Source organism: Pradoshia sp. TA40_28, from assembly GCF_059694525.1.
In genome coordinates this window covers 230,687-323,450 of the sequence record NZ_JCATZO010000005.1, presented here as the reverse complement: position 1 = coordinate 323,450, position 92,764 = coordinate 230,687, and the positions used below count along the sequence as shown (strand labels likewise).

Here is a 92,764-nt window from a genome sequence, read left to right as displayed (position 1 = left end):
CATCTGTGCTACCGCCATTATTTCTAGTCTGGATTATGTCATACCTTGAAAAATTCTTAAACAAGCGCATGAATGAAGTCATCAAGCCATTATTTGTACCACTCATCTGTATGGTGGTTATGGTACCGTTAACAATTCTCTTAATCGGTCCACTAACAACTGCAGGGGCGAATGGAATTGCTGACGGATATAATTTCTTGGCTGAGCATGTCCCAGCATTGGCCGGAGCTATTATTGGGGGCTTTTGGCAAGTGATTGTCATTTTCGGTGTCCATTGGGGTATTACACCAATGGTTATGGCAAACTTTGATTTATACGGCCGTGATTCATTCCAGGCTTATCAAACTATTGCTGTTATCGCGCAAGTAGGTGCCGTTATTGGGGTTTATATAAAAGCAAAGAGTCAGGAAGTAAGAAAAGTCAGTGTTTCGGCAGGGATAACAGGGATTTTCGGTATAACAGAGCCGGCAATTTATGGTGTTACTTTAAGATTTAAGAAACCGTTTATCTTTGGATGTATTTCAGGAGCAGTTGGAGCCATTGTTGCAAGTTTCTTCAATCCATATTATTTTGCATATGCAGGGCTGCCTGGTCCGTTAACAATTGTAAACGGAATTAATGAAAAATTCCCAACATCAATCTGGGGGATATTAATCGGGGTAGCAATTGCGATTATTCTTCCTATTATATTGATTCAAATTTTTGGCTATGGCGATGATACAGCCAAACAAGCGGAAAATGCAAATGATTCTGTAAAACAGGAAGGTATCGTGAACCAGTCAGATTTTAATGAAGAAGTAGTATTTTCACCGCTTAGCGGAACAATGATTCCTTTATCTGAAGTACCAGATCCAGTCTTCAGCTCTGGTGCAATGGGTGAAGGTATTGCGATTGAACCATCAGACAACAAATTATATGGTCCCTTTGATGGAACAGTTGTGATGGTGGCACCGACTAAGCACGCAATTGGTCTCCGTTCGGATACAGGGGTCGAAATGCTTGTTCATATCGGGCTTGATACTGTTAAATTGGAAGGCACGCCATTTGAATTGAAGGTGAAAGAAGGAGATAGATTCCTTCAAAATGATGTCCTGTTGGAGTTTAATAAAGAATTGATTGAAAAACAGGGCCTTAAAACAGTAACTCCAATCATTATTACAAATACACCATCTTTCCAAAAAATTATCATTGAAGATGAGAAAAACCTATTATCAAATCAGAAAATATTCACAGTTGTGAAATAGAGGAGGAATTTAGAATGAGTAAGTTACCAGAAGGTTTTCTTTGGGGCGGAGCTTTAGCTGCTCACCAATTCGAAGGTGGTTGGAATGCGGGAGGCAAGGGGCCGAGTGTAGTTGACGTCATGACTGCAGGGGCTCACGGGACCCCGAGAAAAATCACTGATACCATTGAAGAAAGCGAATTTTATCCAAACCATGAAGCAATTGATTTTTACAATCGCTATAAAGAAGATATTGCGATGTTTGCAGAGATGGGATTGAAATGTTTGCGTACGTCTATCGGATGGAGCCGTATTTTTCCAAAGGGAGATGAAACTGAACCGAATGAAGCAGGTCTTCAATTCTATGATAATGTGTTTGATGAATTGCTCAAGTATGGCATCGAACCAGTAATCACTTTATCTCATTTTGAAATGCCTCTGCATCTGGCAAGAGAATATGGAGGTTTCCGTAATCGTGAAGTTGTTGGTTTCTTTGAAAAATTTGCTGAAACCTGCTTTAAACGATACAAGGATAAAGTGAAATATTGGATGACATTTAATGAAATCAATAACCAAATGGATGTGAACAATCCAATTTTCCTATGGACTAACTCGGGCGTGTTAGTGAAGGAAGGCGAAAATGCCAAAGAGGTTATGTATCAAACAGCGCACCATGAGTTATTGGCAAGTGCATTGGCGGTAGCAAAGGGTAAGCAAATTAATCCTGAATTCCAGATTGGAGCAATGGTGTCACATGTTCCGATTTATCCGTATTCCTGCAATCCGGAAGACATCATGCTTGCGGAAGAGGAGATGCGCCAACGCTATTTCTTCCCAGATGTCCAGGTACGCGGCTATTATCCGTCTTACGCGCTCAAAGAATTTCAACGAGAAGGCTACAATATCCAAATGGAAGAAGGCGACGAGGAAATTCTCCGGAACGGGACTGTTGATTATCTTGGCTTCAGCTATTATATGTCAACAACGGTAAAAAGTGATGTTCAGAACGATAATACGGGTGACGTCGTGAACGGTGGTTTACCGAATGGCGTGGAAAATCCTTATATCAAAGCAAGTGATTGGGGCTGGTCGATTGACCCGACAGGATTACGTTATACATTAAACCGTTTCTATGACCGTTATCAAATTCCACTATTTATTGTTGAAAACGGCTTTGGAGCGATAGATGTGATGGAAGAGGATGGTTTCATTCACGATGCTGAAAGGATCGCCTATTTAAAATCGCATATTGAGGCTTTGGAAAAAGCAGTTACGTATGATGGTGTAGATTTAATCGGTTATACACCGTGGGGCATCATTGATATTGTATCCTTTACAACTGGGGAAATGAAAAAGCGTTACGGTATGATTTATGTTGACCGAGACAACGAAGGAAAAGGAACAATGAAACGATTTAAAAAGGATTCCTTTGATTGGTACAAAAAGGTGATCGAAACTAATGGAGAAATTTTATAACCATTAACTATTAGCTTCCTTAATATCTTGTTAATAATGTGATTTTAGGGAAGTTAGCTTAAACACTATATAGAATCATTACTCAAGGAAACCTGTATAACGTTCTAGTTATGCAGGTTTTTGAGCAATGATTTGTGATCAGCTAAGACATACTTGTATTTAAGTCCATCAATTAAGAACATGAAGTATTTCTGAACAGAGTTGAAGTTTAGTAGCGATAGTTAGCTAAAATGGTACTCTTAATGGAGGTAAGCTAATGATTAAGCTAGTGTTGACTGATATGGATGGGACATTTTTGAATAATAGCGGTAACTTTAATCGGAAATTGTATAGAGAAGTAAAAAAGATCATGAAGGAAAAAGGAGTTATTTTTTTGCTCCTGTTACGGGTAAGCAATGTGAGCGAGTAGAAGAGTTATTTGGCGAAAATGCAAATGATTTATGGATTTTGGGTGATAGCGCAACCCGAATTAAGCATAACGGAGAATTTGTTTATGAATCGCTATTAAGTAAAAAACTAGGACTCGAGATTATCCAATTACTTGAGGAAATAAGCATTGATCATACTATTATTGCTTGCACAAGGTCCGGTGCCGTAATAAGAGATAATTTATCCCTTAAGGAAACAGCAATCGTCAGAAAATCCTATACGCAAGTAAGACAAGTATCCAATTTTAATGAGATAACAGATGATTTTGTGAAAATTACTATTCATGATCCATTGCTCAACTGTTTTGAGACAAGGGAGAAACTCTCCCAGTTTTTCGAGTCTGCGTATATCGTCGCATCTGAAGAGGCTTGGATTGATATAGCTAACGCGAATGTACATAAGGGAACTACTGTTGAACATCTGCAGCGAATTTTGAATGTCACACCGGATGAAACAATGACATTTGGTGATGGATACAATGATATAGAGCTCATGACTCGCAGCAATTACAGCTTTGCAGTCCGAAATGCTGTTGACAAATTAAAGGATGCAGCTAATTACATCACTCGTTCCAATGAAGAAGACGCTGTGATGAACACAATCATTCATCTGTTATCCTTACAGGGCAAATAATCACGAAATGGAAAATATATGTCTTAATAAAGAAACCTCATATGTAAACTAGATTTCAACATACATAATTAAATCAGCAGGGAGAATTTTTCATTGAATATTTTTGATGCACTGAATATTTTTTACAGAGAAGATACAATTACAGATTTTCTTGTTAATTGTTTTAAAGATTCTAAGGAATTTTTAAAACAATTTTTAAATGAATCGAGTATCTATTTAAATGAACATACTGAATTTTATATTGATACACGTGTTGGCTTGGGGGAAAGCATCGGCACGCCTGATATTCTGATTCGAGCATTAACAGATGACGAAATGAGACTAATTATTGTAGAAAATAAAATGGGTGCTTCTGAGGGATTTGAACAGACGCAGCGTTATGAATCCCAGGAAGCACGAACCCGAATAGCCAAAAAATATAATATTGCAATCGATCAGATAGAATTTCATTATATCTTTCTAGCACTAGATTCAACAGTAAAGCCTAAAAGTTCACAATTTATATTTTTAAATTACGATACTTTTTTAAGAAGAGAATGGCCTCTAAAAGAGGAAAAGCTAAAACTCTTATTTAAAGATTTTCAGCAGAAGCTCAAGCAATTTTATGAGCCTATCATTAGACCATTGGAAAGTCTTGAATTAAATATAGATATGGACGGAATGCAACGCAAGATTTGTTGGCAAAAAGTATTATTTGATGCTTTTTATTCGAATAATGAACTACTTTTAGATTGGGGAGAAGCTGCCGGAGCAGGCCGCAGCAATTTTATTTTTTTAGTTTCAAAATCAAGTTGGACAAGTGGTAAGTCATTCAAAGAAGTAGGTCTGGCTCAAACGTTTAATGTTCATATTGATACATATATTAATATGTTAGATGAAGGAAATAAGCGTGTGAAGGAAATTGGGATACGCTTTGAGTCATATCCATATGAGCCACATAGCAAAATTAAAGACTTACCATATTATGTATGTTTTATGGAGAATAAACGGATATTCAGTGAAAGATTATTTGAAAAGGCAATTAATCGTGGGATTCCTGCAAAGCGTAAAAATACTAAATTACTTACAATGACAATCCCAATAGAAGCGTCAACAGTTCGCGAAACTGTACAAAATATAAAACTACAATTTACTTCAATAGAACATTGTATAGATGATGTGATTAGTGAAATGAAAACGGAGAATTTAATTAAATAGCTTGGGAGTTTCATATATTAATATAAGAGAATTATTGGAAATAAATTGTTTTGAATCCTTAAATAAAGATAGCCGAGGGTGAAGATAATCTACTGTTGTGACGCAGGTTTAAAAGTAGTTAGAATTGAAGAATTATTGAGATAGCTATATGATTAAATTAAATAGATAATTGATTGCAAATAGTTATGTCTTAATAATAATCTATGATAATTTTAGTACTTCCTTTAATTGATCCGGGAGCGGTCTATAAGATTTATTTATTGATTCGAGTAAGGGTCCATTGGGCACTCTATGAATGGGTGATCATAAGATAGAAAGGTTGATAGATATGAAAATTATCGTTTTTGGTGCAACTGGTGGTGTAGGTCAATCTGTTGTCCGTCAAGGAGTTGAGGCTGGTTTTGAAGTAACGGCGTTTGTACGTACTCCATCAAAGCTAGACTTTTCACATGAAAATTTAAAGATTATACAGGGAAATGCTTTCAATCAAGAAGAAGTCTCAAGCGCGATTGCGGGTCATGATGCTGTTGTATCTTGCTTAGGTTCGAATCAGGGGATGAAAAAATCAACCGAGCTTCAAGAGATGATTAAACATATTGTTACCGGTATGAAGGAGCATAATGTAGAGCGAATTATCTACACTGCATCTGCGGGTATCCATAAAGAATTAACAGGGATAAGCGGCAAATTAGTCATGAGAATGCTTAGGAATCCTCTAATCGATCATCGGGCTGCAGTTGATTATATCCAAGCGCATGGATTGAACTACACCATTGTTCGACCGATGGGGCTAACGAATAATCCCTTTACAGGAAAGTACAGAGAATCTGCAACAAGTGTACCAGAGAAATCAAAATCAATTCCACGTGCTGATGTAGCACATTTTATCGTAAAAGCATTACGAGATAGAAGTTATGATCATACGTCAATTGGAATTTCTACTTGAGTAAGTTATATAACGCGCACTTTTTAACCGTAGAATGATGGTTAAATTAAGGTTTTTTCAAAACAGCACAAGTTTTATTAAGTCTCCAAAAAAAGGAGGCTATAAAAAAGTTATTTTAGTAGATAATTCTGGTATAGCTATAATATAAGTAGTTTATTTCATCCCTGCTATCACTTATCCTAGCAGAAATAGTGACATGTTAAGCATAGGTTTTTCCATTTTGGACAGTAAAGATAAATTAAATAGATATTTAGTAAATGTTCTAAAGGCCGTTTAAGGAGCAGTCATCTTAACACATAGTTTGATGACTGCTCTTTTTTTAAAACGTTCAAACAAAGTGGATAGCAGCATTGATTGAATTTATAGAAAAATTTCCAACTTCACTATATGTAGTATATGTCCTTATAGGATCGAAAACGATAATGCCAATAGCTAAGTAATTTATATTCGGAAAAGCCGAAGATTATGGTGATTTTTCAGTTGGGCAAGCCAAAGAAAATTTTGTTGCATGAAGGCATGTTTTTGAGAAACTAAATAGTTTAACTTTTAAATCTAAATTGAAAGAAATTCTGAGATTAGCTTCGGGTAATCCTTTTGGAAGGGCAGCATTTGAAGTCAAAGGGAGCGCGTTTACAAGGGTGTTATACAATGTTTATCAGATAAACAAAGAAGGTAAACATCTTTCTCTCAATAGTGTTGGTTTAATCTCAATAAGCTAAGACATCGAAAGGAAGTTCAATAAAAAAGAAAGAAGCCCCAGTTTAGTTAAATAAATTTTTAGTTACAAATATATAAAAAGAATCCCATATAAAAAAACAGGAAGTATTAAAAAATACCTCCTGTTTTTTGTGTTTACAGTATGCATCTTAAAAGTATGATTGAATTAATTCAATTATCAATACTGTATGAATGTTACCTACAGATCCTATACCTAAAATTAAAAGTATTAGACCAAGGGTAAAGTTATCGCTAAAAGAGAATAAACCAATGAGTATTAATATTAATCCTAAAATAATTGGTTTGAAAAATGCTTCGAAGATAATATTGCACCAGAAATGAGTTTCACCAATCACAAACAATATTAAATATTAACATAGAAAGCAAATAATTGTTAAAGGTTAATAAAACAAGTTTATAAATCAGTCTTTTTTCATCAGACTAGGAATAGTATAAATGGCTTAGTAACCGATGGTAGGATTATTCATCATTTACATAAATTAAATGTCCTTTGAGTAGTGGTTGTTCGTTATATGAGTAAAACTATAGGTGTATATTTGTTTTACTGGAATTTAGTATTTTTATAAAGTTTTGGTTGCTGTCATCCTTTTTAGGGTGTATAAAATATATCGGTAAATATATTGTAAGAAATTACAATATAGCATATCATTAAGTTAAAGTTCTTAATTAAGAACAAAATAACTGATAACTGGTTTAATTAAGGGGGTGAATTATTGGCAAGAAAGAGATTGAATATGATTCAATTTTCCCGAGCATTCGTACCTATTATGGTAATGCTATTTCACTTATCTTTATCCATGCATGTATACTATAATTTTAATTTGCTTGGGCTATACCAACTTCCTATGTCGGGAGGTGTGAGCTACTTCTTTGCACTTTCGGGGTTTATGATGTATTACGTTTACCAAAACAATTTTGGACAACCAAAACAATTGAAGAAGTACTTTATTAATCGATTTATACGAATATATCCGCTTTATTGGATATTAACACTGGTTTTACTGCCTTTTTTACTTTTGTTTCCATGGTACGGAGCAGGGCATGAAACAAAACTGGGCACAATTATTTCATCCTTTTTACTTAGTCCGAATCCAAGTGACGATCCTCCAATTTTAATTCCCGCCTGGTCATTGAAATTTACGATTCTTTATTATTTGATGTTTTCCCTATTATTCATGCCAAAGCCAAGCTTAGGTAAAGTCATTTTAGCCATTTGGGGAGGAATGTGTGCTGCGTTTTTACTTGGTTATATACCGGTCACCAATTTTATTATTGAATTTATCTTTAATGAGATTAATCTGACGCTGCTTGGAGGAATGTGTGCTGCCTATTTAGTGACCCATGTAAGGATCAATTGGTTCTTTTCGCTTTTATTTACTATAACAGGCTTCCTTGGTTTCCCTTTAATGTGGCTAAACTCACTGAATCCAATTTACGATATCAACTTTGATCTTGGGACTGGCTTTGTATCTATTCTTCTTATCATAGGGATTGCATCGATAGATCTTAAAAAGGAACTGCGAATTTCAAGACATTTGAATTATTTAGGAAACGCAGCGTTTTCAATCTATTTATCGCATAATCTGTCATTGGATTTCTTTAATGAATTGTTTAGCCGGTATTATGTATATCAAGCTGTTGGGGGATGGGGGTTAAGTATCATTCTCTTTACCATTATGGTGAGTATTGGCTGTCTCATTCACTCTCGTCTTGAGAAACCTATAATTAACCTGCTTAAGAAGTATTTGTTGGGTGAGAGAATCAGAATCAAAGGAATAAAAACAGTTGTTGTCAAGTATTAAAGATGCAATGGATATGAGCTGTTCAATTACGGGTCATTTTCTTGATAGGGCTCAATACTAAAATTTGGGGTGAGAACTTGAGAGTATTAATTACTGGTGGCTATGGATTTATTGGTTCTTTTGTTGGTGAGATGTTTGCTATGGAAGGCCATGAGGTGCACATTATAGATAACTTATCTACAGGCAGTAGTGAAAATGCAAAATTCAATCATGTATTCTACCAAGTTAATGCAGAAGACCCAAAGTGTGAGGAAATTTTTAAAAAGTTTAAGTTTGATGTTGTGATTCATTTGGCTGCACAGGTAAATGTAGCGATATCGATGGAAGACCCCTATATGGATTCAAAATACAATGTACTCGGTATTTCAAACATGCTAAATCTTGCAAGGAAATATGGAGTGAATAAAGTAGTTTTTGCTTCGTCAGCAGCGGTATACGGATTGAATGAAGAAATACCGTTAAAGGAAGAATCAAAGTGTGATCCAGTATCTCCTTACGGAATGAATAAATGGGTTGGCGAAATGTATTGCGAAAAGTGGAATGAAATCTTTGGCCTTGATACCCTTTGTTATCGGTTTTCAAATGTATATGGTCCAAGACAGGGAACAATTGGTGAGGGTGGAGTTGTCTCGATTTTCATCCAAAGGGTTGCTCAAGGAAAAGATTTAACTATCTACGGTGATGGGGAGCAAACAAGAGACTTTATCTATGTTCAAGATGTAGCAGAAGCCATTTACAGGGGGGTTGAAAAAGACCTGTCAGGAATCTATAACCTATCAACGAATACTGGGATCAGTGTAAATCAGCTAATTGAAACACTCGGAGAACTTGCTGACATAAAGAATGTAAACTATGAAGATGAACGGCAAGGGGATATAAAGCATTCACGCCTTGATAATACAAAAATTAAGAGTGATTTGGATTGGGAACCATTTCATACTTACAAGGACGGCTTGGAAAATACTTACCGTTGGTTTAATGACAATAAGAGTGTCCCAAAAAAAGAAAAAAAGAAAAGAGAAATAAAAATCCCAGAGTGGTTTAACCGGTACAATCTTTCACTGCCATATCTAGAGAATATAGGGTTGCTCGTATTGGTATATTTAATCAGTGATGTGGTGGGTGTCCATTATTATATGGTCGATTATCAACTTGTATATATCATCATGGCATCCTTCCTGCTCGGCAAGGCACAATCCATTCTATCTATTGGTATGGCGACAATCTGGTTCGTGACTGAAAATATATCATTGGGAAGAGATATTATTTCTATGCTTATTGACCCAAGTTCACTTGTACATGTGAGTGTGTACATATTTGCCGGAGTAGTAATACGTTATGTACTGGATAAAAAGGAAACCCTTCTTGTAAATTATCAAAAAGAGGCAACAGAGATTAAGGAAAAATATCAGTTCTTACATACAGCATACAAGGATGCAATGATGGTTAAAGAAGAACTTCAAAACCAAATTCTTTATACAAATAATAGTGTGGGAGTTGTATCTGGAATTATGAAGGATTTGGATCGTCTTGAACCGCATGAAATCTATGAGTCTTCGATTCATATAGTGGAAAATATCTTAAAGACAAAGAAAGTCGCTTTCTATATTTATAACTTCTCAACGGGTGAATTACGATTGCGAGATAAATCTGAAAATTTTGAACAGGAGAAGATTATTGATGTAGAGCATAAGGTACATTTTAAAGATGTTTTAAAAAAAGGTAAGACATTTATCAATAAAACATTGGAAGATGGTCACCCATCAGTAATCGTTCCGGTGCGTGTAAGTGGCACAGTGTCAGGTGTAATCTGTGTGGACGGGTTAAGTTTTGAACAACTGTCCTTATTTTACATTAACATATTAAACACATTAGGTGACCTAATTTCCTCATCCTTGAATTGCGCTCATGAGCATCAGCGCATGTTGGAAAGTAAGGGCATAAATAATCAAACATTTAATAAGGTGACAGCCAATGTTTAAGTGGTTCGTTTTGTATTATCTTTTTTGTCTCTGTTATGTCGGCTATTTATTGTTGAACAATAGGGAGTATAAGGTGATTAAAGCGATTATTATAATCTTCATCCCGGTTCTTGGATATGCCTTATCCTATTTGCTATTTAAAAGGTCAAACAATGTCCAACCTGAAAGCAGAGGGGAAAGCAATAAGGTGTTTTTATTTTCTTCTTTTCCAAGCAGTAAGATTGATGTGGAGCGGGAAATCAATTTAATTCCTTTCCAGGAAGTCTTGCTTTCTAATGATCTTCACCATAAAAGAAGTATGCTTATTGATAGTCTAAAAGACGGTACAAATACGATTGATATTTTATTTAAAGCCACTAAAAGTGATGACAAGGAAACAGCTCATTACGCTGCTACAGCTATTATGGAAATTCAGAAGAAATTTGTTACCTCCCTTCACGGATCGATTGAAAGAATTGAAGAGAATCCTACCGATTATGAAACGATGGATAGATACGCAGAAACATTAAAAAAATATGTAGACAGTAATATGGTTGATGAAGAGACCAAAATGAAACATCGGTTTGAGTTATCAGAGCTTCTTGATCGTCTGTTGGCAAGCCCTGTTTGCTGCAAAAAACACTATGTTGAAAAAATTAATTGTGATTTGGAAATAGGGGATTTGGAAAAATCCCTGTATTATAGCCAGATGTTTATGGTGGAATTTCCTGATGATGAGGTTCCATATTTATTAGCTATGAAAGTATCTTATGCAATGCAAAATTCGAAAAAGCTTTATGAAATTATGAATAAGTTGAAGAGGAGGCCAATTCAATTATCACCAACAGGGTTAAAGGCCCTTCACTTTTGGACGTAGGAGGATGAGAGGGATCAATAAAATCAGTTTAATTAAAATAATCAGCGTAGTGGCGTTCCTTGCTTTGTTTGGAATTGTTGTGATTATCTCACAGCTTGAATCGGTTCACTTGTTCAATTTGAAAAATAGCCCAGTAATAGCTAGTGGAGTAAAGAAGGAAACAGCTCTTTCCCCGGCAGAAATACAAACTATACATCAAGATAAATTTTTGCTTGTCTATGATCCAAAAATTGAAGAGAGTTCTAGTTTAATGAGCAATTTCGAAAAGACTTTGGATTATTTGAAAAAGACCTATACTACAGTTTCAGTATCACAAATGCCCTCACATCTTGATGATTATAAAAATATTATTATCTTGACTCCAAAGCTGGAGTCGATTATGGATTTTCCCCTCATTACCAACTATGTTTCCGATGGGGGAGGAGTGTTTTTTGGAATAAGGCCTGATGCAGATTCAACTGTTTATGAGCGTTTTCATGGCATTTTTGGCATTAATGAGTCAAAGGGGGGTACTTCATACATAGATACTTCGAGTATCAGATTGGAAGCGGATTTGTTGTTAAAATCAAAGGGATTGAAGTTTGAGGATGAGATTGTCTTTTCCAATTCCGTGCTGAATATTAGCTTGAAGGAAAATAGCAAGGTTTTAGCGGTTACCGACAATCACATTCCATTTATTTGGAGTACACCGTATGGAAGAGGAACTTTCATGGTGTTCAATGGAACAATGCTGGACCATGAAATGAACCGAGGATTCATCGCAGGAGCACTAAGCTATTTAAATAATAATTTCATTTACCCCATTATAAACTCAAAAGTAATGTATATAGACGACTTCCCGGCACCTTTCCCTGAGGGGACAAATGATATTATTTATAACGAATATAAAATGGATATTAAAAGCTTTTTTCATAGGGTTTGGTGGCCGGATATGCTGAAGGCTGCAAAGGAATATGACGTGAAATATACAGCAGGTATAATTGAGAGCTATAACGATGATGTTGACGGCCCTTTTAATGAGCGGTTATCGGAAGAGAACTTAAAAATATTCGGGCGTGATTTGATTCAGATGGGTGGAGAGATAGCTGTACACGGATATAATCATCAATCATTAACGATGGATCAAAGTCATGTGGATCGCCTGGGATACACTGCCTGGAATGATAAAAAGGATATGGTCAATTCTTTGAAGGAACTGGACCAATTTGTACAAGATGTATTCCCGGGACATACCTTTAAAACGTATATTCCTCCATCGAATGTATTAAGCGAAGATGGAAAAAAAGCCATTCAAGAAGCCATCCCATCAATCACCAATTTTGCTTCTCTTCTTATACCTGACGACGAGGCTTTAGCATACATTCAGGAGTATCAATATTCCGGTCAATATTATGAAATACCGAGGTTAACCTCAGATTATCATTACGAGGATGAAATTCAATGGATTGTAGCTAATGGCGCAACCTTATATGGGTTGTTTTCACATTTCGTCCATCCCGATGATATTTTAGATGAAGAGCGGAATGAAAATAAAAAATGGGCCGACATGTCGGCGAATTACAGTAAAATGCTCAAGGATATCAAGGGGAAATACCCATGGATGAAAAGTCAAACGGCTTCAAAAAGTACAGAGTCATTAAGGAAATATCAGGATGCGAAAGTGTTTATTTTAGAGAGTGACCAAAAAGTAGAGGGATATATAAATGATTTTCAAGGGGAGTTGGATTTTGTTTTTCGCAGTGATAAAAAAATCGTTGATTTCAATGGCTGTAAGGTAAAAAAAATAGATGGTGATCATTATTTGATACGCGCTCTATCATCTAAGTTCACTATTGAATTGGAGGATGTACGATGAGAATATGCCTGATTGCAGAAGGTTCCTATCCATATGTTGTCGGGGGAGTCTCAAGCTGGGTACAATCCTTGATTACGGCAATGCCTGAGCATGAATTTATTATTTATGCCATTGGTGCGGATGAAAAAGACAAGGGGAAATTTAAATACAAACTTCCGGCGAACCTCATTGAAGTACGGGAAATCTTTTTAAACACAGGGATGGCATGGTCCGGAAGGCAAGGCAAAAGAAATATACTGTCAGATTGGGAGAAACAAGCTATTAAATCAATACTGGTCAGTGATCATGGAAACTGGGAGGCTTTGTTTTCTATCTTTAAAGGAAGATATAGAAATTTTCGCTCAGCTGCTGAACTTGTTACAAGCCAGAATTTTTTGGATATTGTTAAAGAGGTATGCAGCGAGTCATATTTTGAACTGCCTTTCACCCAGTTATACTGGTCTATAAGATCTATGCTGCTGCCTTTACTATCTGTACTTTCTTATCCTCCTCCGAAAGCTGACTTGTATCATAGCATTTCAACAGGATATGCAGGCATCGTTGGTTCGTATTGTAAACATTATTATGGAAGTCCTTATGTCGTTACCGAGCACGGGATTTATACAAGAGAGCGTGAGGAAGAAATTATTAAATCAGATCAAATTAAAGGACCGCTGAAAACGCTGTGGATTAAATATTTTCATAGTTTATCAAAAGGTGCCTATGCATCAGCAAATCAAGTCGTTACATTATTCAATGCAAATAGGGAAATCCAGGTTGAAATAGGCTGCCCGGAAGAAAAGACATGTATCATACCCAACGGTGTATTCCTTGATGATTATTTAGACTTACCGCAAAAGACCGGAGGGGACAAACAATTTGTAGACATTGGGGCTGTAGTCAGAGTAGTGCCAATTAAAGATATAAAAACGATGATTCAAAGCTTTGCTATTGTGAAAAGAAAGATTCCAAACGCCAGATTTTACATCATGGGTCCAGTTGATGAAGATCAAGACTATTACGAGGAATGCTTGCAATTAGTGGATTTTTTAGGCCTTCGAGACATTCAGTTTACTGGAACGGTGAATGTTAAAGAATATATTGGAAAAATGGATTTACTGGCTCTTTCAAGCATCAGTGAGGGACAACCGCTTGTCCTGCTTGAAGGTATGGCAAGTGGAAAACCGTTCGTCTGTACAGATGTAGGAAGTTGTAAAGAGCTATTGTATGGCAGGGAAGATTCATTTGGTCAGGCTGGATATGTAGTCTCAGTTATGGATTCTGTTGGAATGGCAACCGAAATCATAAGACTTGCAGAAAACCCTCTTCTCCGAGCAAGAATGGGAGAAAGTGGACGCTTGCGTATAGAGGCCCACTATTCATGGAAAGATTTCATTGAGCAGTACCGAAAAATTTATGGAAACAGGGGTTATTTGAATGGCGGGGATAGGATTCCAACTCAAAAAATTAGTGGATAATAATAATTATGGTGGTCTCAGAGCTTTTGCTTATTCTTCTGTTATCATTTCTGGTCCATTGATTTTATGTATAATCCAGTTACTGATTGGCCAAAAGCTATTAATGGATTCAGGATCAACCTTCTTGGAACGTGAACTCTTGTTAACCGGGACAATGTACAGCTTTGTATTTTCACAAGTAATAACCGGGGGTTTCTTAATGGTTGTTACAAGATATGTATCTGATCAAATCTATTTAGAAAAGGAAGAAAATATTCTTTCCTCACTCTTTGGTGTCATAGGGATTATCGTGTTAATTGGAGGCTTGGCTGCAATTGCTTTTTATGCCATATCCCCATTAAGTATGCCCTTTAAAATAGTTGCCTATCTGTTTTTTATGGAATTGCTGATAGTAAATATACTGGCGATTTATATTTCTGCAGTTAAGAAATATATGCAAATCGTTAAGGCATATGGATTGGGGGCTCTCACGGCAGGTATTACAATGTGGCTTTGCTTACAGATAGTGGATTATCTAAAAGCTGAGCATGTGATGGCTTGTATGGCTGCAGGATTTATCGTGGCCATTGTTTTCCTCATAAACAGTATCAAAGAACGCTTTCCTAAAGCCAATAAAAACTGCTTTGATTTTCTGTCCTACATACAACAATACCCATCACTATTTTTAATTGGTTTGTTTTACTCCCTATCATTGTTCAGCCATATTTTTATTGTCTGGGGAAGCAATCTTCAAGCGGTAGTTGGTAATACGTTTGTAATGGCTCCATTCTATGACGTACCAGTCTTCTATGCTTATTTATCTATTATTCCTGCGATGGTTATGTTTGTTGTTTCAATGGAAACATCGTTTTATAAAGTTTATAAAAGGTACTATGAAAAAGTAAGCGGAGAATATTCTTTGAGCCAAATAAATGAAGCGAAAACTAAAATGTTTCAAGTGTTAACCCGTGAATTAGTCATTATCATGGAATTCCAACTGTTCTTTACCATCCTGGCAATTGCTCTTGGTATAACCGTCATACCATTATCAACAGAACAAATTCACATTTATAATATATTGGTAATTGGGAATTACTTCTTCATCATCATGTTTATCTTAATGCAAATCTTGCTTTATTTCGATGATCGAAAAGGTGCGCTAATTGTCATCTCCAGTTATATGGTTGTTAGTATGATGAGCATGATTGCCGTTATTCTTATAGGAGGCAATTATGGATTGGCTGGTTTCTGCTCAGGATTAACTGGTCTGATTATCGCCTTTTGGAGAATTTATCATTATGGTAAAAATATAGAGTACTATACGTATTGTACTCAACCACTGTTTGCCAGTGAAAAAATCAGCTTTTTAACCAGGGTGGCAAATCGAATGAATGAGATTAATGGAGAGGGGAGGGGAAATTAATTTTCCCCCTGTCTCTTTATTCAGGTTTATGTATAAACTCTTTTAGGCTTTAATACATAAGAGAATGAAGGGGAACATGGAGTGAATAAATATATGATTTTCGTAATTAGTGCTGCAATTCTAATTTTGGTATTTATATATCATGGCCAGAAGTTCAATTATGAAAAGGAAGGTGAACCCATCATTAATCCGTTTATGGGATTTGCACCTCCTGCAGAGGGTGGACCATACAAGCAAGCCCATTCACTCGTTTATGCTAATTTTACTTGGAAGGAGCTTGAGCCGGAAAAAGGAGTTTATGACTTCGATAAAATAGAAGAAAAATTTAAATTTGACTATTGGGAAATGGATAATAAGAGATTGATATTCCGGGTAGTCTTAGATTATCCTGGAAAAGCGGGCCATATGGACATACCCGAATGGCTTTACCGTGAATTAGATGCAGATGGTGAGTGGTATGAGCATGAGTGGGGCAATGGTTTCAGCCCTAACTACAATAACCCAAAACTAATAAACTATCATGAGAAGTTAATAGAGGTATTGGCTGAACGATATAATCAGGATTCTTTCATTGCATTTATAGAATTAGGGAGTTTAGGCCATTGGGGGGAATGGCATACTTTGCAGGAGGATGGGGTTTATATTCCTTTTCCAAAGCTGTCAATTGCTGAAACTTATGTTAAGCATTATACAGAGCGTTTTACAGACAAGATATTATTAATGAGAAGGCCCCATCAGATAGCTTCTGATAATAATATGGGATTGTACAATGATATGTTCGGTCGGAGGGATCACACCATAGATGAATTTTATAGCTGGGTCACCAATGGATATACATTTTGGTTAACCGGTGAAAAAAACCCATCCATGATCGATTCCTGGAAGACTGCTCCAATAGGTGGTGAATTTGCACCAACCGTTGAATGGGGGGATTATTTCTCCTCCAGTTCAATTTCTGAAACCATCGAGCAGTTGAAAGCAACACATATTAGCTGGCTCGGTCCAAGTTCGCCAGCGTATTATAGTCCTAATGAAAAATATCAAAAAGGAATCAATCGCTTTTTAAAGAAAATTGGGTATCACTTCCGGTTAACTGAAGTGGGTTATAAAAAGTCTGCTGAGGCAGGGGCAGAGCTGTCACTTGAAATGGAGTGGGAAAATAGCGGAGTAGCTCCATTTTATTTTGATTGGCCATTGGAAATATCCCTTGCAAACACGGAAGGAAACATTATCTATAAAGAAACTGCGTCAGCAGATATACGAGAGTGGCATCCAGGTCGGCATTCAATTGAAGAATTTATTTCAATCCCTCATGATTTAAAGAAAGGAATCTATCAGGTTAATGTAGCTATACTTGACCCAGAGCTTATGGAACCAGCAATTCATTTGGAAATGGAAGGAGAGAGGGATGATTTGAGGTACACGATAGGGGAGTTAAGGATCAGATAGAAATCGTGCTTTTTCTTGTCGACGTGAAACATAAAATCTTCCCATTTGTAAAGTGCTTCCTTTCAAGAAGAAAGTGAATATAAAATAATTTATGCAGCTTGAGCCCTGAATTGCCGAGAGTTCAAGCCACTCCATTTTTCCTGATAGTTCTCTCTAATTATGAGATGAAATATATCTTTCTAATTTTTCTTAAAACCAGACGATTCATTAGCCTATCTTAGATAATTCCGGAACCTGCTTTATAGGCCCTTGGCTACCCCATTAAGAATTAATTGGCTGTTTTAATAGTAGTTGGGTTCTTGGGTTTTATTCTTTTAAACTTATATTTCTCATAAAAACTCCCCAATTGAAAGACAGATTTTCTTTTTTAATCTGCCTGCCTATTGGGGAGCGCATTGACTACAACTAACTAATTTTACCTTTGTAAATTGGGTTAGTTGTAGTCAGTATTTAATTAGCATTTGTTTTTCGTGCAAGTACTGGTTTGAAGACAGACAGTACATACATCACTAAACCTGCAATACCAATTCCTAAAATAGTGTTAAATGATTGGCCAGTGTAAAAGCCGCTGCCGAAGTAGAAAATTTCGCGTAAACCTTCAGAGGCAAAGCGGATTGGAACCCACGGGCGAATAAAGTTTACAAAGAAATCAGGTAGCATTTCTTTTGGTGTCATTAAAACACCCATACCTAATAACATGACAACCATGAATAAAGTAATGGCTGGTTTACCAATCCATGCAGTTACTCCGGAAACTAATAAGAAGAAACAGAAGGCAGCAAACGATACGAACGAACCAACCAAGAAGTAGCTAGGCATATTAATACCAGCGATCAAACCAAGCGTTGCAACGGTAAAACCAGAGAATAGGGCAATAATGATGCCGAATAATGCTTGACCTCCCATTAGGTGTAAGGCTTGTTTACGTGTTAATAATTCTTTTTTCAAAATATTAGATGATGCTAAAAATACAATGAAGCCGCCGATTAGGGCACCTACCCAAGCAGGCACTGCCATTAAGGTTGGAGCACTTCCGTTTGCAGTTGAGGCTGTAACGGCATTGAATACTTCTTCCTCAGCAACAATCGGATTTACAAGCACAGCTGCTTTGTTGGCTTCTATTTGTTGACCGTCCATCTGAGCAACAAAATTTGAAGAGTATTGGTTGTTTAATTGGCTAATTAAAGCTGTTAAAGCAGTCTTCGCATAGTTTGCACCAGTTATGTTATAACCTTGGTTAATATAGACCTGTAAAGTTGCTGGAGAGTTGTTTGTTATCGCATTTTGCAATGTATCATTATAACCTTTAGGAATGACTAAAGCTGCGTAATACTCTTTATCATCAAATAATGCTTTAATATTTTCTTGCTTTTCATTTGTAAAAGCTAACATTGGTTCACCGCCGTCAGTCCCTTTACTCATTTGTTCTACTGCTGATTTCACGGCGTCTACATGTTCGCCTTCATCATTTACAATTAGCGCTACCGGTAAATTTTTCACCTGTGGATTGCCTTGCGCAAATAAGTTTAAGGAGAAAAGAGCAATAATTAATATAACTGCAATAGGAGCAGCCCATGCTAATTTTTCTTTAAATAATCTCAATCAATTTCTTCCTTTCTTATTAAACAACATATTGTTCAGTAATATTAATTCATTTTATAATCAGGGTGTAAACAGAAGCAATGAACAAAAGTGAACATCTTGTTCACTTTTTTGAAATAGAGGGATTTTTGTGAGTATTTATGAAGAAAAAAACCGTAAAACAAAACAACTTATTCAAAGATCATTTTTGCGAATTTTAGAGAATAAGCCGTTTGAAGCAATTACGATCGGAGATATTGCAAAAGAAGCACATATAAACCGAGGAACATTTTATTTACACTATCTAGATAAATTCGATTTGCTTGATCAAATCGAACAACAATTGTTTAGAGATTTAGGAAATCATATTGACCTATTACAATCACGATATTCATCTACATATACATTTGAAAAAGAACAAGAGCGATTAGCTGCTTCTTTATTCAGCTTTATAAAAATGCATGCTCCATTATTAAAAATATTTTTAAGCAATCATGGCAGAGCAGGTTTTCACCTTCGATTTAGAGATGCCTTTACAGAAAAGGTTCGTATTAATTTAGAAAAAAACGAAAGTATTAAAGCTAGGTTAAATGCGCCTCTGGAATATTTCTTATCATTTATAACATCTGCTTTTTTAGGATTAATCGAACAATGGATTCAAAATGATTTAGATAAAACGCCTGAAGAAATGACAGTCTTATATATTGATATTATTTCGTTTATTCAGAATAAATAATGAGACTTTTAAGAAGCGGGACCCAGATTAACTGATTCTTGTGTCTGGATAAATACCAATTGATATTAGCCAAGATTATTGGCTTTTTTATCATCCATCCAAATACGAAAGAGCGAACGTCTGTTTTGAGCGAAAATGTGTTCGTAGCTCTAATTATCCCCTATAATGGAAATCATGGTTGGTTAAGTAAAGTCACCATAGAAGAACATAACGGAGGATTAGGATGGCAAACGGGAAAGCACATAAGAAAATTAATCTGATATTTTTAGCGATTGGAATTGGGGCAGTGTTGATTAGTTCTCAGCACTATGTGCATGGGATTTCTGTGATTATAGGTTATCTCTTCGGTACCTATTGGATGAACCCTGATTTGGATATAAAAAGCACCCCGTATCGGAGATGGGGATTCTTACGGTTTATGTGGATTCCCTACCAAACATTGAAGCATCGCTCCATCTGGACTCATGGATATGTAATCGGGGATATCATACGATATTTATACTTGATGGTCTTGATCATGTTAGGGGCAGGATTGATGAGTATGCTTACAGGTGTGCCATATGAAACGTATATCGACAACTTGGAGGAGATCTTCATCCAGCATAAATTATCTATTCTATCTTTCATTGTTGGGAATGTCCTTTCATCAACCGCTCATATTTTGACCGACCATGCTTCAACCACACTTAAAAAGATCTTTTAACCAAAATCCCTTTTCTCCTGGTAGAAAAGGGATTTCTGGCATTTAATGATGGTTTATCTTTCGTTGAACTTTAAAAGGCTTTCACATATGCTGCGTCAAACAATCATTCTTCAAGAACTACAAAATTTATATAAAATGTTTTTATAGGCTTTGTAAAAACCTTACTGAAAGAACACTCCAACGAGCTAGCTTAATAAAGCGAGAGGCAAAATCAAATCAATGATTTTGCCTCTTCCATTAATCACACAATACTTTTACTACTGCTTTTTTTACAGCTTGTGGTTGCTTTACACAAACACCTGGCATATGAGCATCTTGCGGCATAAACACAGCAAAACATCCTTCTTTCACGATTAAGTGATTACCCTCACCATTCAGGAACATAACATCGTTTTCTTTTTGTTCTTCTACGACTTCTGTTTCTTCTTTATTTGTATAAACCATTCTTTCTTCGCCTTTAATGACGTATTGGATATCTGTATATGTATAGTGAGCTTCCAAGCGGCAGTCTTCAATAAGCTTTGTTTCATACTCTTGAATCATGACAAAGACCTTGTCATTCTCAATTTCATACTTACCTACCGGCAAAGCCTGCAAATCATTTTCTAGTAAAAAAGAAAAGGCTTTCTTTAATCTTGGATGCACTCCATCATATAATGGAGCATTTGATAATTGATCAATAATCATAGATGTTTCCTCCAATAAACGATTTATCTTCTTATACAAGTATATAAAATAGTAACATATCCAGTAATAGTGAAACAAGAACTTGTATACCAGTCTGGTTTATATGATACGAAATACGGAAGGAAAAAAACTTTAACTTCCTTTTTCTGGATATATAAGTTATATAAAATATATAGAAACTGTATAATCAAAGGGCTAAAGATGATTCAAACAATGTGAAAATATAATGGACCAAATTGCATGAAGGTTAGAATGTAGCTGGAATCCAGATAATCATAGAGGGGGAGAATTATGTATGGAAGATTTGAACATTAGAATAGTAGAGTTAAAGTGGAGTCCTTTTGAATATGGTCTAAAGCAAAGTGAAGAGATTAAGTCGACACACCTCGCTAACCAAATTCGTTTACCGAGGATTTAAGTACAAATTCAAACACCAAGAAAGCAAAAGAGATACTGAAGGACATCTCTCCCACTCTTTTAGAGGAACTTAGAGGACTAGCAGAAGGAATGGGCATGGAATTAGAGACGATAATCCGACTTTATAGCGGTTATGATGTAGATTTTCCGGCAATGGGATGTACGGCTCTAATAAATGAAGAATATTATGTACGAAATTATGATTTTAGTCCGGAGTTGTATGATGCAAGACTTGTATTTTCCAAACCGGCCGTTGGCTATGCCAGTGTTGGTTTTAGCCAGCAAGTGATTGGTAGACTTGATGGGATGAATGAAAAAGGGCTCGTAGTTGGATTACATTTTGTCAACAGCGAGCATAAAGGAGAAGGATTTCTTGCGACGACCATTGTGAGAATACTATTAGAACAGTGTGCTAATATAGAAGAAGCAATCGACCTCATTTCAACACTTCCCCATGGATATTGCTATAATTATTCGATAACAGATCAAAGTGGAAGGGGTATTGTAGTGGAAGTCTCTCCCGAGAAACAGATTGTGACCTCCAGAACTCCTAACATATGTACCAATCATTTTGAAACAGAAGCATTACGAAACCAAAATAAGCAAGAGATACAAGGATCCATAAATCGTAAAGAGTATCTCAGCAATTTATTATTAGAGAAACCAACACCCATGTCTGCTTATAATTATTTTAATAATGGCAATTCTCCTTTATTTTTTAAATTCTATAAAGAATTTTTTGGTACGCTTCATACAGTTGTTTATTCACCAAAGGAATTAAGCCTGATGATTGGGGTAGGGGAGAATAGTAAACCAATGGAATTTTCACTGAGAAGATATATGGATGGAACTATAAGTCTTCCTAAAGTGATAAAGGGAAGAATAAATCAAGTATTATAGAATACAATTCACATATACCCATTCTCTGTGTAATGGTAATGGTTGAACTATAAAAAATAATGAGGCTGGCCTGCCAAGTATCAGTTTACTCGTTCTATGTCAGTTCTGGCTCGCCGCCCATATTTCACGGGACATCAGCAGTTATCTAACTCACAATCAATAAAGTTTTTAAATTTCCTATTATAACCAATAATGGTTGTGGTATGCTAAGAGGTAATTAAAATAATATCTGAAGATTTTCAGGAGAGGTTCATAGCGGATACCCTCTATAAAAAACTATGGATACATGTCAATCTCGCCATGTCCATATAGTGGACGTGGCTTTTTTGACTTTCTTAGTAGTTATTTTTATAGAAAAAGAGTATCGCCCTCCTTGAAATGATTAGATATCTAATTCAAGGAGGGTTATTTATGTCTGGTCGTCATCAAACAGAAGGGTTAGAGGATTTAACATTATTGGGAAATCAAAATGTGAAGTATGCCTTTAATTATGCACCGGAAGTATTAGAGTCTGTCGATAATTTACATGCAGACCGAGATTATTTTGTGAAGTTTAATTGCCCTGAATTTACAAGTCTTTGCCCAATTACTAAGCAACCGGATTTTGCAACCATGTATATTTCCTATATTCCAGATAAAAAAATTGTGGAAAGTAAGTCACTAAAAGTGTATTTATTTAGCTTCCGCAATCATGGAGATTTCCATGAAGACTGTGTAAATATCATTATGAATGACTTAATTAAACTGTTGGATCCACGTTATATCGAGGTGTGGGGTAAATTTACTCCACGTGGGGGAATATCAATCGACCCTTGGTGTAACTATGGCCGAACTGATACGAAATATGAAGAAATCGCTCATTATCGTTTAATGAATCACGATTTATATCCGGAAACAGTTGATAATCGCTAACTGTTAGGACAATTCAATAAAATCCTTGTCTTCCAAGGGAGAGGTTGTTAGCGACCCTCTATAAAAAACTAAGATGAACAGCGCATCTTCTTAGTGCTGTTTTTTCATTGGAAAGGAGAATGAACATTGAAGCAAGAAAAAGCATTAGTCGTGTTTAGCGGGGGACAGGATAGTACGACCTGCTTGTTTTGGGCATTAAAAAAATTTAAAGAGGTAGAGGTTGTAACATTTAATTATGGACAACGGCATGTATTTGAAATTGAATGCGCTAAGCAGATCGCTAATGAATTAAACGTCCATTATCACATTTTAGACATGTCGTTACTTAATCAACTCGCTCCAAATGCATTAACACGCGCTGATATTGAGGTGAAGGAAGGGATGGATGATGAGTTGCCATCAACATTTGTACCAGGTCGCAATTTATTATTTTTATCTTTTGCAGGTATATTAGCGAGACAAATTAATGCAAAGCATATTATTACAGGTGTGTGTGAAACTGATTTTAGCGGATATCCTGATTGTCGTGATATTTTTATAAAATCTTTAAATGTCACGTTAAATTTATCGATGGATGAAGGATTCGTTATATATACCCCTCTAATGTGGTTGAACAAAGCAGATACATGGGCATTGGCAGATGAATTAGGTGTATTTGATTTTGTAAGAGAAAAGACGCTAACCTGTTATCACGGGATTAAAGCGGATGGCTGCGGTGAATGTCCCGCTTGTAAGCTTCGTCTACAAGGAATGCACACATATTTACATACAAAAAAGAATATGGGGGATTAACATGATACGCATTTTATTTTATTTACTGTCCATTGTAACAGCCAATGTTTTGACAGCCCGATTTGCGCCACTAGAATTTTGGATATTCATTATTCCTATGGGCTCGTTCTTAATTGGTGCAACATTTATCTTTCGCGATTTAGTCCAAAATAAATTTGGTCGTAAGAGGACATATGGATTTATTTTCTTAGCTTTAGTAGTATCAGCAGTTGTATCCTATTCATTAGGAGATACGCTCATTATTGTTGCAGCTTCTACACTATCATTCTTGATCGCAGAAACCTCAGATACAGAAATTTATACCCGTTTAAAACTGCCGATGGTATGGCGTGTCTTTTATAGTGGAGTTGTTGGAGGTTTATTAGATTCAGTAGTATTTGTCATTGTAGGCCTAAGTCCAATTGGGGCAGGATATGTTCCTTGGGCAGCTGTACCAGCAGCTATTATTGGGCAAATGATTGTGAAAACGATCATGCAAATGATTGGCGCTTTTGTATTAGGACAAGGCTTGGCCTACAAAGAGAAGCGTCTGTCCAAAGCATCCTAATGATTACTTGGATTTAATGGCTCCTACTATTTCAGATAGTATAAAGAGTAACTTAGTTCATTCTGTACCGGCAATTTAAGTCATATGATGTGGGTGGGGAGGAAAGTGAACCTACATCGTTTTCCTTAAGAAAATAGGTTGAGGAGAATTTGATAATCCCTGGAGTAAATAAAGCAGGTTTAATCAAGGGAAATAAGTTTCTCGGAACTAATTATAAAGAAATGACAAAAGCATTTGAATATATTCAAATGCTTTTGTTGAAGATGTTGAAAGTCCTCTATTATTTATTTTTACAGTGCATGGAAGCTACGTAACCAAACGTCATGCCTGGTCCCAGTGTTGCGCCTGGCCCTGGGTAAGAATGACCCATAATCGAGGATGAACAGTTACCGCAAGCGTATACATTTTCAAATACAGTACCGTCTTCTTTAACGACCCTTGCTAATTCGTCCGTCACTACACCACCCTTAGTACCGATATCACCTGGGTACACTTTCATGGCATAATAAGGAGCCTCGTTGATTTCAAGTAGATTAGGATTTGGTAAAGAAGGATCCCCATAATACCGATCATGCGGTGTTTCTCCTCTATGGAAGTCTAAATCCTTACCATTTCTAGCAAATTCATTAAATCTATCCATGGTTTTACCTAAATTTCCTTTTGGTATATTCAATAAACCTTCTAATTCCTCAACTGTATCTCCCTTCAACACCACACCATTGTCATAGTATGCTTGAGGAAAATCTTGCCCTGGGAAAAGACCGGTAAAGATATATCTCTTCTTAGCTCGACCATCTAAAATAATCCAGGAAGTGATAGCTTTACCACCTGTTTTTTCATTATGTTCATACATTTTGTCGACGAATTCATGGTAAGGAGTCGGTTCATTAATATATCGGTTTCCATCTTGGTCAACAATAATCATATTTGGGAGTCCTCTATCAGCAACTAAGAAAAAGGGCATTCCCAAATGATTAATAACAGTAGGTGCACCCCAAACTCTGTCCATTAACCCAAACTTCGCATTTAATTTAGCGAACGGTTCAATAATATCGCCTGTTTGTCCTTTTGGTGAGCTTGTCCAATTGACATCTTGAGGACTAGGAAGATATTTCTCTCTCTTTTCTTGATCTCTGGAAAATCCACCTGAACCAAAGATCAAGCCTTTATTAATTTTAATTGTGACTTGTTTGCCATTCTTGTTTACGGTTAGACCTGTAACTTTGTCGTTTTCGTATATAAAATCAACAAATGGGGAATCAAGCCAAATTTCTCCGTTTAAATCTTTATAAGTTAGAGCCAATCGTGCTATTAATGCTCTTCCTAAAGCAGCATAATCCTTTTTAAATACTTTATGTTTAATTAATCGCCATCCTAGTGTTAAAGAGGCTCTTTTTCCTGCCCAGGACCTGGTGATCATGTTCACTTTAACAAAATCTTGACCTGTCATAACAAAACCTTTTGTATCCATTACAGGAGGTACAAGTTTGCTCTTCCAATCTTGTAATTTATTTAAATCAATCACTTTAGGTTCGATTGACCGGCCGATTCCTTTTCCACCCGGATGTGTTGGATAATAATCAGAGTAATTATTTGCATAGGAGAATCTCATATGTGGACTCAAATTATGCATATAATCTAACATTTCGATTCCTTTTTTCAAATAGGTCTCTTTAATGGTATCACTTACTAAAGCACCGACAGTTGAATCCAAATATAATTTAGCTTCTTCAAAACTATCGGCAACACCCGCCTCAACTAAATATCGATTATTTGGAACCCATACACCGCCACCTGATAAAGCGGAAGCTCCTCCAAAATGCTTTTCTTTTTCGATTAGTAGTGTATCTAATCCTTCTTTTTTGGCCGTAATGGCAGCCGAAAAACCTGTCGCACCAGAGCCGACTACTACAACATCATACTCGTAATCCCAACCCATTTAAAAATCCCCCTTCGAGTAGTCTTTCTCTCAAAATAACAAAACTGTAAAATGTAAACTTTACAACGATGAATATTCAGATAATTTAATTTTACAGTATTTAACAGGGAAATGAAAGTACAATAATATTTGGAAATATTTATAATCTCACAAAACTATAGCAGGCTGAATTTAGTAATATTTAATAGATTAAGTAAAAATAGAAATCTGGAAATGTTCAACCATTAAATAAACTTTATATAATATATAAATATAATAAAATGATATAAAATGAAAGCAAATAATTGGTAGGTGTGAAAGAAATGAAGTGTGAAAGCTGTAATGGAACAAATATGAATGTTGTATTAGAGCAACAATCAGGAAAAATGCAGGTGCATAAAACAGGTATTTTGGCTAGAATGGGTCGTCTCTTCTTAATTTTATGTACAGCTGGATTGTGGATACTAGTGCCAAAAAGAAAAGAACATGGTAAAACAAAATATAGTAGTAAACGTGTAGCTCTGTGCCAAAGTTGCGGACATAAACAATATTTAGAATAAATTCTAAAGCATCAAAAGATGTTTTTGATTAAGGTCTTTCTGTTTTAAATAAAAGCAGTAGTTGAATAATACAGCCACTTCCTTTATGGAGGTGGCTATTTTCATACCTCAGATTAGGCAAACTTAATGAATATCAAACCGGTACATCTAACTAATTCATACCATATACAGGGCAGATAGAAGTCATCTTTTTCACCCCATATTGTCTACTAATCATATATCCACATTTCATTTTCTCTGTAAGGCAAAAGATACTCACACCCAATTAAAGGGAGGAGTATCTTTTTGTTGTGTCGGTAGTAGTTTGGCAGAGTTCAAGCGCTGCCGGATGGCTATGCCAAACCATGCGGCCAGGAATGCTTTAATGATGCCGACTGGCAAGAAGGGATAAACGCCTGTCACCAGTGCTTCATTCCAGGAGAGTTCTGTAAATAGTTTTAACCAGATCGAGCCCACAGCTAAGGTGATACACATTCCTATAAGGTTAGCTATAAAGGCTTGACGGTATGTATACGATGTTTTTTCTAACCATAACCCGATCAGGAATGCTGTAGGGATGAAGCCGATTAAGTAGCCACCTGTTGGGCCAAATAAAATGCCGAACCCGCTTGTGAATTGAGAAAAAACTGGTAAACCTATAAGGCCAAGTGTTAAATACACCAATACGGTAATCATGCTATGTCTGGAGCCTAAGATGGTTGCCACAATCCCGATGGCTAATGTCTGTCCTGTGATAGGAATCAGAGGTAAAGGAATCGTTATTTGGGCTAACAGACAGATGATGGATGCACACATAGCCACCAGAACTAGGTTTTTCGTTTTGTTTTGTGCCATAAATTCTCACCTCAGCCAAAATATAAGTAAACTAATGTAAATATAAGGTTAACATATTTTAAATTAAGTGAACAAGAATTATTAGATAAAGAATAGAATTTTTTGGACTATTGAAATTATATAGAAAATTCTACCAATTTAAACCGATATAGTGATATATTTATATGTGTAAAAAGATCTAGAAATAAAGGGGGATTCATTTGAGTAAAAAAGCCATATTTATACCGATTATTACTGCTTTAATGATGTTGCTTCTCTATTATGTTTACTATTTAAAACTCGAGACAACTCTTCCTGATGATGGCTGGGGGAGATCTACTAATTTAAAAGTTTCATCAAACTTTCCTATGGATTATTACAGTTATCAAAAAGATGAAGAGTTTCACGTTTTTATGCCAGATGAGACAGACGTTTCCCATAAAGTATTCGATTCAAATTTTAACCTTATCAAAGAAGAATCCATCCAAGCTGAAGTGGCACCGGCAGAACCTATTTGGGCGTCCGCGGATCAGCTGATTTATATGGATGATGATCAATTAACCATCAACCAAGATGGAAAAGATCAGGTTATTGCTACAGGTATCAGTTCTTTTACACCTACGAATACAGGAGTTCTCTTTTGGAATCAGAATGAATTAAAACAATATACGGCAAGTACAGGTGAAACGAATCATATACATACATACGATTACCCCATTTATACAGCTCTACAAGCGGAAAACGGTCATTCTACTTTTGTAGGACTCCAAATTTCTGATATGGATATCCATTTTTATTCTTTACAAAATGATCAATCCAAAAAGATCCTCGAGTACTCAGCAAGCGGAGGAGAAAAGATTGAAAACATTGTTTATAATGCTGGAGAAAAAAAGGCTACAGCGATTATCGAAAAGTATACGATGGCACAGGGACAAAGGGCCTATCAAGCGATGGAGTTGAGTTTTGACTTGGCTACATCAAAAATGGAGAAAAATGAGAAGTATACATTCTATGATAAGACGAATGGGAATGAGTTGGACAATCCTCGCTATTTGCAAATATCCTATCAGGATGATAAACCGGCCATCTTATTTGTTGCTGAGGGCAGTCGAGTGGCAAAACGATCTGGATATAATGTCTATTATGCCACTCAGCAAAAAGGAGCCTGGGTCGCTGAAAGGAGAAGCAATACGGAAGACACTCCTGTGAGACCTCAATGGCTTGGTCAGACTTATTTAACGTGGCAAACATTTGATGGGAAGGAATATGTGTTGAATGGTACAACAAATAATGAACGATATATTGAATCATCACAACAAATAACCAAAGATGATTACATCTCAGCTCTATATTATTCTATATCAGGCATATTCAGCGGCTTTTTTATGTTAGTGCTGGGGATGGTATGGCTTGTGCCTCCGCTGGTCTTTTACGGAATCCTGTCGTTTATCAAGAGTGATATTTTTGAGAGGAATGAACGCAGGTGGGTGGAACCCGTAGGAATTCTCCTTTATGTAGCTACGATGATTTATATGCTGAATGTGGTCTTATCCGAAAGTTCATTCTTTGCGGCTCCGTCTTATCTTAACTTCGATGGTAGTTTGATCGTATGGCCATTATTCATCAGTATTCTGACTTATATAATCTATCGATGGGTTATGAATCAGGATACAGGCTTATTTGCTGGCTTATTTTACTATATAGGCTATAATTTATTAGTTATGACCTGTTTATTTGGGCCATACTTATTGTAAATACTGTTTAGAAGAATACCAGGCAATCCTGAAGCGATTGTCTGGTTATTTTGTCTTACGGAAGAGCTTGAAGACTTGAAATTAAAAAATCCTTTAAATTAAAACGCTTAGAGGGAGATTTCGTCACCCGAATGGTATAAATCAATATAGTAGAAAGGCAAATCAGGATTTTTTTGTATTATATGTGTACATATGTTGTAATGGCTTAAAAATTCATCGAATAAGAGAAGTTCAGGTGAATGAAAATCATACACGGTTAAAAAGTATTCCATCATTTCAAGAGTATCTGGATCATCCAATAACCCATGGATATCAAGAGGCACTTCGAATTTTTCATAAAGAGATTCCAATCCAAAATCGGAAAAGAGTAAAGCGATTTGTCTTCTGTACATGATTCCACCTCCATTAGTAGTATGATGGATCGTTTAGCCTTTCAAACAGGGAATCTTAAATTATTTAAAGATAGGATGGGTGAGAAAGTGTGACAAACGGTATGAATCAGGAGATTGAAGAAGAGAAACTACGGCTGGAGTTCATCAAAAGATATATGCAGGTTGTGATTGAAACAGCTGAAACGAATAAAGAACAATTTATGCAAAAAATGAAGGATATCTTTGAAGATGCAGACTGGGTAGAGAGCGCGGGGTATTCACAGCTTTTAACAAGCGCCAGCTTTTATCAGCTATCTCGATCTGAACTGGAAAGTCTGACAAAGGCAATACCAAAGCCATATTTTGCACGGGTGGATTTCACTTCACGGGAAGCGTTGGATAAGGAAAAACTTTATTTTGGAAAAACCTCCTTGTTCCAGAGGGATAATCAGGAGCAATTGATTATCGATTGGCGTTCGCCTATTGCTAACTTATATTATGAAGGCCGCCTGGGAGATGTGAGTTACACGTCAGAAGGCGAAACCTATGACGGCACCATCAGTTTGAAACGACAATTCATGATTGAAAATGGTGAGTTGCTGGATTTACGGGATATTGATGTGACAACAGTGGATGAATTATTACAGGAGTCTCTTGCCGGTAGTTCTGCCAATCGATTAACAGAGATTGTCGCAACGATTCAGGAGGAACAGAATCAAATCATACGAGCGGATTTAAATAAACCTATTATCGTCCAGGGGGCTGCAGGAAGCGGGAAAACAACGATTGCTTTGCATCGGATTTCTTATTTTTTGTATCACTATAAAGATGTTTTTGAACCGGAACAATTATTAATTTTAGCGCCAAGCTTTTTATTTATTGATTACATTTCAGAGGCTCTTCCGGAACTGGGAGTGGAGAAAGTAAGACAAAGAACCTTCCATGGATATGTGGAAGAGGTATTAGGGAAGAAAATTAAATTAGCTGAGGATACCAAGCTGCATGACTTCCTAATGGATAAACAAATAGTGCATTTATCAAGCTTGAAAGGTTCCTCTCTTTTTCAGAAGGTGCTGGACCATTATGTAGAAGAAATCAAAACTGGCTTAATGGTTCATGAAGATTTTCGGGTCGATAAGTTTAAACTGTATACAGCAAAACAGTTTAATCATCTTTTCTATAATGAATATACTTATTTGCCTCTCTATAAACGGATAGAAAAATTGAAAAAGGTCTTACAAAACCAAGTGCGCCTCAATAAAGATAAAATGGTGAAAAAAGTTGTTCAGCATTATGATGTGAGAATAGAAAGGGCCCTCAACTGGAAGGGCGATGAGAAAAAGCGGAAACAATACATTTCGCTTGCTTTGGATAAAAAAGAGGCAAGAATCAATGAACTTCAAAAGGAAATCAAAAAAGCCGTCCAGAATTACATGAGCTATTGTGATAAGAAAGATATATGGACGCTTTATAAAGCGTTGTACAGTGATGCGGACAAGCTTGTACAATACTCTGATCAAACGCTCAGTAAAAAAGAAGCGGAAGAGCTTTGCAAAAGCAGTCAACGCATCTTTTCTAAGAAAAAGTATGAGCTTGAAGACTTGGGACCTATTCTGTATTTATATGCAAAAATTTATGGAGTTCAGCCGGAGAAAAAGGCGAAGAATGTGGTCATTGATGAGGCGCAGGATTATAGTTTTATGCAGTTGCAAGGGCTTAAAACGGCTCTTGAAACAGATATGTTTACCCTTGTTGGTGATTTGGCGCAGGGCATCCATTCATATAGAGGGATAACGGATTGGCAAGAAGTAAGACAGGCCATCTTTCCAAGAGCCATTTATCGCGAGTTGAAAAAAAGTTACCGAACAACTGTAGAAATTATGAATGAAGCCAATCAATTATTAAAACTGCTTTCCGCCTCATTTCCAGAAGTTGAGCCAATTATTCGGCATGGTGAACCACCGGTATTTATGGAAATAACCTCTGATGAAGAATGGGCTCGCCAGATTTCTGAGAAGTTAAATCAATTGAAGGAAGAAAAATTAAATACATTTGCCATTATTACAAAAACAGATGAAGATGCGGCTATTGTGTACTCTATCCTTCAAAAGCACACAAATTTAGACCTTTATTTACTAGAAGAAACGACCTCGATTCCGAAGGATAAACTAGTGATTGTACCGTCATATTTAGCGAAAGGTTTGGAGTTTGATGGCGTATTTGCTGTTACCTATAATGAAGTTTACTCAGCAAACCATGAGATTGATATTAAACTATTGTATGTAGTCATGACCAGAGCTCTTCACCGTCTGATTTTAATGGGAAAACAAAAACGGGCATTTATTCTCTGACACTTGTTAGAGATATTTGTCCGTTTTTCTTTGATTTATGGGAAAATGCTCTTCTCCATATAGGTAACCTCGTTATAAGTAGTGTAAAATGGATAAGTAGATTGACTAGTGGGGAGGTTGAAACCGGGCATGAACAGGACGGTACTAGAGATTAAATCAGTCAGCAAGCAACTAGCTGGTTCTGATATTCTAAAAGATATCAGTTTCACGATAGAAGAAGGAGAAATTTTCGGTTTAATTGGACCCAACGGAGCTGGAAAAACAACGTTAATTCGCATGATTTGCGGACTGATGAAGAAAAATTCCGGCGAGATTCGAATCATGAATCAGGAAGTAGGAACATCTTTTGTGCAGGCTATTCAGCATGTAGGAGCAATTATTGAAAACCCATCCTTTTATAATGATCTGACTGGCTGGCAAAATTTGAAATTATATGCAAATTTATATTCGAATGTTTCTTCTGATAGAATAGGAGAGGTTGTTGAGTTAGTTCATCTTTCCGAACGAATTCATGATCAAGTACATACATACTCGTTAGGGATGAAACAAAGGTTAGGAATTGCCCAAGCTGTATTACATAAACCGAAGATTTTAATTTTGGATGAACCGACAAACGGTTTAGATCCGGAAGGCATGCATGATTTGCGTAATCATCTTCTCTATTTAGCCAAAGAAGAGAACATATCTATTCTCATTTCCACCCATCTGTTATCGGAGGTTGAGATGCTCTGTGATCGAATTGCAATTATTAAAGCAGGAGAATTGCTTGAGGTGACAAGCGTGAAGACTGATCATTGTACGCTCGTGATTGAAGTTGATGATGTGCAACTTGCTTTGAAAGTATTAAAGACTGATTTTGATATTTTATCACATACCGAAAGCCAAATCCGGGTATCTGTTGAAAAGAAGGACATCCCCTTGCTTAATGAAAGACTGGTTCTGAATAAAGTGAGTGTGTATCAGCTTGCGTATGGACAAAATCAGTTGGAAAATACCTTTTTACAGACCATTTCAAAGAGGGAGGTCGAAATATCATGATGTCATTACTCTATAACGAGCACTACAAACTCGCAGGCATGAAAATGGTCAGAATCTCTTTCTTGGTTATGCCTTTGTTGATTTGCCTAATGCCATTCTTTTTTACAAAATTAATCAAAGGAACCGACGGAAATGTAATCGATTTTATGTCTGTGTTATCCAACTTTCTGATTATTACCGTATTTTTAGCGATTGGTTTGGCAGGAAGCATATTGGCTAATGAATATCAAACAGGGACAATAAAATTGTTATTAATTCGTCCAAGAACAAGATCAATGGTCTTATTTGCCAAATGGCTTACAATCCAATTGTATGGTATATATTTATTAATCAGTACATTTATCATTTCCTGGATTGTCGGAGGAATTGTATACGGCTTTGGAGCAGGTGATGGATTCATGTTCCAAAAGGTATTGCTGAACTATGGAATTACCTTTTTGGAATTACTGTTGATTACTACATTTACATATGCAGCGTCTGCCGTATTTAAAAACAGTGCATTTTCAGTTGGAATTGGGTTGGCTGCTTTATTTGGCGGGAAGCTTGTAACGGAGATTTCGGAACTACTGGAACTGTCCTTCGGAAAAATACTGCTCTTTGCCAATACGCAGTGGGACCAATACTTGTTCGGTAATACACCGATCCTGCCTGGAATGTCGCCCGGCTTTTCTATTCTCATTCTAATCATGCATTTTATTTTCTTTTATGGTGTTGCCTGGTTTTTCTTTGCAAAAAGGGATGTAACAGTATAAAGTAAAGGCCTGAAAGGGTGAGAGTGATGATTATAAGTGCCAGCAGGAGAACCGATATTCCTGCCTTTTACTCTGAGTGGTTTATGAACCGAATCAAGGAAGGCTTTTATATGAAGGTGAATCCCTTTAATCGTCATCAAACAAAGAAAGTCTCTCTTTTGAAGGAGGATGTGGATGCGATATGTTTTTGGACAAAGAATCCAAAACCGATGAATCCATATATTCCTGAACTGATGGAGATGGGACACCGTTTGATGTTTCAATACACCTTAAATGATTATCCAAAAGAGATTGAACCGGGAATGCCGAGTTTATCTAACAGAATCAAAGAATTTCAGTATATATCTGAATTAATCGGGCCGGATAAAGTGATCTGGCGATATGACCCTATTGTGTTAAGCAATAAAACAAATGTGGAGTATCATATCGAGCGGTTTACTTATATAGCAGAACAACTGTCCGGGTTTACAAAACGTGTAGTGATCAGTTTTCAGGATTTTTATACAAAGACAAAAGGAAGACTGGCTAATCTTGAAAAAGAAGAAGGCTATCAATTTCAAGACTGGCTTGATCCTGCCAATCGTTCAGATTTAACTAGATTGGTCAGTATCATTAGTTCAGTTTCAAAGCAATATGGGATGATGCCGGAGACTTGTTCAGAGATGATTGACTTGGATACACACGGGATTAAACATGGGGCGTGTATTGATAAAAATTATATAGAAGAAGTATTTAACCTGCGATTATCCGGGAGTAAGGATAAATACCAGAGGGCTGAATGCGGATGTATGCAGGCAGAAGAAATGGGTTCGTATGATACATGCCCATTTGGCTGTGTGTATTGCTATGCTGTAAGAAGCCCGAAGCTGGTGCAGACAAATAGACAAAAACATGATCCAACCAGTCCTTATTTACTCCTAAATGGGTAAAATAATGATAGACTAAAGGATCGAATAAAGGAAGCGGTGAAGAGTTAATGAGTTATTTACAACCAGGTATTAAAGCAACATTAACAGTGGAAAGAGAGGTTTCATTCGGATTCTTTCTATCAAATGGAGAAGAAGATGTTTTGCTCCACAATCATGAAATCGTTGGTGAAATTGAAATCGGCCAACAAGTAGAGGTTTTCCTCTTTCATGATAAAGAAGGCCGTTTGACAGCCTCCATGAAACTTCCAACAATAACGGAAGGTGAATACGATTGGGTTCCAGTCGTGGATGTACATCCAAGCCATGGAGTCTTTCTTGATATCGGACTTCAAAAAGACTTGTTGATATCTAGTGATGATTTACCAAAATTAAAAAGTTTATGGCCAGAAGTTGGCGATCAGCTTTATGTCACACTAAAGGTTGATAATAGAGGAAGAATGTTTGGGCGTCTGGCTACTGAAACCGTTGTACAGGAACTAAGTCAGCATGCTCCTGAATCATTAAAAAACAAAGATTTTGAGGGAAGAGCGTATCGTTTATTAAAAGTAGGAACCTTTATTTTAACGACAGAAGGGTACCGCTGTTTCATTCATGAAAGTGAACGTGCGAATGAACCAAGACTAGGTGAACTAGTAAAAGGCAGAATCACAGAGGTTAAGCCGGATGGCAGTACAAATGGCTCATTGCTGCCACGTACGCATGAACGCCTTGATGAAGATGCGGAAGCAATCTTTACTTATCTGGAAAGTCGCGGAGGCAGTATGCCTTACTGGGATAAATCTGATCCAGAGTCTATCCAAAAACGTTTTGGAATGAGTAAAGCTTCTTTTAAACGTGCTCTTGGCCGATTAATGAAGGACCGCAGAATTACACAAGAGGATGGCTGGACAAAGATTACGAAACAATAGGGTGATTTAAATGAATATATTATGGGATTTTGATGGCACTTTATTTGATACGTATCCTGGATATGCAAAAATGGTCAAAAGTGCGGTAGACACAAATCTTTCTGAGGAAGAAATATTTGCTTTATTAAAGGTATCATTCGGTCATGCGTTTAATGAGCTGAAGCTTACGGAGGAACAAATTAAGCATATCCATAAGCTTGAAAGGCAGTTAAAGCCATTGGATTTTAAACCGTTTCCGGGAGTGAAAGAAGTGCTGGAGGCAGCGGATTTAAATGTAATTATGACACATAAATACCGTGAAGGTGCTGAGAGTATTTTAAAAGCAAACGGAATGGATCAATATTTCACAGAAATCGTAGCCATAGATGACGGCTATCCAAAGAAACCTCATCCGGCAAGTTATCAGTATCTGCACGATAAGTACCAGATTGATCTCGCAGTTGGTGACAGAGAGCTGGATATTTTGCCTGCGAAGAGTATTGGGGTCAAAACCTGCTTATTTCAAAACCGTACGCCCGGTGCAGATTATTATGTGGACAGCTATGCTACTTTTTTTGATATTGTTAAATAGGTAAGATTGATATTTAGTAAAATCAGACAGGTGGAGAGAAGAACAAATTGTTCTTTCCCACCTGTTTTTGCGTTTTATGGCAATATCCTACTAATTCCTTGTTGAAAATTAATTTTTAGTACAAATACTTTAATAATGAGACTCCTAGATAAGTGAAATGACTAGGTAGAAGGTTAAATAGTAATTAATTGAGCCGATTTCTTGAATAATAGAGCCAATAGCTGCAAGAATAGAGCCGATTTTGATTATAATTGAGCTGATGTACGTAATAATAGAGCGGATTCATTTTTCTACTTGATGGATTCACGTTTTGATTACGATGAAAAATTTGTAAGGTTTATCTATTTCACCGGTACTAATATACAGATAATTCCTATAATTTTACTCTTCAGAGAGAAATATCTTTACATTCTAAATAACTTATCATTATAATTTAGTTTACTAATCTATAGAAATTGAAAGAAATTTGATTACTGAAGGAGTTAGAAAGTTGAAAATAAAAGACTTTACTTTAACAGCCATTTTTTTATCTATTATTCTATTATTTGCTTTCACGCCGTTTGGGTTTATCCATTTAGGTGTCATTAAAGCGACCCTAATCCATATTCCAATCATAATCGCATCTATTATTTTAGGACCCAAAATTGGTGCTTTCCTAGGGCTTGTATTTGGATTTACCAGTATTGCGGTCAATACGATTTCACCGTCACTCTTATCTTTTGCGTTTTCGCCGGCGATTCCTGTATTAGGTACAGATCAAGGGAGTCTTTGGGCACTGTTTATTGCCCTTGTACCCAGAGTAGTAATTGGGTTTATACCTTACTACATTTTCAAAGCATTTCGTAAGGCTATAGAGAAGAGAAAGTCCATTCAAAAAACGGCTTTATTTACAACAGCCGTAGTAACAACTTTTATTCATACATTTTTGGTCATGGGTTCTATTTCTCTGTTATTCCAAGATGCCTATGCTCAAGTTATTAATGCTGGCAGCACAAGTGCCATCTATACAGCTGTTCTAACTGTATTTTTCACAAATGGACTTGCTGAAGCACTTCTAGCCGGATTGGTAACGATGGCGGTAGTACCACCATTATTAAGAATATCGAAAAGGTAATTTTTTAGTAGAATCTTTATATAAGTACATTTGTTTAATGACAAAACTAAAATTAAAAATACAAAAACTATTGTATAAAATGAACGCCAGTTTGAATAAAGTCATTCAAACTGGCGTTTTTTGCTTGCCATTAATACAGAATTGAAGAGAGTTATCATTTGAACTACTAAAAGTAAAGCAAGGGAAATGAAGTAGTAATTTTTATTTGAATTGAAATAAATATTCGAATTATTAATTTAGCCGAATTTTTAATTTAAATTGTAAAAATAATTAAAAAATATATATAATTGTTAAATAAAGAGCTTAAATTAGCTGAAAGATGAAGCTCATACTTAACATTACATAGGAAAAAATCATTATTTTAATAGTGATAGTTGCATTATTTATGGATGGGTTGAGAGAATATACAATTTGGTGTATTTACCTAAAAAGAGCACATTAAGGAATGGGTTTTTCTTATGCTACCCCTTTAAAGAATATATTGTGGTCGTACTAATACTGAGCATTATCCTTATTTTGAAAAATAATAGAGTATATAGCAAAGGGGGGAAGACTAAAAATGCCAACTTCAAAGAAAATGTCTATAGAAGTAATTATGAATATTTTTTCATTAGTAGTTCTTGCACTAGGTTTCTTACAAGTGTTCTATAAATGGAGTGTTTTAGGAGGCGATGACGTAAAGAAATTTATAGCGTTACCTCTAATAGGAGGTATAGTCTGGGGTGCTTTTACATTCATAGAAAAGTCTGATGAAAACATTAATTTACCGATATTTATAAGTGAAGATAAAGATTTAAATATTAAATATAACAGGTTGTTGATGAATAGTCTTAAAAATATAATTGTAATTGGATTGATTGCTGTAAATTGGATGGATTTAAATACTTTGCCTTAGCTTCCAATAATACAATAAAAATACTGTTAAAACGAAATAATACTCTTATTGTGACGTGTATCAATTAAATAGTGGATGTAGAGATAGCAAAAGCTTATCTCTCAGATTGTAGACAAAAAAGGAATTCAGAATGGTTCGATAGGATCCATTTTCTGAATTCCTTCTTTATTTTTGGCTTTTTCACGATGGATATAACTAACTCCATCTATTTTTTAGGCCCTATATAGTTAATTATATTTGTTAAAAACACAATTTCTTTCGTACACCGAGAAATTTGATATAGAACGCAGTGTCCTATTTTCTTCAGAATGGGTGAGACTCCTGGGGGAAGAACAAGCGTATCAAGACCCCACAGCGCTTAAGCGCGAGGAGGCTTTATGCTTGCCCGCGGAAAGCGAGCCCATTCTACAGAAAATAGTGGTAACGAAAGGAAAAAAACGTAGACAATGTCTCCCTAATATAAGGACTTTGTCTACAGTCTGAGAGAAAGCAAAAGCTGTCTCTCTTTTTTTAGAAAACAGTCAAATAAAAAGACCTGAGCCCAGTCTTCTAATGGGCTCAGGTCCTTAAATTTCGCCTAACGTTAATGTCTAACTTTCTTGGGTCAGATCATTTCAGATAGTATCAATTATTTCTTAACCGCTTCTAAATACTCATCATAGGACATTTGTTTGTCGATGATGCCATCTGGAGTGATTTCAATAATACGGTTTGCTATTGTTTGGATAAACTGGTGGTCATGAGATGTGAAGATCATGGCACCTTTAAAATTAATCATACCGTTATTGACTGCCGTGATGGATTCCAAGTCAAGGTGGTTAGTCGGTTCATCTAATAGAAGAACATTTGCGCCGCTTAGCATCATTTTGGATAGCATACAACGGACTTTTTCTCCACCGGATAGAACAGAAGCTTTTTTCATAACTTCTTCGCCGGAGAAGAGCATTCTTCCAAGGAATCCACGCAGGAATGATTCGCTCTCATCCTGTGGAGAGAATTGACGAAGCCAGTCCACTAACGTCATGTCATTACCTTCGAAGAATTCAGAGTTATCCTTAGGGAAATAGGATTGAGAAGTGGTTACTCCCCATTTGAATGTTCCTTCATCCGCTTCCATTTCACCCATTAAGATTTTAAACAAAACTGTTTTAGCATTGTCATTTTGACCAATCAAAGCAATTTTGTCATCTTTATTCATGGTAAAGCTAACATTGTTGAGGACCTTTTCCCCATCAATCGTTTTGGAAAGACCTTCAACACGTAATAGATCGTTCCCGATTTCACGTTCTGGTGTGAAGTGTACATATGGATAACGGCGGGATGATGGTCTGATATCATCTAATGTAATTTTTTCCAATAGTTTTTTACGAGAAGTAGCCTGTTTGGATTTAGAAGCATTAGCGCTGAAACGGGCGACGAATGCTTGTAATTCCTTAATCTTTTCTTCTTTTTTCTTATTGGATTCAGCCGTTAATTTCTGTGCCAATTGGCTGGACTCATACCAGAAATCATAGTTTCCAACATACAGCTGGATTTTTCCGAAATCAAGGTCTGCGATATGTGTACATACTTTATTCAAGAAGTGACGGTCATGAGATACAACAATGACAGTGTTTTCAAAGTTAATTAAAAACTCTTCAAGCCATTGAATAGCTTTAATGTCAAGGTGGTTGGTAGGCTCATCGAGTAATAATACATCGGGTTTGCCAAATAAAGCTTGTGCAAGTAAAACTTTTACTTTTTCTCCACCATCAAGTTCAGCCATTTTTTTGTTGTGTAACTCTTCAGGTATACCTAATCCTTTAAGAAGGATTGCAGCATCAGGCTCTGCTTCCCAACCATTCAGCTCAGCAAATTCACCTTCTAGTTCCGCAGCTCTCATACCATCTTCATCGGAGAAGTTTTCCTTCATATAAATAGCATCTTTTTCTTTCATAACTTCGTAAAGTCGGGCATGTCCCATAATGACTACTTGGATGACTTCGATGTCTTCATATTCAAAGTGGTTTTGTTTTAAAACAGTCAGACGCTCACCAGGTCCAAGAGAAACGTTGCCTGATTGAGGCTCGAGCTCACCTGATAAGATTTTAAGGAAAGTAGATTTACCGGCACCATTGGCACCAATTAATCCATAGCAATTTCCAGGTGTAAATTTAATATTTACATCTTCAAACAATTTTCGATCTCCAAAGCGAAGACCTACGTTATTAACAGTAATCATGTATTTCATTTCCTCCGTTTGCTGGTATCTAGCAAATTATATCATCACATGTACATATATTGAAAGAGATGCAGCACAATCAAGTGATAAAACTAAAAAAAACGGAGACTATCGTGTGGTAATATCTGTTAGATTTGTCTGTAGCGATGAAAAATGAGAACAAATGAGCAATCAATAATAGCCATATAAAAAGCGCTTACAAATTCAATATTCTGTAAAATTGTTACATTTTTGTAATCTTAAAGACATATTTGTAACTTGTTTAACATCAATTTGTTCTTAACATCTACCTTGCTTAGTTGATAGGATAATTGCTGTCATTCATTTGGATAAATTTAAAGGAGGTAGATTAGCCTAATGAATCAACTGCTTATTGCATTATTAATTTCAACGTCACTTGCTGGAGTTGTGCAAGGTGGCTTCGTTTCCTCATATCAGAATAATGATAATCAAGTTGTAGATCAACAAACTTCAACTAACATAAGTAAGGTAGAGAAAAATGCTTTATCTGATTATAAATATATAAATAGAGTGGCAGAAGAGACAAGCTCCACGTATATTCAAGGTGATGAGGAAGAAAAAATCGCATCATGTATAGCTGTTCATCCAGAACTAAAGGATAAACTAGACAGCAAACAGGATGTCCAACCAGTTGCTTCTGAAAATGAATCATCCAAACTAGCAGCTAAAGTAAAAGCAGAACAAACAGTGCGCGATGACGAAGCGGAAGAGACAGATAAAATACCGTCAGGAAAAGCCGACAAGGTTAAGGAAAACAAGAGTAATGTAACACCTGTAGCTGCTGAAAAGGATGAGTTGAATAAAACAACAGCAGACCCTGTTAAGGAAGAGGGAAAAACAAAAGGTGATACTACTAAAAACCCTATTACAGAGCAGGAAAATATAAACGAGGAAGTGAACGAAGAGGTAGTTACATCTTCGAATGCTTCTGAACAAGAAGAAAAAGTACTAACGGTCACTGCTACGGCCTATACGGCTGATTGCGAAGGCGGCACTGGTGTTACCTACACTGGCATAGACCTTAAAGCAAATCCGAATCAGAAAGTAATCGCGGTTGATTCATCTGTAATCCCACTTGGTACTAAAGTTTATGTAGAGGGCTACGGGCATGCGATTGCAGCGGATATAGGAGGAGCGATCAAAGGGAATAAAATTGATGTCTTTATTCCTTCTCAAGCAATGGCCGAAGACTGGGGTATTAAAACAGTTGAAGTAAAAATATTGGAAGATTAGTAGTGTTTATGAGTATGTACTAAAAGCAATCCAGGCTTATTGGATTGCTTTTTACTATCTATTCTAGTAAAAGAATAGTAGTATCAATAGCATATGTTTTTTGTTCTATACATAATGAATAATAAAAAGTGAGAATAGAATGACAGTTTATTTTTTTCGAGATTTGTAGTAAAATCAAAGTCTTTGACGGGGAATTATTATATAATTAGTTTTTGAATCAATATGGAGGAATTCTGATGACAACCGCAACTGTAGATGAATATAATTTAGAGAATTTGCTGGATTCTTTAAAGATGGATGCTTTAAAGAATATCCGCAGAAATCTAAATTTGAAAAACATGAGTTCATTAAGAAAAAAAGAATTGGTAGCAGCATTGGCTGAAAAAATACCGGCATCTGTACCTGAAAAGGTTCAAATGATGGATCTTCATCAATACACTGCAATTGTAGCCATGATGACGAAAAGCGGAATTATGCCAATTGAACAAATCGGTCTTGAAAATGTATTTTACTTATCAAGCATCGGATATATCCACCCATCCGAAGTGGAAAATCAACCAGTGGTTGTAATGCCGACTGAAGTCATGAAACAATTTTACAACTTAAATCCAACAGAGATCATGTCTATAGTTAACCGTAATCAAAAAGTTTCAAACATCTTGTTTGGTTTGGTTCGTTATTATGGTTTTATGGAGATTGAAAAAGCCCATAAATTGATTGAAGGGTATCTTCAAGAAGAAGTTGATAGCGAATGGTTAAACAACTATATCAGCTATTTAGAAGAATACTATGGCGATTTCCGTTTAAATGATGGGTATATCATTCATGAGACAATCAAAGAATTGGATGGGTTTAAACAGGCAATAGCAAGCAGAGTAGGCTTGAAATATTTCCCGATTCCGGCTGAAACTATGTTAAATTTGAACCGATTTGAACCATTTGAAAGAACCGAACAAATGGTGAATCTTGTACACTATTTAAGTGATACGTATTCTTTAAAACAAGAAGAAGCAGTAGAATTGGCAGATCGCTTTATCTATAAAGTTCAATTTGGTGAATCCTTACCGGATGTGGTGAAATGGTTTGGAGAACAAGTTGAATTAAAGTCAGAAAAAGATATTAATACATTGGTTGAAAAAATGGTCACAGTCGTAAACAATACAAGACTATGGATTTTAAAAGGTCATACACCTTCTGAATTATCCTCTCCATCTGCTAGTAAACCTGCAACTTCTACTCCAGTAGAAAAAACTCAACCTAAAGTAGGCAGAAATGAACCTTGTCCATGTGGATCAGGGAAAAAATACAAAAAATGCTGCGGAAAAGCTTAATTTTATAAAAGTTAAATCGTAAACACGGTGTACACTTGTGGCTTCGGCTATCAATCGTACATCGTGTTTTGTTTTTCTCAGAAAGGTTATAATGGCAGTGAATCTATTTCTATATTGGGAAGATGTAATCATGAATTGAATAGATAGCAAGGAGGGGTTTGAATGGAGGATTTTGAATCCTTGACATTGCCAACCTACATTAAGCCAGGCCTGGATATTGTATTTTGTGGGATCAATCCCGGCAGAATCTCAGCTCTTAAAGGTTATCATTTTGCCAATCCAGCGAATTTATTTTGGAAAGGACTGTATTTGGGAGGCATTACGCCGTATCAATTTAAGCCGGAGGAGACAGTAAAGCTTCTTGATTATGGATATGGAATAACCGATATTGTCGGCAGGGCAACACGGTCCTCATCTGATGTAAAAAAAGAAGAATTTATAGAGGGTGCGGATGAGTTACGTGATTTAATGAGGCAATACAAGCCTAAATGTTTATGCTTTATCGGAGTTACTGCCTTTCGATATGCGGCTAATCGTCATAAAGGCAAAATTACACCAGGTCTTCAGGACGGTTTATTTTATTCCACCGATGATTGGGAAGGCTGCCACGTTTTCGTGGTTCCATCTACGAGCGGGGCAAATGCTCATTACACGAGAGAAGAAAGAATTGATTATTTCCGACAATTAAATGAATGGAACAAACAATCGAAATAAATAGGTATAATGCCTGTAAAATAGGCTATCCTATCGTTAGAAAGTTCAGCACATTATTGACATTTCTAAAAATGTGACGTATAATTAACTAATAATGTTTATCTATATAAAATTACCCGTAAATAGACATTCACTTATTATAAAGTGTTCTCCTTTTTACAGAGCGGTACTTTTTATAATAGGTGAATCTTTATTTATCACATTTTTGGAGGTAACAAAATGAAAAACGGTAAAGTAAAATGGTTTAATGCAGAAAAAGGTTTCGGATTCATCGAAGTTGAAGGCGAAAACGATGTATTCGTACACTTCTCCGCTATCCAAGGCGAAGGTTTCAAATCTCTAGAAGAAGGCCAAAGCGTACAGTTCGACGTAACAGAAGGCGCTCGTGGACCTCAAGCTGAAAACGTAATTAAACTTTAAGAAGTATGCTAATAAAGGCTATCCAATGTAAGGGTAGTCTTTAACTACATATTAAACTTCTAAAAGAAAGGTGTGCCGGTTATGTATAATCGAAAAAATGTTGAGGAAATAATCCCTGAAGAAACAAAGGTGTGGGAATGTACTTCTGATGATTGTAACGGCTGGGTACGGGACAATTTCAAAGCTACTGAAACACCTAAGTGTCCATTATGTGGTAGCGAAATGACAGAAGGAATAAAAATGCTTCAAGCGATTAATAATCCTAGACGGAACGATTAAGCCGTCCAGCTTTCTCGCAGAAACAGACCAATTTTATGGTCTGTTTTTTTTATTTAGAAGGCACTTAGGCATCAAAAAAATTGTACATAACGAAACCTTTCATTCATTAGATTCGTATTCAGAATTATGGAACACTACAGAAAAGAGGGACCTACCACATGAATATACTTAATTTACATGAATTAAATGAATGGAAGGAATTTTTTATTGGTTACAAGTTTGCTTTGAGTGAAATGAATACGAAACTGGATATATTAAATCAGGAATTTGAATTTATCCATAATTATAATCCGATTGAACATATAAAGTCGAGAATGAAAAGTCCGCAAAGTATTAAGAAAAAATTAGAGCGGAAAAATCTGGATATCACCATTGAGAATGCAGAGCAACACGTCCGTGATATCGCAGGCATTCGTATATCCTGTTCATTTACGACAGATATTTATGCCATTGTAAACGCTTTGGGGAAACAGGATGATATACATATTCTAGAGATTAAAGACTATATTAAAAACCCTAAACCAAATGGATATAGAAGCCTTCATTTAATAACAGAAATTCCGGTGTTTTTTTCAGACTGTAAAAAATGGATGAAGGTAGAAATCCAAATACGGACCATTGCTATGGATTTTTGGGCAAGTCTTGAACATAAAATTTATTATAAATTTGGTAAGGAGGTACCTGACCATCTCCTTATGGAATTAAAGGATTCTGCCGATATGGTTGCAGATTTGGATGATAAAATGCTCAGAATTAATGAAGAAGTCCAGGTATATAAAGATAAACAGATGAATGAAATCTAACTGAGACTGAAGATTATTTGTCCTTCCTTCTAAATAAATGTGTCAAATAGGCTAAAAAAGGGGAAGATAAAAGTATAAAAGGAAGGAAGGGACAAATTCATGACAAACTTAAGAGATATTATGACAACAAATGTAGATTACGTAGAACCGCATGATAATGTATATGAGGTAGCTTTAAAAATGAAAGATGATGATGTGGGAATTATTCCAGTTTGCGAGGATGGAACTTTGCTTGGCATCATCACGGACCGCGATCTAGTAGTGGATGGGATTGCTGAAAAAAGGCCGGGTTCGACTAAGGTAACAGATGTTATGCATCAAAATGTTGTTACGGCCAACCCTGATACGACAGAGGAAGAGGCGGCAGCCATTATGGCTGAGCATCAAATCAGACGCCTGCCAGTCCTGGAAAACGGTAAGCTGGTTGGGATTGTTTCCTTGGGTGATTTGGCGGTAAGCAACACAGGTAATGATGAAGCTGGAGAGGCTTTGCAGGATATTTCTGAACAAAATTAGGATAGAGTCTAATTTGTCTTGAAACGACAGAAGAGTAACTATCTTAGTGGGAAATATTTTTAGGATAACTAAATATCTATTCTTTACGGCGCAGGGTATTCTCCATTTTGGGAATAGCCCTGTTTTTTAATTAACATGAATGAGTCTGTTGAATGAATGGTTCTCGTAAAAACGTTTGTGCCCTATATGGTATGATAATGGTATTAAGAGCGGGATGGGTGAGTGTATATGTTGGGCGAGTATCATATATCCATTAGACAGTTAGTTGAATATGTGTACCGGAGCGGCGACCTGGATCGTCGTTTTCGTACGTCCAGTTCAATGATTGAAGGGACTAGAATCCATCAGGCCATTCAGGCAGGATATCAAGAGAACGATGAAAAAGAGGTACCTCTGCATCTGGTCAAGGAATTCGAGGGTATTAGTTATCAGATTGAAGGAAGATGTGATGGAATATTACATCGGTCGGAAGGTCCCGTTATAGAGGAAATCAAATCGACTTCCGGAACTCTTGAAGCAATTGATGAAAATACATACCCTGTCCATTGGGCTCAGGCGATGTGCTATGGGTACATCTATTGTCTGAATGAAAATCTTAAACAGATAGAGATTCAATTGACCTATGTACATGTTCTGACAAATCAAACGATTGCGTTTCGAAAAAACGTCACGATTGAACAATTAGAACATTTTTTGGATAAGGTACTGACTGAATTTGCACCATTTGCAGTTTTACAACTAAAAATAAAGAAAGAAAAGCTGAACTCAGCTGCACAAATCGAATTTCCGTTCAAGGATTTCAGAAAAGGCCAGAGAAAGCTGATTGGAGCGGCCTGGAAAACGATTACTGAAAAGAGAAATCTTTTTGCTTTAGCACCAACTGGGATTGGTAAGACAATTTCTTTTATTTTTCCATCCGTAAAAATGATGGCAGAAAAGGATCATAAAATCGAGCGAATCATTTATTTAACGGCAAAGACCATTACTAGACAAGTGGCTGAGGATACAATAAAGATCCTGAATGAACGAGGATTAAGAGTGAGAACCGTTACGCTTACAGCGAAAGATAAAATATGTATAAGTCCAGAGGGAACTTGTAACACGGATCAATGTATGTATGGAGAAGGCCATTTTGATCGAATCAATGAGGCTGTTTTGGATATTTTAGAAAATGAGTTACTTATGGATCGAGAAACGATCTTAAAGTATGCTCATCGTCACCGCGTATGTCCGTTTGAATATTCGATTGAATTGGCTTACCTGGCAGACATTGTGATTTGCGATTATAATTATGTATTTGATCCTAGAGTATTCTTGAAACGATTTTCAGATGAGCAAAGGAAAAGGACTGTCCTTTTAGTGGATGAGGCTCATAATTTGGTGGATCGCGGAAGAGAAATGTTTTCAGCAGAATTGGAGAAGAAAGTGTTCCTTGATATAAAGAGAGCATACAGCGAGTCCAATCCAGATTTATCAAATGCAGCTAAAGTGATAAACGCGATATTGATTCAGGTAAAGAAAGAATTAGGTGATAAAAAATCCGCTGCATATCTGGAAAAACCAGATGAATTGCTGGAAGCGCTCGAGCATTTTGTTCTTCATGCCAGTGCTGAATTAACCCGGTTCGGAGAAAGCACTCCTTCCAATCAAACTGATTTATTGGAGATCTTTTTTACATCCCAAAATTTTCTCCGGATTGCGAAGTACTATAATGAAAATTATACGACGCATGTAGTAAAGGAAAGGAATAATTTGCATGTAAAGATGTTTTGTTTGGATCCTTCCTTAAATATACAGAAGATGACAAAAGGGTTTGCTGCGAAACTATTCTTTTCAGCTACGCTAACGCCAATTGGTTATTACATGGATGCCCTGGGTAGTGAGGATGGGGATTATCGCATCAAAATAGGTTCCCCTTTTTCTCCTGAACAGTTGGATATCACGATCCAGCCGCTCTCCACGCGTTATTATGAGCGAGCAGCCTCAAGTGTTCAAATAGCCAAAACGATTAAAGCTGTGATTCAAAACAGAGGTAATTTTTTAGTGTTTTTCCCATCCTATCAATTTTTAAAAATGGTAATGGATGAACTCGAGGAATTTGAGGGTCCATCTAAAATATTGATTCAGAATCAGGGAATGAGTGAGGAGGAAAGAGAGGCTTTTTTATCAGCCTTTGAAGAGGATTCAAGTGTTCCCGTCATAGGTTTTACGGTTTTAGGCGGTATATTTTCTGAAGGAATTGACCTGGTGGGGAATCGATTGAGTGGGGTGATCATTGTTGGTGTTGGGTTACCACAAATAAATGAGGAGAGAAATTTAATTCGCGATTATTATAAAGCGGCCGGGAAAAATGGATTTGATTATGCTTATGCCTATCCAGGTATGAACAAGGTATTACAGGCGGCGGGCCGCTTAATACGAAGTGAGCATGATTCTGGTACGCTAACCTTAATAGATGATCGTTTTCTAACCAAAAAATATCAATCTTTATTCCCCGAAATGTGGAGTACTTTTAAAATTATTGAAAATGACAAGGAAATGACATAAAAGGAGATACATATGAGAGAGCAAAGAGTAAGAGGATTTGAAGTTGTAAAACCAGAGCATTTTAAGATTCAAATGAATGAGGATGAGGTTAAGCTGCCCATGCGGGGTGATGCCGGTTCGGCAGGGTATGATTTCTTTTCCAATGAAACAATCACACTGAATGTTGGTGAGAAGCATTTATTTTGGACGAACATCAAAGCTTATATGAAAAAAGATGAATTGTTGGAAATACATATACGAAGTAGCCTTGGAGTGAAATATGGACTTGTATTATCGAATGGCACTGGCATTATTGATTCATCTTATTATGGAAATCCTGATAATGATGGAAATATTGGTATTTCTATTACCAATCGAGGAGAAGCGCCTGTGCTGATTAACCAAGGGGACCGGATTGCACAGGGTATATTTAAACAGTATTTAGTAGCGGATGATGATCAAGTCTTGCATGCAAATAGATCTGGTGGATTTGGTTCCACAAAAAGGTAAGCTATACAGAAAAGATTTGTATCCAATTACACCTTTTTGTTTCAGATATTATTCTATGGGGTAAAAAATAAATAGAAGTAAAACCAATTGAAAGGAGCTGATTAAAATGCTTTGGACAATAATTGGAGTTTTAGTGGTCTTATGGTTATTAGGATTTTTATTTGAGATTGGTGGAGGGCTTATCCACGTACTATTAGTAATTGCTGCACTTGTATTTGTATTTAATATTTTTAAAAACAGAGGATCACGTTGAATAAGCTTCATTAATCATCTAATCACATGAATGCCTGTTGAATAATTAAGGACTATACAGGAGGAATTGATTCCTCCTGTATAGTCCTTTTTTGTTGGCTAAATGTTACTTCTACAGGAATAAGGAGAAGTATAACCTTCAAGATTACTACCGTTATAATTTTTTCTTTGATAGGAAGATAATTTTTTTATAATGGATTCTAGTTATATGGTAAAATTTACAAATAAAGGTTAGGATATTCTATGGAAAGAGGTGGAAATTTTGGTGGTAAATAAGAAATCCAGATTTTTGAATATGACAAGAACTATATTTTTGTTTTTAGTAGCTGTGGTTCTGATATGGATCGCTTTTCATTACATTAAAACAGCATATGAACAAAAAAGTTACCCAGCTACAGGAAGATTAGTTGAAGTAGACGGAAATAATATGCATGTTTACACGAAAGGGGACGGAGAAAATACGATTGTCTTATTAAGTGGTTTAGGCACTGCCGCTCCTGTCTTGGATTTCGAACCTTTACTAAATGAGCTGGCACTTACTAATAAAGTAGTTGTAGTGGAGCCTTTTGGCTATGGGTGGAGTGATGTAACAACTAAAGAAAGAACAGTGGAAAATATAGTAGAAGAGCTAAGAACGGCTCTTCAGAAATCGAATATCAAAGGTCCATATATTTTAATGCCACATTCTCTTTCCGGAATATATAGTATGTATTATGCTGATAAATATCCAAGTGAAGTGAAAGCGGTTATAGGAATTGATACTACGCTGCCTCAGGCTTTAGACTATTTCGGTGAGTCAGCTCCTGCTTTACCAAACTTTATTCGTTTTGCTGCACCGACCGGATTAGCCCGTCTTATGGTATCTTTGAAGTCTGATAACTATCTTCCAATTGCTAAGAATGGTACCTATACAGAAAAAAATCTAAAAATGACTGAAGCTATTTCTGCCTGGAAAGGATATAACAAGAATGTGGTGGATGAAGCGAATGAAATCAAAAGTAATATTGGTAAAACAAAGGATATGACTTTTCCAAAAAATATGCCTGTCCTGTTTTTTACTAAGGCTGAAGAACAAATAAACGAAGAGGGGAAGTCCTATGTGACATTCTATCGAACTCAATTACGTGATAACTCTCCAGGTAAAATAGTCACTATAGAAGGGCATCATTATCTTCATTGGACACGTTCTAAAGAAATGAGTGAACATGTAAATGGTTTTATGAATACTTTTTAGGTTATTAAATGAGTGAACTGTCTATTTGAATTAAATGGGTATAGAGATAGATTGAAGATCTAGTGAGGCATTGATCCAAGATAGATTGGATTAATGTCTTTTTTCTCAACTCTCCTTATGAAGGTAACAGAGATGGCTGTAGCACTTCCCAATAATATAGAGAATGGTCGGTAGAATATTTTTATTGTAGGATTATTCTTAAACAGTGTAAGACCAAGGTTAATAACCTTTTCTATAAAGTAAAAGTACGATAGTGTGAAAATATGTGATTTATTTATCAAAAAGTATCATCAGAATGTTTAAGAGGGTCAGTTTTACAAAAATATAACAATTATGTCATTCTGTGAATGTTTTACTTACAGTAAAGGATATCAGGGTTATTTGTCGAATATAACTCATACGTGTAAAGCTAAAGTGAAATGGTGGTCTAAATGGATGGAGCCAATTTTGTTAAAGCAAAATGAATATGAACAATTGATTGAGGAATTATTGATGAAAGAAGAGAGGAGCTTATATCAGGAGTATTTAGATTCAATTAAGATACAGCATCATGAGGAATATCTAGCACTCATGGAAGAATCGCGTAAAACGATGTTCAGCCAATTGATCGACACGATAAATGGAAAAATATCTGAAAATGAAATCAAGGAAATGGCGAAAAGAACAGCCATGGAACGGATGGATGCTATCAATATAGGAGATGTCTTATACAATATCAATCAGGGGCGCAGAATATTTGTTAATTTTGTGTTGAAGATGGATATACCGTCTCATATTCTCCAGAGTACAATTAATAATATCAATAGACAATTTGACATATTCAGCTATGAGATGGTTTCGACCTATACACATATGAAGAATAAAGTCATTGATGAGAAGACCAGTTTCATCAATGAGAACCATAAGGATAAATTAGCGTTGCTCGGCCAAATATCATCAAGCTTTGTACATGAATTCCGTAATCCACTGACGGCTGTAATGGGCTTTAATAAGATTTTGAAAAAAGAATATCCGGATATGAAATACCTAGATATCATGGATTATGAGCTCAATCAATTAAATTTCCGCATCACTCAATTTTTGCACACCTCAAAGGCTGAATTCAATGAAGAAATCATCATGGATATATCAATCGGGGATCTGATTGAGGAGATTAAACAATTAAGCTATGCGAGCATTATAGACACCAATGTTAAGGTGGAAATCGATGTTCCGGCTGATTTAACCATAAAGGCAAGCAGAAATGGATTGAAGCAGGTTGCCCTTAATCTTTTTGTTAACTCAATCGATGCCTTGAAAAATCAGCCATCTGAGCGTGTGATTAAAGTGGAAACGATGATGAAGAACGGTCAATTAGTGATAAGCCTCTCCAATAATGGACCAATGATTGCAAAAGAATATATCGAATCAATCTTTGAACCATTCTTTACTACGAAGGAATTAGGTACTGGAATTGGTCTTTATGTATGTAAAAAAATCATTGGTCGTTATAATGGCAACTTAGTATGTACATCAAATCCGGAATGGACGAAATTTAGTATTTACCTGCCGGATTCTATCGTTATCAGGCCTGTGCAGTGAAGTAGATTTAAACAGAATGAAATAATAAAACAGCAGACAAATTCCTTAAGGGGATTGTCTGCTGTTTTATCTATTTAAGGACTTCTCTGCAGCAGTAAAGATAGTGCTAAAAATTTTTGTTAGATTTGGTTTTGCCGCTGAATAGAATATAGAAAGGAAATATAGAGATTTCAAGTGGCTTCATTTTTACCAACAGATCCTTTTTGTTTAGTGTAAGCATGTCTTAGGTTGCCTAGATCTTACTAGCCATTTAAAGATACTTAGGCTCAAAGGGGAGGAAGTAGGATGAGAAATGCAGTGATTGTTGATTCTGTAAGGACGGCTGTAGGGAGGATAGGCGGCGTTTTAAAGAATGAAGGAGTAGAATTTTTGGCTGCTGCCACCATGAATGGGTTAATTGAGCGTACTGGAGTCCAAAAAGATGAGATAGATGAAGTTATAATTGGCCAGTCGAAACAAAGTGCAGATCAGCCTAATCTCGCTCGATTAGCTTTATTGCAAGCTGAATTGCCCATCGGAACTCCGGGTTACACAGTTCACCGCCAGTGCGGATCAGGTATTCAGGCCGTTCATAATGGCGCTCAGCAAATTATGTGTGGTTTATCTGATATCGTAATTGCCGGAGGCGCTGAGAGTATGAGTCAGGCACCATTTTATCTTCGGAATGCCCGTTATGGCTTTGGCGTAGGTAATGCAGAAATTTTGGATTCGAATACCGAAAGTCAACCTCGGGCCCAACCGATTGAAACCTATGGTCATTTAACAATGGGGTTGACTGCTGAAAACTTGGCTGAAAAATATTCGATCACCAGAGAAGAACAGGATGAATTTGCGCTTTTAAGCCAAGAAAAAGCTGAACATGCTATCTCAGCTGGTCTGTTTGAAGATCAAATCATGCCATATCCGGTTAAGATGAAAAAAGGAACTGTATTGTTTCAAGTGGATGAACATCCAAGAAAAACGAATATGGAACAATTGACAAGGCTAAAGCCGGTATTTAAAGAAAATGGAACAGTAACAGCCGGGAATTCGAGTGGACGGAATGATGGTGCAGGATTCCTTTTGTTAATGGCAGAAGAAACAGCTATCCAAAAAGGATTTAAACCCAAGGCAAAGATTATTGCCCAGGCAGTAGCTGGAGTCTCACCGGAAATAATGGGAATTGGGCCTGTGCCTGCTACGAGAAAAGCATTAAAGATGGCTGGGCTAAAACTAAAAGATATTGGACTGATCGAGTTAAATGAAGCATTTGCAGCTCAAGCTTTGGCTGTGATGAAAGAATTAGATATCGATTTAAAAAGATTGAATGTAAATGGGGGAGCCATCGCGCTCGGACATCCAATTGGAGGAACCGGAGGCATCCTTATGACCAAACTTCTTCATGAAATGGAGCGCAGAGGCGAAAAATATGGATTGGTTACCTTGTGTATAGGAGGCGGCATGGGGATCTCCTCCATAATTGAAAATTTGCAAGTGTAAGTAGGAAAGGAAAGATTCTATATTTGCACACACATTAACTAAGTAAAAATATGTCTATCAAAGGTTCCGTAAATCTATTACTCTCGGTAACTTTATTGGAATCTTGATATTTCATTGGCAACTATCGTGTTATATGATATATCGCAAATGAATCGATTATGTTTATATCCCATTTCAGAGAGGCTGTTGACGCACTGTCGACAGCCTGAAATGATATATTCATAATTTTATTTATTTGAATCTTGTTGGTTACTGGCATTCAGTTTCCATATCTCGGACCGGATCTCATTGAGAGTATTATTTCTTTCTCTCATCAATTTAATAATAGTGATTGCAAAATAAACAGCAAAGATAATCATTCCCAAATAGAATAGTATGCTAAAAGCTCCAAATAAAATAGATACTCCCATAAGTTGCCCTCCAATAATTAGTTTAATCATGAACATCTTAACATTATTTTACAATAAATGTATATTACTTTTTATGAAGATATGGAGTTTTTCAGAGAGATATCCAACCACTAAATAAAATGATAAATTGTGATAACAGATTTGTATAAAAGTGGTTACTATTTTATTTTAGTATTGATAATAATCATGCCGGTAAAAAGCATAAAAATACAATCCCAAAATAAAATAGTGTATTGATCAGATGCCAATGTGAATAAGATAGCGATCAACCCGACCAATTAGCAGTATACCCGCATATTTCGCAAGTTTATTTTTATCTTTAATTTATCCTTCCACATATCCTGCCAAAAACTTTACCAACCCTCTTTTCCAAACCAAATAAGCAATCAATAAGTGTAAAACACCAATAATTAAACCGATATAAAATGACATAATTATCCTCCTTGCTTTACCTAATTTCCCTGAAAGCTGAATTTCAATATAAGATTAATTAGCAATAATGCACCATTAATAAATGACTACTAATCTGGTAAATAAATGTAAAATCATTCAAATAAATAGTGAATATATTCTGAAAATATAATAAAATATTGACTTATGGGGGTGTTTAAAGTTATGCGTTTAGCGAGGGAGATACTTGGCCACTTTAAGCCTTATTGGTTCAGTATCACAATAGCTGTTGTTTTCTCCTTGATTGGTGGGGCTTTTACAATTCTTCCGCCTATTCTGACGGGTAAATTAGTTGATGATGTACTCTTACATAATGTAGTTGAACTTCTACCGTGGATCATTGGAGGTATTATTGTATCTTATATCGGGAAAGTAGTATTTGAGAGTATACAGGAATATGTACAAATTAAAGTTGGGCTGGATGTCATAACTGATATGCAGTTACGGGTTTTTAAAAAATTGCATAAAGCTCCGATGTCTTTCTTTCAAAAAACTCCAAGGGGAGACATGTTATTTAGGCTGACGCACGATGTTGAGTCTATCCAAAATTTAAACAACACCGTTATTCCGCGATTTTTACAGCAAATAATCAGTGCCATTGCCGCCTTTTCATCCGTTATTTTTCTGTATTGGCCAACTGCAGTCGTTATGTTGATTGTATTCGCCATTTATTTATATCCTTCCTTTAAACTTGGGAAAACGGTTAGGGAAATGGGCGCTATTCAAAGGGATATGAGTGCTGATATGTATCATCATCTACAAGAAAGTATCGAATCCGTACGGTTGGTCCGTACTTTTCATCAACAGAATTCTGAAATAGATACGCAGAAATCCAAGCTTGAAAAATGGATGACTTTTTCTATCAAAGCAGCTTTGATTGGTAAAGTTAACTGGCGCCTAGGGAATATGTTCAATATCGCCACTCCTGGAGTTGTCATGCTAGTAGGCGGCTATTCGGTTTGGAAGGGTGAAATCACGGTTGGGGTACTCGTGACATGCTTAGGTTTTATCCCAACCATGTTTCAGCCCGTGCGCTCACTCGCTGAAAATGCAATGATCATCCAGCAGGCTATACCTGCCTTGCAAAGAATCTATGAATATTTTTATTTGCCTGAAGAGCATGATGTACAATTACCTGCAATAGGTCCGATATCAGGAAAAGTGGAATTAAAAAACATTACGTTTCATTATCCCGAATCAACCGAAAATGTATTAAATGATATTTCGATCACGGTAGAACAGGGCTGCCATATTGGAATAGTAGGGACAAGTGGAGGCGGAAAAAGTACATTGGTTCAGATTTTATTAGGATTATATAATCCTGATGAAGGTGAGGTATTAATTGATGGGAAGAACTTGCATGCCTATAATCGAAATTCGTTCAGGAGTCAGGTAGGGATTGTTAGTCAGGAAACCTTCCTTTTGAACGCTTCGCTTAAAGAAAATATCGTATATGGAAAAAGGGATGCTGCTGATCGTGATATTCAACATGCTGTTGAAGCGGCTGGATTGACAGAGTTGATTGAGTCATTGCCGGAAGGCTACGAAACGATCGTGGGTGAAAGAGGTCTAAAGCTCTCTGGTGGGCAACGTCAACGGATCGCTTTAGCCAGAGCTATTTTAAGGCATCCGCACCTACTGATATTTGATGAGGCAACATCTTCTTTAGATGGAGAAACGGAAGAGAAGGTACAAGAAGCACTGGAAAAACTTATACCAGGCAGAACAACCATTACGATTGCCCATCGTTTAATAACAGTTCGGCATACGGATGAAATCTTACTTTTACATAAAGGTGAAATTGCCGAAAGAGGAACACATCAAGAATTACTTGCCTTGAAAGGGAAATATTTTGAGTTATATAGGTCGCAATATAGTGAATTAGAGAGGGGGCGAGTAGGTTGAGTGTTGAACAAAAGAATCAAAAAAACCGGGATGGCAGACGTGTACTCGCCTTTTTAAAGCCTTTTTGGAAATGGGTGCTGGGAGATTCCTTTGTAATAGCCATCGCACAGATTTGTGCTTCTGTTATCCCGGCATTTGCCTTAAGCTGGCTGGTTGATGATGTCATCCCTAAACAATCCTCATCCTTATTGTGGGGATTAATGTGGTTGCTGTTGTTTGTAGCTATTTTTGATTTATTTATGATGGTTATAGACGAATATTTTTGCCATTATATTGCGAAATCCGTTACGAATAGGCAGAAAATTAAATTATTCACCCATATTCATTATCTGCCCTTTTCCTACTTTCAGAATGCAAAATCGGGAGAATTACTGGCTCGTGTTTCAGATGACCCTGACACATTGCACAATTTCTTGGCATGGGAAGGCTCTACATTAATGGCATCTGTTCAAGGAGTTATCATTTATAATGTGGTCTTATTATTTATCCATCCTTACTTGATGATGGCCAGCGTGATTTTGGGAATTATCTTCTATTTAGCTTCTAATCATGTTGGTAAACGAACAAGGTCTGCTTCACAAAAAGCGAGGGAGGAGGCGTCTCGATATTTAGAAAGATTACGCGAATCTGTAACGGGAATCCATCTGTCAAGAGTGTTGGGCGTGTCCGATCGTGAGGTGGAGAGCATTATTTCCATTCGGGAGTCCTTCGTTAAACATTCAGTAAGGGAATTAAAGGCACGCATGCAATCGATCGTTGTAATTGGTGGATATAATGGAATTGCACTCGCAGGCGTTTATTATTTTAGTGTCCTTTTGATTTGGGAAAGTCAACTAACAACCGGCCAAATGCTGACTGCCGGAAGCCTAGTAACCATAGCTGCAAATGAAATGCAAAGAATGCTAAGAATGTGGCTATCGGTCAGAAGAACAGGACCGGCACTGGATCGATCAGATGCTTTGCTCTCCATATCCAAGTCGGAAATTGAAATGAATAAAGGAGAAAAGCCTGTCGCTATTGGAGGCAATATAGAAGCAGCTGGTGTAGTATTCTCGTATCCCGATAAAGATGAGTACGTATTAAAAGGAGTCTCCTTTCAGATTAAGCAAGGAGAAATAGCTGCAATTGTTGGACCAAGTGGATCTGGAAAATCTACAATTGTTGACCTGCTTTTACGCCTTTATGATCCTGTCGAGGGAGCCATTATGATCGATCATCAAGATATTCGCATGGTTGATGTGGGATGGCTTCGTCAGCAACTTGCGTTTGTTTCTCAAGATGTCCAAATGAGGAATGGAACGTTGGCTGATAACTTAAGAATTGGTAATCCAGAAGCAACAGACGAAGAACTCTATTCCGCGATCAGAGACAGCGGTCTTAAGGAGTATATCGAAGGATTGCCAAATGGACTGGAAACCAATGTAGGAGAAAGAGGAAGCATGCTTTCCGGAGGGCAAAAGCAGCGTTTATCCTTGGCTCGAGCCCTGGTGAAAAACGCTAAGATTCTAATACTGGATGAAGCAAGCTCAGCATTAGACCCAATCACTGAACTAAAAATAAATGAAGCAATCAGAAAAAGAAAAGATTCCCAAACGATTATTATCATTTCTCATCGACTATCAACCGTCTTATCGGCTGATCGAATTATCGTTATGGAAAAAGGGGAAGTAATTGAGACTGGTACACATGAAGACTTGCTGGATAATAAACAAGGGGTATATTCAAGGCTATTTAGCCGTGAAGCTGAAATTGGCAGTCATACCGTAACGATATGAAAATACTTGATCACTATGATGTATAGAAATAAATCTTATCCGTGTAACCTCTAACATGTACATACAAGTTATGATAAAATATTCATAAATAGGTACATATTGGAGATGGGTCATATGATGAAAAAATACGAACAAGTTAAGAATGAGATTAAGAAGTTCATAGAAGAAGGCAAATATATCCCTAATCAGCGTATTAGTTCTGAATATGAGTTAACTCAACAATTTGAAGTTAGCAGACATACTGTGCGTAAAGCCATTAATGATCTTGTTAATGAAGGATGGTTATATACAGAGCAAGGTTCTGGAACGTTTTGTGCCGATCGAAATGTAAAGCAGCCGTCTGAAAAAACAATTGCCCTGCTAACTACATATATTTCTAATTACATATTTCCTTCTATTATTAATGGAGTAGAGTCTTATCTAAGCAGCAAGGGATATACGTTACTCCTATATAGTACAAATAATGATTTAAATAAAGAAAAGATATGTTTAGAGAATATTTTAAACAGGGGCGTTGCGGGTTTAATTGTGGAACCAACAAAAAGCAATTACTATAATCCTAACTTAGAATACTATTTAAATTTCGAAAGAAAAGAAATTCCCTATCTGATGATCAATGCGTATTATCCTGAACTGACTCCTTATAATTTAACAGTTGATGATGAATTGGGAGCTTTTATGGCAACTGAACATTTGATTAAATTGGGCCATACACGGATTGCGGGAATTTTTAAAACGGATGACCAACAGGGCGTGAAAAGGATGCAGGGATTTATAAGAGCACACCGTGAAAATAAAATCCCGATTTTATCGAATATGATACTTTCGTATTCCACAAAAGAAAAAAATAAAGTACTGAATGAAGATTTTAGGAAACTGGTAAATACAAGTCATAGGCCAACAGGAGTCTTTTTCTATAATGATGAATTAGCATTGGCTGCTCTTAATATCTTAAGGGAATATGAAATAAGTGTACCGGATGACATTTCGATTGTAGGATTTGATGATTCGAATTTAGCAACTGCATCTGAAGTTAAATTAACGACAGTTAGTCATCCTAAGTCAGATATGGGGGAGAAAGCAGCGGAAGCTATTATCCGTCTTATTGAAAATAAAGAAGATGAAGACCCTTCAATCTTGTATCAACCCAACTTAATTTTGCGTAATTCAACAAAAAAAATATAAGAATTTCATGTAAAAACCCATTGAATTGGGTTTTTTTATTATGTCACAAAATTAATTGTAAAATTTGTGAAAATATACATAATTATGTAGCATACTTGTACTAACAAGTAGTATCATATAATTGTAAGCGTATTCATTTTTTTGAAAGGTTTTTATATTCGAATAACTTTAGAAATACTATCGAATGAGAGACCTTATTTTATTCAAAGGGAGAGGTTAACGGCATGAAGAAATTTGTTACTGCATTAATGATGTTTGTGTTGGTATTTACGTTAGCGGCCTGTGGCGGCGATGAAAAATCCGGAAGTGATGAAAAGGGATATGTTGGAATAGCTATGCCAACAAAGTCATCGGAGCGTTGGGTATTTGATGGTGAAAATATGGTTAAAGAATTTGAAAAGTTAGGATACAAAACAGACCTTCAATATGCAGAAGATGTCATCGAGAATCAAATTTCTCAAATTGAAAACATGATTACCAAAGAAGTAGACATTCTCGTTATTGCTTCTATTGATGGTGAATCTTTGACAGAAGTTCTGCAAAAAGCAGCTGACCAAGATATTAAAGTGATTTCCTATGACCGTTTAATTAAAGGGACAGATAATGTTAGCTATTATGCCACATTTGATAATTTCAAAGTGGGTGTCCTACAAGGCTCCTATATTGTAGACAAACTTGGCCTTAAAGATGGAAAAGGACCATTTAACATTGAATTGTTTGGCGGGTCTCCAGATGATAACAACGCATACTTTTTCTATGACGGGGCAATGTCTGTCCTAAAACCATACATAGACTCAGGTAAACTGGTTGTGAAAAGTAAACAAACAGAAATGAAGAAAATCGCCACCCTTCGATGGGATGGAGCAACTGCCCAATCTCGTATGGACAACTTGTTAAGTTCACAATATTCATCTGACCGTGTAGATGCTGTTTTATCACCGTTTGATGGAATCAGTATAGGAATCATTTCATCCTTAAAAGGTGTTGGGTATGGGACGGAGAGCAAACCATTGCCGATTATTACTGGTCAAGATGCGGAATTAGCATCAGTAAAATCGATCATCGCTGGTGAACAAACGTCAACCATTTTTAAAGATACACGAGCATTGGCTAAAAAAGCAGTTGAAATGGCAGACTCCGTTCTAAAAGGCAAGGAAGCAGAAGTAAATGATACTGAAACATATGACAATGGAAACAAAGTAGTTCCATCCTATCTATTGGAACCAGTGACAGTAGATAAAGAGAATTATAAAGAGATCTTAGTAGATAGTGACTACTACACAGAAGAAGAATTAAGTAAATAAGAGAAATAATAGGTGAATACGCTAATTTGAAGGGTTTCTATTGAGGCTTTATTGATGAACCTTATTTTATCAAAAGGGAGGGATTAATAGCATGAAGAAATTTGTTACTGCATTACTGATGTTTGTGTTGGTATTTACGTTAGCGGCCTGTGGCGGCGATGAAAAATCCGGTAGTGATGAAAAGGGATATGTTGGAATAGCTATGCCAACAAAGTCATCGGAGCGATGGGTGTTTGATGGAGAAAATATGGTTGAAGAATTTGAAAAGTTAGGATACAAAACAGATCTTCAATACGCTGAAGATGTCATTGAGAATCAAATTTCACAAATTGAAAACATGATTACGAAAGAAGTAGACATTCTCGTTATTGCATCTATTGACGGTGAATCTTTGACAGAAGTTCTGCAAAAAGCGGCTGATCAAGACATTAAAGTGATTTCCTATGACCGATTAATAAAAGGGACAGATAACGTTAGCTATTATGCCACATTTGATAATTTCAAAGTAGGTGTCCTACAAGGTTCCTATATTGAGGACAAACTTGGCCTTAAAAATGGTAAAGGGCCATTTAACATTGAATTGTTTGGGGGGTCTCCAGATGATAACAACGCATATTTTTTCTATGATGGTGCCATGTCTGTCCTAAAACCATATATAGATTCAGGAAAATTAGTTGTTAAAAGTAAACAAACGGATATGAAGCAAATTGCTACTTTACGTTGGGATGGAGCAACAGCGCAAACTCGGATGGATAACTTGTTAAGTTCACAATATTCTTCGGAGCGTGTAGATGCGGTTCTATCGCCGAATGACGCAATCGCTATCGGTATTATTTCGTCCTTAAAAGGTGTTGGGTATGGAACGGATAGTAAACCAATGCCAATTATTACTGGTCAAGATGCTGATTTAGCATCAGTGAAAGCAATCATTGCTGGTGAACAAACGTCAACCATTTTTAAAGATACACGAGCATTAGCTAAAAAAGCAGTTGAGATGGCAGACTCCGTTTTAAAAGGTAAGGAAGCCGAAGTGAATGATACTGAAACATATGACAATGGAAACAAAGTGGTTCCATCTTATCTATTGGAACCGGTGACAGTAGATAAAGAGAATTATAAAGAACTTTTAGTGGATAGTGGCTATTACACAGAAGAGGAATTAGGTAAATAAGAGAAATGATAGGTGGATGATGTTTGTTTGTAATCTAAATAATCAAACATCGTCCAAATCTATACAGTTGGGGTGAAATGGCGTGTCATCAATATTATTGGAAATGAGAAATATCACGAAGACATTCCCTGGGGTAAAAGCGCTCGATCATGTGAATTTGAAAATAAAAGAAGGGGAAATTCATGCCCTTTGCGGAGAAAATGGAGCGGGAAAATCCACATTAATGAAAGTATTGAGCGGAGTATATCCACATGGTACCTATTCAGGAGATATTCTATTTAATAATGAAGTATGTGAATTTAAAAATATAAAGCAAAGTGAAAATCTGGGGATTGTTATTATCCATCAAGAGTTAGCTCTAATACCTTACCTATCAATCTCTGAAAATATATTTATTGGTAATGAACAAACAAAACACGGAATCATTAACTTTAATGAAACAATCGTGAAGACGCTAGACTTACTGAAGATTGTTGGATTAAATGAAACACCCAATACACCTGTTAACCAATTAGGTGTAGGGAAACAACAATTGGTTGAAATTGCAAAGGCATTATCTAAAAAAGTGAAACTACTGATATTAGATGAACCAACAGCTGCTCTGAATGAGGATGATAGTGAAAATCTCCTGAATTTAATGCTTGAATTTAAGAAGCAAGGAATGACTTCTATTATCATCTCACATAAATTAAATGAGATTGCTAAAGTGGCAGATTCTATTACCATCCTGCGTGATGGCAAGACAATCGAAACCCTCGATATGAAAAAAGGGGTGACGGAGGATCGAATCATCAAAGGCATGGTTGGGCGTGACCTCACAAATCGGTATCCTGATCACACCTCCAATATAGGAGAAACCATTTTAGAAGTGAAAAACTGGACGGTACAAGATGAAAATAATCCTGATCGAAACATCGTGGATGATGTTAGTCTTCATATAAGAAGCGGGGAAATTATTGGGATAGCCGGTTTGATGGGGGCTGGGAGAACCGAGCTGGCAATGAGTATTTTTGGCAAAGCCTACGGCAAAAAAGTCTCAGGTCAAATCATTAAAAATGGCAAAGAACTAATGCTGAAAAATATTACGCAAGCAATTGAAAATGGGATTGCGTACGTGACCGAGGACCGCAAGTCATATGGCCTTGTTTTAGAGGAAGATATCAAAACGAATATAACATTAGCCAATCTACATAAAATATCGAAGAATGCAGTCGTAAACGAGAACCAGGAAATTATAGAGGCCGAACAATATCGTAAAAAAATGAATATAAAGAGTCCGAGTATTTTGCAAAAAGCAATGAATTTGAGCGGAGGTAATCAGCAAAAAGTAGTACTGAGCAAATGGATCTTTGCGGAGCCGGAAATCTTAATACTAGATGAACCGACACGCGGGATTGATGTAGGTGCAAAGTATGAAATCTACTCGATTATTAATGAATTGGCTGACAAAGGAATCGGAGTATTGGTCATTTCATCAGAACTGCCTGAGATACTAGGAATCTGTGACAGAATTTATGTGATGCGTGAGGGTACATTCACAGCTGAATTCGACCGACATGACACTTCTCAAGAAAAAATAATGAAATATATGACCAGAACAGGGGTGGAACAGCTGTGAAAACACTGACTAGTTTATTGAAAAATAATATAAGACAGTATGGAATGGTACTGGCTCTTATTTTTATCATGGTATTATTTCAGGTATTAACGGACGGAATCTTATTAAAACCTCTTAATATTACAAATTTAATTCTGCAAAATAGTTATATTCTTGTTTTAGCGATTGGGATGCTTTTGGTCATTATATTAGGGCATATTGACCTTTCTGTTGGATCAATTGTTGCCTTTGTTGGCGCGATGTCAGCTATATTTATGATTGAAATGAACATGCCGGTTTGGTTATCGGTTATACTTTGTCTGATTATTGGTGCATTAATTGGAGCTTGGCATGGATTCTGGGTGGCATTTCTCAAAATTCCTGCTTTTATCGTGACACTTGCGGGGATGTTGATTTTCCGCGGACTTACGATGCTTGTCCTCAACGGGCAATCTATTGCTCCATTCCCTGAATCCTTCCGCCAAATGAGTACAGGATTCATACCAGGGTTGAATAAAACAGGAGATTTAGATTTATTGACCATGTTTGTTGGTATTCTGATCTCAGTCGTACTATTATGGAGTGAATTGAAAAAACGTAAAAAACAACAGTCTTACAATTTTGATGTACTTCCTATGTGGCTATTTGCTTTAAAGATTGTATTTATAGTAGCAGTTATGAATATATTTGCTTATTTCCTAGCTTCATATGAAGGAATTCCAAATATCCTGGTTATATTAGTTGTATTAATTGTTGCTTACTCGTTCTTTACAAATAAAACGGTTCCAGGTCGTCATTTATATGCGCTTGGCGGTAATGAAAAGGCAGCAAAATTATCAGGTATTAAAACAAAATGGTTAACCTTCTGGGTGTTTGTAAACATGGGTGTGTTATCTGCCTTATCCGGATTATTGTTTGCAGCTCGTTTGAATGCAGCGACTCCAAAAGCGGGTAATTCTTTCGAATTGGATGCAATTGCAGCGGTCTTTATCGGCGGTGCATCTGCATACGGAGGGATAGGAACAGTTATTGGTGCTGTAGTAGGCGGTCTGGTAATGGGTGTCCTTAACAATGGTATGTCGTTAATTGGTTTAGGCGTAGATTATCAACAGACCATTAAAGGTTTAGTGTTGCTATTAGCTGTAGGTTTTGATGTCTATAACAAAAATAAATCCTCATAAGCGGATATAACCTTAAAGGAGTGTCAATAAAGTGAATTATCGTAAACTTGGAAATACAGATTTATCTGTCAGTGAAATAAGTTTTGGTACGTGGGGAATCGGCGGGGATTGGGGAATTTCTGATACCCAGGATGCTCTTCTCGGTTTAAACCGTGCCATAGAGTGTGGTGTCAACTTCTTTGATACAGCAGATGTTTACGGAAATGGAAGAAGCGAAGAACTGCTGCGGGAAGCGACAAAGGGAAAAGAGGACGAAATATATATTGCCTCTAAATTTTGCCGAGCCGGTGATATTCATGATCCACTTACCTATTCAGAAGAGTCCATACGTAAATATTGTGAGGATAGTTTAAAAAGACTGGGCCGGGAGCGGATTGATTTATATCAAATTCATTGTCCTCCTTTACCTATTTTGCAAAATACGAATGTATTTACTGTACTGGATAAACTTCAGCAGGAAGGGAAAATTCGCCATTATGGTGTAAGTGTCGAGACAGTTGAAGAGGGATTATTTTGTCTGACTATACCAGGTGTCAGGGCGTTGCAGGTTATTTTTAATCTATTTCGGCAAAAGCCACTTGAAGAGCTTCTTCCAGCCGCAAAAAAACAAGGGGTTGGAATATTGGCCCGTGTTCCCCTTGCCAGTGGTTTGTTAACAGGGAAGTTTAACTCCCAAACAAAATTTGATGAGAATGACCATCGCCAGTTTAACGCTAATGGAGAAAAATTTAATGTAGGTGAAACATTCGCCGGCCTTGAATTCTCAAAAGGGGTCGAATTAACTAATAAGCTTTCGTGGATAGCGGATGGCAGGGATTCCTTGGCGAATTCGGCCTTACGATGGATTCTTGATCAAGAAGAAATTACATGTGCCATACCAGGATTTAAAAATGTGGCGCAGGTTGATCAAAATCTTAAAGCGATCCATACTAATCCCTTTACAGAAGAGGAGCTAAAAAAGCTACATACCTTTTATATAAAGGAAGTACATGATCATATTCGGGGACCTTATTAAACAAGCAGATAAATAGGAAGCTATAATTAAATGCTAAATGAGCAGGCATTAGAGACGGATCATTTCTCTAGTTCCTGTTTATTCTTTAGGTTTTGTTAAAGTTCATTGATGATTTAGTAGCTGGCTGATAGTAGTGGATGGCCTGAGACTCCTGAGGGAGTAGCGAGGCCCCCGAAACGCCCGCGGAAAGCAAAGGCGATGAACGGATATCAACATGTAAGTTTAACAGAGCTATTTTTTATAATAAAAAGGGTAGATATCCTTTTGATTAATAGAAGGTTTTCTCTATCCTGTTAAAGGGAAAATGAGATATGCCAGGTACATAGTAGCTGGAAATAGCAAAGCTTCTCTATAGCTTTGTATCAACTAAAAACTAAGTTGTTTGCAATATAGATAGCAGCTGTCGAAATGACCGTGTAGAACTAGTGGAGTCTTTAGCTGGTCACCCGAGTAGACTCTGGCGCATTTAGCCTTACAATCGTGCTGGTTGTGAAGAGTTATTATGCAATTCTATAATAAAGATAGACCTACAGGATAAGGAGAGAAAATACATGCAAATCGAACAAAAGGTTTTTGGAAAGATTGAAGATCAGGAGGTTGTACAGTTTTCTATAACAAATGAATCAGGATTTGCAGTTCGCTTTATAAATTATGGGTGTGTAATAACAGATATAATGGCTCCAGACGGCGAGGGTAATATGGAGAATGTGGTATTAGGTTTTGACCGTTTGGAAGATTATGTAGATCATTCCCCCTATTTTGGAGCAGTTGTCGGTAGAATAGCTGGTAGAATTGCCAATAGTCAGTTTACCCTAAACGGCAAATCTTATCAGATCACTCAAAATGAGGGAGATAACCATTTGCATGGAGGCGTAAAAGGATTTAGCCATGTCTTATGGGATTATAAAGTAATAGAGGAAGAGGATGCTGTTGGGGTTGAATTCAGTTATACAAGTAAAGCCGGAGAAGAAGGTTTTCCTGGCAAGGTAGACGTTACAACCACGTACTTAGTGAATGAAAATAATCAATTGGATATTCACTATAAAGCAACCACTGATGAAGATACCATCATTAATTTAACGAATCATACATATTTTAATTTGAGTGGAGATTTGAAAAACACAATTAAAAATCATGAATTACATCTGAAGAGCAGCCGGTTTATTGAACTGCAAGAAGATTCCATTCCGACCGGTCAATTGATTCCAGTAGAAGGAACACCATTTGATTTTCTAGATAGAAAACCGATTTCGCAGGGTATTAACAGTGGCTACAGACAAAATGAATTAGTGGGAAATGGATTTGACCATCCTTTCGCATTGGATTCCAATTTTAATAGAGAAATAACCTTATATGATCCTGAAAGCGGTCGTACGTTACTAGTAGAAACGGATCAGCCAGCTGTTGTTATCTATACATGTAATCAATATGAAGGGGAGTATCTGATCAGAGGTGTCAAACCACATCCTCATATGGCTATATGTCTGGAAACACAAGGTTTTCCGGATGCAATAAACCAACCGGATTTCCAACAGGTAACGTTGAAGAAAGAGGATGTATATCAAGCGCATACCAGATACATTTTTAAATAATCAGAGAAAAAAGAGAGCAGGTTTTATCATAAAATCTGCTCTCTTTTTTTGCTAATTATATTCAATTGGTTTACATGGTTTATTTTCTTTTATATTCCATTAATCGTTTATTGATCCAAATAGCTGCCTGGGTCGCATCACCCATCGCAATGGTTGCCTGTTCAGAGTGTGAAACAATATCTCCTGCTGCCCATACATTTTTAATATTTGTTTCCTTAGTGCGGGCATCGACTTTAATATGTCTGTTATTTTCTATATGCACACCAATTTGCTTGGCTAATTCTGTATGAACTTCATTCCCACCAAAGCCGATAAAAGCACGATCTGCTTTTAAAAATTCACCGTTTTTCAGGTAAACTCCTGTAAAGTGATCCTCTGATTCCTTTGATACTGATTCAATTTCTTCTTCCAAATACGTAATCTGATGTTCGTTTAGTTTTGAGAGAATATCGGTTGAAACAGCTGTTTTTTCGTGATTGATATAGGTAATATCATTTGTCCAATTTAATAAGGATACAGCAAGACTTGCACCGCTATCTCCTGCACCCATCACAATAATTTTTTTATCAATCGCTTCATACCCATCGCAATCTGTACATATATAAATAGTGCTGCCCAGGCACTCTCTTAGGTTAGGGATGGCAGGTATACGATCCGTAATCCCGGTAGCCAATAAAAGAGTCTTGGCTTGATGCGTTCCATTTTCGGTCGTCACTAGAAAGTCGTCGTCCTTTTTTGTTATCTGCTTCACATGAGTTTTCATAAAAGTAACTCCTGTTTCGGTTGCTTGTTGTTGCCCCTTTTCACGCAACTGCTCTCCACTGACACCTTCAGGCCATCCGATGATATTTCTGTAATCCTTGCATAAATTCGATCGTCCTGCTTCTTTAGAATCCAAGACTAAACAGTTAATTTGGCTTCTTCCCATCTGGATGGCAGCCTGGGTACCGGCTATCCCTCCGCCAATTACAATACATTCCCATGAATTTTTCATAATTATCACATATCCTCCTGCATAACTTCATCCTTAGTTTTTGGATGAACAAAAATATTATACCTGTCTATACCCATTCAAATTGGTTTTTGACAAACAATTTCTCTAAATGTGAAAATAAAGATATAGAAATAGAATGGAGGTTAGGAAGTTGGATCTTAATTTAGCAGGAAAAAATGCACTGGTGGTTGCATCCAGTCAGGGGTTGGGAAAAGCAATTGCGTTAAAGTTAGTGGAAGAGGGCGCAAATGTAATGATTACAGGCAGAAATGTGAGTAAGCTCAAAAGAGTGGCAGAGGAACTCAGTGGATTAAACAAAGAAGGTAAGGTATCTTACTGTGAAGCAGACATCATGAAAGCGGAACAAATTAAATATTTGGTAAATAAAACGGTCCAAGAGTTCGGAAGCATTGATATTTTACTCAATAATGCTGGAGGACCGCCGGCCGGGACATTTATGGAGTTATCTGATGAAGACTGGCAAAACGCGTTTGAATTGAATTTGTTAAGTTACATAAGGATTATTCGAGAGGTATATCCCCATATGAAAGAGAAGGGCGGAAGAATTTTAAATATGGCTTCTTCATCCGTAAAGGAACCGATTCAGGGATTATTGTTATCCAATACGTTCCGCCTCGGCATTACCGGATTAACGAAGACTCTAGCCTCCGAATTCGCAGAGGACCAAATATTAATTAATACGATAGCGCCTGGAGTTATCTCTACAGACAGAATAACTTATTTGGACGGAAAAGCGGCCGAGCGCCAGGGGATATCCATTGACCAAGTAAGAGCGAATGCCCAGCACCAAATCCCGCTAGGCCGATATGGAGAGCCTGAAGAATTTGCCAACTATGCAGTCTTCCTGTTATCAATGATAAATACGTATGTAACCGGCCAAGTGTTATTAGTCGACGGTGGGAAAGTAAAAGGATTTTAAAGATAAATAATAGACGCGAGAACCCGCAGAGCAGCATAGCGATCTTTGCAGGATCTCGTGTCATTTTTTATAGTTTAAGTTTTAGGTACTTATTAATTTGCTTGCTTATCAGATTTCATCTTGGAGGATACGGTGTTTTTTTTCATCAATACCAGGTTCGGAGCGATTCTGCCTCTTCCTAAGGCTGGGTTTGCAACAAACAGAGAGATCAGATTAGCCATCGTAAAGGCTGTAAAGGCAAGAACAACACCTGCAGCCATATCAGTCAGCCAGTGGATTCCCAGATAGATGGTTGAGAACATGATAATTCCAACACTGCCCGTCATGAACCATTTAAATGCCTTATTGTTCGATTTATAGCTTAAAAATAATAAAGTCAGTGAAATAGAATTATGCAAGCTCGGGAAACAATTATTTAATCCTGATACATTCCGATATTGACTCTCAAAGTCCGGATAGACCTCCGGGATTAAAAAGCTAACCTGACTATGAACAAACCAAACTTCATTAACGGGTAAAAAAAGATAAAAAGGTATGGCAATCAAATAATTTAAGCCGATGGCATAAATAAATGTATAGAATAGTTGTTTATTTTTTTGGATGAAATAAAGGACAAAAGATGTGGAAATTAAGGTGACGAATATGATGATATAGAAAAAAGTAGTTAGCTCTGTTAGCCAACTATGATTCAATAAATTTTGGAAATTGGCTAAAAATTGTCCTTCGTATTGTTGGATTATATGCGAATAATCCCCGATATGGATAAACTTGTTCTCAATTTTCAACTCAAGTTTATTGATAAGAAGTATAACACCCAGTAAGGCAAAATGAATCCATAATTTCTTATCTCTTCGACTGTCCCAAATTAGTTTAAACGCAACGAAAGGATTGCGTTTAGAAAGGACGATGACTAAAAAAATGGTCATAATCGTAATGGTCACAGCTATGGTAAACATAGATTGGTACATACGCAGTTAATCCCTTCTGATTCAATATATTCATAGTGTATATCTTATACGGTTTTGAGTAACAAGAGTAGTAAAATAGTTGGAATTTTTAAGTTTTTATTCATGATAAAGGATTTTTCTCTAAAAAAATATCTATTTAACTAAAAAGTTAAAGAAAAAAGAAAAACAATGAAACTTCTTTAAACTTGATTCGTATATACAAATATGGGAGACTTAGCCTATCAGAAAAAAATTATACCAGAATTACAGGAGGAATTATTTTGATAAAGAAAATGTTAACAGCGTTTATGTTGATTACCTTTGTATTTGCGCCGGTTGCTGAATCTACATTTGTAGGAACTTCACATGAAGTTAGTGCAAAATCATACCGTTCAGGCAAAAAATCTTTTAATTCGAATAACAACCAATCGAATTTCAACCAAAATAAATCAACTGTGAATAAGCAAAATTCATCAACTAACAGCAATGCTAAAGCAACTAAAACAAATTCATTTAATAAAGGCGGATTCATGAAGAGCATGATGCTTGGCGGTATCGCCGGTTTATTATTCGGCGGTTTGCTGGCTAATATGGGTGCTATGGGTTCTGTGCTTGGATTATTATTAAATGTACTTGTAATTGTGTTAATTATCGGGTTAATTAAAAAGATCTTCACACGTAACAACCGTCCAAGAAAAGAGGTTGACGGATCGTGGAGAGGATAAAAATATCAGAACAAGAGATTATTAATTCACTTTGTGTTTATATTGCTGCTAAAAAGCAAGTCAAACCTGAAGAAGTTGAAATTGAATTAATGTATGACGATGAATATGGATTCTCCGCAGAAGCAATTGTAAACGGAAGATCACAAATCCTTATTACAGCAAATATGATTGAAGCATTGCGTTTTTATATTGAGCATGAGCTTCAGATGGATCCGTTTGCTGCCGGTATTGAACTTGAATTAGATGATGATGAAGGCATTATCGCCTACGTCAATTAAATGATAAAAAGAGGCCCAGGCCTCTTTTTTTTATTTATAGAGTCATATAATCAGCATTCTTTACTTCAGCTTCTTAGCTCATTATTATTCTATTCAAAAATTGGTATGTACTATTATATATTTTTGGTAAATTATTAAAATATTCGTGACTTTCTTAATGATGGTCTCTAATATAAAAAGCATAGGTTATTATTTAAGCGCTTACATATTTGAGGAGGAAATACAAGATGCATCCTTATTTAAATGAAGAGCATGACATATTTCGAAGATCCTTTCGAAAGTTTTTAGAAAAAAGGGCCTATCCGTACTATGAGCAGTGGGAGAAAGAGAAACTGATTCCAAGGGAATTTTGGTCGCAACTTGGTCAAGAAGGATATTTATGTCCAGATTTACCTGAGCAGTATGGGGGACTGGAAACAGATTGGGGGATATCAGTTGTCATTAATGAAGAACTCGAACGGGTGGGATCGGGGACAATTGGGATCGGTCTTCATAATGATATCGTTGTCCCATATATAAATACTTTCGGTTCAAACGTACAGAAGGAAAAATGGCTTCCTAAATGTGTAAGTGGAGAGATCATCACTGCTATTGCGATGACTGAACCAGGTGCAGGATCCGACTTAGCCTCTATTTCAACCTATGCAGAATTAAAAGGAGATCATTATGTCTTAAATGGACAGAAAATCTTCATCACGAACGGTATCCATGCAGACCTTATCCTAGTAGCCTGTAAAACGGATTTGCACACTGTCCCTAAGCATAAAGGAATCAGTCTGCTTGTTGTCGAAAGAAATATGGAAGGCTTCTCAAGAGGACGTAAGTTAGAAAAGGTGGGCATGCATTGCCAAGATACAGCTGAACTCATATTCGAGGATTGTATCGTTCCAAAGGAAAATTTATTAGGTAAAGAGGGACAGGGCTTTCTTTACATGATGGATAAGCTTCAGCAAGAACGATTAATCGTAGCTATATCAGCACAGGTTGCCGCAGAGGATATGTTTCAGATGACGCTCGAATATGTGAAGTCAAGAAAAGCGTTTGGAAAGTCAATCAGTGATTTTCAGAATACCAAGTTTAAACTTGCTGAAATTGCATCTGACATAAAAATGGGTCGTGTATTTCTCGATCAATTAATTGCGGATCATATTGCCGGTAAAAATGTGGTCTCAGAAGTCTCGATGGCCAAGTGGAAATTAACAGATGCGGCAAAGCGCATCTCGGTAGACTGTATGCAGCTATACGGAGGATATGGGTACATGGAAGAATACAAGATTGCCAGACGATTTCGGGATACTCCTGTTAGTAGTATTTACGCTGGTACAAATGAAATCATGAAGACTATTATTGCCAAAAATTTAGGACTTTAAGGGATTAGGGAACAATCTCGTAGTTTAGGGGTATTCAAAGCCTCGAGAGGTCGATATTAAATTGATAGTAGGAAGGGGTAATTTAGAATGATGCATGTACCATTAACTGTGCACTCTTTATTGGAACGAGCTGAAAAATTTTTCCCAAAGAAAGAAGTGGTATCGAGAACCCATGATAAAGTACACCGATTAACGTATAAAGAAATCGGTGAAAGAACGAGAAGGCTGGCGAATGTTCTACAAAAACTAGATGTATCAAGAGGTGATAAAGTCGGTACTCTGGCTTGGAACCACCATCGCCATCTAGAAGCCTATTTTGCAGCACCTGGCATAGGTGCTGTTGTCCATACCATTAATATTCGCTTATCTGCTGAACATATCACATACATTATTAATAACGCAGAAGATAAAGTACTCCTGATTGACGAAGATATTGTACCTCTTATAGAAAAAATCGCCCCATCATTGACTACTATCAAAGCTTACATCATCATGACAGATAAAGTAGAACTCCCGGCAACAAGTCTTACTCCGATATTTTCTTATGAAGAACTCATAGAAACAGGGAATCCGGAAACCCCTTTTATAAAAGAATTAGATGAAAATGAGGTGGCTGGGATGTGCTATACATCCGCAACTACCGGATTTCCGAAAGGAGTAGAGTATACTCATCGAGGGATTGTGCTGCATAGTTTTGCGCTCGGTCTAGCTGATACAACAGCTATATCTGAACGTGATGTGGTCATGCCGGTAGTCCCAATGTTTCATGTGAATGCTTGGGGGTTACCATTTGCGGCTACTTGGTTTGGAACGACGCAAATTCTCCCTGGTCCGCAATTCAATCCAAAGTTACTGGCTGAATTTATCCAATCAGAAGGTGTAACCAAAACAGCAGGTGTCCCCACTATTTGGTTAGGTCTCTTACAGGAGCTTGAAAAAGGTACGTATGATACAAGCTCATTGGAATTTATTTTATGCGGTGGTTCGGCTGCACCAAAAGGGTTGATTAGGCAATTTGAAATCAAGTATAAGATACCGTTTCTTCATGCATATGGCATGACAGAGACAACTCCAATAGCAACTGTATCCAGACTGAAAAGTTATCAATTGGACTTAGACGAAGAAGAGCTGCTTGATATTAGAGCGAAGCAAGGGTTGCTTGTACCTGGTTTGGAGATGAAAATTGTTGGAGCAGAGGGCGAAGTTGAATGGAACGGAACAGATATGGGTGAATTAATGTTGCGTGGCAACTGGATCGCGGATGAGTATTATCGTGATGAACGGACTAGCGAGGCATTTAAAGATGGATGGTTATTGACAGGAGATGTAGCCACAGTAGACAAAGAAGGTACGATTAAACTTGTTGATCGGACTAAGGACTTAATCAAAAGCGGTGGTGAATGGATATCTTCGGTCGACCTTGAAAATGCCCTAATGGCTCATGAAGCGGTTTTTGAAGCGAGTGTCGTAGCCATTCCACACCCAGAATGGCAGGAAAGACCGGTCGGCTGTGTTGTATTAAAACCTGGATTTAGAGGGAAAATAACAGAAGAGGAAATTCGAAGCTTCCTTGAACCTCAATTTGCTAAGTGGTGGCTGCCGGATGTAATCATCTTTATGGAAGAAATCCCAAAAACCTCTGTTGGTAAGTTTCTGAAAGCAAAACTAAGAGAAATGATTCAGGATAGGGTTTCGAATAATTAGGCATTGTAGGAGAAGTCTAAACCTTAATTAAAGCAGCAAATGGTTTAGACTTTTTTTAACATATAAGTTGATGTGGCCGTCAAAGGTCATACATTAGCCTAATTAATTGGTATGATTTATATCATCCTGTAAACAATAAGAGGATAATTATGGTTTATTCTATAAAGGAGTGTACTTCATGAACCAATCATTAGCTTATGTACAGGAAATTTTATCAGCACACACAGAAGACAGCGAAATTGGGAAGAATATTTTTGATCGGATTTCAGACCGGAATTATAGTAGTGGAGAACTGTTTGCTAGAGACTTATCAGAGGATGAAAGCAGTTATCTCAACCGGATTCTAAAAGATGCCATAGAGTATTCAAACCAAGAACAGGACGAGGAAAGATCTGCGCATTTAAATAAGATTTATGAGCTGCTCTATTAAATGTCAAAAACCTGAAGGTGATAAACATAGTTGAGGGTTGAAGCTTAAAGCATACGCTTTAGGCTTCTTTTATTTTGAATACTCCCATATTCCTTCCGTACAATATCATTATTATAATCAGTTAGAAGATAGTAGCGAGTTATAGATAAATCTTTGTTTTAAAATAACGTTGTTTTTTCTCATTCCATCCTTTTAGGCAGTGAGGGCTACTCTTTTTTTAAATTAAATATTACGAATTGTATAAAAACAATGTTAAAATAGAACTATCCATCTAGAGCAAAAATGGTTCTTGGATGAAAATTTGATAGATCTATATTCTACTATTTGTATAAATAAATTATAATTAAAATACTATATGCACTAATTTAACGTTAACAAAAAGGTCTTATATAAGTTTTGATGCTTAGCCTTTATTAATTAGATTTAATCTATTAGATTGATATTAATGTCGTAAAGGAGATTACATACAATTGAATACAAAATATCTGGACTTACTTGTCCAAAAATATGATTGTGAAGAAAAAGTAGTGACGGAAATTATTAATTTGGAAGCCATCTTGAATCTACCAAAGGGGACGGAACATTTTGTCAGTGATTTGCATGGGGAGTACCAAGCTTTTCAACATGTGTTGAGAAATGGCTCCGGGAATGTAAAACAAAAGATCAAGGACCTGTTTCAAGATGTTTTATTAGAAAATGAAATAAATGAATTTGCGACATTAGTTTATTATCCTGAAGAAAAATTGAAGTTAATTAAAAATCAATTTAATAATAAAGAAGAATTAAATCAATGGTATGTCGTGACTATCGAGCGAATGATTAGGCTTATTTCTTATTCTTCTTCCAAATATTCACGTTCTAAATTGCGGAAAGCTTTGCCGAGCCAGTTTGTGTTTATTATTGAAGAACTGCTTTACAAAACCAATCAAATGAATAAGGAGAAATATTATAAAGAAATTGTCGAGCAAATCATCTCTTTAGGACAGGCTGATAAACTCATCATTGGACTTGCCTATACAACTCAGAGATTGGTTGTCGATCATCTCCATGTCGTGGGGGATATTTATGACCGCGGACCTGAACCTGATAAAATCATGGATACTCTGATCAATTATCATTCTGTTGATATTCAGTGGGGAAACCATGATGTACTATGGATAGGTGCTTTTTCTGGTTCAATGGTCTGTCTTGCAAATATTATACGTATATGCGCAAGATACGACAATCTGGATATTATTGAAGATGTATATGGAATCAATCTGAGACCGCTATTAACTCTTGCGGAGAAATACTATGATGACAATCCAGCTTTCAGACCAAAGGTACAACATTCGGATAAGAAGCTGTCTAAACATGAAACATTACAAATAACGAAAATTCATCAAGCGATTGCGATGATTCAGTTCAAATTAGAAATGCCGATTATAAAGAGACGTCCATATTTTAATATGTCCGAAAGGCTTTTGCTTGAAAAAATTGATTATGATAAGAATGAAATAACCATTTATGGAAAGACTTACTCGCTTGAAAATACTTGCTTTGCAACAGTCAATCCCGAGCAGCCTGATCAGTTATTAGAGGAAGAAAAGCAGGTTATGGAAAGATTATTATTCTCGATTCAGAATTCAGAAAAGCTGGCCAGACATATGAATTTTCTCATGAAGAAAGGGAGTCTTTATTTAAAATATAACGGGAATCTGTTGATACATGGGTGTATTCCTTTGGATGAAGAAGGAAATATGGAGAAAATGACCATTGAAAATAACACCTATTCAGGGCGAGAATTACTGGATGTTTTTGAACATTATTTACGGCATTCTTTTGCGCATCCGGATAAGACTGATGATCTGGCAACGGATATGGTCTGGTATTTATGGACAGGCGAATATTCATCACTCTTTGGAAAAAGAGAAATGACAACGTTTGAAAGGTACTTTATTGAGGATAAAGCAACCCATAAAGAAAAAAAGAATATATATTACCATCTGCGCGAGAATGAAGAAATTTGCCGTAAAATCCTCACTGAATTTGATTTAGATCCAGAAACGGGTCATATTATAAATGGTCATACACCCGTTAAAGAAATTGAGGGCGAAAATCCCATTAAGGCTAATGGTAAGATGATTGTAATCGATGGAGGTTTCTCCAAAGCATACCAATCAACGACAGGTATAGCAGGATATACGCTGCTATATAATTCCTACGGCATGCAGCTGGTTGCCCATAAGCATTTTAATTCCAAAGAAGAAGTTTTACTTAACGGGACAGATGTTTTATCGATAAAAAGATTGGTAGATAAAGAATTGACGCGTAAAAAAGTTAGGGAAACTAATATTGGTGAAAAAATTATACAGGAAATTTCGATTTTAAATAGTTTGAGAGAATATCGGTATATGGATTGACGTCAGCAGCAACTTCATATGATAAGAGTTCAGCCAGAACATTCTGGTTGAACTTTTTTCTTTTTATAAAGGTTGTAAAACATTTTATGTATCACTTATTTAGTGAAAAACTTGAATGGGCGAGAATAAATGAAAGCTTGGTGAAGGCGATCCATAGACACTTGATTTAACCAAGAACGCGGGTTTGCTCTTACCTGCCCCTCTTTTGAACGAATGTAGACTGCTGAGGACAGTCTTTTTTTTGATGTAGAGTACCACCTTTCACTATCCATCAATCACTTTCCAAAAAATCATCTTCTTTGGTTAATAGAGCAAGCTTATAGAGTTCATCGGCAACTCCTTCGCAAGGAAAAGAACCAAACTGGGCCTTTTTCATATGGTAGTAGTAAGCATTTGGTTAAATGCCTATTTTGACAGAGGGGGCATTTGAATGGAGATGGAATTGGCCCAGATCCATTGGATCTATTTGTTGTTTATTGGTGGAATTATCATTTTGATGGCAATGCGCAGGGATACGTCTCTTTTTTGTATAATCGGAATATTTGTGATCGCGATTCTAACCACAGAGAGCTTAACTACTTCAGTGAGTGGCGTGTTTGATAGTTTTATTTATGCGATTGGGGAGCTCCTGCCGACCATCTTGATTATTTGCATTATTGTGTCTCTTGGCAAGGTTCTGACTGATACAGGAATTAATGATAGGATGATTTACCCTTTTACAAAATTAATGAAAACTCCTTCGTTATCGTTTTGGACAATAGGGATTGTCATGATGATCTGCTCCTGGTTTTTTTGGCCTTCACCAGGAGTGGCACTGCTTGGGGCTGTTCTTCTTCCAGCAGCTTTACGGGTTGGTCTGCCAGGTTTAGGTGTGGCAATGGCAATGAATCTATTTGGCCATGGAATCGCTTTATCTGGTGATTATGTCATCCAGGCTGCGCCAAAATTAACAGCAGATGCAGCGGGGATTCCGGTCAGTGAGGTTATGGAGGCCAGTATACCTCTGGTTATTACGATGGGTATTGTTACTACTATAACTGCTTTTTTCATGTTAAGAAAAGATATGAAGAAAGGTGAGCTGGTTGTAGAGGTTCTTGATGTGCAGCAGAATGAAAGGGAAAAGGAGAAATTGCTATCAGCCACACAACAAAAATCATTTGCTGTTCTGATTCCTCTTTTGTTTATTCTAGATGTGGTGGCAATGTCTCTCTTTGATCTTCAGGGTGGGGAGGCAACATCACTCATTGGTGGTACAGCCATTATGATATTGATCCTGCTTACTCTCTTTGCCCATAAATCGAAAGGGTTGGAGGAGACCACAGCGTATTTGATAAAAGGATTCCAGTTTGGATTTAAGGTTTTTGGTCCTGTCATTCCGATTGCTGCCTTTTTTTATTTAGGGGATGCGGGATTCGAGGCTGTATTCGGTGATCGACTCCCGAATGGGTCTGAGGGTATCATTAATGATATTGGGACTGCTCTAGCCGGTGCGATACCGATTACAAAGGAAATCGCAGCTGTCACTGTGACCGCTGTTGGAGCCATAACCGGGCTTGATGGTTCAGGATTTTCAGGGATTTCATTGGTCGGATCAGTGGCTCAGTTATTTGAGCATTCTCTCCATACTGGGGCTGCTACCCTGACTGCTCTTGGACAAATAGCAGCCATTTGGGTTGGTGGAGGAACTTTAGTGCCATGGGCGCTGATACCTGTAGCTGCTATTTGTAATGTCAGCCCTTTTGAACTGGCACGACGAAATTTAGTGCCGGTGGTGGTTGGGCTTATCGTTACGACCATTGTGGCGATGTTTCTTATATAAATAGAGATCGCTTCTCTTACCATTTTCATTAAAGTGAGGAGGGTTAGAATTAACCCTCCATTAACTACCTGCTGTTTAATCGTTTTAGCAGACAGAAGATGCCTTTTGTTATAGGGATAGCGTGAAGCTGAAAGTAAGCTTCTCTTCATTAAATGATAGTTACAGTCTGTTAGTAGTTATTGAGGTAGTCTGCTGTACCTATTTATGAGAAATTCTGTAAATAATGTTGACAAATCATATGTGTATGGTAGGATTAATTTTAATAAGTTCTAAAAAGGTCAGTGAGGGCTTCTGTTATTGGTTAGAACAATAACCGACGGGAGGATTCAAAAGGGGGGAAGACCAGCTGAAATCGACTAATTTGCAGGACGTCATGGATCAAATAGAAATCATGTTATCTACTATTAAATTTGGATCAGTTACGCTAGTTGTCCAGGATGGGAAGGTCATCCAAATTGAGAAAAATGAAAAGGTTCGCCTTCCATCCTCTTCACAAATTCATAAATCCTAATAAGCTTGCTGACTAGATAAACTAGAGGCAGTCTTTTTCTACTTTGTAGAGATAGACTGCCTTTTTTTGTACTTGCAGCCAAACAAAGCTTCATGAAAGGGGCATATTGCTTCATGATTCAATCGATTAATTGGCATAAGTTATCGGATTCAGTTTCTATACAGGATGAAACAAAGGGGGCAAAGACTGCTCTTGAATGGGCGTATCAAATGTTTAGCGAAAACAAAATCGTCTATGCATCAAGCTTTGGTGCAGAAGCAATTGTCTTAATCGATTTGATTAGCCAAGTTAAACCAGATGCCTCCATTGTTTTTTTAGATACAGGTCTTCATTTTCCGGAAACATATGATGTCATTAACCGTATCGAGGAGAGATTTAAAGAGTTAAAGATTGAGAGAAAACAACCAGAAATGACTCTTGATGAACAAAGAGAACAATATGGGTCAGCCCTGTGGAAAAGAGAGCCAAACAAATGTTGTGAAATCCGCAAAGTGATTCCATTGAGAGAAACCTTGATGTCTAAGGAAGCGTGGATATCTGGTCTGCGCCGAGAACAGTCTCCAACCAGGGCAAGAACGAATTTTTTTAATGAGGATAAAAAGTTTGAAAATATCAAAATATGTCCGCTTATTCATTGGACATGGGACGAGGTATGGGCGTATATCCATGAGCGTAATCTTCCTTATAACCACTTACATGATCAGGGCTATCCAAGTATAGGATGCTTCCCATGCACACAAGCTGTTCTTGATGGAGGAGATAGCCGGAAAGGTAGATGGAGCGGAACGGGAAAAAACGAATGTGGACTTCACACAGAGTAAAGGGGGGAGAGAGGCATGTTAACGATTGTTGCCGTAGTGATTGGTTTGTTCTTTGCTATGAATATTGGAGCAAGCGGCGCTGCGGCATCCATGGGTATTTCTTATGGATCTGGAGTTATCAAGAAACCAATCATCGCTTTAATACTGTGCGGGATAGCAGTATTTTTCGGAGCCTGGCTAGGCGGAGGAGAAGTTGTTAAAACATTGGGAAGCGGGATTGTTCCTAAGGAAAGTTTTACGATTTCCATTGCGCTTATCGTGCTTGCATCGGCTGCCTTATCCCTGTTTCTAGCGAATATCTTAGCTATTCCACTCTCTACCAGTGAAGTAACAGTCGGTTCAATAGTAGGAGTGGGCATTGTTTATCAAACCCTTTATGTGGAAAGCTTTGCATGGATATTTATGTTTTGGATTTTGACTCCTCTAATTGCCTTTACTGTGGCAGTTTTAGCAGGGAAGTTTCTACAACTTCCCTTTGTAAAGAAATGGGTGCAATCAAAAAAAGCTAAGCCAATCTTAGCCGTATTGGTCGTTATTATGGGATTGTTTGAAGCTTTTTCAGCGGGAATGAACAATGTAGCAAATGCCGTGGGGCCTTTAGTAGGAGCAAATGTTTTATCCACGGGCTCAGGTATTTTTTGGGGAGGTCTATTTGTAGCGATTGGGGCTATCCTTTTAGGTCGGGGAGTACTTGAAACAAATGGGAAGAAAATTACCGATCTACGATTAGAAGAGGGTTGTATCATTTCCGGTACAGGAGCCGGGATTGTGATGGTGGCGTCGATTTTTGGTATCCCCGTCCCATTGGTACAGATCACAACCTCATCCATTATTGGAATCGGCTTTGTTAAGCAAGGAGTTAGTGTACTGAAGAAGGATATTGTTATCAGACTACTGACTGTTTGGGTTGTATCGCCTGTTCTTTCCATGGTTCTTTGCTTCACACTCATTCAGTTACTAATCGAAAAAAATATGTATCCAATTGTCATCATGGTTGGACTGCTTATTTCTGTATTTGGTGTGAAATATTTAAACAAAAAAGAAAAGGAAAACATCTTACTGACAAAATAAAAAATAATGAAAGAGGGAGATTACTTGTCTTTGCCAAAACCACACGGAGGAACGCTAATTTCTGCTTATAATCCTGATTATGATACTTCAACGATCAAAAAGAAGATAAAGATTGATGCAATAAGCTACAGCGATCTAGAGCTAATTGGAGTAGGACTATTCAGCCCGCTCACTGGTTTTCTGAACAAGGCAGATTATGAATCAGTAGTGGAGAAGATGAGGCTGGCCAATGGAATTGTATGGTCTGTTCCCGTGACCTTGCCGGTATCAGAGCAGGATAAGGAAGCGATTGAAGAGGGAGAAACGATTAGACTCATTTTTAATGGAGAAACAGTTGGAGTTATCACAGTTTCTGAAATATATGAGCCTGATTTATCTAAAGAAGCCAGAGAGGTTTATAAAACAGAAGAGGATGCTCATCCGGGTGTTAGGCGTTTGTATGAGAGAGGCTCCTATTATGCGGGCGGTGATATTGTACTTTTCAAAAAGGCAGACAAAAATGTCGCAGCAGATGTTTGGTTTGAGCCAAAAGAGACGCGTGCGTTATTTGAACAAAAGGGCTGGAAGACGATTGTTGGCTTTCAAACGAGAAATCCGGTTCATCGTGCGCATGAGTATATTCAAAAGGCGGCGCTTGAGACAGTAGATGGGCTATTTTTGAATCCTCTTGTAGGGGAAACGAAATCAGATGATATCCCAGCAGATGTTCGCTTAAAAAGCTATCGTGTACTTTTGGAAAATTATTATCCAAAAGAGCGTGTTCAGTTAGGGGTTTATCCAGCTGCGATGAGGTATGCTGGCCCACGTGAAGCCATTTTCCATGCAATTGCGCGTAAAAATTTTGGCTGTACCCATTTTATTGTAGGGCGTGATCATGCTGGAGTCGGTGATTACTACGGTACATATGATGCTCAGTATATTTTTAATGAGTTTACGGAGGAAGAGCTTGGCATTAAGCCATTATTTTTTGAACATAGTTTTTACTGTCAGAAATGTGAGGGAATGGCATCAGATAAAACATGCCCGCACAACCGTGAAGACCGAGTCATTCTCTCAGGTACAAAGGTGAGAGAATTATTACGCTCAGGGCAGCTTCCGCCATCGACTTTCAGTCGTAAAGAAGTGGTAGAAGTACTTATTGAAGGCTTGAAAGAAAAAGAGAGTGTGTGAGGGGGAACTATTTGTGGAGAAGGCAACCAATATAACGTGGCATGAAACGGCTATTACGAAAGAAGAGCGGCATGTGCAGAATGGGCATGGAAGCTGTGTTTTATGGTTTACGGGACTATCTGGTTCCGGAAAATCAACGATTGCCAATGCGCTCTCGAGCTTTTTATATGAACAACGAATAAGTGAATATGTTCTTGATGGCGATAATATTCGCCATGGTCTGAATAAGGATCTTGGATTTTCAGATTCCGATAGAAAAGAGAATATCCGTCGTATTGGAGAGGTGGCGAAGCTCTTTGTTGAAAGCGGAACAATTGTGACATCTGCCTTTATTTCACCATTTCGCTCTGATCGTGAACAGGTTCGTTCTTTATTTGACGAAGGAGAATTTATTGAAGTATTCGTGGAATGTCCGATTGAAGAATGTGAACGGCGGGACCCGAAACAACTGTATGAGAAGGCGCGCCGCGGGGAAATCAGGGATTTTACAGGAATTGATTCCCCGTATGAAGCACCACTAGAACCAGAGATTATTATTCATTCAAATAAAGTAGGAATAGACGAAGCGGTAAGTCAAATTGCTAGTTATCTAGTATCGAAGAAAATAATTTAAGGGGGGATTGATGAGATGGCTTATGAAAAGTTTTGGGCGAATAACGAGAAATTGAATAAAACAGAAGTAGTAAAGCTTGAAAAGGATGGTCTTCGCATATTGGATGATATCCCTGAATATGCTCAAAAAGGTTTTGCTTCCATTCCGAAGGATCAATGGGATTTGTTTAAATGGGCGGGTCTTTATTTACAACGTCCAAAGGAAGATGGTTATTTCATGATGCGTGTGAATGTCCCATCAGGCATCCTTAAAAAAGAACAGTCGGTTGTACTTGCTGAGATTGCCCGTGATTACGGACGTGGGGTCTTTGATATTACAACTCGTCAGGCTATCCAGTTTCACTGGCTTGAGATTCAACAGATACCGGATATTTTTAATCGGTTAGAGGCAGTTGGATTATCAAGTGTTGGAGCTTGCGGAGATATTACAAGAAATATTGTCGGTAATCCAATCACGGGAATTGATCCAAATGAGTTGTTTGATACATCAGCAATCGTAAAGGAAGTCTTTGACTTCTTCCAAAACAATGAGGATTTCTCCAATTTGCCGAGAAAATATAAAATGTCAATCAGTACAAATTTAAACAATGCAGCTAACGCCGAAATCAATTGTATATCTTTCACTCCAGCGGTTAAAGAAGTAGATGTAGTTCAAAAGAAAGGCTTTCATTTGAAACTTGGCGGCGGTTTATCTTCTCGCCCATTCTTGGCTCAGACACTTGATGTGTTCATTGAACCTGAGCGAACATTAGAAGTTGCAGTAGCGGTCACGACTATTTTCCGTGATTACGGCTACCGGGATAAACGCCATTTGGCTCGATTGAAATTTCTGATGGCAGATTGGGGACCAGAAAAATTCCTGGATAAAATTAAAGAGCATACCGGTCCACTGTCAACACGAGGAGAAGAGCCGGTGGGAGACTGGAATGCCGGATATTTTTATGGCGTACATGATCAAAAGCAAGAAGGCCTAAAGTTTTTGGGATTTAATGTGCCAGTTGGACGCCTTGATGCAGATGAAGTCTTCGAGCTTGCAAGAATCTCAGATAAATATGGGAATGGAGAGATTCGTACATGTAACTCACAGAATTTAATTATTCCGAATATCCCAACTGAAAATGTAGATGCTTTGTTAGATGAACCGATTTTTAAGAGGATCACGATTAAGCCAAATTCATTTATCGGTCATGCGGTGTCCTGCACAGGCATTGAATATTGTAATCTTGCATTGGTGGAGACAAAAGAGCGGATGCGATTAATCGCAGAAGAACTTGATCAAAAAATTCAATTGGACGTACCGGTTCGTATGCATATGGTAGGCTGTCCAAATTCTTGCGGTCAGCGGCAAATTGCTGATATTGGATTGCAGGGTATGAAGATGCGAAATACCAATAAAGAAATGGTGGAAGCCTATGAAATCTATGTCGGCGGAACCCTTAATGCTGGCGGAGAATTTAATGAAAAGCTAAAAGGTAAAATTCCAGTTGAGAGTTTGACGGGTGTTCTCTTGAAGCTATTAACCTATTTTAGAGAAGAAAAGTTTGCAGGTGAATCCTTTTATGATTTTAAGCAGCGTATTGGATTGGCTGCTTTTCAAAAGACACTGGATTCCATTCTTGGAGTTGGTTCAAATGGCGTTTCTATATAGGTTTGAAGTGAGCTTCATAGAGAAAGAGGTTATGGCAATTATTGTGGCTGCTACTGATGAGGAAGCGTTTAAACATCTGGATGTGGAACTTGAGAAATTTTATTTGAAGATGCCAGTTGTAAAAGATGTGACCTTAAGGGAGAAGAAACGGATAGGCAAAAATGCCGGATTTATTTTAGATGCTGATGAGAGAGGGTGGTAAGGATGGTAGGGAAAGTATACTTAGTTGGAGCGGGACCGGGCGATCCTGATTTAATTACAATAAAGGGGATGCACTGTTTACAGGAAGCAGATGTTATCCTTTACGACCGTCTTGTCAATCCGGAATTATTGAACTATGCGAAGAAGGATGCTCAGCTCGTGTACTGCGGAAAACTACCTAATTATCATACAATGAAACAGGAAACAATTAATCACTTTCTGGTGAAGTATGCTAAGCGCGGGCATCGCGTCGTCAGGTTAAAGGGTGGTGACCCATTTGTTTTTGGGCGTGGCGGCGAGGAGGCAGAAGAGTGTGCGAAAAGTGAAGTGCCCTTTGAAATTGTGCCGGGTATTACCGCCGGAATTGCAGCCTCTGCTTATGCAGGTATACCAGTAACACATCGAACTTTAAGCAAAAGTTTTGCCTTTGTGACAGGTCATCAGGCGGGGGATAAGGAGGCTGAACAACAATGGGAACACCTTGCAAAGGCAGTCGATACCATTTGTATTTATATGGGCGTAACCCATCTTCCTTCTATCATTCAAAAGCTGCTTAATGCAGGTAAATCTTCTGATACACCAATTGCGCTTGTTCATTGGGGAACATATGCCGAGCAGCGAACAGTTACAGGGACCTTATCAACCATTGAAGGTATTATGAAGGAAGCCGAAATAGCTAATCCAAGTATGATCATTATAGGTGAAGTGGTGCGTCTGCATTATCGTTTGAACTGGTTTCAGGAAGAAATTCTTCCTCATTTGCCGGTCGTCCACGGATAAGAAAAGGAGGGCTAGGATGCGAGCGATTCTTTATATTGGCCATGGAACACGTTCTAAAAAAGGAGCAGATGAGGCGAAGGCATTCCTGAATCGTGTCATCGAGGCAGTGAGTGCAGAAATACAAGAAATCAGTTTCTTGGAGCTGACTAAACCGTTCATTGATGAGGGGTTTACTCGCTGTGTCGAAAGAGGGGCAACATCCATTTGTGTTGTCCCTGTTTTTCTCTTATCCGCAGGCCATATCAAAACGGATATACCCCAGGCACTTAAGCCGTTAAGACATAAGTATCCTCATATCCCGATTGAAATGGCAGAACCGTTTGGTGTTCATGATGACATTTTGAATGCGATGATTGAGCTTATTAAGGATACGGTACCAAAGGCATCAGAGGAAGATTCTATCCTCATTGTCGGAAGGGGAAGCAGTGATCCTGCCATCCATCAAAGTTTTAAGGAGATTGCTAATGGGGTTAGCGCCAGGCTTAAGACAAACGATGTGCATGTTTGTTATTTAGCTGCGACAACGCCGACATTTCTAGAAGGAATGGAACACCTATGCGGGGAAGCGAAAGGAAGAGTAATCGTCGTCCCTTATCTCCTTTTTGAAGGGCTGCTTTTGTCTGAAATGAGAGCAGAGGTTCAAAAGAGAAATAAGAATGGTGAGTCTGTCATACTTACTCCTGCTCTTGGAAAACATCCGACAATGCTAGAAATCATGACAAAAAGAGTTAGAAATGAGGAGGTACAGTATGCAGCCGCTCATCATTGATTTAAAGGGAAAGAGAATCATCATTGTTGGAGGAGGAAGAGTTGCAGCACGAAAGGCTAAGGTACTCTCGGCTGAACAGGCAGATATTAGCTTTATCGCTCCTGAAATATCAGAGGAAGTACGTCAGCTTGCTGAGGATCATGGCTATTCGTTGCTTGAACGGGCGGCCTTGCCAAGTGATTTCCATGAGGCCATGCTAGTGATATTAGCAACTAATAATAGGGAAGTAAATGCTTCGTTAGCCCGTATTCTGCCTGCTAATCAATTAGTTTGTGTCGTCGACGAGTCAGGAGATGGAAACGTAACGTTCCCTGCTACTGTTAGGCGTGGCCATTTACAAATTGCAGTCACCTCCAACGGAGCCAGTCCAAAATTGACACGCAAGCTAAAAAAAGAGCTTGAGCAACAATTTGATGAATCATGGATTAGCTATACAGCATGGCTTAATGAAATGAGGCAAACCGTTAAGCAGCTTGAAATCCCATTTGAGGAAAAACAACGAATCCTTTTAGAGATTCTTGAGGATGAATATAGGGATAAATGGGTTCGTGACGGATTAACACTGGAGAAGATTGCAGAAAAAACCATGTTGGAGGAGCTAAAAAGGTAATTCAAAGCAAAAGCTAGGTTATTTCAAGAAGATGAATTCTGCTATTTTGCAGGAGCATCTTTTTTTATTACTCTGTTAAAGATGAATGTTGATTTATTAGAAAAACGGGACTTCCAATTTGATGGAAGTCCTGTTCGTTATTGTCTCATTGAACTATCGCTACCTTAGGATGTACAGAGGTTCACAAATCGAACATCAACTGATTTACCTTATTTTCAATACTTTTGCTTTAAATTCGGTTAATTGAAAAATTTAGAGACTCTAATTATTTCTTCAGTAGGAGTCAGCGTCGCTTCGGCAATACTTTTTCGACTGTTGGCTAAGTATTGTTTAATTAAATGATAACCAATTGTATATCCAGCATTCTCTGATAACCCAACTGGATGATACCCTCGTTTTTTAGCAACCTCATCCCCAAACAGATAAGCTGATACTTCACCAAAACCTTTAGTTTTTCGCCCCTCTTTTATCACTTCAATTGAGTATTCCATCTCTTCTTTGTCAAAATCTGAAATCCAAGGTCCAATAAGCTCTACTCCGTACATTTCTTCAGCAAAACATTCAGCTAAGCCTTCCAAGACTAAATATTCTTCGACAGTCACATCTCCGTGATTGAATGGTTCAAATGTAAAACGAACATTATGATTAAATTCGTGTGCAAGAGCAGATTTTAAACGTTTCTTATTAAAGTCATTAGGAATAACCATTAGCATAATATATCCTGGTATTCCACCGAAACCTGAATATCCTTTATTTACTTTCATTTCTTGACTATCTTCATCCCCTAAAAGAATATTTACATTGATTTTTTTCAGAGGAATCAAATAATCTATCTTTTCAAATTCGTAAATTCCTTTTACAAACACTTCTTGATAATCATCAAAAATTTTAGATTCTATAAGTTTTGGCAGATTATCCTTAACTTGTTGAATAGATTTTCTTGGAGTCCAAATCCCTAACATTTCCGATGCCATAACAACATCGTATCCATTGGATTGCGTTGCTTTTAACGGTACATTTAAATAATCCCACATCGTTTTCATTGGTTGCATCAATTCAAAACGAAATGAATTCTCATTAACATTCCCTGATAAACACTTATCATAGAAATCTAAGCTATTGATCAAGTTGATTGTTACTTTTTCCATAATTTCTCCTCCTTATCTAATAGCTTAATCTTTGACATTCCGTTAATGTAAGAATTTCATTATTCATTTTTCTTGATACGTCTATCAGTATTATTAAATGAATATACAAGAAAACTTTAATCACATAGTTAATTAAAGATATAACTTCTATACAGTAAACTTAGATAATCTAAGTGTATCATACGTTTCTATATTTGGAATTAAGTTCCCTTTTATCATCATATCATTTTTACCGTAACCTCATTTCGCTGATGATGGATGCTCTCTAATACTTGAAACCACGCAAGGTAATTGTTCAGATACTTGGTCGCCACACCGTTAAAACGCTGTATCCATCCTTTCAATCTTCGGTGGTAGTTGTTTACATTTTGGATGTGATATAGACCCTTGGTGCGAGTTTTACCGTCAGACTTAAACTGGTAAATGGATATATCCTTTTCGGTAGCATAGGTTTTAAAAGCATGCCAAGCATCGGTGCATAACACATTCTCGCTGGAAAGTTTATGACTGATTGCTTAGTTTAATTGTTCTTTGGTTAAACGTCCCATGCCTAACGTCTGTGAGAAGGTCACTTTGTCACGGTCTCTTGCGACCAGGACGCATACCTGTTCGTTACTTATCCCACGTTTCTTTGCGGAACCGCCCCGTTTGCGTGGTTTTCTATCCTTAATCTTTCTTTGCCCTTTTTCAGAATAAAGGAAATAAGTCTCATCCATTTCAACGATACCTTGGAAATCTGGGATCTCCATTTGTTTTAATGCTGTTAGGAACTTGTGCCTCCAATAAAATAATGTGACGTGAGTGACGTTACCAATCAACTCTGCTGATTTACGAAGCGAATAACCTTCTATCATACATTCTATAAACTTTATCCAACGATTGAGATGACGGGTTCGATATAATGCCGTATTGGTGAGGTCAGTGAAAGTTTTTTTACAAGCCTTACAGCGATAACGTTGTTTCTTAATTTCTTCACCATCTACGATAGAAGAATATTTTCCAAATCGTACAATTTGTTCTGACTCACAATCGGGACACCGATAGCCATTCCTATTTTTACGTTCTGAAATCTCTTCCAGTACAGTTCCTGTGGATGATGAGGCAGTAAGAGCATCAATTAAATATTCCCGTAATCGATGTTTTTCCGCTGGATTCAGTTTTTGAATGGCTTTAAGTATATCCCTTGCTTTCACAGTCATCACCAACTTATATTTGATGACTTCATTATAGAACGTTTGTTCGTTATAAGAAAAAGCCAATTATTATTGATAATGAATATGCAAAGGAAAGGAAGGACAGCGATTTTCAGTGAAAAAAGTTGAGCGAGGAAAGGATTGATTAAATCATTTAACCTAATTATGGTAGAATTAATTAACAATAAATGGTTTAGGTGGACGTAACTGATTCAACAATTGGACTGGCCAGCTCCATCTTTTTTCTTAAGGTTCAGTAGTCTGCTATTATCCTATACGACTAACAAATCAAGTTCCACTCGTTTCATTTCCTTCATTTTGTATCAGATACTCAACCCCCACCACAGAATACAAAACACTATACCCTGAGATTATTAGATGTTTTTATAGTTTTGTAGGATATTTCATTAAAAATATAAGCGTTATAATGATATTTGAAAGCGCTTTATATTTAAAAAGGGGGGAACTATGAATGAAGAAATTAGGTTTGGTCCTAATGGGGGTACTGACAGCGTTAGCTTTAGCTGCGTGTAGTGATGATAACAAAGTAGATCAATCCACAAAGGACGGGGCAATTGAGCTTACACTTTGGACTGACTGGACCGAAGATCGACCGGAAAACACGCTATACAAAGACATTATTTCTAAATTCAATAAAGAACACGAAGATATTCAGGTTAAAGTAGAGGCCATACCACATGACCAATATGAAACAAAATTAAGAACGCAAGCTGCAGGAAATCAACTGCCTGATATGATGCGTGTATGGCCTGGAGCGAGAACAGAGCCTCTTGCCGAAGGCGGAGCTATCCTTCCATTAAACCCAATTATTGAGAACTGGGATGGAGTCATTCCCGATTCCATTCTAACAGATTATGCATTTGAAGATAATTATTACGCAATCCCATCAAACATAAGTGTTACAGGTTTAATTTACTATCATAAAGACCTGCTTAAAGCTGTAGGTTATGATGAGTTCCCAAAAACATATGCGGAATTTAAAAAACTTGTAAAAGCACTTAATGATAAAGGAACGACTCCAATTGCTTTAGGAAACAAGGCAATCTGGCCATTACAATCCGTGTACCTTTCTACAATGGCTGACCGCTTTACTGGCAGTGATTTCTTAAAGAATACCTTAAACGGAGATGGCAGTTTTAAAGACCCGCAATTTGTCAGTGCATTATCTGTTATTGACGAATTAACAAAATCAAGAGCATTTAATGAGGATATGAATACTCTTGATGAAGTTCAAGCGCGTAACGAATTCATTAAAGGAACTGCAGCAATGCACTTTGCTGGTTCATGGGCAATTGGTCCAATCTTAGACAGTGTAGAAAATATGGATAACATTGGTGTAGCGCCATTCCCTACATTTGAAGGTGGAAAAGGAAATCCTACAAAGATTGCAGGTGCTGCTGGCGGTGGGATTGCAGTTAATAGCAAGTTAAGTAAAGAAGAGCAAGAGGCTGCTTTCACATTCTTAAAATACTACTATGGTGATGAATTATACCAAGGCTTAATCAAAGCGAATATTATCGTTCCTGCTGATGTTAAGATGGATGACAGTATTCCACAAATATTCCAGGATGCTAATAGCTTTGCTAAAGGTGGATTAGTACCTGTATATGATGCCAAGCTGACTCCAGAACTGACTGATATCATTAACAATGGTTTGCAATCTATTACTTTAGGTGACAAAACACCTGAACAATTAGCGGGTGAGATGCAGAAAGCAAACAAAAGTAAATAAAAAGTTTATAGATTCTTTCACAGGTTACTTGCATCTAAGTAACCTGTGAATGTTTAGGGGGGAAGAAAAATGAAATTGACTAAGAAGAGTAAAGGGGCGTTTATATTAGGCATACTACCTGCTTTTTTACTATATGTTGTTTTTGCCATTTATCCGATTCTCCAATCCTTCTATTATTCTTTCATGGATTGGAATGGATTCAATGAAATGACCTTTGTAGGATTAGATAACTTTAAAAAGTTATTTGCGGATTCCCTATTTTGGAACTCTGTCAAAAATAATATATACGTAGTATTAGTATCTGTATTAGGTCAGGTACCGCTAGCTTTGTTATTTGCCCTTTTATTGAACCGTAAACTTAAGGGAGCTAAATTATTTAGAACAATTGGGTTTTTACCAGTTGTTTTATCAACCGTTGTGATCTCCTTAACGTGGAGTTTGATTTACAATTCCCGTGATGGATTAATCAATGAATTCTTGCGATCCATTGGGCTAGAGTCACTCGCGCAAAATTGGTTAGGAGATACAAAGTGGGCAATGGTTTCTGTCTTAGTCGTTGTCGTTTGGCAGTTCGTTGGTCTATATTTAATTATTTTTCTTGCCGCCTTACAAAATGTACCTTCGGAAGTCTTAGAAGCCGCTAAAATGGATGGGGCCTCGGAGTGGGCTACAACCTGGAAGATAACGATTCCGATGATTTGGGAAACCATTCTCGTTGCCATCACCCTTTGTATTGCAGGTAGTCTCAAAACATTTGACTTAATCTATGTCATGACACATGGCGGTCCGGCCCACTCAACAGATGTGATGGCGCTCTATATGTTTAATGAAACATTTACAAAATTACAGTATGGGTATGGCAGTGCTGTGTCAGTATTTATTTTCTTCTTTAGTCTTATCTTAATCGCGATAGTAAACAAATTACTGGGAAAGAAAATGATTTAGGAGGTGGGGATCGTGGTGAAGACAAACAAAATACCTAAGAAAAGAAGCTTCAAAAAAGTAAGCATCTATTTGGCATTAATACTATTTGCAATCATTAATGTTTATCCAATCCTTTGGATGGCAATCAACTCCTTTAAATCTGAAAAGGAGTTTGCAATAAACCAATTTGGGTTTCCAAAGAAATTTTTACTAGATAACTATACTGCCGCTTGGGACATTGCCAATTTGGGCGTCCTATTTAAAAATAGTATTTTTATTACAGTAACGGCAACTGTCATAACCGTTTTTATCGGGGCCTTAGCAGCTTATTTCTTATCTCGATTTGATTTCAAAATGAGTAAGTGGTTATATGGATTTTTCATTTTTGGATTATTAATTCCAATCCATGCCACACTAGTACCCATGTTTATTTTAATGAAAAACTTAGGACTATTGAATACACCCATCACCTTACTCTTTCCCTATATCGCTTTTCATTTACCCATTACGATTTTTATTCTAACTAGCTTTATGAAAGGCTTTCCT

Annotated in this window: 80 protein-coding genes, 2 pseudogenes and 1 riboswitch (1 of these 83 only partly in view); of the genes and pseudogenes, 71 read left to right on the top strand and 11 right to left on the bottom strand. The window is 37.1% G+C overall.

All coding sequences use genetic code 11. The features are described from left to right. From AC58NB_RS09260 to AC58NB_RS09205, 12 genes and pseudogenes are all read left to right on the top strand, one after another. The coding region (locus AC58NB_RS09260; RefSeq protein WP_497426538.1) for a glucose PTS transporter subunit IIA at positions 1–1,244 on the top strand (1,244 nt) is incomplete at its 5' end. Positions 1,245–1,258: 14 nt separating this feature from the next. After that, positions 1,259–2,698 carry a 6-phospho-beta-glucosidase BglA gene (bglA, locus tag AC58NB_RS09255; protein WP_497426537.1) on the top strand — a complete coding sequence of 480 codons (1,440 nt, stop codon included), beginning with the start codon at positions 1,259–1,261 and terminating at the stop codon, positions 2,696–2,698. A gap of 256 nt (positions 2,699–2,954) precedes the next feature. Continuing rightward, a pseudogene (locus AC58NB_RS09250) lies at positions 2,955–3,760 on the top strand (HAD family hydrolase). Positions 3,761–3,853: 93 nt separating this feature from the next. Then, on the top strand, positions 3,854–4,957 hold the full coding sequence (locus tag AC58NB_RS09245) for a PD-(D/E)XK nuclease family protein (protein WP_497426536.1): 1,104 nt from the start codon (positions 3,854–3,856) through the stop codon (positions 4,955–4,957). Between the two features lie 328 nt (positions 4,958–5,285). Continuing rightward, positions 5,286–5,903: an NAD(P)-dependent oxidoreductase gene (locus tag AC58NB_RS09240; protein ID WP_497426535.1), complete on the top strand. Its 618-nt coding sequence runs from the start codon at positions 5,286–5,288 to the stop codon at positions 5,901–5,903. Between the two features lie 1,451 nt (positions 5,904–7,354). Beyond that, complete coding sequence (locus AC58NB_RS09235) at positions 7,355–8,443, top strand: acyltransferase family protein (RefSeq protein WP_497426534.1); 1,089 nt, start codon at positions 7,355–7,357, stop codon at positions 8,441–8,443. 77 nt (positions 8,444–8,520) lie between these two features. Next, entirely contained in the window at positions 8,521–10,425 is a 1,905-nt protein-coding gene (locus AC58NB_RS09230) for an NAD-dependent epimerase/dehydratase family protein (protein WP_497426533.1), read from the top strand. Between the two features lie 73 nt (positions 10,426–10,498). After that, the gene (locus tag AC58NB_RS09225; RefSeq protein ID WP_497426532.1) at positions 10,499–11,281 is read left to right on the top strand and encodes a hypothetical protein; all 783 of its coding nucleotides are present in this window, start codon (positions 10,499–10,501) and stop codon (positions 11,279–11,281) included. 4 nt (positions 11,282–11,285) lie between these two features. Further along, positions 11,286–13,136 (top strand): DUF2194 domain-containing protein, encoded by a 1,851-nt coding sequence (locus tag AC58NB_RS09220; protein ID WP_497426531.1) that lies wholly within the window; start codon positions 11,286–11,288, stop codon positions 13,134–13,136. After that, complete coding sequence (gene pelF, locus AC58NB_RS09215; RefSeq protein ID WP_497426530.1) at positions 13,133–14,593, top strand: GT4 family glycosyltransferase PelF; 1,461 nt, start codon at positions 13,133–13,135, stop codon at positions 14,591–14,593. The genes AC58NB_RS09220 and pelF overlap by 4 nt, the downstream gene beginning before the upstream one ends. Next, on the top strand, positions 14,553–15,995 hold the full coding sequence (gene pelG / locus AC58NB_RS09210; protein WP_497426529.1) for an exopolysaccharide Pel transporter PelG: 1,443 nt from the start codon (positions 14,553–14,555) through the stop codon (positions 15,993–15,995). The genes pelF and pelG overlap by 41 nt, the downstream gene beginning before the upstream one ends. Before the next feature lie 81 nt (positions 15,996–16,076). Further along, positions 16,077–17,444: a DUF4832 domain-containing protein gene (locus AC58NB_RS09205; protein WP_497426528.1), complete on the top strand. Its 1,368-nt coding sequence runs from the start codon at positions 16,077–16,079 to the stop codon at positions 17,442–17,444. Positions 17,445–17,894: 450 nt separating this feature from the next. Here the strand turns inward: AC58NB_RS09205 and AC58NB_RS09200 are convergent, their stop codons facing one another. Then, entirely contained in the window at positions 17,895–19,046 is a 1,152-nt protein-coding gene (locus AC58NB_RS09200; RefSeq protein ID WP_497426527.1) for a YhgE/Pip domain-containing protein, read from the bottom strand. A 130-nt stretch (positions 19,047–19,176) separates the two neighbouring features. On the opposite strand from AC58NB_RS09200, the gene AC58NB_RS09195 reads away from it, so the two are divergent. Together AC58NB_RS09195 and AC58NB_RS09190 are read left to right on the top strand one after the other, a co-directional pair. Further along, on the top strand, positions 19,177–19,761 hold the full coding sequence (locus AC58NB_RS09195) for a TetR/AcrR family transcriptional regulator (protein ID WP_497426526.1): 585 nt from the start codon (positions 19,177–19,179) through the stop codon (positions 19,759–19,761). Between the two features lie 223 nt (positions 19,762–19,984). After that, entirely contained in the window at positions 19,985–20,464 is a 480-nt protein-coding gene (locus tag AC58NB_RS09190) for a metal-binding protein (protein WP_497426525.1), read from the top strand. Between the two features lie 237 nt (positions 20,465–20,701). On the opposite strand, the gene AC58NB_RS09185 is transcribed toward AC58NB_RS09190, so the two are convergent. Continuing rightward, a complete protein-coding gene (locus AC58NB_RS09185; protein WP_497426524.1) occupies positions 20,702–21,151 on the bottom strand; it encodes a NanQ anomerase/TabA/YiaL family protein in 450 nt (149 codons plus the stop codon). A gap of 450 nt (positions 21,152–21,601) precedes the next feature. Here AC58NB_RS09185 and AC58NB_RS09180 point away from each other — a divergent pair, with 450 nt between their 5' ends. From AC58NB_RS09180 to AC58NB_RS09165, 4 genes are all read left to right on the top strand, one after another. Next, positions 21,602–22,468, top strand: a complete 867-nt coding sequence (locus tag AC58NB_RS09180; protein ID WP_497426548.1) for a C45 family autoproteolytic acyltransferase/hydrolase — start codon at positions 21,602–21,604, stop codon at positions 22,466–22,468. A gap of 239 nt (positions 22,469–22,707) precedes the next feature. Further along, positions 22,708–22,754: riboswitch (PreQ1 riboswitch) on the top strand. A 125-nt stretch (positions 22,755–22,879) separates the two neighbouring features. Further along, positions 22,880–23,380, top strand: coding sequence for a preQ(1) synthase (gene queF, locus AC58NB_RS09175; RefSeq protein WP_497426523.1), 501 nt, complete (start codon positions 22,880–22,882; stop codon positions 23,378–23,380). Between the two features lie 126 nt (positions 23,381–23,506). Continuing rightward, the gene (queC, locus tag AC58NB_RS09170; RefSeq protein WP_497426522.1) at positions 23,507–24,172 is read left to right on the top strand and encodes a 7-cyano-7-deazaguanine synthase QueC; all 666 of its coding nucleotides are present in this window, start codon (positions 23,507–23,509) and stop codon (positions 24,170–24,172) included. A gap of 4 nt (positions 24,173–24,176) precedes the next feature. Then, on the top strand, positions 24,177–24,719 hold the full coding sequence (locus AC58NB_RS09165) for a VUT family protein (protein ID WP_497426547.1): 543 nt from the start codon (positions 24,177–24,179) through the stop codon (positions 24,717–24,719). Positions 24,720–24,999: 280 nt separating this feature from the next. Here the strand turns inward: AC58NB_RS09165 and AC58NB_RS09160 are convergent, their stop codons facing one another. Continuing rightward, positions 25,000–26,658 carry an FAD-dependent oxidoreductase gene (locus AC58NB_RS09160; RefSeq protein ID WP_497426521.1) on the bottom strand — a complete coding sequence of 553 codons (1,659 nt, stop codon included), beginning with the start codon at positions 26,656–26,658 and terminating at the stop codon, positions 25,000–25,002. Positions 26,659–26,960: 302 nt separating this feature from the next. On the opposite strand from AC58NB_RS09160, the gene AC58NB_RS09155 reads away from it, so the two are divergent. After that, positions 26,961–27,197 carry a hypothetical protein gene (locus AC58NB_RS09155; RefSeq protein WP_497426520.1) on the top strand — a complete coding sequence of 79 codons (237 nt, stop codon included), beginning with the start codon at positions 26,961–26,963 and terminating at the stop codon, positions 27,195–27,197. Positions 27,198–27,452: 255 nt separating this feature from the next. Here the strand turns inward: AC58NB_RS09155 and AC58NB_RS09150 are convergent, their stop codons facing one another. Then, positions 27,453–28,031, bottom strand: coding sequence for a biotin transporter BioY (locus AC58NB_RS09150; RefSeq protein ID WP_497426519.1), 579 nt, complete (start codon positions 28,029–28,031; stop codon positions 27,453–27,455). Positions 28,032–28,231: 200 nt separating this feature from the next. Between AC58NB_RS09150 and AC58NB_RS09145 the strand changes: the two genes are divergently transcribed. Further along, the gene (locus AC58NB_RS09145; protein ID WP_497426518.1) at positions 28,232–29,764 is read left to right on the top strand and encodes a hypothetical protein; all 1,533 of its coding nucleotides are present in this window, start codon (positions 28,232–28,234) and stop codon (positions 29,762–29,764) included. Positions 29,765–29,871: 107 nt separating this feature from the next. Here the strand turns inward: AC58NB_RS09145 and AC58NB_RS09140 are convergent, their stop codons facing one another. Next, a complete protein-coding gene (locus tag AC58NB_RS09140; RefSeq protein ID WP_497426517.1) occupies positions 29,872–30,156 on the bottom strand; it encodes a hypothetical protein in 285 nt (94 codons plus the stop codon). An 89-nt stretch (positions 30,157–30,245) separates the two neighbouring features. Between AC58NB_RS09140 and helD the strand changes: the two genes are divergently transcribed. The 8 genes from helD (at position 30,246) to AC58NB_RS09100 (ending at position 38,693) form a co-directional block, all read left to right on the top strand. Next, positions 30,246–32,486, top strand: coding sequence for an RNA polymerase recycling motor HelD (gene helD / locus AC58NB_RS09135; protein ID WP_497426516.1), 2,241 nt, complete (start codon positions 30,246–30,248; stop codon positions 32,484–32,486). A 129-nt stretch (positions 32,487–32,615) separates the two neighbouring features. Beyond that, complete coding sequence (locus tag AC58NB_RS09130; protein ID WP_497426515.1) at positions 32,616–33,524, top strand: ABC transporter ATP-binding protein; 909 nt, start codon at positions 32,616–32,618, stop codon at positions 33,522–33,524. Continuing rightward, positions 33,521–34,276 (top strand): DUF2705 family protein, encoded by a 756-nt coding sequence (locus AC58NB_RS09125; RefSeq protein ID WP_497426514.1) that lies wholly within the window; start codon positions 33,521–33,523, stop codon positions 34,274–34,276. Before AC58NB_RS09130 ends, AC58NB_RS09125 begins: the two co-directional genes overlap by 4 nt. Positions 34,277–34,302: 26 nt before the next feature. Then, positions 34,303–35,205, top strand: a complete 903-nt coding sequence (locus AC58NB_RS09120) for a DUF1848 domain-containing protein (RefSeq protein ID WP_497426513.1) — start codon at positions 34,303–34,305, stop codon at positions 35,203–35,205. A 47-nt stretch (positions 35,206–35,252) separates the two neighbouring features. Continuing rightward, positions 35,253–36,113, top strand: coding sequence for a CvfB family protein (locus tag AC58NB_RS09115; protein ID WP_497426512.1), 861 nt, complete (start codon positions 35,253–35,255; stop codon positions 36,111–36,113). A 10-nt stretch (positions 36,114–36,123) separates the two neighbouring features. Then, positions 36,124–36,684 (top strand): HAD-IA family hydrolase, encoded by a 561-nt coding sequence (locus AC58NB_RS09110; protein ID WP_497426511.1) that lies wholly within the window; start codon positions 36,124–36,126, stop codon positions 36,682–36,684. A gap of 490 nt (positions 36,685–37,174) precedes the next feature. Beyond that, positions 37,175–37,798 carry an ECF transporter S component gene (locus AC58NB_RS09105; RefSeq protein ID WP_497426510.1) on the top strand — a complete coding sequence of 208 codons (624 nt, stop codon included), beginning with the start codon at positions 37,175–37,177 and terminating at the stop codon, positions 37,796–37,798. Between the two features lie 559 nt (positions 37,799–38,357). Beyond that, positions 38,358–38,693: a hypothetical protein gene (locus tag AC58NB_RS09100; RefSeq protein ID WP_497426509.1), complete on the top strand. Its 336-nt coding sequence runs from the start codon at positions 38,358–38,360 to the stop codon at positions 38,691–38,693. A 628-nt stretch (positions 38,694–39,321) separates the two neighbouring features. Here the strand turns inward: AC58NB_RS09100 and AC58NB_RS09095 are convergent. Beyond that, positions 39,322–40,914, bottom strand: a complete 1,593-nt coding sequence (locus tag AC58NB_RS09095; RefSeq protein WP_497426508.1) for an ABC-F family ATP-binding cassette domain-containing protein — start codon at positions 40,912–40,914, stop codon at positions 39,322–39,324. 357 nt (positions 40,915–41,271) lie between these two features. Between AC58NB_RS09095 and AC58NB_RS09090 the strand changes: the two genes are divergently transcribed. From AC58NB_RS09090 to AC58NB_RS09030, 13 genes are all read left to right on the top strand, one after another. Beyond that, a complete protein-coding gene (locus AC58NB_RS09090) occupies positions 41,272–42,168 on the top strand; it encodes a 3D domain-containing protein (protein WP_497426507.1) in 897 nt (298 codons plus the stop codon). Between the two features lie 236 nt (positions 42,169–42,404). Beyond that, a complete protein-coding gene (locus AC58NB_RS09085) occupies positions 42,405–43,499 on the top strand; it encodes an SEC-C metal-binding domain-containing protein (RefSeq protein WP_497426506.1) in 1,095 nt (364 codons plus the stop codon). Between the two features lie 162 nt (positions 43,500–43,661). Next, positions 43,662–44,213 carry a mismatch-specific DNA-glycosylase gene (locus AC58NB_RS09080; RefSeq protein ID WP_497426505.1) on the top strand — a complete coding sequence of 184 codons (552 nt, stop codon included), beginning with the start codon at positions 43,662–43,664 and terminating at the stop codon, positions 44,211–44,213. A gap of 219 nt (positions 44,214–44,432) precedes the next feature. Beyond that, positions 44,433–44,633 carry a cold-shock protein gene (locus AC58NB_RS09075; RefSeq protein ID WP_066103471.1) on the top strand — a complete coding sequence of 67 codons (201 nt, stop codon included), beginning with the start codon at positions 44,433–44,435 and terminating at the stop codon, positions 44,631–44,633. An 81-nt stretch (positions 44,634–44,714) separates the two neighbouring features. Continuing rightward, positions 44,715–44,912 carry a cold-shock protein gene (locus AC58NB_RS09070; protein WP_497426504.1) on the top strand — a complete coding sequence of 66 codons (198 nt, stop codon included), beginning with the start codon at positions 44,715–44,717 and terminating at the stop codon, positions 44,910–44,912. 158 nt (positions 44,913–45,070) lie between these two features. Continuing rightward, positions 45,071–45,715, top strand: coding sequence for a GTP pyrophosphokinase (locus AC58NB_RS09065; protein WP_497426503.1), 645 nt, complete (start codon positions 45,071–45,073; stop codon positions 45,713–45,715). A 99-nt stretch (positions 45,716–45,814) separates the two neighbouring features. Continuing rightward, complete coding sequence (locus AC58NB_RS09060) at positions 45,815–46,231, top strand: CBS domain-containing protein (RefSeq protein WP_497426502.1); 417 nt, start codon at positions 45,815–45,817, stop codon at positions 46,229–46,231. A gap of 228 nt (positions 46,232–46,459) precedes the next feature. Beyond that, positions 46,460–48,778 carry a helicase C-terminal domain-containing protein gene (locus AC58NB_RS09055; protein WP_497426501.1) on the top strand — a complete coding sequence of 773 codons (2,319 nt, stop codon included), beginning with the start codon at positions 46,460–46,462 and terminating at the stop codon, positions 48,776–48,778. A gap of 12 nt (positions 48,779–48,790) precedes the next feature. Further along, positions 48,791–49,267, top strand: a complete 477-nt coding sequence (locus AC58NB_RS09050; RefSeq protein WP_497426500.1) for a dCTP deaminase/dUTPase family protein — start codon at positions 48,791–48,793, stop codon at positions 49,265–49,267. 106 nt (positions 49,268–49,373) lie between these two features. Beyond that, positions 49,374–49,520 (top strand): lmo0937 family membrane protein, encoded by a 147-nt coding sequence (locus tag AC58NB_RS09045; protein WP_497426499.1) that lies wholly within the window; start codon positions 49,374–49,376, stop codon positions 49,518–49,520. Positions 49,521–49,784: 264 nt separating this feature from the next. Then, a complete protein-coding gene (locus AC58NB_RS09040) occupies positions 49,785–50,753 on the top strand; it encodes an alpha/beta fold hydrolase (protein ID WP_497426498.1) in 969 nt (322 codons plus the stop codon). A 435-nt stretch (positions 50,754–51,188) separates the two neighbouring features. Then, positions 51,189–52,334, top strand: a complete 1,146-nt coding sequence (locus tag AC58NB_RS09035; RefSeq protein ID WP_497426497.1) for a histidine kinase N-terminal domain-containing protein — start codon at positions 51,189–51,191, stop codon at positions 52,332–52,334. A gap of 285 nt (positions 52,335–52,619) precedes the next feature. Beyond that, complete coding sequence (locus AC58NB_RS09030) at positions 52,620–53,813, top strand: thiolase family protein (RefSeq protein WP_497426496.1); 1,194 nt, start codon at positions 52,620–52,622, stop codon at positions 53,811–53,813. Positions 53,814–54,040: 227 nt separating this feature from the next. On the opposite strand, the gene AC58NB_RS09025 is transcribed toward AC58NB_RS09030, so the two are convergent. Next, on the bottom strand, positions 54,041–54,223 hold the full coding sequence (locus tag AC58NB_RS09025; RefSeq protein WP_497426495.1) for a hypothetical protein: 183 nt from the start codon (positions 54,221–54,223) through the stop codon (positions 54,041–54,043). Between the two features lie 615 nt (positions 54,224–54,838). Here AC58NB_RS09025 and AC58NB_RS09020 point away from each other — a divergent pair. The 9 genes from AC58NB_RS09020 to AC58NB_RS08980 all read left to right on the top strand — a co-directional run bounded on the left by AC58NB_RS09020 (position 54,839) and on the right by AC58NB_RS08980 (position 67,398). Then, positions 54,839–56,578, top strand: coding sequence for an ABC transporter ATP-binding protein (locus AC58NB_RS09020; RefSeq protein ID WP_497426494.1), 1,740 nt, complete (start codon positions 54,839–54,841; stop codon positions 56,576–56,578). Further along, positions 56,575–58,353: an ABC transporter ATP-binding protein gene (locus tag AC58NB_RS09015; protein WP_497426493.1), complete on the top strand. Its 1,779-nt coding sequence runs from the start codon at positions 56,575–56,577 to the stop codon at positions 58,351–58,353. The genes AC58NB_RS09020 and AC58NB_RS09015 overlap by 4 nt, the downstream gene beginning before the upstream one ends. Before the next feature lie 114 nt (positions 58,354–58,467). Beyond that, positions 58,468–59,538 (top strand): GntR family transcriptional regulator, encoded by a 1,071-nt coding sequence (locus AC58NB_RS09010; protein ID WP_497426492.1) that lies wholly within the window; start codon positions 58,468–58,470, stop codon positions 59,536–59,538. Positions 59,539–59,762: 224 nt separating this feature from the next. Continuing rightward, a complete protein-coding gene (gene chvE / locus AC58NB_RS09005; RefSeq protein ID WP_497426491.1) occupies positions 59,763–60,842 on the top strand; it encodes a multiple monosaccharide ABC transporter substrate-binding protein in 1,080 nt (359 codons plus the stop codon). A gap of 91 nt (positions 60,843–60,933) precedes the next feature. Then, positions 60,934–62,013 (top strand): multiple monosaccharide ABC transporter substrate-binding protein, encoded by a 1,080-nt coding sequence (gene chvE, locus AC58NB_RS09000; protein WP_497426490.1) that lies wholly within the window; start codon positions 60,934–60,936, stop codon positions 62,011–62,013. A gap of 82 nt (positions 62,014–62,095) precedes the next feature. Further along, on the top strand, positions 62,096–63,631 hold the full coding sequence (gene mmsA / locus AC58NB_RS08995) for a multiple monosaccharide ABC transporter ATP-binding protein (RefSeq protein WP_497426489.1): 1,536 nt from the start codon (positions 62,096–62,098) through the stop codon (positions 63,629–63,631). Beyond that, positions 63,628–64,791 (top strand): multiple monosaccharide ABC transporter permease, encoded by a 1,164-nt coding sequence (mmsB, locus tag AC58NB_RS08990; protein ID WP_497426488.1) that lies wholly within the window; start codon positions 63,628–63,630, stop codon positions 64,789–64,791. The genes mmsA and mmsB overlap by 4 nt, the downstream gene beginning before the upstream one ends. Positions 64,792–64,822: 31 nt before the next feature. Next, a complete protein-coding gene (locus AC58NB_RS08985; protein WP_497426487.1) occupies positions 64,823–65,806 on the top strand; it encodes an aldo/keto reductase in 984 nt (327 codons plus the stop codon). Between the two features lie 551 nt (positions 65,807–66,357). Then, positions 66,358–67,398, top strand: a complete 1,041-nt coding sequence (locus AC58NB_RS08980) for an aldose epimerase family protein (protein ID WP_497426486.1) — start codon at positions 66,358–66,360, stop codon at positions 67,396–67,398. Between the two features lie 79 nt (positions 67,399–67,477). Here the strand turns inward: AC58NB_RS08980 and AC58NB_RS08975 are convergent, their stop codons facing one another. Further along, on the bottom strand, positions 67,478–68,392 hold the full coding sequence (locus AC58NB_RS08975; RefSeq protein WP_497426485.1) for an NAD(P)/FAD-dependent oxidoreductase: 915 nt from the start codon (positions 68,390–68,392) through the stop codon (positions 67,478–67,480). A 151-nt stretch (positions 68,393–68,543) separates the two neighbouring features. Between AC58NB_RS08975 and AC58NB_RS08970 the strand changes: the two genes are divergently transcribed. Beyond that, positions 68,544–69,332 carry an SDR family oxidoreductase gene (locus AC58NB_RS08970; protein ID WP_497426484.1) on the top strand — a complete coding sequence of 263 codons (789 nt, stop codon included), beginning with the start codon at positions 68,544–68,546 and terminating at the stop codon, positions 69,330–69,332. Positions 69,333–69,424: 92 nt separating this feature from the next. Here AC58NB_RS08970 and AC58NB_RS08965 read toward each other — a convergent pair whose 3' ends face one another. Then, positions 69,425–70,288, bottom strand: a complete 864-nt coding sequence (locus AC58NB_RS08965; protein WP_497426483.1) for a phosphatase PAP2 family protein — start codon at positions 70,286–70,288, stop codon at positions 69,425–69,427. A gap of 272 nt (positions 70,289–70,560) precedes the next feature. Between AC58NB_RS08965 and AC58NB_RS08960 the strand changes: the two genes are divergently transcribed. From AC58NB_RS08960 to AC58NB_RS08880, 17 genes are all read left to right on the top strand, one after another. Beyond that, a complete protein-coding gene (locus tag AC58NB_RS08960) occupies positions 70,561–71,004 on the top strand; it encodes a hypothetical protein (RefSeq protein WP_497426482.1) in 444 nt (147 codons plus the stop codon). Continuing rightward, on the top strand, positions 70,992–71,282 hold the full coding sequence (locus AC58NB_RS08955; protein WP_497426481.1) for a YxcD family protein: 291 nt from the start codon (positions 70,992–70,994) through the stop codon (positions 71,280–71,282). Before AC58NB_RS08960 ends, AC58NB_RS08955 begins: the two co-directional genes overlap by 13 nt. A 227-nt stretch (positions 71,283–71,509) precedes the next feature. Next, positions 71,510–72,652: an acyl-CoA dehydrogenase family protein gene (locus tag AC58NB_RS08950; RefSeq protein ID WP_497426480.1), complete on the top strand. Its 1,143-nt coding sequence runs from the start codon at positions 71,510–71,512 to the stop codon at positions 72,650–72,652. Positions 72,653–72,739: 87 nt separating this feature from the next. Next, positions 72,740–74,356 (top strand): long-chain fatty acid--CoA ligase, encoded by a 1,617-nt coding sequence (locus tag AC58NB_RS08945; RefSeq protein WP_497426479.1) that lies wholly within the window; start codon positions 72,740–72,742, stop codon positions 74,354–74,356. A gap of 178 nt (positions 74,357–74,534) precedes the next feature. Further along, positions 74,535–74,786, top strand: coding sequence for a sporulation protein (locus AC58NB_RS08940; protein ID WP_497426478.1), 252 nt, complete (start codon positions 74,535–74,537; stop codon positions 74,784–74,786). 470 nt (positions 74,787–75,256) lie between these two features. Next, positions 75,257–77,188 carry a fructose-1,6-bisphosphatase gene (fbp, locus tag AC58NB_RS08935; protein WP_497426477.1) on the top strand — a complete coding sequence of 644 codons (1,932 nt, stop codon included), beginning with the start codon at positions 75,257–75,259 and terminating at the stop codon, positions 77,186–77,188. A 430-nt stretch (positions 77,189–77,618) separates the two neighbouring features. Beyond that, positions 77,619–79,007, top strand: a complete 1,389-nt coding sequence (locus tag AC58NB_RS08930; protein WP_497426476.1) for a transporter permease — start codon at positions 77,619–77,621, stop codon at positions 79,005–79,007. 373 nt (positions 79,008–79,380) lie between these two features. Then, positions 79,381–79,518 carry a YezD family protein gene (locus tag AC58NB_RS08925; RefSeq protein ID WP_497426475.1) on the top strand — a complete coding sequence of 46 codons (138 nt, stop codon included), beginning with the start codon at positions 79,381–79,383 and terminating at the stop codon, positions 79,516–79,518. Positions 79,519–79,631: 113 nt separating this feature from the next. Continuing rightward, on the top strand, positions 79,632–80,339 hold the full coding sequence (locus AC58NB_RS08920) for a phosphoadenylyl-sulfate reductase (protein ID WP_497426474.1): 708 nt from the start codon (positions 79,632–79,634) through the stop codon (positions 80,337–80,339). A 15-nt stretch (positions 80,340–80,354) separates the two neighbouring features. Further along, positions 80,355–81,410 carry a sulfate permease gene (gene cysP / locus AC58NB_RS08915; RefSeq protein WP_497426473.1) on the top strand — a complete coding sequence of 352 codons (1,056 nt, stop codon included), beginning with the start codon at positions 80,355–80,357 and terminating at the stop codon, positions 81,408–81,410. A gap of 24 nt (positions 81,411–81,434) precedes the next feature. Continuing rightward, positions 81,435–82,580 (top strand): sulfate adenylyltransferase, encoded by a 1,146-nt coding sequence (sat, locus tag AC58NB_RS08910; protein ID WP_497426472.1) that lies wholly within the window; start codon positions 81,435–81,437, stop codon positions 82,578–82,580. A gap of 13 nt (positions 82,581–82,593) precedes the next feature. Continuing rightward, a complete protein-coding gene (cysC, locus tag AC58NB_RS08905) occupies positions 82,594–83,193 on the top strand; it encodes an adenylyl-sulfate kinase (RefSeq protein ID WP_497426471.1) in 600 nt (199 codons plus the stop codon). Between the two features lie 15 nt (positions 83,194–83,208). After that, positions 83,209–84,840 (top strand): nitrite/sulfite reductase, encoded by a 1,632-nt coding sequence (locus tag AC58NB_RS08900; RefSeq protein ID WP_497426470.1) that lies wholly within the window; start codon positions 83,209–83,211, stop codon positions 84,838–84,840. After that, on the top strand, positions 84,824–85,042 hold the full coding sequence (locus AC58NB_RS08895; protein WP_497426469.1) for a DUF3906 family protein: 219 nt from the start codon (positions 84,824–84,826) through the stop codon (positions 85,040–85,042). The genes AC58NB_RS08900 and AC58NB_RS08895 overlap by 17 nt, the downstream gene beginning before the upstream one ends. Before the next feature lie 2 nt (positions 85,043–85,044). Further along, on the top strand, positions 85,045–85,821 hold the full coding sequence (gene cobA / locus AC58NB_RS08890) for a uroporphyrinogen-III C-methyltransferase (RefSeq protein ID WP_497426468.1): 777 nt from the start codon (positions 85,045–85,047) through the stop codon (positions 85,819–85,821). 16 nt (positions 85,822–85,837) lie between these two features. Next, positions 85,838–86,590 (top strand): sirohydrochlorin chelatase, encoded by a 753-nt coding sequence (locus AC58NB_RS08885; RefSeq protein WP_497426467.1) that lies wholly within the window; start codon positions 85,838–85,840, stop codon positions 86,588–86,590. Next, the gene (locus tag AC58NB_RS08880; RefSeq protein ID WP_497426466.1) at positions 86,571–87,200 is read left to right on the top strand and encodes a precorrin-2 dehydrogenase/sirohydrochlorin ferrochelatase family protein; all 630 of its coding nucleotides are present in this window, start codon (positions 86,571–86,573) and stop codon (positions 87,198–87,200) included. The genes AC58NB_RS08885 and AC58NB_RS08880 overlap by 20 nt, the downstream gene beginning before the upstream one ends. Positions 87,201–87,439: 239 nt before the next feature. Here AC58NB_RS08880 and AC58NB_RS08875 read toward each other — a convergent pair whose 3' ends face one another. Together AC58NB_RS08875 and AC58NB_RS08870 are read right to left on the bottom strand one after the other, a co-directional pair. Beyond that, positions 87,440–88,348, bottom strand: a complete 909-nt coding sequence (locus AC58NB_RS08875; RefSeq protein WP_497426465.1) for a DUF2268 domain-containing putative Zn-dependent protease — start codon at positions 88,346–88,348, stop codon at positions 87,440–87,442. A 147-nt stretch (positions 88,349–88,495) separates the two neighbouring features. Continuing rightward, positions 88,496–89,547, bottom strand: a pseudogene (locus AC58NB_RS08870) (IS1595 family transposase). A 466-nt stretch (positions 89,548–90,013) separates the two neighbouring features. Between AC58NB_RS08870 and AC58NB_RS08865 the strand changes: the two are divergent. From AC58NB_RS08865 to AC58NB_RS08855, 3 genes are all read left to right on the top strand, one after another. Further along, a complete protein-coding gene (locus tag AC58NB_RS08865; protein WP_497426464.1) occupies positions 90,014–91,294 on the top strand; it encodes an extracellular solute-binding protein in 1,281 nt (426 codons plus the stop codon). Between the two features lie 69 nt (positions 91,295–91,363). Further along, a complete protein-coding gene (locus AC58NB_RS08860) occupies positions 91,364–92,239 on the top strand; it encodes a carbohydrate ABC transporter permease (protein ID WP_497426463.1) in 876 nt (291 codons plus the stop codon). 12 nt (positions 92,240–92,251) lie between these two features. Then, positions 92,252–92,764: the 5' portion of a carbohydrate ABC transporter permease gene (locus tag AC58NB_RS08855; RefSeq protein ID WP_497426462.1), read on the top strand. 336 nt of this gene lie beyond the right edge of the window; 513 of the gene's 849 nt are visible here — the first part of the coding sequence; the start codon lies at positions 92,252–92,254; the stop codon falls past the right edge of the window.

What these genes read in the sequence shown, in the direction of transcription:
- AC58NB_RS09025 (WP_497426495.1), bottom strand. Translation starts at nt 54,223, where the DNA reads ATGGGAGTATCTATTTTATTTGGAGCTTTTAGCATACTATTCTATTTG.
- pelG (WP_497426529.1), top strand. Translation starts at nt 14,553, where the DNA reads ATGGCGGGGATAGGATTCCAACTCAAAAAATTAGTGGATAATAATAAT.
- AC58NB_RS09240 (WP_497426535.1), top strand. Translation starts at nt 5,286, where the DNA reads ATGAAAATTATCGTTTTTGGTGCAACTGGTGGTGTAGGTCAATCTGTT.
- AC58NB_RS08940 (WP_497426478.1), top strand. Translation starts at nt 74,535, where the DNA reads ATGAACCAATCATTAGCTTATGTACAGGAAATTTTATCAGCACACACA.
- AC58NB_RS09155 (WP_497426520.1), top strand. Translation starts at nt 26,961, where the DNA reads ATGAAGTGTGAAAGCTGTAATGGAACAAATATGAATGTTGTATTAGAG.
- AC58NB_RS09045 (WP_497426499.1), top strand. Translation starts at nt 49,374, where the DNA reads ATGCTTTGGACAATAATTGGAGTTTTAGTGGTCTTATGGTTATTAGGA.
- AC58NB_RS09050 (WP_497426500.1), top strand. Translation starts at nt 48,791, where the DNA reads ATGAGAGAGCAAAGAGTAAGAGGATTTGAAGTTGTAAAACCAGAGCAT.
- AC58NB_RS09080 (WP_497426505.1), top strand. Translation starts at nt 43,662, where the DNA reads ATGGAGGATTTTGAATCCTTGACATTGCCAACCTACATTAAGCCAGGC.
- AC58NB_RS08945 (WP_497426479.1), top strand. Translation starts at nt 72,740, where the DNA reads ATGATGCATGTACCATTAACTGTGCACTCTTTATTGGAACGAGCTGAA.
- AC58NB_RS09035 (WP_497426497.1), top strand. Translation starts at nt 51,189, where the DNA reads ATGGAGCCAATTTTGTTAAAGCAAAATGAATATGAACAATTGATTGAG.
- AC58NB_RS09075 (WP_066103471.1), top strand. Translation starts at nt 44,433, where the DNA reads ATGAAAAACGGTAAAGTAAAATGGTTTAATGCAGAAAAAGGTTTCGGA.
- AC58NB_RS08925 (WP_497426475.1), top strand. Translation starts at nt 79,381, where the DNA reads ATGGATCAAATAGAAATCATGTTATCTACTATTAAATTTGGATCAGTT.
- AC58NB_RS09150 (WP_497426519.1), bottom strand. Translation starts at nt 28,031, where the DNA reads ATGGCACAAAACAAAACGAAAAACCTAGTTCTGGTGGCTATGTGTGCA.
- AC58NB_RS08880 (WP_497426466.1), top strand. Translation starts at nt 86,571, where the DNA reads ATGCAGCCGCTCATCATTGATTTAAAGGGAAAGAGAATCATCATTGTT.
- AC58NB_RS08875 (WP_497426465.1), bottom strand. Translation starts at nt 88,348, where the DNA reads ATGGAAAAAGTAACAATCAACTTGATCAATAGCTTAGATTTCTATGAT.
- AC58NB_RS09055 (WP_497426501.1), top strand. Translation starts at nt 46,460, where the DNA reads ATGTTGGGCGAGTATCATATATCCATTAGACAGTTAGTTGAATATGTG.
- AC58NB_RS09095 (WP_497426508.1), bottom strand. Translation starts at nt 40,914, where the DNA reads ATGATTACTGTTAATAACGTAGGTCTTCGCTTTGGAGATCGAAAATTG.
- AC58NB_RS09070 (WP_497426504.1), top strand. Translation starts at nt 44,715, where the DNA reads ATGTATAATCGAAAAAATGTTGAGGAAATAATCCCTGAAGAAACAAAG.
- AC58NB_RS09020 (WP_497426494.1), top strand. Translation starts at nt 54,839, where the DNA reads ATGCGTTTAGCGAGGGAGATACTTGGCCACTTTAAGCCTTATTGGTTC.
- AC58NB_RS08895 (WP_497426469.1), top strand. Translation starts at nt 84,824, where the DNA reads ATGGCGTTTCTATATAGGTTTGAAGTGAGCTTCATAGAGAAAGAGGTT.
- AC58NB_RS09185 (WP_497426524.1), bottom strand. Translation starts at nt 21,151, where the DNA reads ATGATTATTGATCAATTATCAAATGCTCCATTATATGATGGAGTGCAT.
- pelF (WP_497426530.1), top strand. Translation starts at nt 13,133, where the DNA reads ATGAGAATATGCCTGATTGCAGAAGGTTCCTATCCATATGTTGTCGGG.
- queF (WP_497426523.1), top strand. Translation starts at nt 22,880, where the DNA reads ATGTCTGGTCGTCATCAAACAGAAGGGTTAGAGGATTTAACATTATTG.
- AC58NB_RS09160 (WP_497426521.1), bottom strand. Translation starts at nt 26,658, where the DNA reads ATGGGTTGGGATTACGAGTATGATGTTGTAGTAGTCGGCTCTGGTGCG.
- AC58NB_RS09060 (WP_497426502.1), top strand. Translation starts at nt 45,815, where the DNA reads ATGACAAACTTAAGAGATATTATGACAACAAATGTAGATTACGTAGAA.
- AC58NB_RS08900 (WP_497426470.1), top strand. Translation starts at nt 83,209, where the DNA reads ATGGCTTATGAAAAGTTTTGGGCGAATAACGAGAAATTGAATAAAACA.
- AC58NB_RS08860 (WP_497426463.1), top strand. Translation starts at nt 91,364, where the DNA reads ATGAAATTGACTAAGAAGAGTAAAGGGGCGTTTATATTAGGCATACTA.
- AC58NB_RS08865 (WP_497426464.1), top strand. Translation starts at nt 90,014, where the DNA reads ATGAAGAAATTAGGTTTGGTCCTAATGGGGGTACTGACAGCGTTAGCT.
- AC58NB_RS09220 (WP_497426531.1), top strand. Translation starts at nt 11,286, where the DNA reads ATGAGAGGGATCAATAAAATCAGTTTAATTAAAATAATCAGCGTAGTG.
- AC58NB_RS09010 (WP_497426492.1), top strand. Translation starts at nt 58,468, where the DNA reads ATGATGAAAAAATACGAACAAGTTAAGAATGAGATTAAGAAGTTCATA.
- AC58NB_RS09065 (WP_497426503.1), top strand. Translation starts at nt 45,071, where the DNA reads ATGAATATACTTAATTTACATGAATTAAATGAATGGAAGGAATTTTTT.
- AC58NB_RS09115 (WP_497426512.1), top strand. Translation starts at nt 35,253, where the DNA reads ATGAGTTATTTACAACCAGGTATTAAAGCAACATTAACAGTGGAAAGA.
- AC58NB_RS09110 (WP_497426511.1), top strand. Translation starts at nt 36,124, where the DNA reads ATGAATATATTATGGGATTTTGATGGCACTTTATTTGATACGTATCCT.
- AC58NB_RS09030 (WP_497426496.1), top strand. Translation starts at nt 52,620, where the DNA reads ATGAGAAATGCAGTGATTGTTGATTCTGTAAGGACGGCTGTAGGGAGG.
- chvE (WP_497426491.1), top strand. Translation starts at nt 59,763, where the DNA reads ATGAAGAAATTTGTTACTGCATTAATGATGTTTGTGTTGGTATTTACG.
- AC58NB_RS09130 (WP_497426515.1), top strand. Translation starts at nt 32,616, where the DNA reads ATGAACAGGACGGTACTAGAGATTAAATCAGTCAGCAAGCAACTAGCT.
- chvE (WP_497426490.1), top strand. Translation starts at nt 60,934, where the DNA reads ATGAAGAAATTTGTTACTGCATTACTGATGTTTGTGTTGGTATTTACG.
- AC58NB_RS09125 (WP_497426514.1), top strand. Translation starts at nt 33,521, where the DNA reads ATGATGTCATTACTCTATAACGAGCACTACAAACTCGCAGGCATGAAA.
- cysP (WP_497426473.1), top strand. Translation starts at nt 80,355, where the DNA reads ATGTTAACGATTGTTGCCGTAGTGATTGGTTTGTTCTTTGCTATGAAT.
- AC58NB_RS09190 (WP_497426525.1), top strand. Translation starts at nt 19,985, where the DNA reads ATGGCAAACGGGAAAGCACATAAGAAAATTAATCTGATATTTTTAGCG.
- AC58NB_RS08930 (WP_497426476.1), top strand. Translation starts at nt 77,619, where the DNA reads ATGGAGATGGAATTGGCCCAGATCCATTGGATCTATTTGTTGTTTATT.
- AC58NB_RS09120 (WP_497426513.1), top strand. Translation starts at nt 34,303, where the DNA reads ATGATTATAAGTGCCAGCAGGAGAACCGATATTCCTGCCTTTTACTCT.
- AC58NB_RS08980 (WP_497426486.1), top strand. Translation starts at nt 66,358, where the DNA reads ATGCAAATCGAACAAAAGGTTTTTGGAAAGATTGAAGATCAGGAGGTT.
- bglA (WP_497426537.1), top strand. Translation starts at nt 1,259, where the DNA reads ATGAGTAAGTTACCAGAAGGTTTTCTTTGGGGCGGAGCTTTAGCTGCT.
- AC58NB_RS08965 (WP_497426483.1), bottom strand. Translation starts at nt 70,288, where the DNA reads ATGTTTACCATAGCTGTGACCATTACGATTATGACCATTTTTTTAGTC.
- AC58NB_RS09100 (WP_497426509.1), top strand. Translation starts at nt 38,358, where the DNA reads ATGCCAACTTCAAAGAAAATGTCTATAGAAGTAATTATGAATATTTTT.
- AC58NB_RS09085 (WP_497426506.1), top strand. Translation starts at nt 42,405, where the DNA reads ATGACAACCGCAACTGTAGATGAATATAATTTAGAGAATTTGCTGGAT.
- AC58NB_RS09140 (WP_497426517.1), bottom strand. Translation starts at nt 30,156, where the DNA reads ATGTACAGAAGACAAATCGCTTTACTCTTTTCCGATTTTGGATTGGAA.
- AC58NB_RS08975 (WP_497426485.1), bottom strand. Translation starts at nt 68,392, where the DNA reads ATGAAAAATTCATGGGAATGTATTGTAATTGGCGGAGGGATAGCCGGT.
- AC58NB_RS09090 (WP_497426507.1), top strand. Translation starts at nt 41,272, where the DNA reads ATGAATCAACTGCTTATTGCATTATTAATTTCAACGTCACTTGCTGGA.
- AC58NB_RS08950 (WP_497426480.1), top strand. Translation starts at nt 71,510, where the DNA reads ATGCATCCTTATTTAAATGAAGAGCATGACATATTTCGAAGATCCTTT.
- AC58NB_RS08920 (WP_497426474.1), top strand. Translation starts at nt 79,632, where the DNA reads ATGATTCAATCGATTAATTGGCATAAGTTATCGGATTCAGTTTCTATA.
- AC58NB_RS08885 (WP_497426467.1), top strand. Translation starts at nt 85,838, where the DNA reads ATGCGAGCGATTCTTTATATTGGCCATGGAACACGTTCTAAAAAAGGA.
- cobA (WP_497426468.1), top strand. Translation starts at nt 85,045, where the DNA reads ATGGTAGGGAAAGTATACTTAGTTGGAGCGGGACCGGGCGATCCTGAT.